Consider the following 91,325-nt stretch of genomic DNA (forward strand, 5'->3'; position numbering starts at 1 on the left):
GTGCGGGGTGTCCGCGGCATGGATGCCGCGGCCAAGCCACAGGGACGTACTTGCGGCGTCCCCGCACTCCGACACCGCCCCGCCAACCCACAGATTGCCCGCTTTTGACGTTGAAGTTGCCTCTGCAGGTGCAGGTGCAGGGCGCAGCCCTGCCGATACACCTACTCTCTAGAACGGAGCCGCAGACTCGAACGCGAGCACTTCGCCCGTCACCGGATGAGTGAATTGCAGGCTGCGCGCATGCAGATGCACACGCTGCGCCGGTGCGGCGCCATACAGCACATCGCCGACGATCGGATGACCCAGGCTGGCCATGTGCAGGCGCAACTGATGGCTGCGCCCGGTCACCGGCTCCAGCGCCACGCGCGTGCGCTGCGCTTCAACATCGCGGGCCAGCACGCGCCAGCGCGTCAGCGCCGGCTTGCCGTGTTCATGGTCGACCTTCTGTTTCGGCCGGTTCGGCCAATCCACGATCAGCGGCAGATCCACTTCACCGGCATCACCTTCGATCACACCCTGCACGACGGCTTCGTAACACTTGCCAACCCTGCGCTGCTCGAACTGCATCGACAACGCGGCCTGCGTCGTCTTGCCCCGTGCATGCAGCAGCAGACCGGAGGTGACCTGGTCCAGCCGATGCACGGTCAGCGCGTCCGGGTACAGCACCTGCAGGCGGGCCACCACGCAGTCCTGGTTCTCCGCGCTACGGCCAGGCACGGACAGCAGGCCAGCGGGCTTTTCCACCACCAGCAGCGCGTCATCGATGTAATGCAGGTGGATCATGCGGTTCTGCGGAACTCCATATGAAAACGGGGAAGCCGAAGCTTCCCCGTTTCTGTCAGCTGCGTGCCGGCCAGACCGGCACCCGCGGCATCAGCCCAGCAGGTGGGCAACGCCAGCGCGTTCTTCTTCCAGCTCGGCCAGGGTCTTGTCGATGTACTTCTGGCTGAAATCGTCGATCGGCAGATCCTTGACCAGGGTGTACTTGCCGTTCTCGGTGGTCACGGCGAAGCCGAAGATCACGCCTTCCGGGATGCCGTAGGAACCATCGGACGGCACGCCCATGGTGACCCACTTGCCGTTGCTGCCCAGCACCCAGTCACGCACGTGGTCGATCGCGGCATTGGCCGCCGAAGCCGCCGAGGACGAGCCACGGGCTTCGATGATCGCCGCGCCGCGCTTGCCGACGGTCGGAATGAAGGTGTTGGCATTCCACTCCTGGTCGTTGATCGCATCGGCGATCGAAGCACCATCGGCGGTGGCGAAACGGTAGTCCGGGTACATGGTCGGGCTGTGGTTGCCCCACACCACCAGCTTTTCCATGCCACCGACCGGCTTGCCGAGCTTGGCCGACAGCTGGCTCAGGGCACGGTTGTGGTCCAGGCGCAGCATGGCGGTGAAGTTTTCCGGCTTCAGGTCCGGTGCCGACTTCATGGCGATGTAGGCGTTGGTGTTGGCCGGGTTGCCGACCACCAGCACCTTCACGTCACGGCTGGCGACCTTGTTCAGCGCCGCGCCCTGCGCGGTGAAGATCTTGGCGTTTTCCAGCAGCAGGTCCTTGCGCTCCATGCCCGGGCCGCGCGGACGCGCGCCGACCAGCAGGGCGATGTCGGCATCCTTGAACGCCACTTCAGCGTCGTCGGTGCCGACCATGCCGGCCAGCAGCGGGAAGGCGCAGTCTTCCAGTTCCATCATCACGCCCTTCAGGGCGGCCTGGGCCTTGTCCACCGGCAGCTCCAGCAGCTGCAGGATGACCGGCTGGTCCTTGCCCAGCATTTCGCCGGAGGCGATGCGGAACAGCAGGGCATAACCGATCTGGCCGGCGGCGCCGGTCACGGCAACACGAACGGGTGCTTTCATGGGGGTTTCCTCTTGCTTGCAAGCGTTTGATGGGACGCCGCGGGCGTGGCCCGGCGGGCCTGGCAGGCGGCGGAGAACAGGGAAACGGCCACCCGTGGGTGGCCGTCTCGGAAGGGGGTCAGGCGGCGAGGATCTTGTTCCACTCGGCCACGCGGTCGGCCTGTGCGGCCAGCGCGGCGTCGACGTCGCCTTCCAGGGTGATCGAATGGATCACGTCGCCCTGCTTGACCGAATCGACGATGGCCTGGCCTTCCAGAACCTTGCCGAACACGGTGTGGCGGCCATCCAGCCAATCGGTCTTGATGTGGGTGATGAAGAACTGGCTGCCATTGGTGTTCGGGCCGGCGTTGGCCATCGACAGCGAGCCGACCTCATGCTTCACGCCGTTCTTCTCGTCTTCGAACTTGTAGCCCGGGCCACCGGTACCACGGCCCTGCGGGCAACCGCCCTGGATCATGAAGTCGGCGATCACGCGGTGGAAGATCAGGCCGTCATAGAAGCCGTGCTTGACCAGGTTCACGAAGTTGGCAACGGTCAGCGGCGCCTTGTCAGCGAACAGCTCGACCTTGATCGGGCCCTGGGTGGTGTCGAAAGTGGCGATGAGGGACATGAAGATCCTTGTTGCAAAGGGAAAGGCGTCTAGCCACCTAGTTTACACCCGGCTCGCGGCGGCGGCGGCTTCGACCATCGGCGCAGGGCGACGCTTCAGGCTCTGGAGGGGCGCCGCCGGCGGGGCCCCGACGGCCAGCTGAATGGGGCTCCCGGGCGGACCGGAATCCAGCTTTTCGCGAATCGTCAAGTTCGACGTATAATGTTGGACTTCTTTTTCCAAATCCGGCGCCGACTGGCCCCCTTTCGTATGTCCATCGAAAATCTTCGCAACATCGCCATCGTCGCCCACGTCGACCATGGCAAGACCACCCTGGTCGACCAGCTGCTGAAGCAGTCCGGCACCCTGTCCGAGCGTACCGTCCTCGCCGAGCGCGTGATGGACAGCAACGACCAGGAAAAGGAACGCGGCATCACCATCCTGGCCAAGAACACGGCCATCACCTGGGAAGACAAGAAGACCGGCATCAAGAACCGGATCAACATCGTCGACACCCCCGGCCACGCCGACTTCGGCGGTGAGGTCGAGCGCGTGCTGTCGATGGTCGACACCGTGCTGATCCTGGTCGACGCGATGGACGGCCCGATGCCGCAGACCCGCTTCGTCACCCAGAAGGCCTTCGCGATGGGCTTCAAGCCGATCGTGGTGGTCAACAAGATCGACCGTCCGGGCGCGCGTCCGGACTGGGTGATCGACCAGGTGTTCGATCTGTTCGACAAGCTCGGCGCGACCAACGAGCAGCTGGACTTCCCGATCGTCTATGCGTCGGCCCTGAACGGCTATGCCGGCCTGGAAGACACCGTCCGCGACGGCGACATGACCCCGCTCTACGAAGCGATCATGAAGCACGCGCCGAAGCCCGAAGTGGATCCGGAAGGTGCCTTCCAGATGCGCATCAGCCAGCTGGACTACAACAACTTCGTGGGCGTGATCGGCATCGGTCGCATCCAGCGCGGCACCCTGAAGAAGAACATGCAGGTCACGGTGATCGATCGTGAAGGCAAGAAGCGCAACGGCAAGGTCGCGCAGGTGCTGGGCTTCCTGGGCCTGGAGCGCATCGAGCAGGACACCGCTGAAGCCGGCGACATCGTGGCGATCTCGGGCATTCCGGAGCTGACCATCTCCGACACCCTCTGCCACCCGGACACCCCGGAAGCGCTGCCGGCGCTGACCGTGGACGAGCCGACCATCTCGATGACCTTCCAGGTCAACAACTCGCCGTTCGCGGGCAACAAGGACCTGTCCGGTGGCAAGTTCCTGACCAGCCGCCAGATCAAGGACCGCCTGGACCGTGAAAAGGTCCACAACGTGGCGCTGAAGGTCGAACAGCTGGAGGACGCCGACAAGTTCCTGGTCTCCGGCCGTGGCGAACTGCACCTGTCGGTGCTGATCGAGAACATGCGTCGTGAAGGCTACGAGCTGGCCGTGTCGCGCCCGGAAGTGATCATCAAGGAAATCGACGGCCAGCAGATGGAGCCGATCGAACAGCTGGTGGTGGACGTGGAAGAAGTGCACCAGGGCGGCGTGATGGAAAAGCTGGGCACCCGCAAGGGCCAGCTGAAGAACATGGAACCGGACGGCAAGGGCCGCGTGCGCCTGGAATACTCGATCCCGGCCCGTGGCCTGATCGGCTTCCAGAACGAATTCAAGACCCTGACCCAGGGTTCGGGCCTGCTGTTCCACGTGTTCGACCATTACGGTCCGAAGGAACAGGGCGCTATCGCCAAGCGCATCAACGGCGTCATGATCGCCAACGCCCCGGGCGTGACTCCGGCCTACTCCCTGGGCCCGCTGCAGGAACGCGGCAAGCTGTTCGCGGCTGAAGGCGACAATGTGTATGAAGGCCAGCTGGTCGGCATCCACTCCAAGGACAACGACCTGACCGTCAACGCCATCAAGACCAAGCCGCTGACCAACATGCGCGCTTCGGGCAAGGACGATGCGATCCAGCTGACCCCGGCGATCAAGTACTCGCTGGAACAGGCGCTGGACTTCATCGAGGACGACGAGCTGGTCGAGATCACGCCGAAGGAAATCCGCCTGCGCAAGAAGTTCCTGACCGAAAGCGACCGCAAGAAGGCTTCGCGCGGCGGCTGAGCCGGACCGTGAGCCAGAGCGGCTACAACCCGGATCCACACCGGCATCCGGGCCTCCACGTCATCGCCCTGCTCGAAGCGAGCAAGGCGGTGCTGGCGTTGCTGGCTGCGACCGGGCTTGAAGTGCTCGGTCCGCAGCCGCTCCGCGATGGGGTCAATGCCCTGATCCGGCGTTTCAGCCTGGACCCGGATCACGGCACCCTGCCCTCGCTGCTGAACATGATCAATCCCGACGCCGTGCACCTGGCGGCGGCGGCGATGATCGGCTACGGCCTGCTGCACCTGGTGGAAGCCTGGGGCCTCTGGCGGGCCAAGGCCTGGGCCTCCTGGCTGGGCTGCCTGACCGCCGCGCTGTATCTGCCCTTCGATGTCTTCGCCATCGTCCGCCACCCCGGCTGGCCTTCCTGGACGATCCTGGCGATCAACCTGCTCGTGGTCTACGTCCTGGCCCGCGACCTGCGCAAGCGCCACCACTGAGCAGCAGCTACACTGGGCATTGGAGCCGACCAAGCCGCCCCATGCGCCCGTCCTTGCCGCCTCTGCTGACCTGCCTGCTCATCGCGCTGCCCGCGTTGTTCATTGTTGGCTGCAGCCCGGCCACGACCAGCGCCCACGCCGCCGAACCCGCGAGCCGCAACGTGCCCTTCCCCTACGCCGAGACCGACCTGGCCGACCTGCAGGCGCGCATGGTGGCCGGCGAACTGGACAGCACCACGCTGACCCACGCCTACCTGCAGCGCATCGCTGCGCTGGATCGCGCCGGGCCGCGCCTGCGTGCCGTCATCGAACTCAACCCGGATGCCCTGCGGGAAGCCGGTGAACGCGATCGCGAGCGCCGGGACGGCCATCTGCGCGGGCCGCTGCATGGCATTCCGGTCCTGCTGAAGGACAACATCAACGCCGCGCCCATGACCACCAGCGCCGGATCGCTCGCGCTGCAGGGGTTCCGCCCCGCCGATGCCTACCTGGTAAGACGCCTGCGCGAGGCCGGTGCGGTCGTGCTGGGCAAGACCAATCTCAGCGAGTGGGCCAACTTCCGCGGCAACGATTCGGTGTCGGGCTGGAGCGCGCGCGGTGGCCAGACCCGCAATCCGTACCGTCTCAGCCATTCGCCCTGCGGTTCCAGCAGCGGCAGCGCGGTGGCGGTGGCCGCCAATCTGGCCAGTGTGGCGATCGGCACCGAGACCGACGGCAGCATCGTCTGCCCGGCCGCGATCAACGGCATCGTCGGCCTGAAACCGACGGTCGGCCTGGTCAGCCGCGAAGGCATCATCCCGATCTCCTTCAGCCAGGACACCGCCGGGCCGATGACGCGCAGCGTCGCCGACGCCGCGGCCGTACTGACGGCGATCGCGGGCCGGGACGATGCCGACCCCGCCACGGCCACCATGCCCGGCCGCGCGGTCTACGACTACACCGCGCGCCTGGACCCCGAAGGCCTGCGCGGCAAGCGCATCGGCCTGCTGCAGACCCCTCTGCTGACATACCGTGGCATGGCACCGCTGATCGATCAGGCCGCCGCCGAACTGCGCCGTGCGGGCGCGGTGGTGGTGCCGGTGGAACTGCCCGACCCGGGCGCTTGGGCCGAAGCCGAGCGGGTCGTGCTGCTGCATGAGTTCAAGGCCGGGCTGGAGCGCTACTTCAAGACCTACCGAGCGCCCCTGCGCAGTCTTGGCGAACTCATCGCCTTCAACCAGGCCCAGGCGCCGCAGGAACTGGGCCTGTTCGGCCAGGAACTGCTGCTGGAGGCCAACGCCACTGCCGGACTGGCCGACCCCGCCTACATCCGTGCGCGCAGCGATGCGCGACGCCTGGCCGGCCCGGAAGGCATCGACGCCGTCCTGGCTGCCAACCGGCTGGATGCGCTGGTTGCACCGACCACCGGCACGGCCTGGCCCATCCGCCGCGAAGGCGACGATTTCCCGGGTGAGAGCTACAGCGTGGCAGCGGTCGCGGGTTACCCCAGCCTGAGCGTGCCGATGGGACAGATCAACGGCCTGCCGGTCGGCCTGCTGTTCATGGGCACGGCCTGGAGCGAGCCGAAGCTGATCGAAATGGCCTACGCCTACGAGCAACGCACGCGTGCGCGCCGTCCACCTCATTTCGAAACCGACACCCTGATCGACACTGGCGAGCCTTGATCGGCCCCGGGCTGCCCGGCGGACCGGGCGGTACGGCTGCGCTCGCCGGGCACGTCCCGGCGCTAGCGGTCGGGCTCCGGTTCCACCGGCGCGATCGCGGCCTCGCCGTCCTCCGCCCCGGGTGAACGTACATCTGCCGTACGTGCACGCGGTGCGCGCGGCATGTCCAGCTCATCCTCGCGCTGCAACCGCGCGCGCAGCTGCGGCAGTGATTGCGGATGCTCGCGCGCCAGAAAATCCAGCATGCGCTCGCGCACCAGGCAGCGAAGATCGAAGGCATCGCCGGAGCTGCGTGCACTGACCAGCAGACGCACCTGGATCGCCCGCTCGCTGGTTTCGGTCACCTGGGTCACGCAGACCCGTCCATCCCACAGCGCCTCGCCGCGGCAGATGCGCTCCAGTTCACTGCGGATCGCCGCGATCGGCGCACGGTAGTCCAGCCACAGGAACGCCGTGCCGAGCAGATCGGCGCTGCGCCGGGTCCAGTTCTGGAAGGGGTTCTCGATGAACCAGGTCAGCGGCACCACCATGCGCCGCTCGTCCCAGATGCGGACCACCACATAGCTGCTGCCGATCTCCTCCACGCGCCCCCACTCGCCTTCAACGATCACCACATCATCCAGCCGGATCGGCTGGGTCACGGCGATCTGCAGGCCGGCGATGAGGTTGCCGAACACCGGCTTGGCGGCGATGCCCGCGACCAGCCCGATCAGACCGGCCGAAGCCAGCAGGGCGGTACCGATCTTCTGCACCATCGGGAATGTCAGCAGCACCAGCGATGCACCGAGCACGATGATGCCGCCCATCAGCACGCGGCTCAGCACCCGCGTCTGGGTCTGGATGCGACGGGCTTCCAGATTGTCCGAGACGTCGATGGGATGACTGCGCAGGATCGCACGCTCGCCGGCGGCCACCGCGCGCACCAGCAGCCAGATGAAACAGGCCGTCAGCGCGATGTGCAGCCCGTGCTGCAGATGCCCCAGCAGAGGCTCCTGCAGCGGCGTGGCCTGCAGCGCCGGGATCAGCAGCAGCAAGGGCCATGCGGTCGCCATTGGCAGACCGAGCACACGACCGATGCGCGCGCGCCGGCGATCACGCCCTTTCAGCCGGTGATAGATCCACAGGATCAGCCAGGCGCCGATGCCGCCTACCAGCGCCGCCAGACCCAGCGGCCATGCATATGCCTGTGCGCTTTGCCAGTGCACGGTTGCCACCTCCACTCGAACAGCAGCGGACAGCCTCGCGCATGGCGCATGAGCGTCACGTCAGTCGTTCGTAAGCAGGGTGTTGGTCTGCAGGGCTTGCAGCCCTGCACCTGCTGCGGGCTGGAGCAACAGCAACTGCAGAAGCAACAGCAACAGCAACAGCAACAGCAACAGCAGAAGCTGGCATTCCGTGGGATGGCGGGGTGGGTCCGGTTGCGGGGGACGCCGTGAATCCGTCCATGGAGGCTCGGTCGCCGCATCCATGCGGCTCACGCCCCCGCAACCGGACCCACCCCGCCTTCGACAGATTCTTGCGACCTGTCGAGTACTGAATTCTGTAGAGCCGAGCCATGCTCGGCTCACATCTCCCAGATATCGAGATATTCGATTCCATTGGAAATTCATCCACGCATGACGTGGATCTACCGTGTCGACCAAGGTTGACACCCATCAACAGCCGCCGGAATCTGTCAGAGGCGGGGAGGTGTCGGAGTGCGGGGTGTCAGCCGCATGGATGCGGCTGCCAAGCCCCCAGGGATGGGTTCACGGCGTCCCCGCACTCCGACACCGCCCCGCCATCCCACGGAATGCCCGCTTCTGCCGTTGCTGTTGCTTCGGTTCGCAGCAGGTGCAGGGCTGCAAGCCCTGCCGAAAAACCCTTACCGCACCTGTTCCTGCTTGCGCACGATCGCCATCGCGATCTCCAGCGACTGCTCGTAGTTCAGCCGCGGATCGACCGTGGAACGGTACGCGCGCTCAAGATCACGCTCGGTGAGCTCGCGCGCGCCACCGGTGCATTCGGTCACGTCTTCGCCGGTCAGCTCCAGGTGCACGCCGCCCAGGCGCGTACCCGCCGCGGCGTGCAGATCGAACGACAACTCCACCTCGCGGCGCACGTTGTCGAAGCGACGCGTCTTGAACCCATTGGCAGTACTCTCGGTGTTGCCGTGCATGGCATCGCACACCCACAGCACGCGACGGCCATCGCGCTTGACCGCTTCCAGCAGCGACGGCAGCTTTTCGGCTATCTGCGCCGCGCCCATGCGGTGAATGAAGGACAGGCGCCCCGGCTCGTCGTCCGGATTGAGTACATCGATCAGGCGCAGCAGCTGGTCCGGCGAAACCGACGGCCCAACCTTGATCGCGATCGGATTGCGCACGCCCCGCAGGTACTCCACGTGCGCGCCATCCAGCGCCGCCGTGCGCATGCCGATCCAGGGATAGTGCGTGCTCAGGTTCAGCCAGCCCTGCTGGCGCGGCACCTGCCGGGTCAGCGCCTGCTCGTAGGGCAGCAGCAGGGCCTCGTGCGAGGTGTAGAAGTCGATGCGGTTGAGGTTGTGCACCCGGGCACCGGCCAGGGTTTCCATGAAGTGCACGGCATCGCCGATCGATGCCACCATCTTCTGGTACTCGGCGGCGAGCGGCGAATGCCGCACCCAGTCCAGGTTCCAGTACTCGGGGTGGTGCAGGTCGGCGAAGCCGCCATCGATCAGCGCCCGCACGAAGTTCATCGTCATCGCCGAATGCGCGTGGGCCTGCAGCATCCGCTTCGGGTCGGGCAGGCGCGCGGCTTCGGTGAAGGCTGGCGCATTGATCACATCGCCCCGGTAGCTGGGCAGCGTCACCCCATCACGGGTCTCGGTATCAGCCGAGCGTGGCTTGGCGTACTGGCCGGCGAAGCGGCCGACGCGGATCACCGGCTGGCGCAGGCCATGCACCAGTACCAGGCTCATCTGCAGCAGCACCTTCAGCCGATTGGAGATGGTGCCGGACTCACAGTCGCTGAAGTTCTCGGCGCAATCGCCGCCCTGCAGCAGGAAGCGCTTGCCCTCCTGCGCCTCCGCCAGCTGCTGCTTCAGCGCCAGGATCTCCCACGAGGTCACCAGGGGCGGCAGCCGCTTCAGCTCATGCAGGGCAGCATCCAGCGCCACCGGGTCGGGATAGGTCGGCATCTGCAGTGCGGTCTTGCCGCGCCAGCTCTCCGGCGACCAGGCAGCACCCGCAGCGGTTGCGGCAGGATCGGGAACCGGTGAAACGGCGGACAGGCTCATTGCAGACTTCCGGGGTGGGGGACGGTCATGGTCGCAGAGCCGGCCGCCGCCGCAAAGGGCCAGCCCTTCCGGCCCGATGCCTGAACGCCAGGGAAAGCACGTGCCAAGCAGCCACAGACCGCATGGTCGGCGGCGCCGGCAGAGGCGCATGATCTGTTACGGAGTAACACTCACCGTCATGGACTGGCCCCCTCCCCGCCCCAGGCCCCTGCTCTCTCCCATGAAGCCCTCACGCCTCGCTACCGGCATCACCTTCGCCCTGGCCCTGGCCAGCACGCCCACCCTTGCCGCGGCCGCGGATGACGCCGGGCCCGCAGTGAAGAACCTGGATGCGGTCACCGTCAGCGCCCACCTCGACCAGGCCCGCAACGCGCTGTCGCCGGACATCGGCAGCAGCCAGTACCAGATCACCGCAGAGGACATCCAGAAGCAGCCGCTCGGCGCCTCCGCCGCACTCAGCCAGGTGCTGCTGCAGGCCCCGGGCGTGGTCCAGGATTCCTACGGCGGTGTCCATGTGCGTGGTGATCACGCCAACCTGCAGTACCGCATCAACGGCGTGCTGCTGCCCGAATCGATCTCCGGCTTCGGCCAGACCCTGGATGCGCGCACCATCAGGAGCATCCGGCTGATGGATGGCGCACTGCCGGCGCAGTTCGGTGAACGCACCGCCGCAGTGGTGGACATCACCACCCGCAGCGGCGCCGAACTGGGCAACGGCGGCAGCGCCGGACTGACTGCCGGGTCGTTCGGCAAGGTCAATCCCAACGCCTCCTGGTGGGGCAACCAGGGACGATGGAGCTGGTTCCTGACCGGCAACTACGACCAGAACGAGGTCGGCCTGGAGAACCCGACGAACTCGCGCCGGCCGCTGCACGACGATACGCACCAGGGCAAGGCGTTCGCCGACCTCACCTATCTGCTGGACGAGAACACGCGCGTGAGCGTGTTCGCCGGCGTTGCCAACAACCGCTTCCAGATTCCGGTAAACCCGGGCCAGACACCGCAGTTCGGCTACCTCGATACCACCGCGTTCGACTCCAGCCAGCTGGATGAGACCCAGCGCGAGACCACGCGCTTCGGCATGCTGGTGCTGCAGGGGACGCTGGGTGCCAGCGCATACCAGCTCTCGGCCGGCCAACGCTACAGCGATATCGGGTTCAATCCCGATGTGGCGGGCGATCTGGTATTCAGCGGTGTTGCCTCACAGGTCCAGCGCAGCAACCGCGCCAACACCGTGCAGGCCGACGTTTCCACCCCGCTGGGCAGCGATCACACGCTGCGCTATGGCCTGTACGGCAATCATGAGACCGCGCGGGCCCACAGCAGCAGCTGGGTGTTCCCGGTTGACGACGCCGGCCAGCAGGCCAGCACCACGCCCCTGCTGATTCCCGACCACAGTGCTTTCCACGCCAGCACGCTGGCGCTCTACGTGCAGGACGAGTGGAAGATCGGAGACGACTGGACGGTCAACTATGGTCTGCGCGGCGACCGCTACACGGCCTTCGGGCGGACCGAAGGCCAGCTCAGCCCGCGCCTGGGCTTGGTCTGGAATGCCAGCGACAGCACCACCCTGCACGCCGGCTATTCGCGCTACTTCACACCACCGGCCAGCGAGCTGATCGCCCGCGACGACATCGCGCTGTACGACGGCACCAGCAACCAGCAGCCCAGCGATGGCAACGCCACGCCACTGGCCGAGCGCAGTGACTACTACGACATCGGCATCTCGCAGCAGATCGGCGAGCACCTGACACTCGGCGCGGATGCGTATGACCGACGTGTCGCCCGCCTGCAGGATGAAGGCCAGTTCGGCGCCGCCTACCTCTATTCGACGTTCAACTATCGTCGCGGCCACATCCGCGGCCTGGAGTTCAGCGCCGACTACAGCGACGGACCGTTCAGCGCTTACTTCAACGCTGCATACAACAAGGCGATCGGCACCCAGGTGATCACCGGCCAGTACAACCTCGACCCGGACGCCCTGGCCTACGTGGCCGACCATTGGATCCACCTGGACCACGACCAGAAGCTGACCTCGTCGGGTGGCGTCAGCTATGCCTTCGCCGGACACAACCGGATCGGTGCCAACTACGTGTTCGGCAGTGGCCTGCGCTCGGACACCGAAGGCGTACCCAATGGGGGCGAGCTGCCGTCCTACCTGCAGGTGAACCTCAGTGCTGGCCACGATTTCAACGCCGACAGCGGCCATCCGCTGCATGCACAGCTGGCGTTGATCAACGCGCTGGATCGCAGCTATCAGCTGCGTGATGGCGGCGGCGTAGGCGTGTTCGCCCCGCAGTGGGGCCCGCGGCGCGGCGCCTATCTCAGCCTGCAACAGGATTTCTGATCGATGTCGCTGATCCCCGGCAGAGCCGAACCCATGCCCGGCTCTGCTGGGGCGCGTCAGTTACTCAGCGCCTGACCCTGCGCAGCGGCACCAGCAGTGCCCACAGCCCCAGCAGCACGAACCACACGCCCGACCACATCGGCATGGTCAGTCCGAGGAAGGTCCAGTCGATGTTGCCGCAGTTGCCGGTACCGGTCAGCACCGTGCGGAACACCTCGAACGGGCCCATGGTCTCGCGCAGGAAGCTCAGCGGCGGGCCACAGGTGGCACCCATTTCCGGCGGCAGCATCTGCACGTAGACATGGCGCGCGGCGATGCCGACGCCGACGGCGGCCGCAATGAAGGCAAGGATGCCGTACGTCACCCGTCCCGGCCGGTTCGACGGGCCGTGCAGTGCGCCCAGCAGGAACAGCAGGCCGAGCGCGGCGAAGGCCAGTCGCTGGAAGATGCACAGCGGGCACGGCTCCAGCCCCATCTTCAGCTGCAGGAAAATCGCATAGCCCAGCAGGCCCACGCAGATCAGGAAGCCCAGCAGGAACTGGGCGCGGAAGGGCCAGCGCAGAGGATTCATCGTGAATGCTCGAATGGATCAGGCGCCAAGCGTAACCGACCGCGCCTGCCATTCGAACCGCTGGCGGTGACGCTCGTCGGAACGGTGCGGGCTACTTCCCTTCGCAGGTAGCGCCGGGCCATGCCCGGCGAGCGCAGCGGAAACGTAAACGCCGGGCATCGCCCGGCGCTACCAGAACGCAAAAGCCCGGCAGATGCCGGGCTTTCGCTGTGTCGCGTTGGAGCGGTCCGATTACTCGGCCACTTCCTCGGCCACGGCCGGACGGTCGACCAGCTCGACGTAGGCCATCGGCGCATTGTCGCCGGCGCGGAAGCCGCACTTCAGCAGACGCAGGTAGCCGCCCGGACGGTTCGCGTAGCGCGGGCCCAGGATGGTGAACAGGTTGCCCACGGCTTCGTTGTCACGCAGGCGGGCAAAGGCCAGACGGCGGTTGGCAACGGAGTCGACCTTGGCCAGGGTGATCAGCGGCTCGGCGACGCGGCGCAGTTCCTTGGCCTTCGGCAGGGTGGTCTTGATCAGCTCGTGCTTGAACAGCGAGGCGGCCATGTTCTTGAACATCGCTTCGCGATGGGCGCTGGTACGGCTGAACTTACGGCCAGACTTCTGGTGACGCATGGTGATATTCCTTGGTTAATGATGTGGCTGTGTGGATCGTTGTCGCCATCCTGGCGTTGCTGCACGGACTGCGGATGGTCCTGGCCGCCCGTCCTGGACGACCTGCCCGCGAACCTGCGGTTCGTCATGGCATCTTGCGGTGAAGGCTCCACCGCTGACGGTGGAGCCTTCGGGTACAGCAGGAGGCTTTATCAGCCCAGCATGCCGTGGCTGGCGACGCCGGCCGGCGGCCAGTTCTCCAGCTTCATGCCAAGCGACAGGCCACGCTGGGCCAGCACTTCCTTGATCTCGGTGAGCGACTTCTTGCCCAGGTTCGGGGTCTTCAGCAGCTCCACTTCGGTCTTCTGGATCAGATCGCCGATGTAGTAGATGCTTTCAGCCTTCAGGCAGTTGGCCGAACGCACGGTCAGCTCCAGATCGTCGATCGGGCGCAGCAGCACCGGATCCACGCCGTTGTTGGCCGGCTTGGCCGCACCGCGGTCGCGGTGGGTGAAGTCACCGAACACCGACAGCTGGTCGCTGAGGATGTCGGCGGCGGTGCGCACGGCTTCCTCGGCATCGATGGTGCCGTTGGTCTCGATATCGATGACCAGCTTGTCCAGGTCGGTACGCTGTTCGACGCGGGCCGCTTCCACGGCATAGGCGACGCGGCGGACCGGCGAGAACGAGGCATCCAGGACCAGGCGGCCGATGGCACGGGTTTCTTCGTCCGGACGACGACGCGCAGCAGCCGGCTGGTAGCCGAAACCACGCTCGATCTTCAGACGCATGTTCACTGCCGTATCCTTGGTCAGGTGGCAGATCACATGGTCGCCGTTCAGGATCTCCACATTGTGGTCGACCTTGATATCGGCAGCGGTGACAACGCCCGGGCCCTGCTTGGACAGGGACAGGGTGGCGCTGTCGCCGGAGTGCATACGGATGGCCACGTCCTTCAGGTTCAGCAGGACTTCGAGCACGTCCTCCTGCAGACCTTCGACCGTGGTGTACTCATGCAACACGCCGTCGATTTCGACTTCCGTGATGGCGAAGCCCGGGATGGACGACAGCAGCACGCGACGCAGGGCGTTGCCCAGCGTATGCCCGTAACCCCGCTCCAAAGGTTCGATAACGACCTTTGCACGGGTGTCGGTAAGGCGTTCGATCTGCGGACCGCGAGGACGCAGAACCTGGTTGGCGGTAACCGTCATGTTGCGGGTTCTCCTAGTGAACCCCCGGCCGTCGCCGGGGGCTCTCCAATGTGAATTACTTCGAATACAGCTCGACGATCAGCGCTTCGTTGATGTCCGCAGGCAGATCCGAACGATCCGGAACCGCCTTGAAGATGCCGGTGAACTTGCCGGAATCCACTTCAACCCACGACGGGCTCAGGTCATGCTGTGCGGCGACGGTCAGGGCTTCCTGGACGCGCAGCTGCTTGGCAGCCTTCTCGGACAGCGCGATGGCATCGCCAGCCTTGACCTGGTACGAAGCCAGGTTGACCGACTTGCCATTCACGGTGACGCCGCGGTGCGACACCAGCTGGCGGGCAGCCGGACGGGTCACGGCGAAGCCCATGCGGTAGACGACGTTGTCCAGGCGGGTTTCCAGCAGCTGCAGCAGGTTCTCGCCGGTGTTGCCCTTCTTGGTCGAGGCCTTCTTGTAGTAGTTGCGGAACTGACGCTCCAGCAGGCCGTAGATACGCTTGACCTTCTGCTTTTCACGCAGCTGGGTGGCGTAGTCGGACAGCTTGCCCTTGCGGGCAGTGGCGCCGTGCTGGCCGGGCTTCTGCTCCAGCTTGCACTTGGAGTCCAGCGCACGCGCCGGGCTCTTCAGGGACAGGTCGGCGCCTTCGCGGCGGGCGAGCTTACAGGTAGGACCGATATAACGAGCCATTTCTTATCGCTCCCTTTAGACGCGACGCTTCTTCGGCGGACGGCACCCGTTGTGCGGGATGGGCGTCACGTCGATGATGTTGGTGATCTTGTAGCCGACGTTGTTCAACGAACGCACGGCCGACTCACGGCCCGGACCCGGGCCCTTGATGCGGACTTCCAGCGACTTCACGCCGTAGTCCAGCGCAGCACGACCGGCCTTCTCGGCAGCCACCTGGGCAGCGAACGGGGTCGACTTGCGCGAACCGCGGAAGCCAGCGCCACCGGAGGTCGCCCACGACAGAGCATTGCCCTGGCGGTCGGTGATGGTGACGATGGTGTTGTTGAACGAAGCGTGGACGTGGGCAACGCCGTCAGTGACGACGCGCTTGATCTTCTTCTTGGTCTTAGCAGCGGGCTTAGCCATTTCTCAGTCCCTTACTTCTTGATCGCCTTGCGCGGACCCTTGCGGGTGCGGGCGTTGGTACGGGTGCGCTGGCCACGCAGCGGGAGGCCACGACGGTGACGCAGGCCGCGGTAGCAGCCCAGGTCCATCAGGCGCTTGATCGCGATGCCGATCTCACGGCGCAGATCGCCTTCCACGATGTACTTGCCGACTTCGGCGCGCAGGCGCTCGATTTCCGGCTCCGACAGATCGCGGATCTTGGTGGTCGAAGCGACGCCTGCGACTTCGCAGACCTTCTTCGAACGGGTACGGCCGATGCCGTAAATGCTTTGCAACCCGACCCAGACATGCTTCTGGGCTGGCAGGTTGACGCCTGCAATACGCGCCATGACGCGGTTCTCCAGCTGAGTGATGGCCGACAGCGCGCCTCGGGCACGCCAATCCGGCAGGATGGATCAAAAAAGTGAACTAGCGATACTAACAAGGTTCCGGTTTACATGGAAGCCCGTGAAACCAGAGGTTTCATGAACCCGGCCTGGGGAGTGTGCCCAGGCTCCGGCGCCGGATGGGGTTGATCCCGGGAGGTTTCCCGGGGCCGCCCGCGCTACTCCTGCGCGGGACCACCTCATCACACCCCCACCCGGAACCGCTGCGGGGGCCGCCCTTCGTTTGTGTGGCCGGAGTCCGCGAAGCGGAGGGACCATCACGTCAGGAAGACGAAAGTATAACAGGCGAATCAGCCGCGGGCAAAACCGCCGCGGTTGCCACCCTTCAGGTTGGCCTTCTTCAGCAGGCTCTCGTACTGGTGGGACATCAGGTGCGCCTGCACCTGGGCGATGAAGTCCATCACCACCACCACCACGATCAGCAGCGAGGTACCGCCGAAGTAGAACGAGGCGTTCAGCTGCGTGCGCATCAGTTCCGGCAGCAGGCAGACGATCACCAGGTAGGCCGAGCCGGCTGCGGTCAGGCGGGTCAGCACGCCGTCGATGTAGTCGGCGGTGGCCTTGCCCGGACGGATGCCCGGAATCAGTGCGCCCGACTTCTTCAGGTTGTCGGCGGTTTCCTGCGAGTTGAACACCAGCGCGGTGTAGAAGAACGCGAAACCGGTGATCAGCGCAGCGAACACGATCATGTGCAGCGGCTCGCCCGGACCCAGCGCGTTGGCGACCTTCTGCAGGACCTGGCCGAAGCTGCTCTGGTTGGCCGCCTGGCCGGACCACATGGCCAGGGTGGCCGGGAAGGCCAGCAGGCTCGAGGCGAAGATCGCCGGGATGACGCCGGCCATGTTTAGCTTCAGCGGCAGGAACGAGGTCTGGTTCATGTACGCATTGCGACCGCCCTGGCGGCGCGCGTAATTGACCGTGATCCGGCGCTGGCCGCGCTCGACGAACACCACGAAGAAGGTGAAGGCGAGTACGACGATGGCGATCAGCAGCAGCTGGATGAACTGGATGTTGCCGTCGCGGTAGGCATCGAAGGTATGGATGACCGCGCCCGGCAGGCCCGCCACGATACCGGCGAAGATGATCAGCGACACGCCGTTGCCGATGCCGCGCTCGGTGACCTGCTCACCGACCCACATCAGGAACATGGTGCCGGCGGTGAGTGCGACCACGGCGGTGAGCACGAAGCCCATGCCCGGCGCGTACACGACCGGAGCGCCCGACGGCGAGACCTGGCCCTGCAGGGCCAGAGCGATCGAACCGCCCTGCACCACTGCCAGCAGCACGGCGCCGATGCGCGAATACTGGGTGATCTTGCGGCGACCGGACTCACCTTCCTTCTGCATCGCCTTCAGGGCGGGGAAGATGTGCACGGCCAGCTGCATCACGATCGATGCCGAGATGTACGGCATCACGTTCAGCGCGAAGATGCTGAAACGGTGCAGGGCGCCGCCCGAGAACATGTTGAACATGTCCACGATGCCGCCGCCCTGCTGTTGCATCATGGCAAGCATGGCATCGGGATTGACGCCCGGCACCGGCACGTAGCAGCCGATGCGATAGACGATCAAAGCCCCGACGACGAACAGCAAACGTTGGCGAAGTTCAGTGAACTTGCCCATTCCGCCCGCGAGGTTACCGATGCCAGCTTGCGCCATGATTTTCTTACTCCGTTACGCTGCCGCCGGCAGCTTCGATCGCAGCCTTGGCACCGGCCGTGGCAGCAACACCCTTCAGGGTGAACGCCTTGGTCACTTCGCCCTTGACGACGACCTTGGCCTTCTTGGCAGTGCTCGGGACCAGCTTGGCGGCACGCAGGGCGGCGAAGTCGATCTCGCCGGCCGGCAGCTTGTCCAGCTGGTACAGCAGCACTTCAGCGGTGTCCTTGGCGATCGGCGAACGGAAGCCGATCTTCGGCAGACGACGCTGCATGGGGGTCTGGCCGCCTTCGAAGCCGGCCTTGATCTTGCCGCCACCCTTGCGGGCGAACGAACCCTTGTGGCCGCGGCCGGCAGTCTTGCCCAGGCCCGAGCCGATACCGCGACCGACGCGGGTGCGCTCGGTACGGGCGCCCGGTGCCGGGCTCAGTTCATTGAGACGCAGAGTCATGATCGATTACTCCTCAACCTTGACGAGGTAGTGAACGGTATTGATCAGGCCGCGAACCTGCGGGCTGTCCTTCAGTTCACGCACATCGTTGAGCTTGTTCAGACCCAGGGCACGCACCGACAGGCGGTGACGCGACTGGGCACCACGCAGGCCGCGCACCAGGCGCACCTTCACAGTCTTGTTGGACTCATTAGCCATGGTTGAGTTCCTCCACCTTCTTGCCGCGCTTGGCCGCGATGCGGGCCGGCGACTGCGCTGCAGACAGGCCCTTCACGGTGGCACGCACCAGGTTGATCGGGTTGCGCGAACCGGTGGCCTTGGCCAGCACGTTCTTCACGCCAACCGCTTCCAGGACGGCGCGCATGGCACCGCCGGCGATGACGCCGGTACCTTCCGAAGCCGGCTGCATGAACACGCGGGCTGCGCCATGACCATCCTTGATGGTGTGCCACAGGGTGCCGTTGTTCAGGTCAACGCTGACCAGGTTCTTGCGGGCCTGTTCCATCGACTTCTGGATGGCGACCGGCACTTCGCGGGCCTTGCCATAACCGAAACCGACCTTGCCTTCGCCGTCGCCGACCACGGTCAGGGCGGTGAAGGTGAACTGGCGACCACCCTTGACGGTCTTGCTGACGCGGTTGACCGCGACCAGCTTTTCGATCATGCCGTCGTCGATCTTCTCTTCGCGGTTACGGTCGCGATCGCGACCCCGCTGCTGACGCTCTTCTGCCATGTTGATTCCTTGGTTGTTGGGTATGTACGGCTCAGGGCCGCTTATGGTTGTGGAATGACGCGTCGTTCCGGTGGGCCACTGCAGAAGAATGGCGCCGTCCAGCCTCGCTCAGGCTGGCGAGCAGGCGGACAGGGGGCCATCGGCCCCCTGCCCCGATCCCTTAGAACTGCAGGCCGGCTTCGCGGGCAGCCTCTGCCAGGGCCTTGATACGGCCGTGGTAACGGTAACCCGAACGATCGAAGGCAACCCTCTCGACGCCGGCGGCCTTGGCACGCTCAGCGACGATGCGGCCAACCTTGGCGGCGGCATCGACATTCTTGCCGCTCTTCAGGCCTTCCTTGACGTCGGACTGGGTGGTGTTGGCGGCAGCCAGCACCTTGGAACCGTCGGCGGTGAAGACCTGGGCATACAGGTGCTGGCCGGTGCGCAGCACCGACAGGCGGGCGACGCCGAGCTCACGGATGTGGGCGCGGGTCGACTTGGCGCGACGCAGGCGGGCGATGTTCTTGTTCATGATGTTTTTCCTATGAAAGCGGAAGCGCCTATTAGGCCTTCTTGGCTTCCTTACGGATGATGACTTCGTCGGAGTACTTCACGCCCTTGCCCTTGTACGGCTCCGGCTTGCGGAACGCACGGATCTTGGCGGCAACTTCACCGACGGCCTGCTTGTCCGCGCCCTGGACCAGGATCTCGGTCTGGGTCGGGGTGGACAGCGTGATGCCTTCCGGCGCCACGAACACGACCGGGTGCGAGAAGCCCAGCGACAGGCTCAGGTCCTTGCCCTGCATGGCAGCGCGGTAACCCACGCCGACCAGCTCCAGCTTGCGCTCGAAGCCTTCGGACACGCCCTTGACCATGTTGGCCAGGATCGCACGCACGGTACCGGTCAGTGCGACCAGTTCGACGTTCTCGGTGCTCAGGGTGGCAACGCCGTTGTCGACGTTGATGGCAATACCGGCCGGCTTGGCCAGCGACAGGGTGCCCTTCGGGCCCTTGGCGGTGACGCTTTCCGACTGGACGTTCAGTTCAACCTTACCCAGGTCGATCGGCTTCTTGGCTACACGGGACATAGTTCTACTCCTTTCGCCTTAGGCCACGAAGCACAGGACTTCGCCGCCGACGCCCAGCTGGCGCGCCTGCGCATCAGTCATGATGCCCTTGGAGGTGGAAATGATGGAGATGCCCAGGCCGTTCATGACCTTCGGCAGCTCGCTCTTGCCGCGGTACTGGCGCAGGCCCGAACGCGAGAAGCGCTTCAGGGTCGCGATGACCGGCTTGCCTTCGAAATACTTCAGCACGATTTCCAGCTCGGCCTTGTTGTTCTCCAGCTGGGTAACGCGCAGGTCGGTGATGTAACCCTCGTCCTTCAGGACCTGGGCGATCGCAACCTTGATCTTGGACGACGGGGCTTTCACCGTCTGCTTGCCAACCGCGGCCGCATTCTTGATGCGGACCAGCAGGTCGGCGATGGGATCAGTCATGCTCATATGAGTACCTTTGAGTGCACCGATATCCGCTTTCGCGAAAATCTGTTGTCTCCTGGAAACGGGCCAGGTCCCTTGATGCAGCGGACCTGTGGCCCGCCCTACAACCCCGTCTGCACAGGGCAAGACGCGGGAGTATACGCCAAAAGAGCCCGACTTGCGTCGGGCTCTTCGGGTTTTTTGCGAAAGGGAGGCTGAATGCCTCCCCTCCCCGGTTCAGGAACCCCCGGAGGGGCGCCTGATCGCAGGACCGGCTGGGATTACCAGCTGGCCTTGCGCAGACCCGGGACGTCGCCACGCATGGTGGCTTCACGCAGCTTGTTGCGGCCCAGGCCGAACTTGCTGTAGACGCCACGCGGACGGCCGGACAGTTCGCAGCGGTTGCGCTGGCGGCTCGGCGACGAATCGCGCGGCAGCTTGGCCAGCTTGGCAGCAGCTTCGATCTTCTCGTCGTAGCTCGCGTCTACCGAGGACACGATCTTCTTCAGAGCAGCACGCTTCTCAGCGTACTTCTTGGCCAGCTTTTCCCGCTTGATGTCGCGGTTGACCATGGAGGTCTTTGCCATTTCGGTTTCCTCGACGGATCAGTTACGGAACGGGAACTTGAACGCTGCCAGCAGCGCCTTCGCTTCCGCGTCGGTCTTCGCAGTGGTGGTGATGGCGATATCCATGCCGCGGATCGCGTCGACAGCGTCGAAGTCGATTTCCGGGAAGATGATCTGTTCCTTCACACCCATGTTGAAGTTGCCGCGACCGTCGAAGGAACGACCGGAGACACCACGGAAGTCGCGCACGCGCGGCAGCGAGATGTTGATCAGGCGATCCAGGAACTCGTACATCTTGTGGCGACGCAGCGTGGTCTTGCAGCCGATCGGCCAACCATCGCGGATCTTGAACGACGCAACCGAAATACGCGACTTGGTGACAACCGGCTTCTGGCCGGAAATCTTGGTCATGTCGCCGACGGCGTTTTCCAGGATCTTCTTGTTGGTGGCCGCTTCGCCGACACCCATGTTCAGGGTGACCTTGACGAGCTTCGGCACTTCCATCGGATTGGTGTAGCCGAACTGCTTCATCAGCGCCGGCACCACTTCGTCCTTGTAGAACTTTTCGAGACGGGAAGTCATCTTCTCATTCCTCAGGCGTCGAGCGCCTCACCGCTGGAGCGGAACACACGCAGTTTGCGTCCATCCTCCAGCACCTTGAAGCCAACGCGTTCGCCCTTGCCCGAAGCCGGGTTCAGCACATTCACGTTGGAGATATGGATCGAAGCTTCACGCTCGACCACGCCGCCGGCAACGCCTGCCTGCGGGTTCGGCTTGGTGTGGCGCTTGACGATGTTCACGTTGGCGACGACCACACGGTCGCCGTCGACGCGGACGACTTCGCCCTGCTTGCCCTTGTCCTTGCCGGTGTTGACGACGACCTGGTCGCCCTTCTTGATACGGTTAGCCATGATTATCTCCTGTCGCTCACAGCACTTCGGGAGCGAGCGAGACGATCTTCATGAACTTCTCCGAACGAAGTTCACGGGTCACCGGCCCGAAGATACGGGTACCGATCGGCTCCTGCTTGTTGTTCAGCAGGACGGCAGCGTTGCCGTCGAAGCGGATCAGCGAGCCGTCGGCGCGACGCACACCCTTGCGGGTACGCACCACGACGGCGTCATACACTTCACCCTTCTTGACCTTGCCGCGCGGAATCGCATCCTTCACGGTGACCTTGATGATGTCGCCGATGCCGGCGTAACGGCGCTTGGAACCACCCAGCACCTTGAAGCACATCACCTGCTTGGCACCCGAATTGTCCGCGACGTCAAGGTAGCTCTGCATCTGGATCATGATTCAGACTCCTTATTCAGCCGCACGCGTGATGACTTCCACCACGCGCCAGTTCTTGGTCTTGGACATCGGAGCAATCTCGGTCACGCGGACGACATCGCCTTCCTTGCAGGCGTTGTCGGCATCGTGGGCGTGCAGCTTCGTCGAGCGCTTGATGTACTTGCCGTACAGTGCGTGCTTGACCTGACGCTCAACCAGGACGGTAACCGTCTTGTCCATCTTGTTGCTGACGACACGGCCTTCGACCGTGCGCAGCGTCTTGTTTTCAGTATTGTCGCTCATAGCGGCCATCCTTACTTCGTGCTGCCGAGCAGGGTCTTGACGCGAGCAATCTCGCGACGGACCCGGCGGATGTCGTGGGTCTTCGGCAGCTGGCCGGTGACCTGCTGCATACGGACAGAGAACTGTTCCTTACGCAGGTCGATCAGGTGGGCCTTGAGTTCGTCAGCCGACTTTTCACGGAGAGTTTTGATATCCATCAGCGCACCGTACGGGTCACGAAAGTGGTGGTGACCGAGAGCTTGGCGGCGGCCAGGCGGAACGCCTCGCGAGCCACTTCCTCGGAAACACCCTCGATTTCATAGATCATGCGGCCGGGCTGGATCTGGGCCACCCAGTATTCCACGTTACCCTTACCCGAACCCATTCGAACTTCGATGGGCTTCTTGGTGATGGGCTTGTCGGGGAACACGCGGATCCACATCTTGCCGCCGCGCTTGACGTAGCGGCTGATCGAGCGGCGAGCCGCTTCGATCTGACGCGCGGTCAGCTGACCGTGTGCGGTTGCCTTCAGGCCGTATTCGCCGAAGCTGACAGCGTTGGCGCTCCAGCTCAGGCCTTCGTTACGGCCCTTGTGTACCTTGCGGTACTTGGTTCGCTTGGGTTGCAACATTGTCGTTACCTCGCTTCACGGGCCGGGCGCTGACGGTCACCACGGTCGCCGCGATCGTGACGATCGTTGCGCGACGGGGTGTCGTCCTGCTTTTCCTGGCCAACCTGGGAGAAATCGAAGACCTCGCCCTTGTAGATCCAGACCTTGATGCCGATGATGCCGTAGGTCGTCTTGGCTTCAGCGAAGCCATAGTCGATGTCGGCACGCAGGGTGTGCAGCGGCACGCGGCCTTCGCGGTACCACTCCGAACGGGCGATTTCAGCACCGTTGAGGCGGCCACCCACGTTGACCTTGATGCCCAGGGCACCCAGGCGCATCGCGTTGCCCACCGAGCGCTTCATTGCGCGGCGGAACATGATGCGGCGCTCCAGCTGCTGGGCGATCGACTCGGCAACGAGCTGCGCGTCCAGTTCCGGCTTGCGCACTTCGGTGACGTTGATGTGCGCCGGAACGCCCATCATCTCGCTCACTTCCTTGCGCAGCTTCTCGATGTCCTCACCACGCTTGCCGATCACCACGCCCGGACGGGCGGTGTGGATCGTCACGCGCGCGGTCTTGGCCGGACGCTCGATCAGGATCTTGCTGATGCCGGCCTGAGCCAGCTTCTTGCGCAGCATTTCGCGAACTTTCAGGTCGGCTGCCAGGTAACCAGCGAACTCGGCCTTGTTGGCGTACCACTTGGAGTTCCAGTCCTTGGAAATACCGAGACGGATACCAATCGGATGAACTTTATGACCCATGGTCTTTTCCTTATCCGCTTACTTGCCGGCGCCCACAACCACAGTGATGTGGCTGGTGCGCTTGAGGATGCGGGTACCGCGGCCTTTCGCCCGCGCCATGAAACGCTTCAGGGTCGGACCTTCATCAACCATGATGGTCTGAACCTTCAGCTCGTCGACGTCGGCGCCCTGGTTGTTCTCGGCGTTGGCAATAGCCGACTCCACCACCTTCTTGATCAGGTGGGCAGCCTTCTTGTCCGAGAACTTCAGCAGATTGACCGCACGTTCGGCCGGCAGACCGCGCACCTGGTCAGCGACCAGGCGAGCCTTCTGCGGGGAGATGCGCGCAGTGCGCAGGATGGCTTTCGCTTCCATTGTCATCTCTCCTTACTTGCCCGACTTCTTGTCACCACCGTGACCCTTGAAGGTCCGGGTGATGGCAAATTCGCCGAGCTTGTGGCCGACCATGTTCTCGTTGACGAGAACCGGGATGTGGTTCTTGCCGTTATGCACGGCAATGGTGATGCCTACCATGTCAGGCAGGATCATCGAACGGCGCGACCAGGTCTTGATCGGCTTCTTGCTGCCCGCAGCGGCCTCCACCTTCTTGACGAGGTGGTGATCGACGAACGGGCCCTTCTTGAGTGAACGTGCCATGGTCGATTAGCCCCTACGATCGCGGACGATGAACTGCTGAGTGCGCTTGTTATGGCGCGTCTTGTAACCCTTGGTCGGGACACCCCACGGGGTGACCGGATGCGGGTTACCCTGGCCGGCCTTGGCCTCACCACCACCGTGCGGGTGGTCAACCGGGTTCATGGCAGCACCACGAACGGTCGGGCGGACGCCGCGCCAGCGCTTGGCACCGGCCTTGCCCAGCTTTTCCAGGCTGTGCTCGTCGTTGCCGACTTCGCCGATGGTGGCGCAGCACTCGACCGGAACCTTACGCATTTCACCCGAGCGCAGGCGCAGGGTGGCGTAGATGCCTTCGCGGGCGACCAGCTGCACGGCAGCACCTGCAGCGCGGGCGATCTGAGCGCCCTTGCCCGGCTTCAGCTCGATGCAGTGGATGGTGGTACCGACCGGGATGTTGCGCAGCGGCAGGGTGTTGCCCGCCTTGATCGGGGCATCCGAACCAGCGATCACCTGATCACCGGCCTTCAGGCCCTTCGGGGCGATGATGTAGCGACGCTCGCCGTCGACGTAGCACAGCAGGGCGATATGGGCGGTGCGGTTCGGATCGTATTCGATGCGTTCCACGCGCGCCGGGATGCCCAGCTTGTTGCGCTTGAAGTCGATGATGCGGTAGTGCTGCTTGTGGCCACCACCGACGTGACGGGTGGTGATGCGGCCGTGGTGGTTACGACCACCCGAGCGGCTCTGCGACTCAACCAGCGCAGCGTGCGGAGCACCCTTGTGCAGGTCGGGCGTAACCACGCGCACGGCCGAACGGCGGCCGGGGGAAGTGGGCTTGAATTTCATCAATGGCATGGGATGTACCTCAGGCCTTGGCCGTTACATCGATCGACTGGCCGTCGGCCAGGCGAACGTACGCCTTGCGCCAATCGCCGCGGCGGCCAGCACGGTTACGGAAGGACTTGTTCTTGCCCTTGACGTTGACCACGTTGACGGCTTCGACCTTGACGTCGAACAGCTGCTCAACCGCGGCCTTTACATCGGCCTTGGTGGCTTCGTTCGAAACTTCGAAGACATACTGGTTGGAGAGTTCCTGCAGGCGCGCGGTCTTTTCGGAGACACGCGGGGCACGCAGCACGCTGAAGATTTTTTCGTTGCTGTTCATGCCAGCCACTCCTCGACCTTCTTGACCGCGTCAGCGGTGATGACGACCGTGTCGGCACCGACCAGCGACACCGGGTCCAGGCCCTGCACGTCACGCACCTGCACGTACGGCAGATTGCGGGCGGACAGGTACAGGTGCTCGGAGGCTTCCTCGGTGACGATCAGCGGGCGCTTGCCCACTTCCAGGCCGGCCAGCTTGGCGATCAGACCCTTCGTGCTGGTCGCTTCGACATCGAAGGCCTCCACGATGGTCAGACGGCCCTGACGGTTCAGCTCGGACAGGATCGCGCACATGGCGGCACGGTACTGCTTACGATTGACCTTCTGCTCGAAGCTGCGCGGCTTGGCCGCGAAGGTGACACCGCCGCCGACGAAGATCGGAGCCGTCAGTGCGCCATGACGCGCGCCGCCGCCCTTCTGCTTCTTCGACTTCTTGGTGGTACCAGCCACTTCGGAGCGAGTCTTCTGTGCCTTGGTGCCGGCGCGACCGGCGTTGCGGTAAGCAACGACGACCTGGTGGACCAGATCTTCGCTGAAATCGCGACCGAACACGGCGTCGGAGACCGAGACCTTGTTGTTGCTACCCGTGATAACGAGTTCCATCGTCATCTCTCCTTATGCCTTGCTCGCCGGACGGACGATCACATCGCCACCCGCCGCGCCAGGAACGGCACCGCGAACCGCAATCAGACCGCGCTCGACGTCGACCTTGACCACTTCCAGGTTCTGGGTGCTCTGCTGCACCGCGCCCATGTGGCCCGACATCTTCTTGCCCGGGAAAACGCGACCCGGGGTCTGGCGCTGACCCAGCGAACCCGGCGCGCGATGCGACAGCGAGTTACCGTGGGTTGCATCGCCCATACGGAAGTTGTGGCGCTTGATGGTGCCCTGGAAACCCTTACCCTTGGTGACACCCTGGACGTCGACGATCTGGCCGACTTCGAAGATGTCCGCCTTGACTTCGCCGCCGACGGCGAAATCGCCGAGCTGCGCGTCTTCAACGCGGAATTCCCACAGGCCACGACCCGCTTCCACCTTCGCCTTGGCGAAGTGGCCGGCTTCCGGCTTGTTGACCAGGGCAGCGCGACGCGCGCCGACGGTCACCTGCACGGCGCTGTAGCCGTCGGTTTCGACGGTCTTGATCTGCGCGATGCGGTTCGGGGTGGCTTCGATCAGGGTCACCGGGATGGAACGACCATCTTCGGTGAACACGCGGCTCATGCCGGCCTTGCGGCCCACGAAGCCCAACGAATACTTCTTCGTCATGGTCGTAGTCCTCAGGTCAGCTTGATCTGAACGTCGACGCCGGCAGCCAGTTCGAGCTTCATCAGCGCGTCCACGGTCTTGTCATTCGGGTCAACGATATCGAGCACGCGCTTGTGCGTGCGGGTCTCGTACTGGTCACGCGCGTCCTTGTCGACGTGCGGGGAAACGAGAACGGTGTAACGCTCGATCTTGGTCGGCAGCGGGATCGGGCCACGCACTTGCGCGCCGGTCCGCTTTGCCGTTTCAACGATCTCGCTGGCCGAACGGTCGATCAGACGATGATCGAACGCTTTCAGCCGGATCCGGATCTTTTGGTCCGCCATGGCGGTAGGTTCCTTCGTTAAAAGAGCGACAGACAAAGCCTCTGGGTTGCTTTGCCCCATGAAATTCCTGCATACGGACGGCCCGCACTCCTGCAGGCCGACAAGGTCAATCCGTAGACCTCAAAAACGTAGGCAGACCAGTTTCCCGGCCTGCCCAGACGTAGAAGCATAATGGCACGCCAGGCAGCTGTCAACAGTCTCCTGTTGACGCCGCCTGAATGGCCTTGACCCTTCCTGGTCCGGGGAACACAAGGCACATCCTGTGCCTGCTTTCCCATTTTGATACGCCCCGATGCCCTACCCAGGCAACATCGGGGCGCAGAGTCTAACAGATTACTTGATGATCTTCGAGACCACGCCGGCGCCGACGGTGCGGCCACCTTCGCGGATGGCGAAGCGCAGGCCTTCGTCCATCGCGACCGGGTTGATCAGGGTCACGGTCATCTTGACGTTGTCACCCGGCATCACCATTTCCACGCCTTCCGGCAGCTTGGCAGCGCCGGTGATGTCGGTGGTGCGGAAGTAGAACTGCGGGCGGTAGCCGTTGAAGAACGGGGTGTGACGGCCGCCCTCGTCCTTCGACAGCACGTACACTTCGCCTTCGAACTCGGTGTGCGGGGTGATCGAACCCGGCTTGGCCAGAACCTGGCCGCGCTCGACATCGTCACGCTTGGTGCCGCGCAGCAGCAGACCGGCGTTGTCGCCTGCCTGGCCCTGGTCCAGCAGCTTGCGGAACATTTCCACGCCGGTCACGGTGGTCTTCTGGGTCGGACGGATACCGACGATTTCGATTTCGTCACCGACCTTGATCACGCCGCGCTCGATACGACCGGTCACCACGGTGCCGCGGCCCGAGATCGAGAACACGTCTTCCACCGGCATCAGGAACGGCTTGTCGATCGCACGCTCCGGCTCCGGAATCCAGGTGTCCAGCGCGTCAACCAGCTTCAGGATCGCCGGCACGCCGATCTCGCTCTGGTCGCCTTCCAGCGCCAGGCGGGCCGAACCCGAGATGATCGGGGTGTCGTCGCCCGGGAACTCGTACTTGCTCAGCAGTTCGCGCACTTCCATTTCGACCAGCTCGAGCAGCTCGGCGTCGTCGACCATGTCAGCCTTGTTCAGGAACACCACGATGTACGGCACGCCGACCTGACGCGACAGCAGGATGTGCTCGCGGGTCTGCGGCATCGGGCCGTCAGCGGCCGAGCACACCAGGATCGCGCCGTCCATCTGGGCAGCACCGGTGATCATGTTCTTGACGTAGTCAGCGTGGCCCGGGCAGTCAACGTGGGCGTAGTGACGGGTCGGGGATTCGTATTCGACGTGCGCGGTCGAGATCGTGATGCCACGAGCCTTTTCTTCCGGTGCGGCGTCGATGGCGTCATACGCCTTGAACTCGCCACCGAAGCGCTCGGCGCCGATCTTGGTCAGCGCGGCGGTCAGCGTGGTCTTGCCGTGGTCGACGTGACCGATGGTGCCGACGTTGACGTGCGGCTTGGTGCGCTCGAACTTACCCTTTGCCATTGTTATATACCTTGATTGTTCGTAAGTGGTTTCAAGAGAGGCTGAGCGAGGCTCAGCCCTTCTTCATGACGGCTTCGGCGATGTTGGTCGGAGCCGGCTCGTAGTGATCGAATTCCATGGTGAAGGTGGCGCGGCCCTGGGTCTGCGAACGCAGCGCAGTGGCGTAGCCGAACATTTCACCCAGCGGGATCATCGCGTTGATGATGCTGGCCGAACCGTCACCGGTGGTGTCGGAACCCTGCAGCACGCCGCGACGACGGCTGACGTCGCCCATCACGTCACCCTGGTAATCCTCCGGGGTCACGATCTCGACCTTCATGATCGGCTCCAGCAGCACCGGCTTGGCCTTGGCGAAGCCCTGCTTGAAGGCCATCGACGAAGCCAGCTTGAACGCCATTTCCGAGGAGTCGACGTCGTGGTACGAACCGAACACCAGCTTCACCTTGACGTCCACGACCGGGAAGCCAGCCAGCGGGCCGCTGGTGATGGTTTCGCGCAGGCCCTTCTCGACCGACGGAATGAATTCCTTCGGGATCACGCCGCCGGTGATGTCGTTGATGAACAGGAAGTCGTCCTTGATGGCCGGAGCCAGCTTCGGATCGGCACGGTCTTCAGCGGTGATCGGCGACAGCTCGATCACGACGTGACCGTACTGACCCTTACCACCGGACTGCTTGGCGTGCTTGTAGTCCGACTTGACGTCGGCCAGGGTGATCGTTTCGCGGTAGGCCACCTGCGGCGCACCGACGTTGGCTTCAACGTTGAACTCGCGCTTGAGGCGGTCGACGATGATGTCCAGGTGCAGCTCGCCCATGCCCGAGATGATGGTCTGGCCGGATTCTTCGTCGGTCTTGACGCGGAACGACGGATCTTCCTGCGCCAGACGACCCAGGGCCAGACCCATCTTTTCCTGGTCCGACTTGGTCTTCGGCTCGACGGCCATCGAGATCACCGGCTCCGGGAACGTCATGCGCTCCAGGATGATCGGGGCGTCCACGGCGCACAGGGTGTCGCCGGTGGTGGTGTCCTTCAGGCCCACGGCCGCAGCGATGTCACCCGCCAGAACTTCCTTGATTTCCTCGCGGTTGTTCGAGTGCATCTGCAGGATGCGGCCGATGCGCTCCTTCTTGCCCTTCACCGAGTTCAGCACGGTGTCACCACCGTTCAGCGTGCCCGAGTAGACGCGGAAGAAGGTCAGCGCGCCGACGAACGGGTCGGTGATGATCTTGAAGGCCAGCGACGAGAACGGCGCCTTGTCGTCCGACTTGCGGGTCATCTCGACGGTATCGTCGTCGACGTCCACGCCCTTCACGTCCGGCACATCGACCGGCGACGGCAGCAGCTGGATCACGCCGTCCAGCATGGCCTGCACGCCCTTGTTCTTGAACGCCGAGCCGCAGTACATCGGCACGATCTCGGTGGCCAGGGTACGGGTACGCAGCGCGTTGATGATTTCAGCCTCGGCCAGCTCTTCGCCGCCCAGGTACTTCTCCATCAGCTCTTCGCTGGCTTCGGCAGCGGTCTCGACCATGAACTGGCGGGCTTCTTCAGCAGCCGCCTGCAGTTCAGCCGGGATGTCGCTGTACTCGAACTTCATGCCCTGCGAGGCTTCATCCCAATGGATGGCCTTCATCTTCAGCAGGTCGACGACGCCCTTGAAGTTGTCTTCAGCGCCGATCGGCAGCTGCATCGGCACGGCAACCGCGCCCAGCTTGGCCTTCAGCTGGCCGACGACCTTCTGGAAGTTGGCACCGGTACGGTCCATCTTGTTGACGAACGCGATGCGCGGCACGTGGTACTTGTTGGCCTGGCGCCACACGGTTTCCGACTGCGGCTGCACGCCACCGACGGCACACAGCACGAACACCGCACCGTCGAGCACGCGCAGCGAGCGCTCCACTTCGATGGTGAAGTCGACGTGCCCGGGGGTGTCGATGATGTTGAAGCGATGCTCCGGCAGGGACTTGTCCATGCCCTTCCAGAACGCGGTGGTGGCAGCGGACTGGATCGTGATGCCACGCTCCTGCTCCTGCTCCATCCAGTCCATGGTGGCGGCGCCGTCATGCACTTCACCGATCTTGTGGCTCTTGCCGGTGTAGAACAGGATGCGCTCGGACGTGGTGGTCTTGCCGGCATCGATGTGAGCCATGATGCCGAAGTTACGGTAACGCTCGATGGGAGTGGAACGGGCCACGGGGAGCCTCTCAGATTTCTTGGATTTCGGATGGCCGAACGCCGCCTTTCGGCGGCCTTCGGGTTGGCGCAGTCCTTCTGGGACCGCGAGGCAGCACCTAGGTGGTGCTGCCCTGCCTGTTTTGCAAGGCCGTCAAACTCACCAGCGGTAGTGGGCGAATGCCTTGTTGGCTTCGGCCATGCGGTGGGTTTCTTCGCGCTTCTTGATGGCGCCACCACGGTTTTCCGAGGCGTCGATCAGTTCAGCAGCCAGCTTCTTCGGCATGGTGTTCTCACCACGCTTGCGCGCGGAGTCGATCAGCCAGCGCATGGCCAGCGCCATCTTGCGCGAGGCACGCACTTCGACCGGCACCTGGTAGGTGGCACCGCCGACGCGACGCGACTTGACTTCGACCGCCGGAGCGACGTTGTCCAGCGCCTTCTGCACCAGCTCGATGGCGTTGGCGCTGCTGTTCTTCTCGGTGATCACGTCCATGGCGCCGTACACGATCTTTTCGGCGACGGACTTCTTGCCGCTCTGCATGACCATGTTGATGAAGCGGGCGATGGTTTCGCTTCCGTGCTTCGGATCGGGCAGGACGGAACGCTGCGGAGTATTACCCTTACGCGACATAGTGCTCTCTCCTTAGGCCTTCGGACGCTTGGCGCCGTACTTGGAACGGGCCTGGCGACGCTTGGCAACGCCGGCGGCGTCGAGCGAGCCACGAACGGTGTGGTAACGCACACCCGGCAGGTCCTTGACGCGACCGCCGCGGATCAGGACCACGGAGTGCTCCTGCAGGTTGTGGCCTTCACCACCGATGTAGGAAATCACTTCTTCCTGGTTGGTCAGGCGGACCTTGGCAACCTTGCGAAGGGCCGAGTTCGGCTTCTTCGGAGTGGTGGTGTAGACACGGGTGCAGACGCCACGGCGCTGCGGGCACTTGTCGAGCGCCGGCGAGGCACTCTTGTAGGTGGTCGCTTGCCGCGGCTTGCGGACCAGCTGGTTGATCGTCGCCATCAGTAGGTTCTTCTGATTGGTGGCCGGAAAATCCGGCCAGAGATGCGGAAATGTTAAAGCAGGCCAAAATTCTGGCCTGCTGAGACAGACGATTGTAGCAACCTGCCAGGAACGACGTCAAACGCGTCCTGTCAAGCCCGTCCCTGATCCCGGAACGTTACTGGGGGGCCTCCATGTACCCCGTTCAGGTTCGACCGGCCCTCCACGGATGGAGCCGCCTGCCGCTACAGCCAGGTCGGACGGCCTGCGCCGCCCTGCCCTTCAAGCCCGCCCGGGCATGTCCCCGGGCGTTACCGCAAAGGTGGGTCCGGCCTTGCGGCCGGACCGGTCACCTCATTCCTCGCCCGCAGCCTGTTCGGTCTCGGCTTCCACTGCCGGAGCCTCGACCGCCGCCGGGGTGCCGGCCAGGGTCTGCATCTCCGACTCGGTGAGGCCGGACGCGCCACGACGGCGCTGGCTGTGGTACGCCAGACCGGTACCGGCCGGAATCAGACGGCCGACGATGACGTTTTCCTTCAGGCCGCGCAGGTTGTCCGAGGTGCCGCGCACGGCCGCTTCGGTCAGCACGCGGGTGGTCTCCTGGAACGACGCCGCCGAGATGAACGACTCGGTGGCCAGCGAGGCCTTGGTGATGCCCAGCAGGACCGGATCGAACCGCGCCGGCAGCTCGTTGCGGGTCGACAGGCGGGCATTCTCCTCGATAACGCGCTGGCGTTCGACCTGCTCGCCGTTCAGGAACTTGCTGCTGCCCTGATCGGTGATCTCGACCTTGCGCAGCATCTGGCGGGTGATCACCTCGATGTGCTTGTCGTTGATCTTCACGCCCTGCAGGCGGTACACGTCCTGGATTTCCTTGACCAGGTAGGCCGCCAGCGGCTCGACACCCAGCAGGCGCAGGATGTCCTGCGGGCTCGGCTCGCCGTCCACGATGGTTTCACCCTTGGTGACATGCTCGCCTTCGAACACGATGACCTGGCGGTACTTCGGAATCAGCTCTTCGTGCTCCGAACCATCGGTGTCCTTGATGATCAGGCGCTGCTTGCCCTTGGTGTCCTTGCCGAAGCTGATGATGCCCGAACGCTCGGCCAGCACCGCCGGATCCTTCGGCTTGCGCGCTTCGAAGAGGTCGGCCACGCGCGGCAGACCACCGGTGATGTCGCGGGTCTTGGAGGCTTCCTGCGGGATCTTGGCGACGACGTCGCCCACGCCCACCGGGGCGCCATCCTGCAGGTTGACGATCGAACGCGGCGGCAGCAGGTACTGCGCCGGCAGATCGGTGCCCGGGATCGACAGGTCGTTGCCCTTGGCGTCGACGATGCGCACGATCGGGCGCAGGTCCTTGGCCTGGGTACCACGACGCTTCGGATCGGTGATTTCGCGCGAGGCCAGGCCGGTCAGCTCGTCGGTCTTCTCGATGACGGTGATGCCGTCGACGAAGTCGATGAAGCGGATGAAGCCGGCCACTTCCGACACGATCGGGTGGTTATGCGGATCCCAGTTGGCCACGGTCTGGCCAGCCTTGATCGCATCGCCGTCCTTGGACGTGATGGTCGCGCCGTACGGCAGCTTGTAACGCTCACGCTCACGGCCGTGGGCATCGAGCACCGAGATTTCGCCCGAGCGCGACACTGCCACCAGCGAGCCGTTGGCATGCTCGACCGACTTGAGGTTGCTGAACTTGACCGAGCCGGTGGTCTTGACGGTGATGTTGTCGACCGCAGCAGCTCGCGACGCCGCACCACCGATGTGGAAGGTACGCATGGTCAGCTGGGTACCCGGCTCACCGATGGACTGGGCGGCGATGACGCCGACCGCTTCACCGATGTTGACCAGATGGCCACGGGCCAGATCGCGGCCGTAGCAGCGAGCGCAGACACCGAAGGCCGATTCGCACGAAATCGTCGAACGCACCTTGATGCTCTGCACGCCGGCATCTTCCAGCTTGGCGACCCACTGCTCGTCCAGCAGGGTGTTGCGGGTGACGATCGGATCTTCGTCGTTGCCCGGCAGGAACACGTCCTCGGCAACCACGCGACCCAGCACGCGGTCCTTCAGCGGCTCGACCACGTCGCCGCCTTCCACGATCGGGGTCATGATCAGGCCTTCGGTGGTACCGCAATCCACCTCGGTGATCACCACGTCCTGCGCCACGTCGACCAGTCGACGGGTCAGGTAACCCGAGTTCGCGGTCTTCAGCGCGGTATCGGCCAGACCCTTACGGGCACCGTGGGTGGAGTTGAAGTACTCCTGCACGTTCAGGCCTTCGCGGAAGTTCGCCTTGATGGGCGTCTCGATGATCGAGCCGTCCGGGCGGGCCATCAGGCCGCGCATGCCGGCCAGCTGACGGATCTGCGCCTGGCTGCCTCGTGCACCGGAGTCGGCCATGATGTACAGCGAGTTCATCGACTTCTGATCGATGGTCTCACCCTTGGCATTGACGACCTTCTCGGTACCGATGGTGTCCATCATCGCCTTGGCGATGCGCTCGTTGGTGCGCGACCAGATGTCGACCACCTTGTTGTAGCGCTCGCCAGCGGTGACCAGACCCGACTGGTACTGCTCCTGGATTTCCAGCACTTCGGCTTCGGCCTCGGTGAGGATGCCGCGCTTTTCGTCCGGGATCAGCATGTCGTCGATACCGATCGACACGCCGGCGCGGGTTGCGTAGGCGAAGCCGGTGTACATCAGCTTGTCGGCGAACACGACCGTGTCCTTCAGACCCAGCTGACGGTAGCTGGAGTTGATCAGGCGCGAGATGTTCTTCTTGGTCAGCTCGGTGTTGGCCAGCGCGAACGGCAGGCCTTCCGGCAGGATTTCAGCCAGCAGGGCGCGACCGATCGTGGTATCCACGATCGAGGTCTTGTTCTGCTTGTTGCCTTCCTCGTCGGTCACCACTTCGGTGATGCGGACCTTGACCTTGGCGTGCAGTTCCACTACGCGGTTGTCGTAGGCGCGCTTGACTTCGGCGATGTTGGCGAAGGCCATGCCCTCGCCCTTCTTGTTTTCCAGCGAGCGGGTCATGTAGTACAGACCCAGCACGACGTCCTGCGACGGCACGATGATCGGCTCGCCGTTGGCCGGCGACAGGATGTTGTTGGTCGACATCATCAGCGCACGCGCTTCCAGCTGGGCTTCCAGCGAGAGCGGCACGTGGACGGCCATCTGGTCACCGTCGAAGTCGGCGTTGAACGCGGTGCAGACCAGCGGATGCAGCTGGATGGCCTTGCCTTCGATCAGCACCGGCTCGAACGCCTGGATGCCCAGACGGTGCAGGGTCGGCGCGCGGTTCAGCATCACCGGATGCTCGCGGATGACCTCTTCCAGGATGTCCCAGACTTCGGCTTCTTCGCGCTCGACCAGCTTCTTGGCGGCCTTGATGGTGGTGGCCAGGCCACGACGCTGCAGCTTGGCGAACACGAACGGCTTGAACAGTTCCAGTGCCATCTTCTTCGGCAGGCCGCACTGGTGCAGGCGCAGGTACGGACCGACCACGATGACCGAACGGCCCGAGTAGTCCACGCGCTTGCCCAGCAGGTTCTGACGGAAGCGACCCTGCTTGCCCTTGATCATGTCGGCCAGCGACTTCAGCGGACGCTTGTTGGTGCCGGTGATGGCACGGCCACGGCGGCCGTTGTCCAGCAGCGCATCGACCGATTCCTGCAGCATGCGCTTTTCATTGCGCACGATGATGTCCGGCGCGCTCAGTTCGAGCAGGCGGCGCAGGCGGTTGTTGCGGTTGATGACGCGGCGGTACAGGTCGTTCAGGTCGGAGGTCGCGAAGCGGCCACCGTCCAGCGGCACCAGCGGACGCAGGTCCGGCGGCAGCACCGGCAGCACGGTCATCACCATCCATTCCGGACGGTTGCCCGACTCCAGGAAGGCTTCGATCAGCTTGATGCGCTTGGTCAGTCGCTTCAGCTTGGTTTCCGAACCGGTCGCGGCGATCTCCTCGCGCAGGCGGGTCATCTCCGACTGCAGGTCGATCGTGCGCAGCAGTTCGTACACGGCCTCGGCGCCCATGGCGGCGTCGAAGTCGTCACCGTGCTCCTGGCGGGCCTGCAGGTACTGTTCTTCGGTCAGCAGCTGGCGGCGCTCCAGGGCGGTCAGGCCCGGCTCGGTCACCACGTAGGCTTCGAAGTACAGCACGCGCTCGATGTCGCGCAGGGTCATGTCCAGCATCAGGCCGATGCGCGACGGCAGCGACTTGAGGAACCAGATGTGCGCGACCGGCGAGGCCAGGTCGATGTGGCCCATGCGCTCGCGGCGCACCTTGGCCAGGGTCACTTCAGTGCCGCACTTCTCGCAGACCACGCCGCGGTGCTTCATGCGCTTGTACTTGCCGCACAGGCACTCGTAGTCCTTGACCGGGCCGAAGATGGCGGCGCAGAACAGGCCGTCGCGTTCCGGCTTGAAGGTACGGTAGTTGATGGTTTCCGGCTTCTTCACTTCGCCGAAGGACCACGAGCGGATCAGGTCCGGCGAAGCCAGCGCGATCTTGATCGCGTCGAAGTCCAGCGTCTGGCGCTGCTGGTTGAAGAGATTGAGCAGGTCTTTCATGGTGTTCTCCAGAAGGAGGAATGCTGTGTCGATGGGCTTTCAGGTCACTGCCAGCGGCGCGGCGGAGAGAGCCGCCGCGCCGGCATGGATCAGTTGTCTTCCAGTTCCATGTTGATGGCCAGCGAGCGGATTTCCTTCACGAGCACGTTGAAGGATTCCGGCATGCCCGCGACCATCTCGTGCTCACCGTCGACGATGTTCTTGTACATCTGGTTGCGGCCCTGCACGTCATCGGACTTCACCGTCAGCATTTCCTGCAGGGTGTAGGCCGCGCCGTAGGCTTCCAGCGCCCAGACTTCCATTTCACCGAAGCGCTGGCCACCGAACTGCGCCTTGCCGCCCAGCGGCTGCTGGGTGACGAGCGAGTACGGACCGGTCGAACGCGCGTGCATCTTGTCGTCGACCAGGTGGTTCAGCTTCAGGTAGTGCATGTAACCCACGGTGGTGTGGCGATCGAACGCTTCACCGGTGCGGCCGTCGTACAGCTGGGTCTGGCCACTGCTCGGCAGATCGGCCAGTTCCAGCATGCGCTTGATTTCCGCTTCGGTGGCACCGTCGAACACCGGGGTGGCCATCGGCACGCCGTCGGTGAGGTTACGGGCCAGGCGCAGCAGCTCCTCGTCGCTGAACTGCGACAGGTCGACACGGTTGGCCACGTTGGTGTCATCGTGGTTGTAGATGTCGTCCAGGAACCGGCGCAGGTCGGCAACGGCCGCCTGGGCTTCCAGCATCGCCTGGATCTTGCGGCCCAGGCCCTTGGCGGCCCAGCCCAGGTGCACTTCCAGGATCTGGCCGATGTTCATACGCGACGGCACGCCCAGCGGGTTCAGCACGATGTCCACGGTTTCGCCCGAGGCCATGTACGGCATGTCCTCGACCGGCACCACGTTGGACACCACACCCTTGTTGCCGTGGCGACCCGCCATCTTGTCGCCCGGCTGGATGCGGCGCTTCACGGCCAGGAACACCTTGACCATCTTCAGCACGCCCGGAGCCAGGTCGTCGCCTGCGGTGATCTTGCCGCGCTTGTCGGCGAAGCGACGCTCGAATTCCTTCTCGTGCGCCTGGATCTGCTTCTGGGCGCGCTCGATGGCTTCCGAAGCGTCCTCGTCCTTCATGCGCAGCACGAACCAGTCAGCCTTCTTCAGGCCGTCCAGGTACGCGTCGGTGATGACGTCACCCTTCTTCAGGCCGGCACCACCGTTGACCACCTTGCCGACGATCTGCGAACGCAGACGCATGTAGATGGCGGCTTCCAGGATGCGGAACTGGTCGTCGAAGTCCTTCTTGACGCGCTTGATTTCCGACTCTTCGATCTGGCGCGCACGCTTGTCCTTCTCGATGCCGTCGCGGGTGAAGACCTGCACGTCGATGACGGTGCCGTCCATGCCCGGCGGAACGCGCAGCGAGCTGTCCTTAACGTCCGAAGCCTTCTCGCCGAAGATCGCGCGCAGCAGCTTCTCTTCCGGGGTCAGCTGGCTTTCGCCCTTCGGCGTGACCTTGCCGACCAGGATGTCGCCGGCGCGGACTTCCGCACCGATGTACACCACGCCGCTCTCGTCCAGGCGGTTCAGCGCCTGCTCGGAGACGTTCGGGATGTCGGCGGAGATTTCCTCCGGCCCCAGCTTGGTGTCGCGCGCGACGCAGGTCAGCTCTTCGATGTGGATCGTGGTGTAGCGATCCTCTTCCACCACGCGCTCGGAGAGCAGGATGGAGTCTTCGAAGTTGTAGCCGTTCCACGGCATGAACGCGATCAGCATGTTCTGGCCCAGGGCCAGTTCGCCGATGTCGGTGGACGGACCGTCGGCCAGCACGTCGCCGCGGGCGATGACGTCACCCACCTGGACCAGCGGACGCTGGTTGATGCAGGTGTTCTGGTTGGAACGGGTGTACTTGACCAGGTTGTAGATGTCGACGCCGGCGTCGGTGGCACCGACGATCTCTTCCTCGAACACCTTGACCACGATGCGGGCGGCGTCGATCTGCACGATCTCACCACCACGACGGGCGTTCACGGTCACACCGGAGTCACGCGCCACGGCGCGCTCGATGCCGGTGCCGACCAGCGGCTTCTGCGAACGCAGGGTCGGCACGGCCTGACGCTGCATGTTCGCGCCCATCAGTGCGCGGTTGGCGTCATCGTGCTCCAGGAACGGCACCAGCGCGGCCGCGATCGACACGGTCTGCATCGGCGAGACGTCCATGAAGTGGACCTCCGCCGGCGGCTTCAGCAGCGACTCGCCCTGGTAGCGGCACGGCACGAACTGCTCGGTCAGCATGCTCTTGGCATCGGTCAGGGCGTTGGCCTGGGCGATGACGTACTCGTTTTCCTCGATCGCCGACAGGAACTCGATCTCGTCGGAGACCTTGCCGTCCACGACCTTGCGGTACGGGGTCTCGAGGAAACCGTACTGGTTGGTGCGGGCGTACACGGCCAGCGAGTTGATCAGGCCGATGTTCGGGCCTTCCGGCGTTTCGATGGTGCAGACGCGGCCGTAGTGGGTCGGGTGCACGTCGCGCACTTCGAAGCCGGCGCGCTCACGGGTCAGGCCGCCTGGGCCCAGGGCCGAGACGCGACGCTTGTGGGTCACTTCCGACAGCGGGTTGTTCTGATCCATGAACTGCGACAGCTGCGAGGAGCCGAAGAACTCCTTGATGGCGGCAGCGACCGGCTTGGCGTTGATCAGTTCCTGCGGCGTCAGGCCTTCGGACTCGGCCATCGACAGGCGTTCCTTGACCGCGCGCTCGACGCGGACCAGGCCGACGCGGAACACGTTCTCGGCCATTTCACCGACCGAACGCACGCGACGGTTGCCCAGGTGATCGATGTCGTCGACCACGCCGCGACCATTGCGGATCTCGGTCAGGACCTTGATCACGTCCAGGATGTCGGAGCTGTCGCCATGGGCAGCGACCAGGCGCTTGGACTCTTCGTCGTTGCGCTCACCGAAGTACTTGCTGTCGTACAGCACGGCTTCGCCGGTGGTTTCCTTGCGGCCCACGCGACGGTTGAACTTCATGCGGCCGACCGCGGACAGGTCGTAGCGCTCGAAGGTGAAGAACAGGTTGTGGAACAGGTTCTGCGCGGCGTCCTTGGTCGGCGGCTCGCCCGGACGCATCATGCGGTAGATCTCGACCAGTGCTTCCAGCTGGGTCTTGGTCGGATCGATGCGCAGGGTGTTGGACAGGTACGGACCACGATCCAGGTCGTTCACCCACAGGGTACCGACCGCATCGACGCCTGCCTTGCGGAAGTTCTGCAGCTGCTCTTCGCTGATTTCGTCATTGGCCTGGGCCAGCAGTTCGCCGGTCGAGGCATCGACCACGTCGTGCGACAGGATGCGGCCGACCAGGTAGTCGTCCGGCACGGCCAGGGCCGCAATGCCCGAGGCTTCCAGCTGCTTGATGTGGCGCGCGGTGATGCGCTTGCCGGCTTCCACGATGACCTTGTCGCCGTCGGCGAGGTCGAAGCCCAGGGTTTCGCCACGCAGGCGCTCCGGCACCAGCTCCAGCTGGACGCCTTCATCCGGGTTGATGTGGAAGGTGTTGATCTCGAAGAACTCGGCCAGCATCTCTTCGTTGCTGTAGCCAAGCGCGCGCAGCAGGATCGACACCGGCAGCTTGCGGCGGCGGTCGATACGGGTGAACAGCGCGTCCTTCGGGTCGAACTCGAAGTCCAGCCAGGAGCCGCGGTAGGGAATGATGCGGGCGCTGTACAGCAGCTTGCCCGAGCTGTGGGTCTTGCCGCGGTCGTGGTCGAAGAACACGCCCGGCGAGCGGTGCAGCTGCGAGACGATGACGCGCTCGGTGCCGTTGACGATGAAGGTGCCGTTCTCGGTCATCAGCGGGATTTCGCCCAGATAGACCTCCTGCTCCTTCACGTACTTGATGGCCTTGGTCGACGACTCGCGGTCGTAGATCACCAGGCGCACGGTCACGCGCAGCGGGGCGCCGTAGCTCATGCCGCGCTGGCGGCATTCACGTTCGTCGAAGACCGGCTCGCCCAGCTTGTAGCCGACGTACTCCAGGGCGGCATTGCCGCTGTAGCTGGCGATCGGGAAGACCGACTTCAGCGCGGCGTGCAGGCCATGATCGGCACGCTTGGCCGGATCGATGTTCTCCTGCAGGAAATCACGGTAGGAATCCACCTGGATCGCCAGCAGGAACGGCACTTCGAGAATCGAGCGCTGCTTGCCGAAATCCTTGCGGATACGCTTCTTTTCGGTGAACGAATAGGACGTCATGAGGTCTTCCACCTTGTTGTGCGGGCCGTGCGTCCACGACCCTGAAGGGAACTTTGAAATTGTCAGTTGGAAGTCGCTGGTATTGCCGGCACCAGCACGCCTTCTCCCGCTACTTCCAACTGCCAACTCGTCTGCATCTACTTCCCTGCTGCCGCGCGATGCGCGGGCGTGCCGGGATTTGACCGCAGCCCGTGTTGGGCTTTCTACCGCCTGATTCCACCCGCGCAGTACGCGGGCCTGCAACAACGACCAAAGGCCGGGGGCTTACGCCCCCAGCCTTGGCTGCATCGCCGAGAATCGATGACGATGCAAAGGAAGTGCTTACTTGACTTCGACAGTCGCGCCAGCAGCTTCCAGGTCCTTCTTCATCTTCTCGGCGTCGTCCTTCGAAGCGCCTTCCTTCAGGACGCCACCGGCTTCGGCCAGGTCCTTCGCTTCCTTCAGGCCCAGGCCGGTGATGGCGCGGACGGCCTTGATGACTTCGACCTTCTTCTCGCCGGCCGACTTCAGGGTGACGGTGAACTCGGTCTGCTCTTCAACAGCAGCGGCCGGGCCAGCGGCAGCAGCCACGGCAACCGGAGCAGCGGCGGAGACGCCGAACTTCTCTTCGATGGCCTTGACCAGCTCCATCACTTCCATCAGGGACTTCTCGGCGATGGCGTCGACGATCTGTTCGTTGGTAAGGGACATGATTAATACCTTTGGATGATTTTCTGGGTTGAGGTTCCGTCAGGAACCACGGTAAGTCGAAACTCAGGCGGTCTCGGCGGCCGGCTCGGCAGCGGCGGTTTCGCCACCACCCTGCTTCTCGCCAACAGCCTTGATGGCGCGGGCGAACATCGTGACCGGCTCGGTCAGGACGCGGGCCAGCATGGCCAGGGCCTGATCGCGGGTCGGCAGCGAGGCCAGCACGTCGACGTGGCTTGCCGGGAACACTTCGCCACCGATGGCGACGACCTTAGCCTTCAGCTTGTCGTTGCCCTTGGCGGCTTCCTTGATCAGGCGACCGGCAGCGCCGGGCTCCTCGAGCGAGAACGCGTACAGCAGCGGACCAACCATCTGGTCCTGGGCCACGGCGAACTCGGTGCCTTCAACGGCGCGCGAAGCCAGGGTGTTCTTGACAACCTTCAAGAAAACACCGGTTTCACGAGCCTGCTTGCGCATCGCGGTCATCTGGGCGACCGTGGTGCCAGCGTATTCGGCTGCGATCAAGGAGTGGGCCTTGGCGGCGACGTCTGCCAGCTCGGCGACTACTTCTTGCTTCTGGGACAGATTGAGAGCCATTGCACTCCTCCAATTGAACTCCGCTTACGGCTCCTGCCGTGTGCGGTCCTGTGCGGCATCCGTCCTGGACGCCGGGAACACCAGGATGATGTTCCGGGGGGTGGGCCGTTCTAGACCTGGAGTGGGCCAACCTGGGAAACCCAGACGTGCGTGAACCAGAAAAACTCCAGAAGGGCACCATCTACGCAGGGTGATTCCGGGGAATCGATTAAGCGTTCATGACTGTTCCGGCGGCGACTCCCTGCCATATCGAGCTTCCGTGCCCGTCGCCGGTCCTGCCACGACCGCGCCTGCGGTCTTTGACGGCTACCGCAGGCGGTGGGCTGCCTGCGATGCCTTCAAATGTCACGGTCACGGCACCCGAAAGTACCGTGACCGCTTGAAACAATTACTTCAGGGTCAGCGACGACTGGTCGACGGTGACGCCCGGGCCCATCGTCGAGCTGACCGAAACCTTCTGCAGGTAGGTGCCCTTCGAGGTGGCCGGCTTGGCCTTGATCAGGTCCAGCAGCAGCGCGGTCAGGTTCGACTTCAGCGCGTCTTCGGCGAAGTCGGCCTTGCCGATGGTGCAGTGGATGATGCCAGCCTTGTCGGTGCGGTAACGGACCTGGCCCGACTTGGCGTTCTTCACGGCTTCACCCGGGTTCGGGGAAACGGTGCCGACCTTCGGGTTCGGCATCAGGCCGCGCGGGCCCAGCACGGTGCCCAGCTTACCGACAACGCGCATGGCGTCCGGGGTCGCGATGACGACGTCGTAGTTCAGATCGCCGGCCTGCATCTTCTCGGCCAGGTCATCCATGCCGACGGCTTCGGCGCCAGCGGCCAGGGCTTCATCAGCCTTGGCACCGGCCGGAGCGAACACGGCAACGCGGACCGACTTGCCGGTACCGGCCGGCAGGACGGTGGAGCCACGGACCTGCTGGTCGGACTTCTTCGCGTCGACGCCCAGGCGCACAGCAACGTCGATCGACTCGACGAACTTGGCCTTGGTGGCGCTCTTCAGGATGTTGATCGCGTCCTCGAAGGCGTAAGCCTTGCCCGGAACGACGGCGGCCTTGATGGCCTTCTCACGCTTGGTCTGTGCCATCTTCTTAACCCTCCACCACGAGGCCCATGGAACGGGCAGAGCCAGCGATGGTACGCACGGCGGCGTCCAGGTCGGCGGCAGTCAGATCCGGTTCCTTCGCCTTGGCGATCTCTTCCAGCTGCTTACGGGTGACCTTGCCGACCTTCTCGGTGTTCGGGCGCTTGGAGCCCGACGAGATGCCAGCGGCCTTCTTCAGCAGGGTGGTGGCCGGGGTGCTCTTGGTGATGAAGGTGAACGTACGGTCCGAGTAGGCCGTGATGATCACCGGAACCGGCAGACCCGGCTCGAGCTTCTGCGTGGCAGCGTTGAACGCCTTGCAGAATTCCATGATGTTCAGACCGCGCTGACCCAGCGCAGGACCGACCGGCGGCGAGGGGTTGGCCTGACCGGCCTTCACCTGCAGCTTGATGTAACCGACAACTTTCTTTGCCATGTGAGTACTCTCCGGGTGCTAGCGCCTTTCGACAACAGGCTCCCCATCGGACCGGGAATCACGCGTCCCGGCATCGCGTTTTGAAATCATGCCGAAGGCCACCTTTCGGTGGCCTCGTCCTGCTGGCTTCCCAGCGGGGAGCCGCGCACTATATCAGATTCTGGGCGCCCTGTCTGAACAGGGAGGGCGACCTGAAGGCTGCCAGCCCGTGGCCGGCAGCATGACCGGGCATCAGCCGGTCTGCTTCTCGACCTGGCCGAACTCGAGCTCGACCGGGGTGGCACGACCGAAGATCAGCACCGAGACGCGCAGACGGCTCTTCTCGTAGTTGACTTCTTCGACCACGCCATTGAAATCGTTGAACGGACCATCGGTGACGCGGACCATCTGGCCCGGCTCGAACAGCACCTTCGGACGCGGCTTCTCGACACCTTCCTGAACGCGGTTCAGGATGGACTCGGCTTCGGAATCGCCGATCGGCAGCGGACGATCGGCGGTACCGCCGATGAAGCCCATCACGCGCGGGGTTTCCTTGACCAGGTGCCAGCTTTCGTTGTCGATGCGCGGAATACCGGCTTCTTCGTGGGTCTCGATCTGGACCAGCACGTAACCCGGGAAGAACTTGCGCTCGGACCGGCGCTTCTGGCCGGCGCGCATCTCGATCACTTCCTCGGTCGGAACCAGGACGTCGCCGAAGCGCTCTTCCATGCCATCACGGACGATGCGATCACGCAGAGCCTGCGCCACCGACTTCTCGAAGCCCGAATAGGCGTGAACGACGTACCAACGCTTCATGCAATTCTCCTTAGCGGCTCAGGAACCACTGAGTCAGTTTCTGGATCAGGAAGTCGAAGCCACCCAGCAGCAGGCTGAGGATGAGCACCACGACAATCACGACCCAGGTCATGCGAACGGCTTCCTGGCGCGTCGGCCAGACCACCTTGCGCAGTTCGAAGCGCGACTCGGAGAGGAATTCGCGGGTGTCGCGCCCCTTGCCGGTCAGCATGAACACGCCGATACCGCCAACCAGACCGACCACGACCGCCAACGCACGCAGCTGACCCGCCCACGCGCCCAGCTGGGCGGCGCGACCGGAGTCGGCGGAGAACCAGAACCAGACGAACAGACCCGCCAGCACCAGCAGGGATGCGGCAACGTACTTGACGATATCTCCACCGCTGGCGGAGGTGTCCTTGGAATGTTCGATCTTGCTATTCATCCGGTGTGTCTGCTTTAGCGGCAAGGGCCGCTGGATAAGGTGGGCAGATGGCACGCCAGGAGGGACTCGAACCCCCAACCTGCGGTTTTGGAGACCGCTGCTCTGCCAATTGAGCTACTGGCGTACGTTTTGAAACTTGCCTTCCCTTAGACGGCGAAGGCGGACCGAGGTTCCCGGCCCGCCACTCGCGCGACCGGCAGCGCTATGCAACCGCCGGTACTGCAGGCTTACTTGATGATCTTCGAGACCACGCCGGCGCCGACGGTACGGCCACCTTCGCGGATGGCGAAGCGCAGGCCTTCGTCCATCGCGACCGGGTTGATCAGGGTCACGGTCATCTTGACGTTGTCACCCGGCATCACCATTTCCACGCCTTCCGGCAGCTTGGCAGCGCCGGTGATGTCGGTGGTGCGGAAGTAGAACTGCGGGCGGTAGCCGTTGAAGAACGGGGTGTGACGGCCGCCCTCGTCCTTCGACAGCACGTACACTTCGCCTTCGAACTCGGTGTGCGGGGTGATCGAACCCGGCTTGGCCAGAACCTGGCCGCGCTCGACATCGTCACGCTTGGTGCCGCGCAGCAGCAGACCGGCGTTGTCGCCTGCCTGGCCCTGGTCCAGCAGCTTGCGGAACATTTCCACGCCGGTCACGGTGGTCTTCTGGGTCGGACGGATACCGACGATTTCGATTTCGTCACCGACCTTGATCACGCCGCGCTCGATACGACCGGTCACCACGGTGCCGCGGCCCGAGATCGAGAACACGTCTTCCACCGGCATCAGGAACGGCTTGTCGATCGCACGCTCCGGCTCCGGAATCCAGGTGTCCAGCGCGTCAACCAGCTTCAGGATCGCCGGCACGCCGATCTCGCTCTGGTCGCCTTCCAGCGCCAGGCGGGCCGAACCCGAGATGATCGGGGTGTCGTCGCCCGGGAACTCGTACTTGCTCAGCAGTTCGCGCACTTCCATTTCGACCAGCTCGAGCAGCTCGGCGTCGTCGACCATGTCAGCCTTGTTCAGGAACACCACGATGTACGGCACGCCGACCTGACGCGACAGCAGGATGTGCTCGCGGGTCTGCGGCATCGGGCCGTCAGCGGCCGAGCACACCAGGATCGCGCCGTCCATCTGGGCAGCACCGGTGATCATGTTCTTGACGTAGTCAGCGTGGCCCGGGCAGTCAACGTGGGCGTAGTGACGGGTCGGGGATTCGTATTCGACGTGCGCGGTCGAGATCGTGATGCCACGAGCCTTTTCTTCCGGTGCGGCGTCGATGGCGTCATACGCCTTGAACTCGCCACCGAAGCGCTCGGCGCCGATCTTGGTCAGCGCGGCGGTCAGCGTGGTCTTGCCGTGGTCGACGTGACCGATGGTGCCGACGTTGACGTGCGGCTTGGTGCGCTCGAACTTACCCTTGGCCATGGCTGCTTATCTCGAATTCGTCTGGTGTGGTGCTGAAGATGGTGCTCACGAAAGGAATCGAACCTTCGACCTCTTCCTTACCAAGGAAGTGCTCTACCGACTGAGCTACGTGAGCGAGTTTTGCATTATGGCATGAACTCGATAATATTCAAAGTTCATTCAATGGAGCGGGAGACGGGAATCGAACCCGCACCATCAGCTTGGAAGGCTGAGGTTCTACCATTGAACTACTCCCGCACCGGGAAGTGCCACAACGTGAAGCTGGTGGAGGGAGGTGGATTCGAACCACCGAAGGCGTAAGCCAGCAGATTTACAGTCTGCCCCCGTTGGCCGCTTGGGTATCCCTCCGTTTCAACCCCATTCCGTGCCGCCGAAGCGTTGCGGTGTGTGGTGGTGAGCCCGCAATTCTGGAGATGAAGCGGGGGCCTGTCAACGCTTTTTTTCACTTTTTTTCACATGCGTCGCAAACCCTTTGATACGCAAGCCTATTGCCCGGGCAGTGGCAGGGCCTCGTCGGCGAAGATCGCCACATGCGGAACGCCGTCGGCACCGATCCAGCCGCGGTACATGCCCTGGGTGTTGAAAGGCGTGGCCGCTTTTCCATCAGCGGAGAGCACGATCGCACCGCCATCCCCACCCATCTGCGGAATCGCCTCGTTGATGACGCCCCTGCCCGCCTCCGCCGGCGACTGGCCCTGGTAGCGGATACGCGCACAGATCTCGTGCGCGGCAGCGGTGCGGATGTAGTACTCGCCCCACCCGGTTCCCGACACCGCACAGCGTGCATCGGCCCAGGTGCCGGCGCCGATGATCGGCGAATCGCCGACGCGCCCGTAGCGCTTGTTGGTCATTCCTCCGGTGGAGGTCCCCGCTGCCAGGCGCCCCTGCGCATCCAGCGCAACCGCACCGACCGTGCCGAAGTGCCGGGCCGTCTCCAGGTCGGCGTGGGCCTGGCCGCCGGCCTCCTCCTTCAGCGCGCGCTGCAGCTGCTGCCAGCGCTTGTCGGTACGGAAGTACGAAGGATCGACCAGGGTCATGCCCTGCTCGACCGCGAACGCCTCGGCGCCCTGCCCGACCATCATCACGTGTTTCGATTCCTGCATCACGGCCGTTGCCAGCAGGATCGGGTTGCGTACGCGCTGCACGCCGGCCACCGCGCCGGCCGCCTGGGTGGCGCCATCCATCACGGCCGCGTCCAGCTCGTTGCGCCCGTCGTGGGTGAACACCGCGCCTTTGCCGGCATTGAACGTGGGATCGTCCTCGAGAACGGTGATCGCTGCGGTGACCGCCGCCAGTGCAGGGCGACCGGCTGCCAGCTCGGCATGTCCCTTCAGCAGCGCCGCACGAAGTGCCGCACGTGCCGCCTTCTCCTCGGCGGCGGACAGATCCTTGCGCTCGACGCCGGCACCGCCATGGATGACCAGCAGGGGCGACGCATCCGGCGCAGCATGGGCGAGCAACGGCAGGGACAGCAGCGCAGACAGCGCCAGATGAAGCTTCATCGATATCTCCGGAAATGGAAGCGATGGCATCGAGCAGGCTCGACGAGATGCCTGAAGGGAAGCGCCGGCGCGCGGCCGGCAGCAGCGGTCAGCGACGGATCAGTTCAATCCGGCCACCGTCAACATCGACCGCTGCGTGATAGTCGGCGTCGGCCTGGAAGTCGTCCAGCCGCATGCGGCCACCGCTTGCCACCACGGTAACCGGCACAGCGTGGAAACGCAGCGGTTCGCCCCGGGTCAGCCGGTCCGCGCCACGGCCCGGGCGGACCACCCAGACCCTGCCATGACCATCGGCGCTGTAGACCTGCGCGCGTCCGTCAGGCTCCACGCACAGCGCGGTGTCTTCGTCCACGCCGATGCCGATCATGTCCGGGTCGCCACTGTCCTGCGCGGCACGGGCGACGAACACGATCAGGCGACCGAGACGATCACGCCGGTCGAAGTGCGTGTCGGTGACCACCCGCTGCAGATAGGGCATCTGCAGGAAGCCACTGTCCATCGTCACCGCGCTGCCCATCGGGTCGGCCAGCGCGGCGGCGGAGGTGACGCTGCCACCGTCAAGCGCGCCGTAGGCATAGCCACCGAGGATCGCCAATCCGGCACTGGTGCCGGCGATCGGTTTGCCGGCACGGACGTGGGCATTGAGCGCGCGGTTGAGTGCGGTCCCCTTCCAGAAGCGGATGTAGCGCGACTGGTCACCGCCGGCGATGAAGATGGCATCGGCCGCGGCTACCACCCGCAATACGGCCGGGTCGTCGGCGCCACGACGGCTGTCGAACACCAGGGTCTGCACGGCGGTGGTGCCGCCGATGTCATGGTGCAGGCGCTCCTGCAGATCGTCGCTACCGGAGGCGCGCAGGATCAGCACGCGACCATTGCCGGCCTGCTTCAACCACCACTGGAACGCCTCCGGCACCCACTCTCCACCGCCCATCAGCATCATCGCCGGCGCCCTCGGCCCCGGTCGCGGGGCATCGAGATCGCCGGTCTCGTAATAGGCGAATCCCGGCCCCTGCAGGTCCTGCGCGGACGCGGCCAGCGGCGAGCCCAGGAGAACCAGCACTGCCAGGCCGGCAAGCACGTGGCGCAGCCTTCGATGGAACCGTCGCATCTTGATCTCCCTGAACAGAAACGACCTGCAAGCGTTTTCACTCTCTGCCAGATGGGGCATCAGTAGTCAAGGGCATGAAAAAGGCGTTAAATGCCGGCGCCCATTGCGGAAATCTGAATGGGGGATGGGCCCCTCCTCTGCGGGCCGGCATTACTTCCGGGAACTTCTCATGCGTAGACAGGCGATGGCGTGGTCGATCCAGCTGGCGTTGATGGGGCTTGCTGCTTCTGCGGCGGCCCAGGCTCCAGCCTCCTCTCCGGTACGGCAGCTCGATGCGGTGCAGGTCACCGGCTCACGCATTCCGCGCGCCCAGGTCGAGGGCCCTGCCCCGATCACGGTGATCGACGCCGAACAGATCCGTTCCAGCGGCTTCACCACCGTGCCCGACGTGCTGCGGGCAATGACCCAGAACGGTGGCGAGACGCAGAGCCAGCAATCCTCCAGCGGCGCCGACTTCTCGCCGGGTGCACAGCAGGTCGACCTGCGCGGGCTGGGGCCCAACCACACCCTGGTGCTGGTCAACGGCCGCCGCATCGCCGATTTCCCGATGCCGTTCCAGGGCCGCAGCAACTTCACCGACGTGTCCAACATTCCGCTGGGCATGATCGACCGCATCGAAGTGCTGACCGGCAGCGCCTCGGCCATCTATGGGTCGGACGCGATCGCCGGCGTGGTCAACTTCATCCTCAAGAAGAAGGCCGACGGCACCACGGTCGACGTGCGCATGGGTACCACCAGCGAGGGCGGTGGCGATTCCTTCGACATGAGCCTGTCCAGCGGGTTCAGCGCGGGCCGCTTCAATGCGGTGTACAGCGTGGAGCTGCAGTCGCAGACGCCGCTGTGGGCCTATGAGCGCGACATCCAGGATTCTACCCAGGACGGGCCGACCGAGGGCTCGCGCATCGCCCGCCGTGCCTACCTGCGCACCGACTACAACGATGACTACCTGGACCCGGGCGCGGCCACCTGCGATGCCCTGAGCGGACAGAACCAGGGCAGCACCTACCATGCCTTCCGCCCCCGCTACGGCTACTACTGCGGCAGCGACGCGTCGATCGGCTACGGCACCATCCTCAGCAAGCGCCGCGGCGCCAACGGTCATGCCTCGCTGAGCTATGACTTCGACAACGGCCAGCAGTGGTTCGCCGACGTGCAGATGGGTTACCACACGCTGGCGCTGATGCGCGACGTGACGTCGTGGGGCCGGATGGCCGCCGACGGCGACGAGTCGGGCTACTTCAGCAACGAAGCCACCGGCGAAATCGAGTTCTGGCAGCGTCAGTTCTCGCCCGAGGAAATGGGTGGCCTGCGCAACGCGATGGTGCGCAGCACGCAGAAGACCTTCAGCGTGACCACCGGCTTCAAGGGCAACCTGGCCGGCAACTGGGATTACGAAGCGGCGTTGAGCCATTCGCAGTACCAGTCGCGGATCAGCTGGCCGCAGATCATCGCCGGCAGGGCCAACGACCTGTTCCTGGGCCCGCAGCTGGGCGAGGACGATGACGGCTTCCCGATCTACAACGCCGACCCGTCGCGGCTGTACCGACCGCTGACCCGCGCCGAGTACGACGCGATCGCCGCACGCACCACCTATACTCCCAAGTCCCGCACCGAGACGGCCGCCCTCACCCTGACCAACGGCTCGCTGTTCGCCCTGCCCGGCGGCGATGCCGGTTTTGCCGCGACCGTGGAAGTGGGCCAGCAGGCCTACGCGCTGAATCCCGATCCGCTGGCGACCCAGTACTACTACTACAGCTGGAAGGATTCCGACGGCAAGGGTTCGCGCAACCGCTGGGCAACGGCCGCCGAGCTGCGCATGCCGCTGCACGAGACGGTCAACCTGAGCGTGGCCGGTCGCTATGACCAGTACCGCTACTCCGGCCACACGATCGGCAAGGCGACCTGGAGCGGCGGCCTTGAGTGGCGCCCGGTCGAGAGCCTGCTGGTGCGCGGCTCGTACGGCACGGCCTTCCGCGCCCCGGACCTGCACTACGTGTTTGCCGGCCCCGGCAACGACGAAACCAGCGCCGAGGACCTGTACAGCTGCCGCGCCGACCAGGCCGATGACTGCTCGGACTACGAGCGCAACGTCATCCGCAGCCGCAGCGGCAACCGCGGGCTGGACCCGGAGACCAGCACCTCGTGGAGCGCAGGCTTCGTCTGGTCGCCGGCCGCAGGGCTGGACCTTTCGGTGGATTGGTTCGATATCGACATGCGCAGGCAGGTGCAGGACATGGACGTGCGCACGATCCTGGCCAGTGAAGCGAACTGCCGCCTGGGCGACGCCGAGATCACTTCACCGACCTGCGTGGACGCGCTGGCGCGGGTGACCCGGACCGCCGACGGTCGCCTGTACGGGGTGCATGTAAATCCGATCAACGTGGCACGCGAGTCGACCTCGGGCATCGATGCGGGCCTGCGCTACCGCCTGCAGACCGGTGTCGGTGACTTCATCGTCAACGGCAGCCACACCTGGGTGAAGAAGCACGATTTCCAGCGCTACACCGGCGATGCGATCGAGGACCAGTTCGCGGTGAACAGCGGCTTCGACATCCCACGCACCAAGAGCAGCGTCAGTGTGACGTGGGAAAAAGATGCGTGGTCGGCCACCGTGTACGGGTCGCGACTGGGCAAGCTGCCCACCTCGGACAGCTACGACCAGGTGTTCGACCGGGACAGCGGCGACAGCCCGTACATCAGGGCCACGTACCGCTACAACGCGTCGGTGCAGTATCGCTTCGACGACCACTCGCGCCTGTCTCTGTCTGTGGTCAACGTGTTCAACAAGATGCCGCCGAAGGACGCCACATACACGGCGTACCCCTACTACGACGTCTCCTGGTTCGACAGCGTGGGCCGCACGATCAATCTGCAGTACACGCACAAGTTCGGCGGCAGCGCGCTGTAAGGCGTGCCGCTGCATTGAACTCAGGCGGGAGGACGGGGGCGCAGGCCTCCGTCCCCGCTCAGGACGTAGACTGCGCCGGCTCCGCAAAGCGCCAGAAGACACGGACCACATCAAGCATCTGTCCATGCAGTTCGTCGTACCGGGCAATCACCTCCGGCGCGAACGTCGCATTACCATTCGCGTCCAGCGGAACCGGCTCCCCCAGCGCGCGGGCCATGTCGATGTAGAAGTAATGCATATCACCGTAGGGACGCTTGCTGTCCATCAGCATCACTGCCCTCCCCAGCGTGCGGGTGTTCATGCTCCGCAGCAGTGCAAGGTGTTCCGGTGACACTGCGACCACCTCATCATCCCGGGAGCCATCCGTGGCCGCGGTCAGGACGTAGCGACCGGGCTCAAGCTTTCCCCCGACGATGAAGCTGGATGCGATCCGGGCAAGCCGCCTGGCAAGGGCCTGCCCCTCATCGGTGCGTCGTCCTGCTGGCTCCTGGCAGATGCGACCCAGTGCCGCATAGGCGATCAGTGCCTCTGGATCCTCCGGGTCAACAGAGTCCAGGTAGATACCTCCGCTTTCGCTGAAGTCCGCTTCGGGTCGCAGCCGCTCGCGCATGGCACTCAACAGGCTGACGGCACTGCACTCCGGGGCTGATGCACTCCCTCGTGCAGGCCGCACGACCATGTATTGGTAGCCGTAGGCCAGAAGCAACCCGAGGGCCGCGATCGCCACTACCCACCCATACGTTCGCGTCGTCATAGCAACTCTCCGGGTCGCGCGCAGGCATGATGCCGCCCGTGTCAGTGGAAGGGTCAGAGGCCAGCCTGAAGCAGCACCGCGCCGCGCACCATGCAACAAGTCCGAAATCGGAATCTGCTGTTGGCCGTGGTTTTCCACACCACGCGTGGAAAGCGATGGGGGCTTGGTGTGGACAAGTAGGTGCGAGCCTTGCACCGCAGGCGCTTCCATGCGTGCTTATTTTTTGTCCACGGCCGCGATTGTTTTCCACACGGCGCGTGGAAGGCAATGGGAACTTGATGTGGACAAGTGGGTGAGAGCGTTGTCGCGCAGGCGTTTCCAAGCGTGGTGAAATTTTGTCCACGGCGTGCGGACAAGCTTCTGTAGAACCGAGCCCATGCTCGGCTCCGGCTGGCATCAGCCGGGCATGGGCTCGGCTCTACAGCGGCACGCTGGGTTTTCCACACCGCGCGTGGAAAGCGGTGGGGGTTTGATGTGGACAAGTGTGTGCGAACGTTGCGCTGCAGGCGTTTCAGAGCATGGTCAATTTTTGTCCAGCGCAGAAACGGATGCCGGAAACGCGGACGCCCCGCTCGGGGCGGGGCGTCCGGGGTCGATCCGATGCCGCTGGATCAGACGTTGAAGCGGAAGTGCAGCACGTCGCCTTCCTGCACGCGGTACTCCTTGCCTTCCAGGCGCAGGCGACCGGCTTCCTTGGCACCGGCTTCGCCCTTGTACTTGATGAAGTCGTCATACGCGATGGTTTCGGCGCGGATGAAGCCCTTCTCGAAGTCGGTGTGGATGACCGCAGCGGCCTGCGGGGCAGTGGCACCCTTGCGCACGGTCCAGGCGCGGACTTCCTTCACGCCGGCGGTGAAGTAGGTCTGCAGGCCCAGCAGGCTGTAGGCCGCGTTGATCACGCGGTTCAGGCCCGGCTCGCTCAGGCCCAGGTCGGCCAGGAACGTGTCGCGATCCTCATCGTCAAGCTGCGACAGTTCTTCCTCGATCGCGGCGGACACCGGCACCACCTGCGCGCCCTCGGCGGCAGCGTGCGCGCGCACGGCTTCCAGGTGCGGGTTGTTCTCGAACCCGTCCTCCAGCACGTTGGCGATGTACATCACCGGCTTCAGGGTCAGCAGGAACAGGTCGCGCACCAGCGCCTTCTCTTCCTCGTCCAGACCGACCGAACGGCCGGACTTGCCGTCAGACAGCGCAGCCTGCAGCTTGGCCAGCACCGGCTTGCGCGCGGCCGCCTCCTTGTCGCCACCCTTGGCAGCGCGCTCGGCGCGGTTCAGCGCCTTCTCGACGCTGTCCAGATCAGCCAGGGCCAGTTCGGTATCGATGGTTTCGATATCCGAAATGGGATCGACCTTGTTGTTGACATGGATGACGTCGGCGTTCTCGAAGCAGCGCACCACGTGGGTGATCGCATCGACTTCGCGGATGTGCGCGAGGAACTTGTTGCCCAGTCCTTCGCCGCTGGCCGCGCCGGCGACCAGGCCGGCGATGTCGACGAATTCCACGGCGGTCGGAATGACCTTCTGCGGGTTGATGATCGCTGCCAGCTCGTTCAGGCGCGGGTCCGGCACCGGCACGATGCCGACGTTCGGTTCGATGGTGCAGAACGGGAAGTTCGCCGCGGCGATGCCCGCCTTGGTCAGCGCGTTGAACAGGGTCGACTTGCCGACGTTGGGCAGGCCGACGATGCCGCATTTGATACCCATCTTTGACAACCTCTGGGGTGAAATTGATTGGGAAAACAGCGCGCGCGCTGCTTTCCCAAGCTGTTTCAATCGATCATTGCGGGTGCCAACCGGGGTTGGCAGCTACTTCGGGGTGTTCAGCCGCTTCATCGCTTCATTGAAATCGCCCTGCACGGCCAGCGGCATCACGTCGATCGCATCGTCGATGGCGCGCGCGATCAGCAGGTCGTCGTCCTTGGACGGGCGGCCCAGCACCCAGCCCACCACGCGATCCTTGTGGCCGGGATGGCCGATGCCCACGCGCAGGCGATGGAACTTGCCGTGACCCAGCAGGCGGATGGTGTCACGCAGGCCATTCTGGCCGCCATGACCGCCGTCGAACTTGAGCCGCGCCACACCGGGCGGGAGGTCCAGTTCATCATGCGCCAACAGGGTTTCCTCGGGCTCGATCTTCCAGAACCGCTGCGCGGCGGTGACCGATTTGCCACTGAGGTTCATGAAAGTGGCAGGCTTGAGCAGCCATACCGTCTGCCCGGCGATCTCGACCTTGGCGGTCTCGCCGAACAGCTTGCTGTCCACGTTCCATCCCGCCCCTGCCTTTTCCGCCAGGGCCTCAACGAAATGAAACCCGGCATTGTGCCGGGTCCGGGCGTGCTCCGATCCGGGATTGCCCAGACCGACGATCAGTCGCAGTCCTGCCATTGGATCTTCCTGTAGATGCCGGTGCGGCGCCTGCCGGAGCAGGCGCCGCGGGGGCATTACTCGGCGGCCGGTGCTTCTTCAGCGTCGGCAGCGTCTTCCTTGCCGTGCTTGGCGGTGACGATCGCGTCGTCGTGGTCCTTGCCCAGCGCCAGGGCCGGGATTTCCACGCCCTTCGGCAGCTTGATGTTGGACAGGTACACCACGTCGCCAGCAGCCAGGTCGGCCAGGTCGACTTCGATCGACTCCGGCAGGTCCTTCGGCAGGCAGCTGATGGTCACTTCCTTCAGTTCGTGGGTGACCACGACGTCGGCAGCCTTGCCGGCCGGCGAGGTGTCTTCGTTGATGAAGTGCAGCGGGACCGAAGCGGTCAGGGCTTCGTTCTCGTTCACGCGCTGGAAGTCCAGGTGCATGATCAGCTGCTTGTACGGATGGCGCTGCATGTCACGCAGCAGGACCTTCTGCACCTGGCCGTCCAGGTTCAGGTCCAGGATCGAGGCATAGAACCACTCGTTCTGCTGGGCCAGCCAGATTTCGTTGTGGTCCAGGCTGATGGCGACCGGCTCGGCGTTGCCGCCGTACACGATGGCCGGGATCACACCGGCGTGACGCAGGCGGCGGCTCGCACCCTTACGCTGCAGTTCACGCTTGGTGACCTTGATTTCATGGGTCTTCGACATTTTCGACTACTCAGGTTGTTGCCTTGCCCTGCGGCTTGGCGATTGAAGATGCTTCCGCGACCAGAAGCATCCGGGGAAGTCCTTGCCGTTGCCGGCAGGGACGAAAAACTCAGTCGACGTACAGCGAGCTGACCGACTCGCCGAAGGCGATGCGGCGCATCGTTTCGGCCAGCATCTCCGCCACGCTCAGCTGGCGGATCTTGCTGCACACCCGCGCTGCGTCCTTCAGCGGGATGGTATCGGTCACCACCAGCTCGTCGAGCTGGGAATTGGTGATGTTGTCCACCGCCGGGCCCGACAGCACCGCGTGGGTGCAGTAGGCGGCGACCTTGAGCGCACCGCGCGCCTTCAGGGCAGCGGCAGCGGCGCACAAGGTGCCGGCGGTGTCGACGATGTCATCGACCATCACGCAGGTCTTGCCTTCGACGTCACCGATGATGTTCATCACGGTGGAGACGTTGGCACGCGGACGGCGCTTGTCGATGATCGCCAGGTCGGCATCATCCAGGCGCTTGGCCACGGCACGGGCGCGGACCACGCCGCCCACGTCCGGCGACACCACGATCAGGTTTTCCGTGCCGTAGGCGCGCCAGATGTCGGCCAGCAGCAGCGGGGAGGCATAAACGTTGTCGACCGGAATATCAAAGAAGCCCTGGATCTGGTCGGCGTGCAGGTCGACCGTCAGCACGCGATCAGCGCCAGCGGTGCTGAACATCTTCGCCGCCAGCTTGGCGGTGATCGGCACGCGCGAGGAACGCATGCGGCGATCCTGGCGCGAGTAACCGAAGTACGGCACCACGGCGGTCACGCTGTTCACCGATGCGCGCTTGAGCGCGTCGATCAGCACCAGCAGTTCCATCAGGTTTTCCGCACTCGGCGCGCAGGTCGGCTGGATCACGAACACGTCCTGCTTGCGGACGTTCTCTTCGATCTCCACCTGCACTTCTCCATCGGAGAAATGCGAGACCAGCGCCTTGCCCGGGCGAACCCCCAGTTCCTTGCAGATGTTCTGCGCCAGACGTTTGTTGGCGTTGCCGGAAAAGACCAGCAGGTTCGGGGACTCTTGCATCATGATTGTCTCGGGCGGGGACGAGTGGCGGGGATCCGGTGGCGGCAAGGACCACGCCGGACCCTTGCTGCTGACAACACCGCGGTTGTTTCCACGTCCCGCGCGGATGATGCGCTGAAGGCGCGGACACAGCCGCATTGGCAGGGGCGGTAGGATTCGAACCTACGAATGCCAGGATCAAAACCTGGTGCCTTGGGCCTCTTGGCGACGCCCCTGCATTTGAAATCAGTGTTGCTCGAGTGCATCCAGCAGCGGCGAACGCGCAACGCCCGCAGCCACCCTGGCCCGCAACTCCTTCGGCAACTTCGCCCGCCCCTGCTGTGCGGCAGTCTGCGATGCGAATTCGACGAAACAACCACTTCCAGAACCGGTCAGTCGCGCGGTACCGATGTCGCTCAACGCGGCAAGCGCTGCCTCGACGGCAGGCTCGCGGCGGCGCAGCACCGGTTCGAACGCGTTCCCGACCAAGGCCCCGGAAGCGAAGTCCTCTATTTTCGCCACTGGGCTGTCGCGCGTCAAATCCGGGGCTGCGAACAGGACCGGGGTCGGAACATGAACGCCGGGCTCGACCACCACATACCAGGCCGGTGCCAGGGTGATCGGCTGCAGCCGCTCACCCACACCTTCGGCCCAGGCGTTACGGCCACGCACGAACACCGGCACATCCGCGCCCAGGCGCAGGCCCAGCGCGGCCAACGCGTCCTCGTCCAGAGCGGCGTTCCAGAGCCGGTTCAGCGCCACCAGCACGGTGGCAGCGTCGGATGACCCACCGCCGAACCCACCACCGGCCGAAATATGCTTTTCGACGATGATGTCGACACCTTGGTCGATGTTGGCGACCTCTTTCAGCATGCGGGCGGCACGTACGGCCAAATCGTCGGCCTCGTCCACACCCGGCAATCCCTCACCCTGCCGACGTACCTGGCCGTCTTCACGCAGGCGCAGGCCGATGCGGTCCCCCCAATCCAGCAGGCGGAACACGGTCTGCAGCTCGTGATAGCCGTCGGCGCGGCGGCCGGTGATATGAAGGAACAGGTTCAGCTTGGCCGGGGCCGGCCACCAGGACCAGCCCGCATCCTCCGCACCCGCGCTCATGGCGCGCCCTGCCCCCACTGGTCCACCAGCAGGCGAACCTTGGCGTCTCCGCTGCTGGCTTCGATCCGGCGCGGCAGGGACGGGCGCCCGGCCTCGGCGGGGTACCAGTCCAGGTACTGGATCTGCCAGCCCATCTGCTGCATGCGGCGCGGGCGGCCTTCGCCATCACGCTCGACCTTGCCCGCGCCGGCGGGATCGGCAACCGCCAGCCCACGCACCCACTCGGGCAGGGAGTTGACCGGGATTTCCCAGCCCGTGGCCTCCAGCAGCAGCTGCTGCGCGTCCTCGCCTTCACGCGGGCCGCCGGCCAGTCCCTCCAGGCGACCGCCTCCATGCTGGCTGTCGCCGGTCAGCTTCCAGCTCTGCCGGGTCACCGGTGCACTGAGCTCGATCACGTAGCGCCGCCCGGCCTGCTGCCAGTCGATGCGTCCACTGCCACCGTCCTTGCCCTTGCTGACCGCCACCCGGCCCTGGAAGGACCACTCCGGCTGCGCCTGCAGCGCCGCCACCCGCGCGGCTTCGGCCTGTGCCGCTTCCGCCGACACGGTCTCGACCACGGCCGGCGCCGGCGTCTTCTGGGTGCCCAGCGACGTACAGGCGGTCATGGCGACGGTCGCCACTGCCAACAGCAGCGGCCGGAAAAGGGAAACACTCATGGATTGAATTTCTCGCGGGCACGCTGCAGCGCGCGGTTGTCGGGGTCGAGCCTGGCCGCTTCCTCGAAGAAGTGGCGTGCCTCGTCATGCCGGCCGAGCACCCACAGCACTTCGCCGACGTGTGCGGCGATCTCCGGATCCTTGGCCAGGGTCCACGCACGACGCAGCTGCACCAGCGCCTCTTCGTTGCGGCCCAGGCGATACAGCACCCAGCCATAGCTGTCGACGATGGCGGCATTGTCCGGCTCGGCCACGCGGGCACGGTCGATCAGCTCCAGCGCCTCCTGGTAGCGACCGGTGCGATCGGCCAGGGTGTAGCCCAGCGCATTCAGCGCCGGCACGTTCTCCGGCTCGGTGATCAGGATCTTGCGCAGGTCGGCCTCGGCACGGGCAATATCATCACGGCGTTCCCAGGCCAATGCACGCGCGTACAACAGTGCATTCTCGTCCGGGTAAGCGGCCAGACCGCGGGCCAGCGCATCCAGTTCACCTGCATCGTCGCTGGCGCGCTGCCGCAGTTCCGCTTCCAGCAGATAGGCGTCGCGGCGCACCTCGTCGTCCACGCCTGCATCGGACTGGATCGCGTGTACCTCGTCCAGCGCAAGGCTCTGGCGCCCGGCAAGCGCCTGTGCGCTCGCCGCCCGCAGGCGGGCCTCGCTCAGTTCATCGCCGCCCGGCACGCTGTGATACCACTGCACCGCTTCCGGATAACGCTTCAGATACTCCGCAATCTTGCCCAGCAGCAGGCGCTGCGCCGGGTCCGGTTTGGCGGCCTGCCGCGACAGCTCGCTGTACAGGTTGGAAAGGGCCGCCTTGTCTCCCTGCTTGGCCAGCAGCGACGCCCGCATTCCCCAGGTCTGCACGTCCTGCGGCCCTACCGCCAGCACCCGCTCGGCGGCGGCCGGCTGGTTCAGGCTGTCGTAGGCAATGGCCACCGCGTTGCGCAGTTCCGGATCCTGGCGGGTCTTCGGTTCGACCTCGCGCAGCAGCGCCAGCGCGCGATCGGCCTGCCCGGCCTGCTGCAGCTGGCTGGCGCGCAGCAACGCCACGCGCGGCTCTTCCGGAAAGCGCTTGACCACCTCATCGATCATGCGCCGTGCCAGCTCCGGCTTTTCCATCCGCAGCGCCAGGCGGCCGAATTCCTGCCAGGCCTCGATCTTCGGCGGGATGGCGTTGGCATCGACCAGCTCGCCCAGCACCTGCGCCGGCACGGCCGGATCACGTCCACCCCCGACCAGTGCGGCCAGGGCAAACTTCCAGCCGCGGTCATCGCTGTCCTGCAGCAGGCTCTGCAGCTCGCTGCGGGCCGCCTTCACGTCGCCCTGGCGCATCGCCAGCGCACCGGCCGCGCTGCGCATGGCCAGCGACCGTGGCGCGCGCTGCTGCCACAGGGCCAGGCCCTGGGCGGCGCTGGCATCGTCGTTGGCCAGCATGGAAATACGGGTCGCGCGCTCGGCCAGGCCGGCATCGCCGTCGCTGCGCTGGGCGGCCTGCAGGTACCAGCGCGCCGCCTCGGCCAGCTTGCCGGCCTGCAGGGCGAACTCGCCGGCCATCACCGGCTCCAGTGCCAGTTCCTCGGTGGCGGCGCCCCGCGCCGGGGCCTTGGCGGGCGCCGCCGACAGGGCCTGGCTGCACGCCAGGGACAGCAGCAGAACACTGGGGATGCGAATCAATGCGGGCATCGTCGGCATCGGGGCCTTAAAATGTCGTCCAATGGCCAGCAGCTTATCGCAAGCAACTGAACAATGACCCTGTGGGTGCTCGGACTGAATCACCAGACCGCGCCGGTGGAACTGCGCGAACGCGCGGCCTTCGCCGGCGATGCCTTGCCGCGCGCGCTCGGTTCGCTGCGCGACACCCCGCAGATTGCCGAGGCGGTGCTGCTGTCCACCTGCAACCGCACGGAACTGTACGCGGTGGCCGATTCGGCGCAGGCGCTGGACCAGTGGCTGCGCAGCCAGGCCGGCGACCTGCAGGGCTACCTGTACCAGCATGCTGACGCCGACGCCGTGCGCCACCTGTTCCGGGTCGCGACGGGCCTGGACTCGATGGTGCTGGGTGAACCGCAGATCCTGGGCCAGGTGAAGGATGCCTGGTCGACCGCGCGCGACCACGGGCTGCTTGGCCAGCGTCTGGACCGGCTGTTCCAGCAGACGTTCTCCGTGGCCAAGCGTGCGCGCACCGATACCCAGGTCGGCGCCAACCCGGTGTCGGTCGCCTCGGCTGCGGTGCGCCTGGCGCAGAATGCCTTTGCCCGCCTGGATGATTCCACCGTGCTGCTGGTCGGTGCGGGGGAAACCATCGAGCTGGCCGCACGCCACCTCAGCGAAGGCAAGGTGCGGCGGCTGCTGATCGCCAACCGCACGCTCGCCCATGCGCAGGAACTGGCCAGCCGTCATGGCGGCGTGGCCCTGCCGCTGACCGAGCTTGAACGCCATCTGGCCGAGGCCGACATCGTGTTCTCGGCCACCGCCGCACGCGAACCGGTGATCCACCGCGAGACCGTGGCCAATGCACTGCGTGCACGCCGGCACAAGCCGATGCTGCTGTTCGATCTGGCCGTGCCACGCGACATCGAGGCTGAGGTGGGCACGCTCAACGATGCCTTCCTGTACACCGTGGACGATCTGGAACGCGCGGTGGAGGACAATCGACGCGGCCGTCGCGAGGCCGCCGCCGAAGCCGAAGCCATCATCGACCTGCAGGTGTCGCGCTTCGTCGAGACCCTGCAGGCCGGCGCCCACCACGCGCCCCTGCGGCAACTGCGTGCCTTCGGCGACGCCACCCGCGCCGAGCTGCTCGAACGTGCCCGCCAGCAGCTGGCCAACGGCAAGCCGGCCGAAGAGGTCATGGAACTGCTGGCCCACGGCCTGACCAACCGGCTCCTGCACCCCCCGACCGCTGCCTTGCGCGCGGCCGCGCTGAGCGGCGATGCCGATCTGACCCGCGCCGCCGAGCGCCTGTTCCCGGCCACGCCGGGTTACCGCCACCCACCCGTGAGAACCGATGACGCCGACCCTGCGCCGTAAGCTGGAAGCGCTGGCCGAGCGCCGCGAAGAACTGGAACGCCTGCTCGCCGAACCCGACGTGGTCGCCGACAACACCCGTTTCCGCGACCTTTCGCGCGAATTCGCCCAACTTGAACCGGTCGCCACCGCACTGGCCGACGAGGCGCGCGCCAAGGCCGACCTGGCCGCCGCCGAGGGCATGCGCGCCGATCCGGACCTGCGCGAGCTGGCCGATGAGGAAATCGCCTCGGCCCAGGCGCGCCTGCAGGAACTGGAGCAGGAGCTGGCCTTGCTGCTGGTGCCCCGCGACCCACGTGACGAGGGCAATCTGTTCCTGGAAGTCCGCGCCGGTACCGGTGGTGACGAAGCAGCGATCTTCGCCGGCGACCTGTTCCGCATGTACGCGCGCTATGCCGAGCGCCAGGGCTGGAAAGTCGAGATCGAGTCCGACAACCCCGGCGAGCACGGCGGCTACAAGGAAGTGGTGGCGCGCGTGGTCGGCCGTGGCGCCTTCTCGCGGCTGAAATTCGAATCCGGCACGCACCGCGTGCAGCGCGTGCCCGCCACCGAATCGCAGGGCCGCATCCACACCTCGGCGGCTACCGTGGCGATCATTCCGGAAGCGGACGAAGTCGATGACATCGTCATCAACACCGCCGACCTGAAGGTCGACACCTTCCGCTCATCCGGTGCCGGTGGCCAGCACGTCAACAAGACCGAGTCGGCCATCCGCATCACCCACGTGCCGACCGGCGTGGTGGTGGAATGCCAGACCGAACGCAGCCAGCACGCGAACCGCGACAAGGCGATGAAACGCCTGAAGGCGCAGCTGCTCGATGCCGAGCGCCAGCGCCAGGACGCCGCGCAGGCCGAATCGCGCCGCCTGCAGGTCGGCAGTGGCGATCGCAGCCAGCGCATCCGCACCTACAATTTCCCGCAGGGGCGGATCACCGATCATCGCGTGGAAGGCCTGACCCTGTATGACCTGCCCAACATCCTCGCCGGCGATCTGGACCCGCTGCTGCAGCGCCTCAGCCATGAGCACCAGGTGGATGCCCTGGCCCAGCTGTCGGCGGGCTGACGTCGATGTCGGCCTGGCAGCAGCGGCAACAACTGCAGCAGGCGATCGCGCGCCAGCCCGGTGACTTCGTCGCCTGGGTGATGCTGGCCGATCTGGAACTGGAAGCCGGCGACATCGGCGCAGGCGAGCAGGCCGCACGGCGTGCGCTGCAGCTGCGGCCAGACCATCCCGAGGCACTGGCCCGGCTGGGTCGCGTGGCATGGATGGCCGGTGCGCACGCCGACGCTGCAACGCTGCTGGGACAGGCTTCAGCGCGCGCTCCGGAGCATCCCGGCATCGCGCTGTGGCTGGGCCATGCCCTCGAAGATGCCGGCGACCCCGAGGGCGCGGCGGCCGCGTACCGGCGTGCACATGGGCTGATGCCCGACGAACCCTATATCGCCGCCCAGCGACTGGCATGGCAACGCCGCCTGTGCGACTGGCAGGACGTGGAGGCCCTGGCCGCGCAGGTGCGCGGCGCGGTCGCGACCGGGCAGGGCGCGGTCGAGCCCTTTGCCTTCCTCAGCGAAGACGCCAGCGCCGCCGAGCAGCTGGCCTGCGCCCGCACGCGCGCCGCAGCCGTGGCCGCATCGGTGCGGCCGATGCCCGCTGTGAAGGTACGGACGCGAGGAGCCCTGCGGATCGGCTTCCTCTCCAACGGCTTCGGCGCACATCCGACCGGGTTGTTGACCGTTGCCTTGTTCGAGCAGCTGGCCCGGCACCCGGAACTGCAGCTGCATCTGTTCGCACTGAACCGGGACGATGGCAGCCGCATCCGCCAGCGGCTGCAGGCGGCAACCCGGCTGCACGATCTGGCGGGGCGCCGCCATGCCGACATCGCTGCCGCCATCCGTGCACAGGGCATCGACCTGCTGTTCGACCTGCGTGGCTGGGGCGGTGGCGGCGCGCCGGAAGTGCTGGCGCTGCGCCCTGCCCCGCTGCAACTCAACTGGCTGGCCTATCCCGGTACATCCGGCGCACCGTGGCTGGATGCGGTGATCGCCGATGCATTCGTCCTGCCAGCGGCGTTGGCGCCCCACCACAGTGAGCGCGTGGTGTATCTGCCGCGCGCGTTCCAGCCCTCGGACAACACCCGCGCGCTTGAGCCGGTACCGGATCGCGCCGCGTGCGGCCTGCCCGGACACGGCGTGGTGTTCTGCTGCTTCAACAACAGCTACAAGCTCAACCCGCGCAGCATGGGGCGCGCGTTCGCCGTCCTGGCGGCGGTGCCTGGCAGTGTTCTATGGCTGCTGTCCGGCCCCGGCCAGGCCGATGCGCGCCTGCGGGCAGCGGCGCAGGCAGCGGGTCTGGACCCGGCGCGGCTGGTGTTCATGCCCAAGCTGCCGCATCCGCAGTATCTGGCCCGCTATCAGCTGGCCGACCTGTTCCTGGATACGCACCCGTACAACGCGCACACCACGGCCTCCGACGCACTGTGGGCCGGCTGCCCGGTACTCACCTGCCCGGGCGAGACCTTCGCCGCGCGCGTGGCCGGCAGCCTCAACCATCACCTGGGCCTGGCACGGATGAACGTTGCCGACGATGCGGCGTTCATCGCCACCGCCCGCGCGCTCGGCAACGATCCGGCAGCACTGGCCGCTCTGCGCGTCGAACTGGCACAGGCCCGCGCGCGTAGCGGCGTGTTCGACATGGCCGGTTTCGCCCGCGACCTTTCGGCACTGCTGCAGCAGCTGGCGCGCGAGCAGGGCTGGCAGGGCGTCGACGGCGCCTGAGCAGCCGCTGCGCTAGGCTGGGCCCTCCTTCCCGCGCGGCATGACGATGGGCAAGCTCAAACGCAAGGACTACGACGAACTGCTGCTGCCGTTGCAGCTGGAACTGACCGCGATGGCCCGTTGGGTACAGCACAGCGGGCAGCGGTTGCTGGTGCTGTTCGAAGGCCGCGACACCGCCGGCAAGGGCGGCGCGATCCAGGCCATCAGCCAGCACCTCAATCCGCGCCAGTGCCGGGTGGTGGCACTGCCCAAGCCGACCGACCGCGAGGCGACGCAGTGGTACTTCCAGCGCTATGTCGGGCACCTTCCGGCGGCGGGCGAGATCGTGCTGATGGATCGAAGCTGGTACAACCGCGCAGGTGTCGAGCGGGTCATGGGCTACTGCAGCGAGAACGAGTACCAGCAGTTCCTGCGCCAGGCCCCGGTGTTCGAGCAGCTGCTGGTGGATGACGGCATCCTGTTGTTCAAGTACTGGCTGTGCGTGGACCAGGAGCAGCAGGAGAAGCGCTTCGCCGAGCGCCATGTCGATCCCCTGAAGGGCTGGAAGCTGTCACCGGTCGACCTGAAATCACGCAGCAAGTACAGCGCCTATACCGAAGCACGGGAGGCCATGCTGCGTGCCACCCATCGCGACGGTGCGCCGTGGACGCTGGTGGACTTCAACGACCAGCGGCTGGGCAGGCTGACCCTGGTACGCAACCTGCTGGACCGGTTGCCCGACACCCGCGTGGACGCGCCTCTGCCGGAGCTGCCGAAGCTGAAGGGCAAGCTGCATCGCGAGCACTACGATGTGCTGAAGCCGATCGAGGACTTCCCGGTCGAGGAGTAGGGGTTGTCTGCAGGGCCTGCGGCCCTGCACCCGCTACGAGCAACGGCAGCAGCAACGGCAACGGCAACGGCAACGGCAGACATACCGCGGGGTGGCGGGGCGGTGTCGGAGTGCGGGGACGCCGCAAGTACGTCCGTGTAGGCTTGGCAGCCGCATCCATGCGGCTGACACCCCGCACTCCGACACCGCCCCACCTCTGACAGTTTCCCGACATCTGATAGGTCCACGCCATGCGTGATGGAATCTCTCGGATATCGAAATCCAAACTGGGGTCAGATCCGTTTTCCACAGGAAAACGGATCTGACCCAATAGCCGTTCCGACAGATCGCAGGAGACTGTCGAAGGCGGGGTGGGTCCGGTTGCGGGGGTGTCCGCGGCATGGATGCCGCGGCCAAGCCCCCATGGATGGGTTCACGGCGTCCCCCGCAACCGGGTCCACCCCGCCATCCCTCAGGGAACCCGCTTCCGCTTCGTCCGTTGCTGTCGCTCTGGTTCGCAGCGGGTGCAGGGCCGCAGGCCCTGCCTACACACCCACTACTTCGCAGCCGCGATCTGCTTCTCGATGTCGGCCGCCGTAACCGGGCCGAGGAAGCTGTGCGCCACCCGGCCCTGCGGATCGATCAGATGCGTCAGCGGCAGCCCCCGCGGCGTGGCGAAGTCCGCCGGCGGATCGAACGGATCGACGATCACGATCGGATAGGTCACCGGATGCTTGGTCAGGAAGGACTGCATCTCCGGCACCTCGATGTCCTCATAGGCCAGGCCGACCACTTCGATGTTGCTGCGCATGGCGTGCAGCGCGGACAACTCCGGCATCTCCTTGCGGCAGGGTGCGCACCACGTGGCCCAGAAATTCACCACCACCCACTTGCCCCGATGGGCCGCCAGGACGTAATCACTGCCATCGACGGCCTTCATCTTCAATGTGGGGAACTCGGCCGTGACACGCTCGGCCGGCGTGTCCTCAGCCGCAGGCGGTGCCGCCGGTGCGGGAGCCTGCGCCGGTGGCTGGCTGCTGGCCGGGGTCGCGTCCTGCGCAGGCTTGCAGGCCGCCAAGGCAAGCGCCACGGCCAATGGAACTGCCAGCAGCAGCGGAGTCGTGCGGGTCATGGGGTGTCTCCGGAATCGGGATAGATATCGCTGACGCGACGCTTGAGGCGCTCACGCAGAGGCAGGCGCAGTTCATCCAGCGCCGCCAGCGCGGCCTGGCCCAGGCTGTCTTCGCGGTAGGGCAGATGCTGCTCCGCCACCGGGATGCGCAGTTGGGTGCATTCGTACAGATCGGCCAGGCTGACCTGGTCCAGGTCGCGCGCGAGCAGCCACTCACCCCGCTCGTCGCGGCGCAGCAGGCCGATGGCCTCCAGTTTGCAGGCCAGGTCCTGCAGCAGCGAGTCGGTCAGCATCGGCTCCAGCCGCAGGATCTCGTCATCGGCCAGCCCCCTGCCCCGGGCACGCGCCTGGTGGAAGCGGCCGAGCAGGCGCAGCAGCCCATAGAATTCATAGCCCTGCGGCAGGCGCAGCTCGACCGGCTGGTAGCGGAACGCCGCCATCGACGATGCCAGCGATGCGCCCAGCAGCACCGCCACCCAGCACAGATAGATCCACAGCAGCAGGATCGGCACGAACGCGACCGTGCCATAGAGCTTCTGGTAGGACTGGAAACTGCCCAGATAGGCACCGATGCCCCACTTCACCAGCTCCAGGATCACCGCCGCCAGGATCGCGCCGGGGACGGCGTGCCGCCATTTCACCGTATGGTGCGGCACGACCCGGAACATCAGGCTGATGCAGACGAATTCGATCAGCACCGGTGCCAGCCGCAGCGATAGGTCGGCCAGCCAGCGCCCCTCCTGGGTCCCGAACAGCGGCATTGCCAGTACCCGTGCCGACACTGCCAGCGAGGCGGCGGCAAGCATCGCGCCCAGGGTCAGCACGGTCCAGTAGACCAGGAAGCGGGTCAGCTTCGGCCGGGTCGATCCGACCCGCCAGATCTTGTTGAACGTCTCTTCCACGCTGTTGAGGGTGATCAGCAGCGAGACGACCAGGGCGATGAAGCCGGCCGCGGTGAGCTGACCAGCGCTGGCCGAGAACTGCCGCAGGTAGCCTTCGGCAGCACGTGCGGCATTGGGCACGAAGTTGGAGAAGACATAGTCGCTGAGCTGGTCGCTCCAGCGGTCGAATACCGGGAAGGCCGAAAGCACGCCGAACACCACGATCGCCAGCGGAACCAGGGCGAATACCGTGGTGTAGGCCAGTGCGGCGGCCGCCTGGAACAGGCGGTCATCGAGAAAGCGGTGCCACAGGAAGCGGCCGAAGCTGGCGGCACGCGCACGATCGCGCGCGCGTTCCATCCATAGGTTGAGCGTATCCAGAGGTTCCATCGGCGCAAGGGTACCCGATGCGGAATGCACGCAGGATAGCCATACTGGCGTCCACACGATGAGGAGACCTGGGCACGATGGGCGAGATCCTGGTGCTTTACTACAGCCGCGGTGGCTCGGTGGCACGGCTGGCGCGCCAGATCGCGCGGGGAATCGGCGAGGTGCCGGGAATGGTGGCGCGGCTGCGCACGGTGCCGCCGGTGGCGGCCGTGACCCAGACCGCACAGCCGCCGGTGCCCGACGATGGCGCCCCCTACGTGAGCGTGCAGGATCTGGCCGACTGCCAGGGGCTGCTGCTGGGCAGTCCGACGCGGTTCGGCAACATGGCCGCGCCGGTCAAGCACTTCCTCGATGGACTCGGTGCTGAATGGGTCAATGGCACGCTTGCGGGCAAGCCCGCCGGCGTGTTCACCTCGACCGCATCGATGCACGGCGGGCAGGAATCGACCCTGCTGACCATGCAGGTGCCGTTGCTGCATCACGGCTGCCTGATCGTCGGCATTCCGTTCACCGAACCGGGTTTGAGCCATACCACCAGCGGCGGCACGCCCTACGGCGCCAGCCATGTGGCGGGAGCCGCCGATGACCCGCAACCGACCGATGATGAGGCGGTGCTGGCGCGGGCGCTGGGCCGTCGCGTCGCCGATATCGCGCAGCGGCTGGCCCGATGAACGCCGCGCCGCGTACGGTCCTGCTGCTGGCCCTGATGGGTCTGGCCGCGCTGTTTGCAGGCTGGTTCATCAACGACAAGCACTGGCTGGCCACCCAGCTGGTGTTCACCGCGCCGCCACTGGCACTGGCCATCGCACTGCGCCTGGGCTGGCGCAAGGCCGGTTTCTGGGCCTCGGTGCTGGCCCTGGGCTGGTTCAGCCACGGCGTGATGAGCGCCTGGAGCCACCCGGAGACGCGCTGGCTGGCGCTGATCGAGATCGCGCTGGCCCTGCTGGTGATCTTCAGCGCCAGCCTGCCAGGGCTGCGCGCCCGCTTCGGCAAGCGACGCTGACGCTGCGCCTCCCGGGCCGTATCATCTGCGTTCCCGGCCCCGCGCCGCTGCACCTGTCCTGGTTTCGCGCATGCACATGATGGAAGAGCTCCTGGTCGTCACCACCGGTGGCACGATCGACAAGATCTACTTCGACGACAAGTCGGACTACCAGATCGGCGATCCGCAGATCGGCATGATCCTGCGCGAGCTGGGGGTGACGTTCCGCTTCAACGTGATTCCGATCCTGCGCAAGGACTCGCTGCACATCAACGATGAGGACCGCGAGCTGATCCGGGCCACCATCGCGGCGCAGCCGACCCGGCATGTGCTGGTGACCCATGGCACCGATTCGATGGTGCAGACCGGCAAGGTGCTGGCGACGATCGCGGACAAGACCATCGTGATGACCGGCGCGCTCAGTCCGGCGCGTTTCCGCGGTTCGGACGCTGAGTTCAACATCGGCTGCGCGATCGGCGCGGTACAGTCGCTGCCGGCCGGCGTCTACATCGCGATGAACGGGCGGATTTTCGACCCGCAGCACGTGCGCAAGAACGTTGCCGCGAACCGCTTCGAATCGGTTTGAGGAACGGAGTGCCGACCAAGGTCGGCACCCACCACGACGCGGCGGCACGCACCACCGCGCGGCCCCATGCAAAAACGCCCCGGCCGAAGCCGGGGCGTGCCCGAGGAGAGGGTCTTGGGCTCAGTACTGGGCGTTGAGGGTCACGCCCGAGAAGGTGCTGTAGGCCTTCACCCGTACGTACCAGGTACCGGCAGCGGGGCTGTTGACCGTGCAGGTTTCGCTGTTGCCGCTCAGGTACGGACGGCACGTGTAGGCAGTATCGGTCGGCGCGCTGCCCTGCCGCAGGTACAGGTCGGCATCACCGCTGCCGCCGCTGATCGTCACCCGCAGCTGGCTGCTGCCGGACGGGACATTGACGGTGTAGTTCAGCGAAGCGCCCGATGCGGCACCCAGTCCGCTCACCGGTACGTTGTTCTGCAGCACGGTACCGCCCGGGTTCGGGTTGCCACCGCCGTTGATCGCTGCCGCCACTGCAGCATCGGCGTCGATGATGCCGGCGCCACAGCCACCCGAACAGGCACCCGGCAGCGGCCGAGCGGTGCTCTTGATGATGCTTTCCACCTGGGCCGGGCTCAGCGGGCTCGGTGCGACCGACTGCATCAGCGCGACCACGCCAGCCACGTGCGGTGCTGCCATCGAGGTGCCGTTGTACGAGGCATAGCTGGCGCTGCCCGGCGTGGTGGTGCCGGTGTTGAGCGTGGACAGGATGCCCTGGCCCGGCGCGGAGATGTCGATGCCCGTGCCGTAGTTGGAGAAGCTGGCACGTGCGCCCGCCGACGTGGTGGCCGCCACCGCGATCACGTTCGGGCAGTTGGCCGGTACCGATGAAGACACGTTGGTGTTGCTGTTGCCTGCGGCCACCACCACCGTGGTGCCACGGCCGACGGCGCCGTTGATCGCGTTCTGGTAGGTGGTCGAGCAGCTGCCGCCACCACCCAGCGAGAGGTTGATGACCTCGGCCGGATTGGCATTGGCCGGCACGCCGCTGACAGTGCCGCCGGAAGCCCACACGATGGCGTCGGCGATGTCGGAGGTGTAGCCACCGCACTTGCCGAGCACGCGCACCGGCACGACCTTGGCATTGAAAGCCGTGCCCGCCACGCCGGTGCTGTTGTTGGTCACCGCTGCCACGGTGCCGGCAACGTGGGTGCCGTGCCAGCTGGAGTTGGAGGCCGGGTAGCCTGCGCCACATTCGTTGGCGGCGTACCAGTCACCCTCGTCGTTGGGATTGCTGTCGCGGCCACCGCCGTCGCGTGCCATTGCCGCGTCGCTGATGAAGTCATAGCCGGGCAGGATGTTGGCGTTCAGATCGGGGTGGTTGGTGATGCCGGTGTCGATCACCGCGACGACCACGCCGGTGCCGGTGGCCTTGTCCCAGGCCGGGCGCACGTTGATCGAGGCGTTGGACGTACCGAACCCCCACTGTTCGCTGAAGCGGGTGTCGTTCGGCGTCAGCGTCGCGCGCATGATCTGGTCGACTTCCACGTATTCGACGTTGGGGTCGGCAGCGAGCTTGCGCATCAGCAGCTCGGATTCGGCCTGGTCCAGCGGACGATCGGTCCTGACCAGGGTCGGGCCGACGGCCAGCTTGCGGACCTGCTGCAGGCCCAGCGCGCGGCCCTGGCTGCTGGCAAGGCCCGCAGCCGCTGTCTTCAGCGACGATGCCAGGGCGGTGGTGTTGGCCACCGGCGCACTGCCGTCGCGATACTTGACGATGAAACGCTGGTGCGTCGGCGCGGACTGCAGCCCGCTGAGCTGGACATCACCGGCCAGCGCAGGCGTGGCCAGCAGCAGCGATGAAAGAACGGAAGCACCAAGGACCACCCACACTCGACGCACACGCGGTTGCGTTACCTGGGACATCGTATTTCCCTTTCTAGTGGTGTGAATGCCGGAATCGGCAGAAACACCGGCCCGAACCATGGGCTGGCTTGCGTTGGCGAGGTCCGGAGTCCGGCGAGCCAGCGGATCCCCCTTACGATCCGCCGTGCCGATGACGCTAATGGCCTAAACCGGACACCACAATATTTTCAGTGTCTTTTCAGGAACATGAAATGTTCGATCTGAGACTTTCCGGGTCGAGGGTTTGTGAAGATGAAGGAACTTTCGCGCCACGCGCACGAACCTGACTGGGCAGATGTCCTGTCCACCTATGACTTTGCCGACATCGGCGGCCGGCCTCCCCCGTAAACGACGAAGGCCCGTCGCGGGGACGGGCCTTCGGGGAACAGCGCAGCCGGGCATGGGCCCGGCGCTACCGACTGGCGAGAGGATCAGCCCAGCCTGACCAGCCAGTTGTGGCGGTCCGGCAGGCGGCCGTACTGGATATCAGTCAGTTCCTTGCGCAGCGACATGGTCACTTCGCCGGCCGGCGCGTTGAGGTCGCCCACCGAGAAACCTTCACCCTTGAGCTGGCCGATCGGGGTCACCACCGCAGCGGTGCCGCAGGCGAACACCTCGCTGATCGCACCGGATGCAACGCCATCCTTCCACTCGTCGATGCTGACCTTGCGCTCCTCGACCTTCATGCCGCGGTCGCGGGCCAGCTGCAGGATGCTCTCGCGGGTGATGCCTTCCAGGATGCTGCCCGACAGCTGCGGCGTGACCAGGGTGCCGTCCTTGTAGACCAGGAAGACGTTCATGCCGCCCAGTTCCTCCAGGTACTTGCCCTCGACCGGGTCGAGGAACAGCACCTGCGAGCAGCCCTGCGCCTGGGCCTTCTGCTGCGGCAGCAGCGAGGCGGCGTAATTGCCACCGCACTTGGCCGCGCCGGTGCCGCCCTTGGCCGCACGCGCATATTCGGTGGACAGCCAGATCGACACCGGTGCCACGCCCTTGGCGAAGTACGGACCGGCCGGGCTGGCGATGACGTAATAACCGGCCTTGTGCGCGCCACGCACGCCGAGGAAGGCTTCGTCGCCAATCATGAACGGGCGGAAGTACAGGCTGGACTCATCCGCCGACGGCACCCAGGCGCTGTCCACGGCGATCAGCTGCTTCAGCGACTCGACGAAGATCTCCACCGGCAGTTCCGGCAGCGCCAGGCGCTGTGCCGAGCGCTGCAGGCGACGGCCGTTGGCGTCCGGACGGAAGGTCCAGATCGAGCCGTCGGCATGACGGTAGGCCTTGATGCCCTCGAAGATCTCCTGGCCGTAATGCAGCACGGCCGCTGCCGGGTCCAGCTGCAGCGGGCCATAGGCACGCACGTTGGCGTTGTGCCAGCCGGTGTCCTTGTCCCACCGCACTTCCACCATGTGGTCGGTGAAGTGCAGGCCGAAACCCGGCTTCTCCAGGATCGTGGCGCGCTCTTCAGCGCTGCGCGGGTGGTCCGAACGGGTGACGGCGAAGCTGGGGATGGACTGGGACACCGGAGGATTCCTGTTCTGGTTGCGGGTAGTGCCGGGCCCGCGTCACTGCGGGCCCTGGGTCAAAGCATGCCGGTCTCGAGACGGGCCGCCTCGGACATCATGTGCTGGTTCCATGGCGGATCGAACACCAGCTCGACGTCGGCCTCGGCCACCGTCGGGATCATTTCCAGCTTGCTGCGCACGTCGTCGACCAGGATGTCACCCATGCCGCACGCGGGCGCGGTCAGGGTCATCTTCACGTCGATCTCGCGCTGGCCCTCGTCCAGATGCTTGATCTCGACCTCGTAGACGAGGCCCAGTTCGACGATGTTCACCGGAATTTCCGGATCGAAGCAGGTGCGAAGCTGCTGCCATACCAGTTGCTCCACCTGTTCGTCGGTGGCGTCGGCCGGCAGTTCCAGCGGAGCGGGTGCTTCCTTGCCGATGGCGTCGCCATCCTTGCCGGCGATGCGGAACAGGTTGCCTTCGACGAATACCGAATAGCTGCCGCCCAGCGCCTGGGTGATGTACCCATAGCTGCCGGCGGGCAGGGTCACGGTGTCGCCCTGCGGGACCATCACGGCCTCGCAATCGCGTTCGAAGTGGACAGGTTCGCTGCTACGGGAATACATGGGGACCGATATGGGGCCGTGGCCATGGCCACGCAAGACGGCATTCTAGCCCAGCCGTCCCGCGCCCGCCGGTGCACCGCGGCAAACCACAGTATCCTGTGGGTGACCTTCAGGAAGCTTCGATGTCCTCCAATGCCGCGCGTGCCAGGACCGTGACCTGGCTCTGGCCCTTCATGCTGCTGCTGGGCCTGGTTGTTGCTCCCCTCGCCTGGATGCTGCTGGCCCTGATGACCGGCCGCCAGGTCGGCTGGATGGCGGTGCTGACCGCTCTGGAACTGGTGTTCATGCTGCGTCTGGGCACACTCGGTCCCGGCCGTCTTCGCGTGGCCCTGGTGGTGGCCGGCACGCTGCTGGTGGCGGCGGTGGCGAACTGGGCCATCGCCAGCGCCTGGATGGGCGGCTCGATGGGGCTCAACCCCTGGGACGCCTCGCTGCGCATGGGCCCGCATCTGGCCTGGACGCTGATCAACCTGGCCAATGGCGCGATGGAATGGCTGTGGCTGGCGATCGGCGTGGCCGTCGGCGCCTGGCTGGCGCGCTGATCGCACCTGACGTGGGTAGCGCCGGGCCATGCCCGGCGAGCGCAGCGGCGTGCGGACCAAGGTCCGCACCCACCGGATGCAGCCGGGCCTCAATGCCCGCCGTCGAGCGCCTTCAGCTCGCTGACCAGCGACGCCGCCGCCTCAGCGCCGTCGCCGTACAGCATGCGCGTGTTGTCGGCGTAGAACAGCGCATTCTCGATCCCGGCAAAACCGGTCCCGCGACCGCGCTTGATCACCACCACGTTGCGAGCGTTGATCACGTCCAGCACCGGCATGCCGTAGATCGGACTGGCCGGATCGGTACGTGCGACCGGATTGACCACGTCGTTGGCGCCGATCACCAGCACCACATCGGTGCTGGCGAACTCGGGGTTGATGTCGTCCATGTCGGCGATCAGGTCGTACGGCACACCGGCCTCGGCCAGCAGCACGTTCATGTGCCCGGGCATGCGCCCGGCGACCGGATGGATGGCGAACTTCACTTTGACTCCGCGCTGCCCCAACCGCTGTGCCAGTTCCCAGATCTTGTGCTGGGCCTGGGCCACGGCCATGCCGTAACCGGGCACGATCACCACGCGCTCGGCGAAGGCCATCATTGCCGCCACATCGGCCGCCTCGATCGGCTTCTGCGCGCCGGTGATCGCCTGTGCCTCTCCGCCTGCACCACCCCCGAAATTGGAGAACAGCACGTTGCGGATCGGCCGGTTCATCGCCTTGGCCATCAGGCGGGTCAGCAGGATGCCCGCCGCGCCGACCATCATGCCGGCGATGATCAAGGCCTCGTTGCCCAGCACGTAGCCCTCGAAGGACACCGCCAGGCCGGTGAATGCGTTGTACAGCGAGATCACCACCGGCATGTCGGCGCCACCGATCGGCAGCGTCATCAGCACGCCCAGCGCCAGTGCCAGCACGAAGAAGGCGATGATCGCCCAGGTGCTGAGCGTGCTGGCCGCGACGATGGCCAGCACCACCACCGCCAGCGCCACCAGCAGGTTCAGCGCCTGCTGCCCTGGCCAGGTGACCCGCTTGTCGAGGCGGCCATCCAGTTTGGCCCAGGCGATCACGGAGCCGGACAGCGACACCGCGCCGATCGCGGCGCCGACCACCGCCAGCAGCAGCACGGTGGTGGAAGGCTGGCGCGCGGCAAGGTCGGCCAGCGCCTGTTCGCTCCAATGCGTGGTATCGCGATGGGCCAGGAAGGCGTAGCGCAGCAGTTCGACCGCACCGATCGCCGCCGCCGAACCACCGCCCATGCCGTTGTACAGCGCCACCATCTGCGGCATGTCGGTGACCGCGACCTTGCCGGCCGACCACCAGGCCAGGCCGGCACCCAGCAGCAGCGCGACCAGGATGAGCGGCACGTTGTGCAGCTCGGGCAGGAAGAAGGTGGCCGCGGTGGCCAGCAGCATGCCCAGCCCGGCCCAGCGGATGCCGCTGCGCGCGGTCAGCGGCGAGGCCATCCGCTGCAGGCCGAGCAGGAACAGCGTGGCGGCCACCAGGTAGCTCGCCTTGACCAGCCAATCGAGCAGTTCGACGGTGCTGATGTTCAAGCCTGCGGCTCCTTCGGTTCGTCCTTGCCTGCGCGCGGCGCGCTCGGCCTGAACATCTCCAGCATGCGCGCGGTGACCACGTAGCCGCCGGCGGCGTTACCGGCACCGAGCACCACGGCGATGAAGCCCAGGGCCTTTTCCAGCGGCGTCTGTGCGTGGCCGAGCACCACCATCGCGCCGATCAGCACGATGCCGTGGATGAAATTGGAACCCGACATCAGCGGGGTGTGCAGGATCACCGGCACCCGCGAAATGATCACGTGGCCGGCGATGGCGGCCAGCATGAAGATGTACAGCGCCACGAACCCGTCACTCATCGGCAACGCTCCCGCTCTGTCTTCGTCGGCCCATCATAACCATGGGCTGAACCCGGCGCGCATCCTCGTCAACCGGGGCCGCGCTCACGCGTTGTCGATGGTGACCCCGAGCAAGGAACCGTACCCTGTGCTGGTGAGCAGCCCCGTCCCCCCGACCGCCGACACCGATGCCCTGCCGGCGTCGCTGGAAGCGTTCCTGGCGAGCATCGGCCCGCGCGCGTTCCGGTTCGCCGAGGCCGGCCTGCGCCAGCGCGAGGATGCCCTGGACGCCGTGCAGGATGCCCTGCTGCGCATGCTGGACTATGCCGACAAGCCCGCCAGCGAATGGGCGCCCCTGTTCTGGAGCATCCTGCGCCGGCGCGTGATCGACCTGCAGCGCCGGCGCCGTTTCCGCCTGCCGTTCTGGCGCGACAACCAGGATGCCGACGGTGCCGACATCGACTGGGCCGACCCCGGACCTACCCCGGCGCAGGCGCACGAGCAGCACCAGCAGTACCAGCAGCTGGTGCAGGCGCTGCGTACGCTGCCCGCCCGCCAGCGCGAAGCGTTCACCCTGCGCGTGCTGCAGGATCTGGACGGCGCCACCACCGCCCGCGCCATGGGCTGCAGCGAGGGCGCGGTAAAGACCCATCTCGCACGCGCCCGGCAGGCGCTGCAGGATTATCTGGAGAACCCCCCGTGAACCGCTCCCTGCCCTCCGATGACGCCCTGCGGCGCCTGCATGCGCATTCTCTGCAGGCGCTGTCGCCGGCAACGCTGTCGCGCCTGCGCCAGGCCCGCCAGGGCGCCCATGCGGCCCGTAGTGGGCGCTGGCGCTGGTGGCTGGCCAGCGCCTGCTCGCTGGTGGTGGCGCTGGGCATCGGCGTGCAGTTCACCGGTCCGGACGTGCCGACGCGGCCAGCGCCGGTACCGATCGTTGCCGCAGTAGAAGACAACAGCGCGCTGTACGACGAGAATCCTGATCTGTACCTGTGGCTGGGCGACACCGACCTGGCGATGGAGTGAATCATGCTGCGACATCTCTCCCTGCCCCTGCTGATCGCCCTGGCGCTGCTGCCTGCAGCACCGGCGCTGGCGCAGACCCGTGCGCCCGCGCCGCCCGCTCCCGGCGCGCCATTGCCCGCCTGGGATCAGCTCAGCCCCGCCCAGCGCGAGGCGCTGCTGGCCCCGCTGCGCGATCGCTGGAACGGCGCCGATGCCGGTCAGCGCCAGCGCATGCTGGCCCATGGCCAACGCTGGCAGTCCATGAGCCCGGAAGAGCGCGACAAGGCCCGCCGTGGCCTGCGCCGGTTCGAGCACATGAGCCCGGAACAGCGTGAACAGGCACGCGCACTGTTCGGGCAGATGCGCCAGCTGCCCCCTGCCCAGCGCGACGCCCTGCGCGATCGCTGGTCCCGGATGACGCCGGAGGAGCGTCGCGACTGGGTGCGGGACAACCCGCCACCGGCAAAGCCGCGGTAAGCCTTCGGGATACAGGGGTCAGATCCCTTTGCCAGAGGCAAAGGGATCTGACCCCATGTCATTCACGCCTGCCAGCGCGTCTTTGCCAGCAGTTCGTCTTCCCAGTCGAAGCTCAGCTGCCCTTCGCGTACGAACAGGGCAACGAAGTTGAGCAGGTTGCGCGCATACATCTCGCTGGCCTGGGTCGCACCCCGGCTGGCCAGGCCCAGCGGTCCATCGATGGTCACGCCCTGGTGTTCGATGCACTGCCCCGGCTGGGTCAGCGCGCAGTTGCCGCCGCTCTCGGCCGCCAGATCGACGATCACACTGCCCGCCGCCATGCCTTCCACCATCGCCGCAGTGACGATGGTCGGTGCCGGACGGCCCGGCACGGCTGCGGTACAGATCACGACATCGACGCTGCGCAGATGGTCGGCCAGCCGCCGCTGCTGCTCGGCCCGTTCTTCCTCGGTCAGCGCCCGCGCGTAGCCGCCCTCGCCGGCCGCGCTGACGCCCAGGTCGAGGAAGCGCGCGCCCAGCGACTGGATCTGCTCGCGCGTTTCCGGCCGCACATCGAATCCTTCCACCTGGGCGCCGAGGCGGCGCGCAGTAGCGATCGCCTGCAATCCTGCAACGCCGGCGCCGATCACCAGCACCTTGGCCGGACGCACGGTACCGGCGGCGGTGGTCAGCATCGGGAAGAAGCGCGGTGCACGCTCGGCGGCGATGAGCGCAGCCTTGTAGCCCGCCATGCCGGCCTGCGAACTGAGCACATCCATCGCCTGCGCACGGGTGGTGCGCGGCAACAGCTGCAGCGGGAACAGCAGCAGGCGGTCCTCGCTGGCCAGCGCCGCCAGTGCCGGATCGCTGGCCGGCGTCAGCAGGCCGACCACGGCTGCGCCGGGCTTGAGCTGGGCCAGCACCTGCGCCGGCGGCGCCTGCACGCATAGAAGGATGTCGATCTCGCCCCAGCGACCCTCATCGAATGCACGTGCGCCCGCGTCCAGATAGGCGGCGTCGGGAAAACCGGCGGCCTCGCCCGCACCGGCCTCGTACCAGACGGTGACACCCAGTGCGGCGAGCTTGCGCGCGGTCTCCGGCGTCAGCGCCACGCGCCGTTCGCCCGGCGCGGTCTCCTTGATCCCCAGCAACGCCACGGCCATGCAGGTCCCCGCTGATCGGTGAGTTTTCCCGATCCTAGCAGGCGGCTCCCGCTCAGTGCAGGGTGGCGTTGCCCGGGTCGAGGCGGTCGATCACGCCCTGCATGGCGCTGTCGAAGGCGCCATCGTCGACGTGCGCACGCAGGCGGCCCAGCCGCACCATCACCGCCAGTTCCTCCGGCGAAGCCACGCAGAAGCGCACTCCACGCCGGTTGACGAACAGCAGCCGGGAAGAAATCGGGCTTACCCAGGACAGCTTGCCGGCCTGCACCTTGCCGTCCTTGTCGACGAAGTCCAGCCAACTGCCGATCTCCATCCGGCGGAAGCGATCGGCATCGGCATTGTCGAAATCGTCGGTATCCACCTGGCTGCCCAGTTCCACCGTCGGCGAGTCCGCAACCGGCGGCATGGGCAGGACAACCTGCGGCAGCTCCGGCAGCGCACGTTCCAGCTCCGGCCGCGACTCGGCGATGCCCTGCAGGGTGTCATGCAGTGCATCGATGGCCGAGGTTGCCGCATCGCCGTGTACGCCGACACTGGCGAACACCTTGGCCAGCACCGGCTGCCAGGCTTGCAGCCAGGGCTTGCCGATGATCTGCCGGCGCGCTTCGGCCACTTCCTCCAGCAGGCCATCGCCCAGGGCCAGGGCTTCGGCGACCGATGCACCGTCTTCGCCCTCGCGCAGCAGCGCCAGGGTCAGGTGGTGCTGCCACGGCTGGCGCAGGAACTCGGCGATCGCCGGTGGCAGGGTGGCATCGCCGATGCGGCGATCCAGCTCGGTGGCCGCGCGCGTGCGGGCCATTTCCAGCTTTTCCTGGCCGCGCTGCGTTTCCGCTGCGCGCCGCTCGGCAATCTCGACGCGGCGACGGTGCTGCACCAGGAAGTCGCGGAACTCCTCTTCCAGGGTGAGGAAGATGGCCAGGTTCTCGTTGAACTCGGCGACCAGGCGCTCGATGATCTCCTCCACCTTGGCCATCAGCATGCGCTCGGCCTGGCTCTCGCCGGTGTTGCCTTCGCAGGCCTCGGCCAACGAATTGAGCAGCTTGCGCGCCGGATGGGTCTTCTGCACGAACATGCGGCGGTCGAGCATGGCGACCTTGACGAAGGGCACCACCAGGCGGCCGATCAGTTCGCGCGAGCGACCCTCCAGTTCGCGTTCATCCAGCATGACGTCGAACAGCATGCCGACCAGGTCGATCGCGTCCTCGTCCTGCGGATCCAGGCGGGTCTGGCCCGGGTCGACGCCCAGCCGGGTGGCGCTGGACAACACTTCGCTCTTCAGGCGCTGCGCGAGCGACTCACCATCCTCACCGATCGCCGCACGCAGCGTGGCGCTGGGGGTGGCCTGCAGCAGCGACAGCACCGACATCATCTCGCGCTGGCTCAACGGGCGCTGCTGGCCCACGGCCACCTGCGCGGCCGATGTTGCGTCCTCACGCACGTGGCGCGTCTGTTGCAGCAGTTCCTGCAGCGCTTCCAGCAGCATCCCCTGCTGGCCATAGGCCTCGCTGCCGGCGGCCCCGGGACCGTCCCCACCGGCCTGCTGAAGGTGGCCGCGGCGCTCGGACCAGCGCGCGGCGAAGCGCTGCGCCCACGCCGGTGCGGCCTGCTCGTCATCGCTGAAATCGCTGTCGAACCCCGGCACCGGCCGCTGCTCGACCAGATCGTCCAGCCCCTGCGGTGGACGCGGGCCCGGGGCCGCCGAGGTGCGGCGCACCGCGCCCATCTGCGACATCACGCCGGCCGCCGCGAGCTGCTCGTCCAGCTTGTCGTAGATGCGGCCGACCGGCGCGCGCAGGTCGCGCTCGCACAGCTTGATCAGCACCAGGTGGACTTCCGGCGCCAGTTCGCAGCCGGCGAAGGCCTCGTGGATGGCCACGCCCAGATGTTCCGGGCTGATCGGGTTCAGGTCGGCGTCCAGCGGTACATCGCCGGCCAGCCAGCCCAGGCGACGGTCCAGCCGCGCCAGAACCGGCTTGAAATCACGCAGCAGCACCGTGGCGAAGTTGCGCACCGCCAGCCGCGATTCGAGCACGTGCTCGGCCAGCAGGCTCAGGCCATCCTCGGCCGGGCCGGACAGGGTCGCATCCGCCGACAGTGGCTCTCCGGCAACCAGAGCCGCCCAGGCGCGTTGCAGGTGGCCGGCAAAGGCCGCCGCGATCTCCTCGCGTCGCCGGCGCAGCTCGCGCATCGCATCAAGGAACAGCAGCTGCGAGGCGCCGGCATTGCCGGCACGGTCGAACAGGGCGTCGTCGAAGCGCGCCAGTGCCGCCCCGAAGGCCTGGCACAGTGCGGGCAGGACGGCGTCACGGGCAAGCTGGAACTGGGCCGGGTCACGACCCGACGTTCCCAACGGTGTGGGCGCGCTCATCATTCGGGAAGGCTCCCCACCTTCTCTGGTGCGACAGACAACATGGACATCGCGACGACCGGCACACCCCATGTACCGATATGTCGATGGTAGGCCGGCCCGCCCCTCACGGACAGTGAAACAGTCCTCACTTCAAACCTCGTGACCCACGGCCCGGCAAGAGGGATATCGTAAGCCGTGCAAGGCCCGCGAGGCGAGAGGAAGCCGGCGTTCGATTGCCGCCAGTGGCATGATGTTCATCACAGTTTGATAGCGAGGGGGCAGACGCCGCAGCCACGGCGTCATCGGCCACCGCGACTATAATCAAATGCCCGTGATGACCGGTTCAGACGCCATGCCCAGCCCCGCCGCCCTGCTTGCCCTCGATGCCCGCCGCTCGGTGCCCTCGCGGCAGCTGGGCGAGCCCGGGCCGGACCCGCAGACCCTGCTGCGCATGCTCTCCTCGGCGGTGCGGGTGCCTGACCACGGCAAGCGGGTGCCGTTCCGGTTCCTGAAGATTGCCGGCGATGCGCGTCACACTCTGGGCGCGTTCCTGGCCGAGCGCAGCCGCCAGCGCGATCCCACTGCCGGCGAGGCCGTGTTCGAGAAGGATCGCCAGCGTTTCAGCCATGCGCCGCTGGTGATCGTGGTGGTGGCCAGCCCCCGCCCCGACCCGAAGGTGCCCGAGCAGGAGCAGCTGATGACCGCTGGATGCGTCTGCTTCGCCCTGCTGCAGGCCGCACAGGCGCTGGGCTTCGGCGCCCAGTGGCTGACGGCGTGGATGGCGTTCGACCCGGCCGTACACGCCCATCTGGGGCTGGCCGACGGCGAGCGCATCGCCGGTTTCATCCATATCGGCACCGCCCGCGCCGACGTGCCCGAGCGCGAGCGTCCGGATCCAGCCGCCCTGCTGCGCGACTGGACGCCACCGGCATGACCTTGCCGGCACCGGCGCCGGCGCTGTACCTGGTCGACGCCAGCATCTACGTGTTCCGTGCCTGGCACTCGCTGCCCGACCAGTTCCAGGATGCGCAGGGCTGGCCGACCAATGCCGTGCACGGCTTCGCGCGCTTCCTGCTGGACCTGCTCGAACGCGAGCGTCCGCAGCACATCGCCATCGCCTTTGACGAGGCGCTGGACAGCGGCTTCCGCCATCGCCTGTATCCGGCGTACAAGGCCAACCGCGATCCGGCTCCGGAGGCGCTGAAGCGCCAGTTCGTGCATTGCAAGGCACTGTGCGCGGCGCTCGGTCTGGCCGTGCTTGCCCATCACGACTACGAGGCCGACGACCTGATCGGCAGCGCCCTGCATGTGCACCGCGGCAGCCACCGCGGTGTCATCATTTCCGCCGACAAGGACCTGTCGCAGCTGTTGCTGGACCACGACGAGCAGTGGGACTATGCGCGCAACCAGCGCTGGAGCGTGGCCGGGGTGAAAGCGCGGCATGGCGTGCACGCGCACCAGATCGCCGACTACCTGGCACTGTGCGGCGATGCGGTGGACAACATTCCCGGCATCAGCGGCGTCGGCAGCAAGTCCGCGGCGGTCCTGCTGGCCCACTTCGGCAGCCTGGATGTGCTGTACGAGCGTCTGGACGAAGTGCCCTTCCTGCGCCTGCGCGGCGCAGCGCAGATGGCAGTGCGCCTGCGCGAGCAGCGCGAGCATGCCCTGCTCTGGCGACAGCTGACCACCATCGCGCTGGACGCGCCGCTGGAAGGCTGCCAGCCCGGCCTGCTGCGGCAGACGGCCGACCCGGAGCTGCTCGGCGGCCTGTGCCAGACCCTGCGCTTCGGCCCGATGACCCGCCGCCGACTGTTCAACGCCGCCGGCATGGCCGACCCGCTTCCTGCTCCCTCCTTTTCCAATTCCGGCGAGCCCGCATGAGCCAGCGCAATACCGAAGCCCCGCGTGTCGTCTATGAAGGCAAGTACCAGCGCATGCTGGTACGCGGCACCTGGGAATACAGCGAACGCACCCACGCCGGTGGCCTGGCGGCGATCATCATCGCCGTCACCCCCGAGGACAAGGTGCTGTTCGTCGAGCAGTTCCGCGTGCCCCTGCAGGCATCGACCATCGAGATGCCGGCCGGGCTGGTCGGTGACATCCATGCCGGCGAGTCGATCGAAGTCTCGGCGGTACGCGAACTGGAAGAAGAGACCGGCTGGACCGCCGAGCACGCCGAAGTGCTGATGATCGGCCCGACCTCCTCCGGCGCCAGCAGCGAGAAGATCGCCTTCGTGCGCGCCACCGGCCTGCGCCGGATCGGCGAAGGCGGCGGCGATGACAGCGAGGACATCACGGTGCACGAGGTCCCGCTCAAGCAGGCTGCCGCGTGGCTGGTGCAGAAGATGGGCGAAGGCTACGAGCTCGATGCCAAGCTCTGGGCCGGGCTGTGGATGATCGAACATCACCTGGACGGGCGCCCGCGTGGCTGACGCCGACCTGCACACCTTGCCGGCATTGCTGGGCGCTGACGACCCGGCGATCTACACCATCCACCGGCCGCAGGGCGCTTCGCCGTACCTGCTGCTGGCCGATCACGCCGGGCAGCAGGTACCGCGCGCACTGGCCGGCCTCGGCCTGCCGCAGCGCGAACTTGACCGCCATATCGGCTGGGACATCGGCATCGCCGGCACCACGCGTGCATTGGCCGAACGGCTGGATGCCTGGGCCATCGAGCAGACCTATTCGCGCCTGCTGATCGACTGCAATCGTCCGCTGGCATCGCCGACCCTGATTCCGGAAGCAAGCGATCACACCGTGGTACCGGGCAACGCCGGCCTGTCGGCCGCACAACGGCAGCAGCGCATCGACGCGATCCACGCGCCCTATCACGCCCGCATCGAAGCGGAACTGGATGCGCGCCGCGAAGCCGGCCGCCCGACCCTGCTGGTGATGATGCACAGCTTCACTCCCTGCATGAACGGCACGCTGCGGCCATGGCATGCCGGCGTGCTGTACCACCAGGACACGCGCTTTGCCCACGCCCTGCTGCAGGCACTGCGCGACGAAGGCGATCTGGTGGTCGGTGACAACGAACCGTATTCGGTAAGCAGTACCAGCGACTACGCGGTACCGGTGCATGGCGAAGGGCGCGGCCTGGTGCATGTGGAACTGGAGATCCGCCAGGACCTGATCGCCGACGCGGCCGGGCAGCAGGCGTGGGCCGAGCGGCTGGCGCGGATCTTCAGCGCGTTGCAGCCACGGCTGCTGGCATCGGTGTAACGCCATCCGGGCCGGGTAGCGCCGGGCCCGGCCCCCCCGCCCAGGGGGGGGAAACCCCCCCGTGGGGGGCGCCCCGCCCGCCGCGTCGCGGCGGGCCGGGCTGCCCCCGGCGCTACCGGAGCGCTACGCGAATCGGCATCGTGCAGATGATGGATTTCGCCGTGGCCGACGCCTTGGCCGATGGCCGTCTGCTGCGCGCGCTGCAACCGTTTGACGGCCGCAGACGCGGACTCTCGTTCGCGCTGCGTGCAGGAGACGGGTAGCGCCGGGCCATGCCCGGCGAGTCGGAGCCGCGGCAACAGATCGCGATGCCGCCGGGCGTGGCCCGGCGCTACCGGCGCGTTACGCGAAGCTGTCGGTGGCGCGCACCAGCGCGTCGACATTCTCCGCTTCGAACGCCGAGTGGCCCGATGCCGGGGTGATTTCCAGCTTCGCGTTCGGCCACACCTTGGTCAGGTCCCAGGCATTGGCGAGCGGGCACACCACGTCGTAGCGGCCATGCACGATCACGCCCGGGATGTCGGCGATGCGGTGCGCGTCGCGCAGCAGCTGGTCTTCCACTTCGAAGAAGCCACCATTGACGAAGTAGTGGTTCTCGATACGGGCAAAGGCCAGCGCGAAATGCGGGTCTTCGTGGCTGTTGATGAAGTCGTCATCCACATGCAGGAAGCTGGTCGCACCCTCCCACACGGCCCAGGCCTTGGCCGCTTCAAGGCGGGTCGCCTCGTCCTCACTGGTCAGGCGACGGTGGAACGCCGAGATCAGGTCATGGCGTTCAACCACCGGGATGGGCTTCAGATAGTGCTCCCATGCATCGGGGAACAGGCGGTTGGCGCCTTCCTGGTAGAACCATTCCAGCTCCCAGCGGCGGAGCATGAAGATGCCGCGCAGAACCAGTTCGGTGACGCGCTGCGGATGGGTTTCGGCGTAGGCCAGCGCCAGGGTTGACCCCCAGCTGCCGCCGAACACCTGCCAGCGGTCGACGTTCAGATGCTCGCGCAGCCGCTCGATATCGGCCACCAGGTCCCAGGTGGTGTTGTCCACCAGATCCGCATGCGGCGTGGAACGGCCGGCACCGCGCTGGTCGAACAGGATGATGCGGTACTTCGCCGGGTCATGGAACTGGCGCATCTTGTCGCTGCAACCGCCGCCCGGACCGCCGTGCAGCATCACCACCGGCTTGCCATCCGGATTGCCGCACTGCTCGAAGTACAGCGTGTGGCGGTCGTCGACCTTCAGGGTGCCGACGTCATAGGGGGTGATGGCGGGGTACAGCGTACGCATGCTTGCAGCTCCAGGGTGATGCCCTGCCGGGGCAGGAGAACCCCCATTCTAGGCCGGTCGCCGGCCGAGGGTGACCCGATCACGCTGCTCAAGGTCCTGCTGGGTCTGCACGTCGCCGAAACCGGCCGCATCGAACAGCGTGCGGATCGCCGCGCCCTGGTCCCAGCCGTGTTCGATCAGCAGCCAGCCCGCCGGCTGCAGGTGTTCGGGCGCGCCTGCGACGATGCGGCGGATATCGTCCAGCCCGTCAATGCCGGACGCCAGTGCGCTGGCCGGCTCGAACCGCAGGTCGCCCTGCTGCAGATGCGGGTCATCGCTGGCGATGTAGGGCGGATTGCTGGCAATCAGTGCAAAGCGCGCGCCCTGCAGCGGTGCGTACCAGTCCTGTCCACCTTCAGCGAAACGCACGTTGCGCAGTTCATGGTGGGCGGCATTGCGCGCAGCCATGGCCAGTGCACCGGGGCTGGCATCGGTGGCCAGCACCTGTGCCAGCGGCCTTTCGCTGGCCAAAGCCAGGGCGATCGCACCACTGCCGGTCCCGAGGTCGGCCACGGACAGCGGGCGGTCCGGTGGCAGGCGCTCCAGCGCCAGTTCCACCAGCAGTTCGGTTTCCGGACGCGGGATGAGGGTCGCCGCATCGACCCGCAGATCAAGCGTCCAGAACCCGCGCCGGCCGGTCAGGTAGGCCACCGGCTCACCGGCGGCGCGACGCGCCAGCAGCGCCTCGAAGGCAGCCTGCGCCGTTGCCGGCAGCGGATCGGTCGCATGGGCGAACAGCCAGCTGCGCGGACGCTCCAGCACATGCAGCAGCAGCAGCTCGGCTTCGTGGCGGGCGTCGATGCCGCCCAGGCGGGCGCTGGCGTCGGCCACCACCTGGCGCAGGGAGGGTTGGGTTTGGGAAGACATTCCGCAATTGTAGAGCCGAGCCCATGCTCGGCTGCTTCTGGAACAGCCGAGCATGGGCTCGGCTCTACAGATCCGCGGTCGAGCGTGGGTTCGGCTCCATAGATCCACAGCCGGGCGCGGGCTCGGCTCTACAAAAGCTGGAATCCGTTCAGGTTTCGCCCGAGGGCATCCCGAGGGCATAAGGAGGGGCTATCAGCCCTCTTCACACATCCCTGGCGATTTTCCTTGTCACACAGGCAGTTGCAGGATGAGGGACGCAAGGTTCAGTGCCGGCTCATGGCAATTTGATAGGCTTCATCTATCAAATAGATGCAATCAATGGATTGTTCTTATCGCAATTGAGCCGGTAACCTAGCTCCTGTCGATTCACCCACTCCCTTCACCCAGAGGAAAAATGATGTCCCTCATCAATACCCAGATCCAGCCGTTCGAAGCCAACGCCTACCACAACGGCGAGTTCATCAAGGTTTCCGATGCCAGCCTGAAGGGCCAGTGGTCCGTCCTGATCTTCATGCCGGCTGCATTCACCTTCAACTGCCCGACCGAGATCGAAGACGCCGCCGACCACTACGCCGAGTTCAAGAAGGCTGGCGCTGAGGTCTACATCGTCACCACCGACACGCACTTCTCGCACAAGGTGTGGCACGAAACCTCGCCGGCCGTCGGCAAGGCCCAGTTCCCGCTGGTCGGCGACCCGACCCACCAGCTGACCAATGCCTTCGGCGTGCACATTCCGGAAGAAGGCCTGGCCCTGCGCGGCACCTTCATCATCAATCCGGAAGGCGTGATCAAGACCCTGGAGATCCACTCCAACGAGATCGCCCGCGACGTCTCCGAGACCCTGCGCAAGCTGAAGGCCGCCCAGTTCACCGCAGCCAACCCGAACCAGGTGTGCCCGGCGAAGTGGAAGGAAGGCGAGAAGACCCTGACCCCGTCGCTGGACCTGGTCGGCAAGATCTAACGCAGCACCGGCACGCCGTGGCCCCACGCCACGGCAGGCCCATCTCCATGCCGGCGGCATCGCCGGCGTGGGGGTGAACCCAAGACAGCCAACGCTCGCCCGCCTTGGCCAGCCAGCCCCTTCCACGGTCGCTGTCTTGGGTTCACCCCTACCCCCAGCTGGTCCGCTACCTTGTACAGCGGTGCCACGCCCCCTGTTTGCCTGAAGCCAGGAGAAGACCGATGTTGGACGCCAACCTGCAGTCGCAGCTGAAGACCTATCTGGAGCGCGTGACCCGCCCGATCCAGATCACCGCGCACGCCGACGACGGCGCCAAGTCGCAGGAAATGCTGGAACTGCTGCAGACCCTGGAAAGCCTGTCCGACAGCATCTCGCTGCGGGTGCTGCGTGATGGCCAGGGCCGCGTGCCTTCGTTCGACCTGGGCACGCCCGGCCAGGACATTCACCTGACCTTCGCCGGCCTGCCGATGGGCCATGAATTCACCTCGCTGGTGCTGGCGCTGCTGCAGGTCGGCGGTCATCCGTCCAAGGCCACTGCCGAGCTGATCGAGCAGGTGCAGAGCCTGGAAGGCGAGTACCGGTTCGAGACCTATTTCTCCCTGTCCTGCCAGAACTGCCCGGACGTGGTGCAGGCGCTGAACCTCGCCGCGGTGCTCAACCCGCGCATCCAGCACGTGGCCATCGACGGCGCGCTGTTCCAGGAAGAAGTGGAGAAGCGCGAGATCATGTCGGTGCCGACCGTGTATCTCAACGGTGAAGTCTTCGACCAGGGCCGGATGACGCTCGAACAGATCGTGGCCAAGCTGGATACCAACGCCAGCAAGCGCGACGCCGAGAAGATCGCCGCCAAGCAGGCCTTCGACGTGCTGGTGGTGGGCGGCGGCCCGGCTGGCGCGGCCGCAGCGATCTACGCCGCGCGCAAGGGCATCCGCACCGGCATCGCCGCCGAGCGCTTCGGCGGCCAGGTACTGGACACCATGGCCATCGAGAACTTCATCTCGGTCAAGGAGACCGAAGGCCCGAAGCTCGCTACCGCGCTGGAGCAGCATGTGCGCGAGTACGACGTGGACATCATGGATCTGCAGCGCGCCACCGCGCTGGTGCCGGCCGGCGACGATGGGCTGGTACAGGTGCAGCTGGAAAACGGCGCGGTGCTGAAGTCGCGTTCGGTGATCCTCTCCACCGGTGCGCGCTGGCGGCAGATGAATGTGCCGGGCGAAGAGCAGTACCGCAACAAGGGTGTGGCCTACTGCCCGCACTGCGATGGCCCGCTGTTCAAGGGCAAGCGCGTGGCGGTGATCGGTGGTGGCAACTCCGGCGTTGAAGCTGCCATCGATCTGGCCGGCATCGTGTCGCATGTAACCCTGCTGGAATTCGATTCCAGCCTGCGCGCCGATGAAGTGCTGCAGAAGAAGCTTCGCAGCCTGGGCAATGTCACCGTGCTGACCAGCGCCCAGACCACCGAAGTGCTGGGCGATGGCAGCCGGGTCACCGGGCTGGTCTACAAGGACCGCATCGGTGGCGACGCCCACCGCGTAGAGCTGGAAGGCATCTTCGTGCAGATCGGCCTGCTGCCCAACACCGAGTGGCTGAAGGACACCGTGGCGCTGTCGCCGCGCGGCGAGATCGTCATCGACGACCGCGGCCAGACCAGTGTGCCCGGCGTGTTCGCCGCAGGTGATTGCACGACGGTACCCTACAAGCAGATCATCATCGCCATGGGCGCCGGCTCGACCGCCGCACTGAGCGCGTTCGATCACCTGATCCGCTCGTCGGTGAGCAAGAGCAGCGGGGCCGTTGCCGAAGCTGCCTGATCCACTGCTCCCGGGTTGCCGGGAGCATTGTCAGCTGCGGGGTGACCACGCCGCCAGCCGGTCCGTTATCCCTGGGATGTGAGGATGAATCTACGCGATCTGAAGTACCTGGTAGCCCTGGCCGACCACAAGCATTTCGGTCGGGCTGCTGCGTCGTGCTTCGTCAGCCAGCCCACGTTGTCCACCCAGATCCGCAAGCTGGAAGAAGAGCTGGGCCTGCCGCTGGTCGAGCGGGCCCCCCGCAAGGTGATGCTGACCCCGGCCGGCCAGGAAGCCGCTGCACGGGCGCGGGTGATCGTGTCCGAGGTGGAGCAGCTGAAGGAAGCGGCACGGCGCAGCCGCGATCCGGAAGCCGGCACGGTGCGCCTGGGAATCTTCCCGACCCTGGGCCCGTACCTGTTGCCGCATGTGATCCCGCGCATCCGCGAACGTTTCCCGGAACTGGAACTGCTGCTGGTCGAAGAGAAGAGCGATGTGCTGCTGGAGCGCCTGCGCGAAGGCAAGCTCGATGCCGCGCTGCTGGCACTGCCGGTGATCGACGACCAGCTGCACGCCGAGTTCCTGTTCGAGGAGCCGTTCCTGTTGGCCGTCTCCGGTCGCCATCCGCTCGCCCAGCGCGCCCATCTGGATGTGCAGGAACTGGCCACGCAGAAGCTGCTGCTGCTGGAAGACGGCCATTGCCTGCGCGACCAGGCGCTGGAAGTGTGCCGGCTGTTCGGCGCCAACGAGAAATCCGAGTTCCGTGCCACCAGCCTGGAAACATTGCGGCAGATGGTCGCCGCCGATGTCGGCATCACATTGCTGCCGAGTCTGTCGGTGCAGCCCCCCGTCCCGCGCTCGAACAACATCCGCCTGCTCGATTTCATCGGTGAGGGCCGGCCCAGCCGCCGTATTGCGATGGTCTGGCGCCGCAGCTCGGCGATGAACGACTTCCTGATGGAGCTGGCCAGCCAGTTCAAGCGCCTGCCGCATGCGCTGTTCACGCTGGAAGCCGCCAATGGCACGGCCGCCGATCCGGCCAGCCTTTCCGGCCCCGCGCTGAACGGCTGACGGCCCCGCGTCCCCGCCCCCGAGCGGCGGGAGTCGATTCCGGTCGCATTTGTCCCCACAATACAGACAGGCGGCGCCAGCAGGCGCCGCCTTTTGCATGGTTTTCAACCAAGGAGTTTTACATGAACACCGCCAGCGGCCTGCCGCCGTCGATCACTGTCTCAACCTTCGACATGGACCGCCTGGAGGCCATGCTCGAAGCCCCTGCGCTGAGCCAGACGCCTGCCGCGCTCGCGCTTGCCGAAGAACTCAACCGGGCCACCGTGCTGGCGCCGGACCAGATTCCCGAAGGCATCGTCATGATGCATTCCCGCGTGGAGTGCGAAGATGGGGTCTCAGGCGAGAAGCACGTCCTGACCCTGGTCTTCCCCCGCGAAGCCAACGTCGATGAAGGCAAGGTTTCCGTGCTGGCCCCGGTCGGCAGTGCCCTGCTCGGCCTTTCGGTCGGCCAGAGCATCGACTGGACTGCACCCGGTGGTCGCAAGCTGCGCCTGCGCGTGACCGCAGTGCACAACGACCGTCCCTGATCTCCGCTGCGCACTGCGCGCGATCCGATTCCCCGTACCAGGAGCCGTAATGAGTACCTCGTCCAAACTGTCCCAGCTGCGCGAACTGTCCGTGGTCGTTGCCGATACCGGTGACTACGAGGCGATCAAGCGCCTGCAGCCGGTGGACTGCACCACCAACCCGACCCTGGTGAAGAAGGCACTGGACCTGCCGGTCTATGCCGATCTGATCGAGCGCGAACTGGCCTGGGGCCGTCAGCAGAGCGGCGACCGCGAGGCCGTGGTGCATGCGGTGGCCGATCGGCTGACCATCGGCGTCGGCGCGCTGCTCAGCACGCTGGTGCCGGGCCGCGTGTCCACCGAGGTGGATGCTGACCAGGCGTACGACACCGCCGCCACCGTGGCCAAGGCCCGCCAGTTCATCCAGATGTACGCCGATGCCGGCGTACCGCGCGAGAAGATCCTGATCAAGATCGCCGCGACCTGGGAAGGCGTGGAAGCGGCGCGGATCCTGCAGGCCGAGGGCATCGACTGCAACTTGACGCTGATCTTCAACCCGACCCAGGCGCTGGCCTGCAGTGAAGCGGGCGCGTTCCTGATCTCGCCGTTCGTCGGCCGCATCCTTGACTGGTACGTGGCCAACGGCCAGACCCCGGCCAACATCGATGAGGACCCGGGCGTGAAGTTCGTGCGCAGCGTGTATGCGGAGTTCAAGCGCCGTGGTTCGCCGACCGTGGTGATGGGCGCCTCGTTCCGTTCCACCGCACAGATCGAAGCGCTGGCCGGCTGCGACCGCCTGACCATTTCGCCGGATCTGCTGGAGAAGCTGGACGCCGATCATGGCGAGCTGCCGCGCAAGCTGGTGCCCGGTGAGGGTAACGGCGTGGCGGTGACCCCGATCGATGCGGCGACGTTTGCGGCGGATCTGGCTGCCGATCCGATGGCGACCGAGAAGCTGGCGACCGGTATCGAGGCGTTCGCCAAGGATCTGGAAGCGCTGCGCGAGCGGATCCGCGCGGCGCTGTAAGGGTTCCAGCCAACGGCTGAGCCCCTCGTGGCGGGGGCTTGGTCGCGAAAGGCATGAAGCAACCACCGCGCTGGGTCGGGCGGGTCGGGTTCGCGGGAGACGCCGTGAATCCGTCCCTGGAGGCTTGGCCGCGGCATCCATGCCGCGGACA

Annotated in this window: 92 protein-coding genes, 5 tRNA genes and 1 pseudogene; 26 read left to right on the forward strand and 72 right to left on the reverse strand. The window is 65.8% G+C overall.

The genetic code is table 11. The annotated features are described in order from the left end of the window. Positions 1 to 168: 168 nt before the first annotated feature. The 3 genes from ACVOKU_RS14635 to ACVOKU_RS14645 all read right to left on the reverse strand — a co-directional run bounded on the left by ACVOKU_RS14635 (position 169) and on the right by ACVOKU_RS14645 (position 2,470). A complete protein-coding gene (locus ACVOKU_RS14635; RefSeq protein ID WP_481560276.1) occupies positions 169 to 783 on the reverse strand; it encodes an RluA family pseudouridine synthase in 615 nt (204 codons plus the stop codon). Positions 784 to 873: 90 nt separating this feature from the next. Next, positions 874 to 1,860 carry a malate dehydrogenase gene (locus tag ACVOKU_RS14640; RefSeq protein WP_005415428.1) on the reverse strand — a complete coding sequence of 329 codons (987 nt, stop codon included), beginning with the start codon at positions 1,858 to 1,860 and terminating at the stop codon, positions 874 to 876. A 118-nt stretch (positions 1,861 to 1,978) separates the two neighbouring features. Continuing rightward, positions 1,979 to 2,470: a peptidylprolyl isomerase gene (locus tag ACVOKU_RS14645; RefSeq protein WP_053520333.1), complete on the reverse strand. Its 492-nt coding sequence runs from the start codon at positions 2,468 to 2,470 to the stop codon at positions 1,979 to 1,981. A 249-nt stretch (positions 2,471 to 2,719) separates the two neighbouring features. Between ACVOKU_RS14645 and typA the strand changes: the two genes are divergently transcribed. The 3 genes from typA to ACVOKU_RS14660 are packed head-to-tail and all read left to right on the forward strand — an operon-like array spanning position 2,720 to position 6,707. After that, positions 2,720 to 4,567, forward strand: a complete 1,848-nt coding sequence (gene typA, locus ACVOKU_RS14650; protein WP_053520332.1) for a translational GTPase TypA — start codon at positions 2,720 to 2,722, stop codon at positions 4,565 to 4,567. Positions 4,568 to 4,575: 8 nt separating this feature from the next. Beyond that, positions 4,576 to 5,043: a DUF2127 domain-containing protein gene (locus ACVOKU_RS14655; RefSeq protein ID WP_074900313.1), complete on the forward strand. Its 468-nt coding sequence runs from the start codon at positions 4,576 to 4,578 to the stop codon at positions 5,041 to 5,043. A 41-nt stretch (positions 5,044 to 5,084) separates the two neighbouring features. Beyond that, positions 5,085 to 6,707 carry an amidase gene (locus tag ACVOKU_RS14660; RefSeq protein WP_481560277.1) on the forward strand — a complete coding sequence of 541 codons (1,623 nt, stop codon included), beginning with the start codon at positions 5,085 to 5,087 and terminating at the stop codon, positions 6,705 to 6,707. Between the two features lie 62 nt (positions 6,708 to 6,769). On the opposite strand, the gene ACVOKU_RS14665 is transcribed toward ACVOKU_RS14660, so the two are convergent. Both ACVOKU_RS14665 and ACVOKU_RS14670 read right to left on the reverse strand, forming a co-directional pair. After that, on the reverse strand, positions 6,770 to 7,912 hold the full coding sequence (locus ACVOKU_RS14665; protein WP_262100141.1) for a mechanosensitive ion channel family protein: 1,143 nt from the start codon (positions 7,910 to 7,912) through the stop codon (positions 6,770 to 6,772). 659 nt (positions 7,913 to 8,571) lie between these two features. Next, positions 8,572 to 9,963 carry a class II 3-deoxy-7-phosphoheptulonate synthase gene (locus ACVOKU_RS14670; protein WP_481560278.1) on the reverse strand — a complete coding sequence of 464 codons (1,392 nt, stop codon included), beginning with the start codon at positions 9,961 to 9,963 and terminating at the stop codon, positions 8,572 to 8,574. A 220-nt stretch (positions 9,964 to 10,183) separates the two neighbouring features. Between ACVOKU_RS14670 and ACVOKU_RS14675 the strand changes: the two genes are divergently transcribed. Continuing rightward, positions 10,184 to 12,310 carry a TonB-dependent receptor gene (locus tag ACVOKU_RS14675; protein WP_481560279.1) on the forward strand — a complete coding sequence of 709 codons (2,127 nt, stop codon included), beginning with the start codon at positions 10,184 to 10,186 and terminating at the stop codon, positions 12,308 to 12,310. A 64-nt stretch (positions 12,311 to 12,374) separates the two neighbouring features. Here the strand turns inward: ACVOKU_RS14675 and ACVOKU_RS14680 are convergent, their stop codons facing one another. The 47 genes from ACVOKU_RS14680 to ACVOKU_RS14910 form a co-directional block, all read right to left on the reverse strand. Next, the gene (locus ACVOKU_RS14680; RefSeq protein ID WP_053519753.1) at positions 12,375 to 12,881 is read right to left on the reverse strand and encodes a disulfide bond formation protein B; all 507 of its coding nucleotides are present in this window, start codon (positions 12,879 to 12,881) and stop codon (positions 12,375 to 12,377) included. 231 nt (positions 12,882 to 13,112) lie between these two features. Further along, complete coding sequence (rplQ, locus tag ACVOKU_RS14685) at positions 13,113 to 13,496, reverse strand: 50S ribosomal protein L17 (RefSeq protein ID WP_053519752.1); 384 nt, start codon at positions 13,494 to 13,496, stop codon at positions 13,113 to 13,115. A gap of 191 nt (positions 13,497 to 13,687) precedes the next feature. Next, on the reverse strand, positions 13,688 to 14,686 hold the full coding sequence (locus tag ACVOKU_RS14690; RefSeq protein WP_004145453.1) for a DNA-directed RNA polymerase subunit alpha: 999 nt from the start codon (positions 14,684 to 14,686) through the stop codon (positions 13,688 to 13,690). A gap of 55 nt (positions 14,687 to 14,741) precedes the next feature. Further along, positions 14,742 to 15,371: a 30S ribosomal protein S4 gene (gene rpsD / locus ACVOKU_RS14695; RefSeq protein ID WP_004145446.1), complete on the reverse strand. Its 630-nt coding sequence runs from the start codon at positions 15,369 to 15,371 to the stop codon at positions 14,742 to 14,744. A gap of 15 nt (positions 15,372 to 15,386) precedes the next feature. Next, positions 15,387 to 15,776 (reverse strand): 30S ribosomal protein S11, encoded by a 390-nt coding sequence (rpsK, locus tag ACVOKU_RS14700; RefSeq protein WP_004145443.1) that lies wholly within the window; start codon positions 15,774 to 15,776, stop codon positions 15,387 to 15,389. Between the two features lie 11 nt (positions 15,777 to 15,787). Next, positions 15,788 to 16,144 carry a 30S ribosomal protein S13 gene (gene rpsM, locus ACVOKU_RS14705; protein WP_004154500.1) on the reverse strand — a complete coding sequence of 119 codons (357 nt, stop codon included), beginning with the start codon at positions 16,142 to 16,144 and terminating at the stop codon, positions 15,788 to 15,790. Between the two features lie 347 nt (positions 16,145 to 16,491). Next, on the reverse strand, positions 16,492 to 17,859 hold the full coding sequence (secY, locus tag ACVOKU_RS14710; RefSeq protein WP_005415420.1) for a preprotein translocase subunit SecY: 1,368 nt from the start codon (positions 17,857 to 17,859) through the stop codon (positions 16,492 to 16,494). Between the two features lie 7 nt (positions 17,860 to 17,866). Continuing rightward, on the reverse strand, positions 17,867 to 18,310 hold the full coding sequence (rplO, locus tag ACVOKU_RS14715; protein ID WP_053519751.1) for a 50S ribosomal protein L15: 444 nt from the start codon (positions 18,308 to 18,310) through the stop codon (positions 17,867 to 17,869). 6 nt (positions 18,311 to 18,316) lie between these two features. Then, entirely contained in the window at positions 18,317 to 18,508 is a 192-nt protein-coding gene (rpmD, locus tag ACVOKU_RS14720; RefSeq protein ID WP_004145412.1) for a 50S ribosomal protein L30, read from the reverse strand. Further along, the gene (gene rpsE, locus ACVOKU_RS14725) at positions 18,501 to 19,043 is read right to left on the reverse strand and encodes a 30S ribosomal protein S5 (protein WP_005408213.1); all 543 of its coding nucleotides are present in this window, start codon (positions 19,041 to 19,043) and stop codon (positions 18,501 to 18,503) included. The genes rpmD and rpsE overlap by 8 nt, the downstream gene beginning before the upstream one ends. A gap of 160 nt (positions 19,044 to 19,203) precedes the next feature. Further along, on the reverse strand, positions 19,204 to 19,557 hold the full coding sequence (gene rplR, locus ACVOKU_RS14730; RefSeq protein ID WP_481560280.1) for a 50S ribosomal protein L18: 354 nt from the start codon (positions 19,555 to 19,557) through the stop codon (positions 19,204 to 19,206). 31 nt (positions 19,558 to 19,588) lie between these two features. Continuing rightward, positions 19,589 to 20,113, reverse strand: a complete 525-nt coding sequence (rplF, locus tag ACVOKU_RS14735) for a 50S ribosomal protein L6 (RefSeq protein ID WP_053519748.1) — start codon at positions 20,111 to 20,113, stop codon at positions 19,589 to 19,591. Between the two features lie 18 nt (positions 20,114 to 20,131). Next, positions 20,132 to 20,530: a 30S ribosomal protein S8 gene (gene rpsH, locus ACVOKU_RS14740; protein WP_005415417.1), complete on the reverse strand. Its 399-nt coding sequence runs from the start codon at positions 20,528 to 20,530 to the stop codon at positions 20,132 to 20,134. Positions 20,531 to 20,787: 257 nt separating this feature from the next. Continuing rightward, positions 20,788 to 21,093, reverse strand: coding sequence for a 30S ribosomal protein S14 (rpsN, locus tag ACVOKU_RS14745; protein ID WP_053519747.1), 306 nt, complete (start codon positions 21,091 to 21,093; stop codon positions 20,788 to 20,790). An 18-nt stretch (positions 21,094 to 21,111) separates the two neighbouring features. Beyond that, positions 21,112 to 21,654, reverse strand: a complete 543-nt coding sequence (gene rplE / locus ACVOKU_RS14750) for a 50S ribosomal protein L5 (RefSeq protein WP_053519746.1) — start codon at positions 21,652 to 21,654, stop codon at positions 21,112 to 21,114. A gap of 11 nt (positions 21,655 to 21,665) precedes the next feature. Continuing rightward, positions 21,666 to 21,983 (reverse strand): 50S ribosomal protein L24, encoded by a 318-nt coding sequence (gene rplX, locus ACVOKU_RS14755; protein WP_053519745.1) that lies wholly within the window; start codon positions 21,981 to 21,983, stop codon positions 21,666 to 21,668. Between the two features lie 16 nt (positions 21,984 to 21,999). Further along, positions 22,000 to 22,368 (reverse strand): 50S ribosomal protein L14, encoded by a 369-nt coding sequence (gene rplN, locus ACVOKU_RS14760; RefSeq protein WP_010483978.1) that lies wholly within the window; start codon positions 22,366 to 22,368, stop codon positions 22,000 to 22,002. 12 nt (positions 22,369 to 22,380) lie between these two features. Continuing rightward, a complete protein-coding gene (gene rpsQ / locus ACVOKU_RS14765) occupies positions 22,381 to 22,650 on the reverse strand; it encodes a 30S ribosomal protein S17 (RefSeq protein ID WP_053519744.1) in 270 nt (89 codons plus the stop codon). 11 nt (positions 22,651 to 22,661) lie between these two features. Beyond that, on the reverse strand, positions 22,662 to 22,847 hold the full coding sequence (rpmC, locus tag ACVOKU_RS14770) for a 50S ribosomal protein L29 (RefSeq protein ID WP_004154487.1): 186 nt from the start codon (positions 22,845 to 22,847) through the stop codon (positions 22,662 to 22,664). Next, positions 22,847 to 23,260 carry a 50S ribosomal protein L16 gene (gene rplP, locus ACVOKU_RS14775; RefSeq protein WP_053519743.1) on the reverse strand — a complete coding sequence of 138 codons (414 nt, stop codon included), beginning with the start codon at positions 23,258 to 23,260 and terminating at the stop codon, positions 22,847 to 22,849. Before rplP ends, rpmC begins: the two co-directional genes overlap by 1 nt. A 5-nt stretch (positions 23,261 to 23,265) precedes the next feature. Continuing rightward, a complete protein-coding gene (rpsC, locus tag ACVOKU_RS14780; protein WP_004145350.1) occupies positions 23,266 to 24,000 on the reverse strand; it encodes a 30S ribosomal protein S3 in 735 nt (244 codons plus the stop codon). Between the two features lie 18 nt (positions 24,001 to 24,018). Next, positions 24,019 to 24,354 (reverse strand): 50S ribosomal protein L22, encoded by a 336-nt coding sequence (rplV, locus tag ACVOKU_RS14785; RefSeq protein ID WP_080375339.1) that lies wholly within the window; start codon positions 24,352 to 24,354, stop codon positions 24,019 to 24,021. A 12-nt stretch (positions 24,355 to 24,366) separates the two neighbouring features. Further along, the gene (rpsS, locus tag ACVOKU_RS14790; protein WP_005415413.1) at positions 24,367 to 24,636 is read right to left on the reverse strand and encodes a 30S ribosomal protein S19; all 270 of its coding nucleotides are present in this window, start codon (positions 24,634 to 24,636) and stop codon (positions 24,367 to 24,369) included. 6 nt (positions 24,637 to 24,642) lie between these two features. Beyond that, the gene (rplB, locus tag ACVOKU_RS14795) at positions 24,643 to 25,470 is read right to left on the reverse strand and encodes a 50S ribosomal protein L2 (RefSeq protein WP_053519741.1); all 828 of its coding nucleotides are present in this window, start codon (positions 25,468 to 25,470) and stop codon (positions 24,643 to 24,645) included. A 10-nt stretch (positions 25,471 to 25,480) separates the two neighbouring features. Further along, complete coding sequence (rplW, locus tag ACVOKU_RS14800; RefSeq protein ID WP_004145338.1) at positions 25,481 to 25,780, reverse strand: 50S ribosomal protein L23; 300 nt, start codon at positions 25,778 to 25,780, stop codon at positions 25,481 to 25,483. Then, complete coding sequence (rplD, locus tag ACVOKU_RS14805) at positions 25,777 to 26,382, reverse strand: 50S ribosomal protein L4 (RefSeq protein ID WP_053519740.1); 606 nt, start codon at positions 26,380 to 26,382, stop codon at positions 25,777 to 25,779. Before rplD ends, rplW begins: the two co-directional genes overlap by 4 nt. Positions 26,383 to 26,394: 12 nt before the next feature. Next, entirely contained in the window at positions 26,395 to 27,045 is a 651-nt protein-coding gene (rplC, locus tag ACVOKU_RS14810) for a 50S ribosomal protein L3 (protein WP_004145336.1), read from the reverse strand. Positions 27,046 to 27,056: 11 nt separating this feature from the next. Continuing rightward, positions 27,057 to 27,368, reverse strand: coding sequence for a 30S ribosomal protein S10 (gene rpsJ, locus ACVOKU_RS14815; RefSeq protein WP_005408208.1), 312 nt, complete (start codon positions 27,366 to 27,368; stop codon positions 27,057 to 27,059). A 333-nt stretch (positions 27,369 to 27,701) separates the two neighbouring features. Further along, positions 27,702 to 28,892, reverse strand: coding sequence for an elongation factor Tu (gene tuf, locus ACVOKU_RS14820; RefSeq protein WP_065176003.1), 1,191 nt, complete (start codon positions 28,890 to 28,892; stop codon positions 27,702 to 27,704). A 52-nt stretch (positions 28,893 to 28,944) separates the two neighbouring features. Beyond that, positions 28,945 to 31,086, reverse strand: a complete 2,142-nt coding sequence (gene fusA, locus ACVOKU_RS14825) for an elongation factor G (RefSeq protein ID WP_049470847.1) — start codon at positions 31,084 to 31,086, stop codon at positions 28,945 to 28,947. Positions 31,087 to 31,224: 138 nt separating this feature from the next. Then, positions 31,225 to 31,698 carry a 30S ribosomal protein S7 gene (rpsG, locus tag ACVOKU_RS14830; protein WP_053519957.1) on the reverse strand — a complete coding sequence of 158 codons (474 nt, stop codon included), beginning with the start codon at positions 31,696 to 31,698 and terminating at the stop codon, positions 31,225 to 31,227. Positions 31,699 to 31,710: 12 nt separating this feature from the next. After that, complete coding sequence (gene rpsL, locus ACVOKU_RS14835; RefSeq protein ID WP_004145320.1) at positions 31,711 to 32,085, reverse strand: 30S ribosomal protein S12; 375 nt, start codon at positions 32,083 to 32,085, stop codon at positions 31,711 to 31,713. Between the two features lie 333 nt (positions 32,086 to 32,418). After that, a complete protein-coding gene (rpoC, locus tag ACVOKU_RS14840; RefSeq protein WP_053519956.1) occupies positions 32,419 to 36,642 on the reverse strand; it encodes a DNA-directed RNA polymerase subunit beta' in 4,224 nt (1,407 codons plus the stop codon). Between the two features lie 89 nt (positions 36,643 to 36,731). Further along, positions 36,732 to 40,886, reverse strand: a complete 4,155-nt coding sequence (gene rpoB / locus ACVOKU_RS14845; protein WP_074902649.1) for a DNA-directed RNA polymerase subunit beta — start codon at positions 40,884 to 40,886, stop codon at positions 36,732 to 36,734. 321 nt (positions 40,887 to 41,207) lie between these two features. Then, a complete protein-coding gene (gene rplL, locus ACVOKU_RS14850) occupies positions 41,208 to 41,576 on the reverse strand; it encodes a 50S ribosomal protein L7/L12 (protein ID WP_053519954.1) in 369 nt (122 codons plus the stop codon). A 63-nt stretch (positions 41,577 to 41,639) separates the two neighbouring features. Continuing rightward, the gene (gene rplJ, locus ACVOKU_RS14855) at positions 41,640 to 42,170 is read right to left on the reverse strand and encodes a 50S ribosomal protein L10 (protein WP_053519953.1); all 531 of its coding nucleotides are present in this window, start codon (positions 42,168 to 42,170) and stop codon (positions 41,640 to 41,642) included. A gap of 388 nt (positions 42,171 to 42,558) precedes the next feature. Continuing rightward, entirely contained in the window at positions 42,559 to 43,257 is a 699-nt protein-coding gene (rplA, locus tag ACVOKU_RS14860) for a 50S ribosomal protein L1 (protein ID WP_004154350.1), read from the reverse strand. Positions 43,258 to 43,261: 4 nt separating this feature from the next. Then, the gene (gene rplK, locus ACVOKU_RS14865) at positions 43,262 to 43,690 is read right to left on the reverse strand and encodes a 50S ribosomal protein L11 (protein ID WP_004145248.1); all 429 of its coding nucleotides are present in this window, start codon (positions 43,688 to 43,690) and stop codon (positions 43,262 to 43,264) included. Positions 43,691 to 43,921: 231 nt separating this feature from the next. Continuing rightward, positions 43,922 to 44,485 carry a transcription termination/antitermination protein NusG gene (gene nusG, locus ACVOKU_RS14870; RefSeq protein WP_481560281.1) on the reverse strand — a complete coding sequence of 188 codons (564 nt, stop codon included), beginning with the start codon at positions 44,483 to 44,485 and terminating at the stop codon, positions 43,922 to 43,924. Between the two features lie 10 nt (positions 44,486 to 44,495). After that, positions 44,496 to 44,909: a preprotein translocase subunit SecE gene (secE, locus tag ACVOKU_RS14875; RefSeq protein ID WP_053519951.1), complete on the reverse strand. Its 414-nt coding sequence runs from the start codon at positions 44,907 to 44,909 to the stop codon at positions 44,496 to 44,498. Between the two features lie 48 nt (positions 44,910 to 44,957). Beyond that, a tRNA-Trp gene (locus tag ACVOKU_RS14880) sits at positions 44,958 to 45,033 on the reverse strand. Positions 45,034 to 45,136: 103 nt separating this feature from the next. Further along, positions 45,137 to 46,327, reverse strand: a complete 1,191-nt coding sequence (tuf, locus tag ACVOKU_RS14885) for an elongation factor Tu (protein ID WP_065176003.1) — start codon at positions 46,325 to 46,327, stop codon at positions 45,137 to 45,139. Positions 46,328 to 46,366: 39 nt separating this feature from the next. Further along, a tRNA-Thr gene (locus tag ACVOKU_RS14890) sits at positions 46,367 to 46,442 on the reverse strand. Positions 46,443 to 46,490: 48 nt separating this feature from the next. Next, positions 46,491 to 46,564, reverse strand: a tRNA-Gly gene (locus ACVOKU_RS14895). A gap of 25 nt (positions 46,565 to 46,589) precedes the next feature. Then, positions 46,590 to 46,675, reverse strand: a tRNA-Tyr gene (locus ACVOKU_RS14900). A 137-nt stretch (positions 46,676 to 46,812) separates the two neighbouring features. Beyond that, positions 46,813 to 47,829, reverse strand: coding sequence for an isoaspartyl peptidase/L-asparaginase family protein (locus ACVOKU_RS14905; RefSeq protein WP_481560282.1), 1,017 nt, complete (start codon positions 47,827 to 47,829; stop codon positions 46,813 to 46,815). An 88-nt stretch (positions 47,830 to 47,917) separates the two neighbouring features. Then, on the reverse strand, positions 47,918 to 48,940 hold the full coding sequence (locus ACVOKU_RS14910; protein WP_481560283.1) for a cyanophycinase: 1,023 nt from the start codon (positions 48,938 to 48,940) through the stop codon (positions 47,918 to 47,920). A 169-nt stretch (positions 48,941 to 49,109) separates the two neighbouring features. On the opposite strand from ACVOKU_RS14910, the gene ACVOKU_RS14915 reads away from it, so the two are divergent. After that, a complete protein-coding gene (locus ACVOKU_RS14915) occupies positions 49,110 to 51,848 on the forward strand; it encodes a TonB-dependent receptor plug domain-containing protein (RefSeq protein WP_481560284.1) in 2,739 nt (912 codons plus the stop codon). Positions 51,849 to 51,906: 58 nt separating this feature from the next. On the opposite strand, the gene ACVOKU_RS14920 is transcribed toward ACVOKU_RS14915, so the two are convergent. The 9 genes from ACVOKU_RS14920 to ACVOKU_RS14960 all read right to left on the reverse strand — a co-directional run bounded on the left by ACVOKU_RS14920 (position 51,907) and on the right by ACVOKU_RS14960 (position 60,165). After that, positions 51,907 to 52,602: a hypothetical protein gene (locus tag ACVOKU_RS14920; protein ID WP_481560285.1), complete on the reverse strand. Its 696-nt coding sequence runs from the start codon at positions 52,600 to 52,602 to the stop codon at positions 51,907 to 51,909. Positions 52,603 to 53,213: 611 nt separating this feature from the next. Further along, positions 53,214 to 54,305 (reverse strand): redox-regulated ATPase YchF, encoded by a 1,092-nt coding sequence (ychF, locus tag ACVOKU_RS14925; protein WP_053520317.1) that lies wholly within the window; start codon positions 54,303 to 54,305, stop codon positions 53,214 to 53,216. Positions 54,306 to 54,407: 102 nt separating this feature from the next. Continuing rightward, positions 54,408 to 54,986 (reverse strand): aminoacyl-tRNA hydrolase, encoded by a 579-nt coding sequence (gene pth / locus ACVOKU_RS14930; RefSeq protein WP_481560286.1) that lies wholly within the window; start codon positions 54,984 to 54,986, stop codon positions 54,408 to 54,410. 56 nt (positions 54,987 to 55,042) lie between these two features. Beyond that, on the reverse strand, positions 55,043 to 55,663 hold the full coding sequence (locus ACVOKU_RS14935) for a 50S ribosomal protein L25/general stress protein Ctc (RefSeq protein ID WP_053520288.1): 621 nt from the start codon (positions 55,661 to 55,663) through the stop codon (positions 55,043 to 55,045). A 109-nt stretch (positions 55,664 to 55,772) separates the two neighbouring features. Then, positions 55,773 to 56,732, reverse strand: coding sequence for a ribose-phosphate diphosphokinase (locus tag ACVOKU_RS14940; protein ID WP_053520289.1), 960 nt, complete (start codon positions 56,730 to 56,732; stop codon positions 55,773 to 55,775). 138 nt (positions 56,733 to 56,870) lie between these two features. Beyond that, a tRNA-Gln gene (locus tag ACVOKU_RS14945) sits at positions 56,871 to 56,947 on the reverse strand. 10 nt (positions 56,948 to 56,957) lie between these two features. Then, complete coding sequence (gene ispE / locus ACVOKU_RS14950) at positions 56,958 to 57,827, reverse strand: 4-(cytidine 5'-diphospho)-2-C-methyl-D-erythritol kinase (RefSeq protein ID WP_065175999.1); 870 nt, start codon at positions 57,825 to 57,827, stop codon at positions 56,958 to 56,960. After that, positions 57,824 to 58,483: a lipoprotein insertase outer membrane protein LolB gene (gene lolB / locus ACVOKU_RS14955; RefSeq protein WP_065182863.1), complete on the reverse strand. Its 660-nt coding sequence runs from the start codon at positions 58,481 to 58,483 to the stop codon at positions 57,824 to 57,826. Before lolB ends, ispE begins: the two co-directional genes overlap by 4 nt. Beyond that, positions 58,480 to 60,165, reverse strand: coding sequence for a tetratricopeptide repeat protein (locus ACVOKU_RS14960; protein ID WP_481560287.1), 1,686 nt, complete (start codon positions 60,163 to 60,165; stop codon positions 58,480 to 58,482). The genes lolB and ACVOKU_RS14960 overlap by 4 nt, the downstream gene beginning before the upstream one ends. Before the next feature lie 63 nt (positions 60,166 to 60,228). On the opposite strand from ACVOKU_RS14960, the gene hemA reads away from it, so the two are divergent. Genes hemA through ppk2 form a run of 4 tightly spaced genes read left to right on the forward strand, consistent with a single transcriptional unit; the run spans position 60,229 to position 65,113 of the window. Further along, positions 60,229 to 61,512: a glutamyl-tRNA reductase gene (gene hemA / locus ACVOKU_RS14965; RefSeq protein ID WP_053520284.1), complete on the forward strand. Its 1,284-nt coding sequence runs from the start codon at positions 60,229 to 60,231 to the stop codon at positions 61,510 to 61,512. Next, positions 61,490 to 62,572: a peptide chain release factor 1 gene (gene prfA / locus ACVOKU_RS14970; RefSeq protein ID WP_481560288.1), complete on the forward strand. Its 1,083-nt coding sequence runs from the start codon at positions 61,490 to 61,492 to the stop codon at positions 62,570 to 62,572. Before hemA ends, prfA begins: the two co-directional genes overlap by 23 nt. Positions 62,573 to 62,577: 5 nt before the next feature. Then, positions 62,578 to 64,284, forward strand: coding sequence for an O-linked N-acetylglucosamine transferase, SPINDLY family protein (locus ACVOKU_RS14975; protein WP_481560289.1), 1,707 nt, complete (start codon positions 62,578 to 62,580; stop codon positions 64,282 to 64,284). Positions 64,285 to 64,330: 46 nt separating this feature from the next. Further along, a complete protein-coding gene (gene ppk2 / locus ACVOKU_RS14980; RefSeq protein ID WP_481560290.1) occupies positions 64,331 to 65,113 on the forward strand; it encodes a polyphosphate kinase 2 in 783 nt (260 codons plus the stop codon). 535 nt (positions 65,114 to 65,648) lie between these two features. Here ppk2 and ACVOKU_RS14985 read toward each other — a convergent pair. Further along, positions 65,649 to 66,224: a TlpA family protein disulfide reductase gene (locus tag ACVOKU_RS14985; protein ID WP_481560291.1), complete on the reverse strand. Its 576-nt coding sequence runs from the start codon at positions 66,222 to 66,224 to the stop codon at positions 65,649 to 65,651. Next, entirely contained in the window at positions 66,221 to 67,495 is a 1,275-nt protein-coding gene (locus ACVOKU_RS14990; protein ID WP_053519156.1) for a YihY family inner membrane protein, read from the reverse strand. Before ACVOKU_RS14990 ends, ACVOKU_RS14985 begins: the two co-directional genes overlap by 4 nt. A gap of 77 nt (positions 67,496 to 67,572) precedes the next feature. Here ACVOKU_RS14990 and wrbA point away from each other — a divergent pair, with 77 nt between their 5' ends. The 3 genes from wrbA to ACVOKU_RS15005 all read left to right on the forward strand — a co-directional run bounded on the left by wrbA (position 67,573) and on the right by ACVOKU_RS15005 (position 69,063). Next, positions 67,573 to 68,166, forward strand: coding sequence for an NAD(P)H:quinone oxidoreductase (gene wrbA / locus ACVOKU_RS14995; RefSeq protein WP_053519154.1), 594 nt, complete (start codon positions 67,573 to 67,575; stop codon positions 68,164 to 68,166). Next, positions 68,163 to 68,498 carry a DUF2069 domain-containing protein gene (locus ACVOKU_RS15000; RefSeq protein ID WP_053519152.1) on the forward strand — a complete coding sequence of 112 codons (336 nt, stop codon included), beginning with the start codon at positions 68,163 to 68,165 and terminating at the stop codon, positions 68,496 to 68,498. The genes wrbA and ACVOKU_RS15000 overlap by 4 nt, the downstream gene beginning before the upstream one ends. A 79-nt stretch (positions 68,499 to 68,577) precedes the next feature. Further along, a complete protein-coding gene (locus ACVOKU_RS15005) occupies positions 68,578 to 69,063 on the forward strand; it encodes an asparaginase domain-containing protein (RefSeq protein ID WP_053519164.1) in 486 nt (161 codons plus the stop codon). A gap of 120 nt (positions 69,064 to 69,183) precedes the next feature. On the opposite strand, the gene ACVOKU_RS15010 is transcribed toward ACVOKU_RS15005, so the two are convergent. The 3 genes from ACVOKU_RS15010 to sufT form a co-directional block, all read right to left on the reverse strand. Further along, on the reverse strand, positions 69,184 to 70,926 hold the full coding sequence (locus ACVOKU_RS15010; RefSeq protein WP_193396239.1) for a S8 family peptidase: 1,743 nt from the start codon (positions 70,924 to 70,926) through the stop codon (positions 69,184 to 69,186). Positions 70,927 to 71,336: 410 nt separating this feature from the next. Further along, entirely contained in the window at positions 71,337 to 72,431 is a 1,095-nt protein-coding gene (locus ACVOKU_RS15015) for a branched-chain amino acid aminotransferase (protein ID WP_053519148.1), read from the reverse strand. 59 nt (positions 72,432 to 72,490) lie between these two features. Beyond that, a complete protein-coding gene (gene sufT, locus ACVOKU_RS15020; RefSeq protein ID WP_004144911.1) occupies positions 72,491 to 73,042 on the reverse strand; it encodes a putative Fe-S cluster assembly protein SufT in 552 nt (183 codons plus the stop codon). Positions 73,043 to 73,164: 122 nt separating this feature from the next. Here sufT and ACVOKU_RS15025 point away from each other — a divergent pair, with 122 nt between their 5' ends. Beyond that, positions 73,165 to 73,584, forward strand: a complete 420-nt coding sequence (locus tag ACVOKU_RS15025) for a hypothetical protein (RefSeq protein WP_053519146.1) — start codon at positions 73,165 to 73,167, stop codon at positions 73,582 to 73,584. 89 nt (positions 73,585 to 73,673) lie between these two features. Here ACVOKU_RS15025 and ACVOKU_RS15030 read toward each other — a convergent pair whose 3' ends face one another. Continuing rightward, entirely contained in the window at positions 73,674 to 75,134 is a 1,461-nt protein-coding gene (locus tag ACVOKU_RS15030; RefSeq protein WP_065182857.1) for an NAD(P)(+) transhydrogenase (Re/Si-specific) subunit beta, read from the reverse strand. Next, a complete protein-coding gene (locus ACVOKU_RS15035; protein ID WP_053519142.1) occupies positions 75,131 to 75,451 on the reverse strand; it encodes an NAD(P) transhydrogenase subunit alpha part 2 in 321 nt (106 codons plus the stop codon). Before ACVOKU_RS15035 ends, ACVOKU_RS15030 begins: the two co-directional genes overlap by 4 nt. Before the next feature lie 97 nt (positions 75,452 to 75,548). On the opposite strand from ACVOKU_RS15035, the gene ACVOKU_RS15040 reads away from it, so the two are divergent. Genes ACVOKU_RS15040 through ACVOKU_RS15050 form a run of 3 tightly spaced genes read left to right on the forward strand, consistent with a single transcriptional unit; the run spans position 75,549 to position 76,912 of the window. Then, on the forward strand, positions 75,549 to 76,133 hold the full coding sequence (locus ACVOKU_RS15040; protein ID WP_081279792.1) for an RNA polymerase sigma factor: 585 nt from the start codon (positions 75,549 to 75,551) through the stop codon (positions 76,131 to 76,133). Further along, positions 76,130 to 76,456 (forward strand): hypothetical protein, encoded by a 327-nt coding sequence (locus ACVOKU_RS15045; protein WP_481560292.1) that lies wholly within the window; start codon positions 76,130 to 76,132, stop codon positions 76,454 to 76,456. The genes ACVOKU_RS15040 and ACVOKU_RS15045 overlap by 4 nt, the downstream gene beginning before the upstream one ends. 3 nt (positions 76,457 to 76,459) lie before the next feature. Further along, positions 76,460 to 76,912, forward strand: a complete 453-nt coding sequence (locus ACVOKU_RS15050; protein ID WP_279942945.1) for a DUF3106 domain-containing protein — start codon at positions 76,460 to 76,462, stop codon at positions 76,910 to 76,912. Between the two features lie 62 nt (positions 76,913 to 76,974). On the opposite strand, the gene ACVOKU_RS15055 is transcribed toward ACVOKU_RS15050, so the two are convergent. Both ACVOKU_RS15055 and ACVOKU_RS15060 read right to left on the reverse strand, forming a co-directional pair. Further along, positions 76,975 to 78,054: an NAD(P) transhydrogenase subunit alpha gene (locus ACVOKU_RS15055; protein WP_481560293.1), complete on the reverse strand. Its 1,080-nt coding sequence runs from the start codon at positions 78,052 to 78,054 to the stop codon at positions 76,975 to 76,977. 52 nt (positions 78,055 to 78,106) lie between these two features. Continuing rightward, a complete protein-coding gene (locus ACVOKU_RS15060; protein WP_481560294.1) occupies positions 78,107 to 80,425 on the reverse strand; it encodes a DUF1631 domain-containing protein in 2,319 nt (772 codons plus the stop codon). Between the two features lie 331 nt (positions 80,426 to 80,756). Here ACVOKU_RS15060 and ACVOKU_RS15065 point away from each other — a divergent pair, with 331 nt between their 5' ends. The 5 genes and pseudogenes from ACVOKU_RS15065 to ACVOKU_RS15085 form a co-directional block, all read left to right on the forward strand. Continuing rightward, on the forward strand, positions 80,757 to 81,338 hold the full coding sequence (locus ACVOKU_RS15065; RefSeq protein ID WP_481560295.1) for a nitroreductase family protein: 582 nt from the start codon (positions 80,757 to 80,759) through the stop codon (positions 81,336 to 81,338). Continuing rightward, a complete protein-coding gene (locus ACVOKU_RS15070; RefSeq protein ID WP_481560296.1) occupies positions 81,335 to 82,285 on the forward strand; it encodes a 5'-3' exonuclease in 951 nt (316 codons plus the stop codon). The genes ACVOKU_RS15065 and ACVOKU_RS15070 overlap by 4 nt, the downstream gene beginning before the upstream one ends. Beyond that, the gene (locus ACVOKU_RS15075; RefSeq protein WP_053519128.1) at positions 82,282 to 82,836 is read left to right on the forward strand and encodes an NUDIX hydrolase; all 555 of its coding nucleotides are present in this window, start codon (positions 82,282 to 82,284) and stop codon (positions 82,834 to 82,836) included. Before ACVOKU_RS15070 ends, ACVOKU_RS15075 begins: the two co-directional genes overlap by 4 nt. Then, a complete protein-coding gene (locus ACVOKU_RS15080; protein WP_481560297.1) occupies positions 82,829 to 83,626 on the forward strand; it encodes an N-formylglutamate amidohydrolase in 798 nt (265 codons plus the stop codon). The genes ACVOKU_RS15075 and ACVOKU_RS15080 overlap by 8 nt, the downstream gene beginning before the upstream one ends. A 131-nt stretch (positions 83,627 to 83,757) precedes the next feature. Then, a pseudogene (locus ACVOKU_RS15085) lies at positions 83,758 to 83,862 on the forward strand (LysR family transcriptional regulator); the annotation flags it as partial. Positions 83,863 to 83,968: 106 nt separating this feature from the next. Here the strand turns inward: ACVOKU_RS15085 and pip are convergent. Together pip and prmC are read right to left on the reverse strand one after the other, a co-directional pair. Further along, entirely contained in the window at positions 83,969 to 84,910 is a 942-nt protein-coding gene (gene pip, locus ACVOKU_RS15090; protein WP_481560298.1) for a prolyl aminopeptidase, read from the reverse strand. Between the two features lie 48 nt (positions 84,911 to 84,958). Further along, positions 84,959 to 85,816, reverse strand: a complete 858-nt coding sequence (prmC, locus tag ACVOKU_RS15095) for a peptide chain release factor N(5)-glutamine methyltransferase (RefSeq protein ID WP_481560299.1) — start codon at positions 85,814 to 85,816, stop codon at positions 84,959 to 84,961. A gap of 397 nt (positions 85,817 to 86,213) precedes the next feature. On the opposite strand from prmC, the gene ahpC reads away from it, so the two are divergent. The 5 genes from ahpC (at position 86,214) to ACVOKU_RS15120 (ending at position 91,174) form a co-directional block, all read left to right on the forward strand. Continuing rightward, positions 86,214 to 86,777, forward strand: coding sequence for an alkyl hydroperoxide reductase subunit C (gene ahpC, locus ACVOKU_RS15100; protein WP_005408159.1), 564 nt, complete (start codon positions 86,214 to 86,216; stop codon positions 86,775 to 86,777). 221 nt (positions 86,778 to 86,998) lie between these two features. Next, complete coding sequence (gene ahpF, locus ACVOKU_RS15105) at positions 86,999 to 88,591, forward strand: alkyl hydroperoxide reductase subunit F (RefSeq protein ID WP_481560300.1); 1,593 nt, start codon at positions 86,999 to 87,001, stop codon at positions 88,589 to 88,591. Positions 88,592 to 88,675: 84 nt separating this feature from the next. After that, positions 88,676 to 89,641, forward strand: a complete 966-nt coding sequence (locus ACVOKU_RS15110; RefSeq protein WP_065175982.1) for a LysR substrate-binding domain-containing protein — start codon at positions 88,676 to 88,678, stop codon at positions 89,639 to 89,641. Positions 89,642 to 89,763: 122 nt separating this feature from the next. Then, positions 89,764 to 90,168 (forward strand): nucleoside diphosphate kinase regulator, encoded by a 405-nt coding sequence (gene rnk, locus ACVOKU_RS15115; protein ID WP_053519113.1) that lies wholly within the window; start codon positions 89,764 to 89,766, stop codon positions 90,166 to 90,168. 49 nt (positions 90,169 to 90,217) lie between these two features. Next, positions 90,218 to 91,174: a transaldolase gene (locus ACVOKU_RS15120; RefSeq protein ID WP_065182848.1), complete on the forward strand. Its 957-nt coding sequence runs from the start codon at positions 90,218 to 90,220 to the stop codon at positions 91,172 to 91,174. Positions 91,175 to 91,325 lie beyond the last annotated feature (151 nt).

It is taken from the genome of Stenotrophomonas sp. STEN147, assembly GCF_056757995.1.

What these genes read in the sequence shown, in the direction of transcription:
- rpsN (WP_053519747.1), bottom strand. Translation starts at nt 21,093, where the DNA reads ATGGCAAAGACCTCCATGGTCAACCGCGACATCAAGCGGGAAAAGCTG.
- ACVOKU_RS15005 (WP_053519164.1), top strand. Translation starts at nt 68,578, where the DNA reads ATGGAAGAGCTCCTGGTCGTCACCACCGGTGGCACGATCGACAAGATC.
- rplB (WP_053519741.1), bottom strand. Translation starts at nt 25,470, where the DNA reads ATGCCATTGATGAAATTCAAGCCCACTTCCCCCGGCCGCCGTTCGGCC.
- secE (WP_053519951.1), bottom strand. Translation starts at nt 44,909, where the DNA reads ATGAATAGCAAGATCGAACATTCCAAGGACACCTCCGCCAGCGGTGGA.
- ACVOKU_RS15120 (WP_065182848.1), top strand. Translation starts at nt 90,218, where the DNA reads ATGAGTACCTCGTCCAAACTGTCCCAGCTGCGCGAACTGTCCGTGGTC.
- rplL (WP_053519954.1), bottom strand. Translation starts at nt 41,576, where the DNA reads ATGTCCCTTACCAACGAACAGATCGTCGACGCCATCGCCGAGAAGTCC.
- ACVOKU_RS15110 (WP_065175982.1), top strand. Translation starts at nt 88,676, where the DNA reads ATGAATCTACGCGATCTGAAGTACCTGGTAGCCCTGGCCGACCACAAG.
- ychF (WP_053520317.1), bottom strand. Translation starts at nt 54,305, where the DNA reads ATGGGTATCAAATGCGGCATCGTCGGCCTGCCCAACGTCGGCAAGTCG.
- ACVOKU_RS15035 (WP_053519142.1), bottom strand. Translation starts at nt 75,451, where the DNA reads ATGAGTGACGGGTTCGTGGCGCTGTACATCTTCATGCTGGCCGCCATC.
- nusG (WP_481560281.1), bottom strand. Translation starts at nt 44,485, where the DNA reads ATGAAGCGTTGGTACGTCGTTCACGCCTATTCGGGCTTCGAGAAGTCG.
- ACVOKU_RS14915 (WP_481560284.1), top strand. Translation starts at nt 49,110, where the DNA reads ATGCGTAGACAGGCGATGGCGTGGTCGATCCAGCTGGCGTTGATGGGG.
- wrbA (WP_053519154.1), top strand. Translation starts at nt 67,573, where the DNA reads ATGGGCGAGATCCTGGTGCTTTACTACAGCCGCGGTGGCTCGGTGGCA.
- rplR (WP_481560280.1), bottom strand. Translation starts at nt 19,557, where the DNA reads ATGAACAAGAACATCGCCCGCCTGCGTCGCGCCAAGTCGACCCGCGCC.
- ACVOKU_RS15070 (WP_481560296.1), top strand. Translation starts at nt 81,335, where the DNA reads ATGACCTTGCCGGCACCGGCGCCGGCGCTGTACCTGGTCGACGCCAGC.
- ispE (WP_065175999.1), bottom strand. Translation starts at nt 57,827, where the DNA reads ATGAGCGCGGGTGCGGAGGATGCGGGCTGGTCCTGGTGGCCGGCCCCG.
- ACVOKU_RS14910 (WP_481560283.1), bottom strand. Translation starts at nt 48,940, where the DNA reads ATGCGACGGTTCCATCGAAGGCTGCGCCACGTGCTTGCCGGCCTGGCA.
- ahpC (WP_005408159.1), top strand. Translation starts at nt 86,214, where the DNA reads ATGTCCCTCATCAATACCCAGATCCAGCCGTTCGAAGCCAACGCCTAC.
- rplF (WP_053519748.1), bottom strand. Translation starts at nt 20,113, where the DNA reads ATGTCCCGTGTAGCCAAGAAGCCGATCGACCTGGGTAAGGTTGAACTG.
- rpsH (WP_005415417.1), bottom strand. Translation starts at nt 20,530, where the DNA reads ATGAGCATGACTGATCCCATCGCCGACCTGCTGGTCCGCATCAAGAAT.
- rpsD (WP_004145446.1), bottom strand. Translation starts at nt 15,371, where the DNA reads ATGGCTCGTTATATCGGTCCTACCTGTAAGCTCGCCCGCCGCGAAGGC.
- rpoC (WP_053519956.1), bottom strand. Translation starts at nt 36,642, where the DNA reads ATGAAAGACCTGCTCAATCTCTTCAACCAGCAGCGCCAGACGCTGGAC.
- rplJ (WP_053519953.1), bottom strand. Translation starts at nt 42,170, where the DNA reads ATGGCTCTCAATCTGTCCCAGAAGCAAGAAGTAGTCGCCGAGCTGGCA.
- rplO (WP_053519751.1), bottom strand. Translation starts at nt 18,310, where the DNA reads ATGACTCTGCGTCTCAATGAACTGAGCCCGGCACCGGGCGCCCGTACC.
- ppk2 (WP_481560290.1), top strand. Translation starts at nt 64,331, where the DNA reads ATGGGCAAGCTCAAACGCAAGGACTACGACGAACTGCTGCTGCCGTTG.
- ACVOKU_RS14935 (WP_053520288.1), bottom strand. Translation starts at nt 55,663, where the DNA reads ATGTCGAAGACCCATGAAATCAAGGTCACCAAGCGTGAACTGCAGCGT.
- ACVOKU_RS15065 (WP_481560295.1), top strand. Translation starts at nt 80,757, where the DNA reads ATGCCCAGCCCCGCCGCCCTGCTTGCCCTCGATGCCCGCCGCTCGGTG.
- rplP (WP_053519743.1), bottom strand. Translation starts at nt 23,260, where the DNA reads ATGTTGCAACCCAAGCGAACCAAGTACCGCAAGGTACACAAGGGCCGT.
- ACVOKU_RS14640 (WP_005415428.1), bottom strand. Translation starts at nt 1,860, where the DNA reads ATGAAAGCACCCGTTCGTGTTGCCGTGACCGGCGCCGCCGGCCAGATC.
- ACVOKU_RS14690 (WP_004145453.1), bottom strand. Translation starts at nt 14,686, where the DNA reads ATGACGGTTACCGCCAACCAGGTTCTGCGTCCTCGCGGTCCGCAGATC.
- ACVOKU_RS14920 (WP_481560285.1), bottom strand. Translation starts at nt 52,602, where the DNA reads ATGACGACGCGAACGTATGGGTGGGTAGTGGCGATCGCGGCCCTCGGG.
- ACVOKU_RS15000 (WP_053519152.1), top strand. Translation starts at nt 68,163, where the DNA reads ATGAACGCCGCGCCGCGTACGGTCCTGCTGCTGGCCCTGATGGGTCTG.
- prmC (WP_481560299.1), bottom strand. Translation starts at nt 85,816, where the DNA reads ATGTCTTCCCAAACCCAACCCTCCCTGCGCCAGGTGGTGGCCGACGCC.
- rpsQ (WP_053519744.1), bottom strand. Translation starts at nt 22,650, where the DNA reads ATGAGCGACAATACTGAAAACAAGACGCTGCGCACGGTCGAAGGCCGT.
- rplQ (WP_053519752.1), bottom strand. Translation starts at nt 13,496, where the DNA reads ATGCGTCACCAGAAGTCTGGCCGTAAGTTCAGCCGTACCAGCGCCCAT.
- rpsC (WP_004145350.1), bottom strand. Translation starts at nt 24,000, where the DNA reads ATGGGTCATAAAGTTCATCCGATTGGTATCCGTCTCGGTATTTCCAAG.
- ACVOKU_RS14960 (WP_481560287.1), bottom strand. Translation starts at nt 60,165, where the DNA reads ATGCCCGCATTGATTCGCATCCCCAGTGTTCTGCTGCTGTCCCTGGCG.
- tuf (WP_065176003.1), bottom strand. Translation starts at nt 28,892, where the DNA reads ATGGCAAAGGGTAAGTTCGAGCGCACCAAGCCGCACGTCAACGTCGGC.
- rpsG (WP_053519957.1), bottom strand. Translation starts at nt 31,698, where the DNA reads ATGTCGCGTAAGGGTAATACTCCGCAGCGTTCCGTCCTGCCCGATCCG.
- ACVOKU_RS14680 (WP_053519753.1), bottom strand. Translation starts at nt 12,881, where the DNA reads ATGAATCCTCTGCGCTGGCCCTTCCGCGCCCAGTTCCTGCTGGGCTTC.
- rplV (WP_080375339.1), bottom strand. Translation starts at nt 24,354, where the DNA reads ATGGAAGCGAAAGCCATCCTGCGCACTGCGCGCATCTCCCCGCAGAAG.
- rpsS (WP_005415413.1), bottom strand. Translation starts at nt 24,636, where the DNA reads ATGGCACGTTCACTCAAGAAGGGCCCGTTCGTCGATCACCACCTCGTC.
- pip (WP_481560298.1), bottom strand. Translation starts at nt 84,910, where the DNA reads ATGCGTACGCTGTACCCCGCCATCACCCCCTATGACGTCGGCACCCTG.
- hemA (WP_053520284.1), top strand. Translation starts at nt 60,229, where the DNA reads ATGACCCTGTGGGTGCTCGGACTGAATCACCAGACCGCGCCGGTGGAA.
- ACVOKU_RS15055 (WP_481560293.1), bottom strand. Translation starts at nt 78,054, where the DNA reads ATGGCCGTGGCGTTGCTGGGGATCAAGGAGACCGCGCCGGGCGAACGG.
- ACVOKU_RS15010 (WP_193396239.1), bottom strand. Translation starts at nt 70,926, where the DNA reads ATGTCCCAGGTAACGCAACCGCGTGTGCGTCGAGTGTGGGTGGTCCTT.
- ACVOKU_RS15040 (WP_081279792.1), top strand. Translation starts at nt 75,549, where the DNA reads ATGGTGACCCCGAGCAAGGAACCGTACCCTGTGCTGGTGAGCAGCCCC.
- ACVOKU_RS14645 (WP_053520333.1), bottom strand. Translation starts at nt 2,470, where the DNA reads ATGTCCCTCATCGCCACTTTCGACACCACCCAGGGCCCGATCAAGGTC.
- rpmC (WP_004154487.1), bottom strand. Translation starts at nt 22,847, where the DNA reads ATGGATATCAAAACTCTCCGTGAAAAGTCGGCTGACGAACTCAAGGCC.
- ahpF (WP_481560300.1), top strand. Translation starts at nt 86,999, where the DNA reads ATGTTGGACGCCAACCTGCAGTCGCAGCTGAAGACCTATCTGGAGCGC.
- rplD (WP_053519740.1), bottom strand. Translation starts at nt 26,382, where the DNA reads ATGGAACTCGTTATCACGGGTAGCAACAACAAGGTCTCGGTCTCCGAC.
- ACVOKU_RS14660 (WP_481560277.1), top strand. Translation starts at nt 5,085, where the DNA reads ATGCGCCCGTCCTTGCCGCCTCTGCTGACCTGCCTGCTCATCGCGCTG.
- typA (WP_053520332.1), top strand. Translation starts at nt 2,720, where the DNA reads ATGTCCATCGAAAATCTTCGCAACATCGCCATCGTCGCCCACGTCGAC.
- lolB (WP_065182863.1), bottom strand. Translation starts at nt 58,483, where the DNA reads ATGAGTGTTTCCCTTTTCCGGCCGCTGCTGTTGGCAGTGGCGACCGTC.
- rpsK (WP_004145443.1), bottom strand. Translation starts at nt 15,776, where the DNA reads ATGGCTAAGCCCGCTGCTAAGACCAAGAAGAAGATCAAGCGCGTCGTC.
- ACVOKU_RS14975 (WP_481560289.1), top strand. Translation starts at nt 62,578, where the DNA reads ATGTCGGCCTGGCAGCAGCGGCAACAACTGCAGCAGGCGATCGCGCGC.
- rpsM (WP_004154500.1), bottom strand. Translation starts at nt 16,144, where the DNA reads ATGGCGCGTATTGCAGGCGTCAACCTGCCAGCCCAGAAGCATGTCTGG.
- rpsL (WP_004145320.1), bottom strand. Translation starts at nt 32,085, where the DNA reads ATGGCGACGATCAACCAGCTGGTCCGCAAGCCGCGGCAAGCGACCACC.
- tuf (WP_065176003.1), bottom strand. Translation starts at nt 46,327, where the DNA reads ATGGCCAAGGGTAAGTTCGAGCGCACCAAGCCGCACGTCAACGTCGGC.
- ACVOKU_RS14670 (WP_481560278.1), bottom strand. Translation starts at nt 9,963, where the DNA reads ATGAGCCTGTCCGCCGTTTCACCGGTTCCCGATCCTGCCGCAACCGCT.
- ACVOKU_RS14675 (WP_481560279.1), top strand. Translation starts at nt 10,184, where the DNA reads ATGAAGCCCTCACGCCTCGCTACCGGCATCACCTTCGCCCTGGCCCTG.
- rplX (WP_053519745.1), bottom strand. Translation starts at nt 21,983, where the DNA reads ATGGCTAACCGTATCAAGAAGGGCGACCAGGTCGTCGTCAACACCGGC.
- ACVOKU_RS14940 (WP_053520289.1), bottom strand. Translation starts at nt 56,732, where the DNA reads ATGCAAGAGTCCCCGAACCTGCTGGTCTTTTCCGGCAACGCCAACAAA.
- rpmD (WP_004145412.1), bottom strand. Translation starts at nt 18,508, where the DNA reads ATGGCTAATGAGTCCAACAAGACTGTGAAGGTGCGCCTGGTGCGCGGC.
- ACVOKU_RS15075 (WP_053519128.1), top strand. Translation starts at nt 82,282, where the DNA reads ATGAGCCAGCGCAATACCGAAGCCCCGCGTGTCGTCTATGAAGGCAAG.
- rpsE (WP_005408213.1), bottom strand. Translation starts at nt 19,043, where the DNA reads ATGGCAGAAGAGCGTCAGCAGCGGGGTCGCGATCGCGACCGTAACCGC.
- rpoB (WP_074902649.1), bottom strand. Translation starts at nt 40,886, where the DNA reads ATGACGTCCTATTCGTTCACCGAAAAGAAGCGTATCCGCAAGGATTTC.
- pth (WP_481560286.1), bottom strand. Translation starts at nt 54,986, where the DNA reads ATGGCAGGACTGCGACTGATCGTCGGTCTGGGCAATCCCGGATCGGAG.
- rplW (WP_004145338.1), bottom strand. Translation starts at nt 25,780, where the DNA reads ATGAACAGCAACGAAAAAATCTTCAGCGTGCTGCGTGCCCCGCGTGTC.
- ACVOKU_RS14985 (WP_481560291.1), bottom strand. Translation starts at nt 66,224, where the DNA reads ATGACCCGCACGACTCCGCTGCTGCTGGCAGTTCCATTGGCCGTGGCG.
- prfA (WP_481560288.1), top strand. Translation starts at nt 61,490, where the DNA reads ATGACGCCGACCCTGCGCCGTAAGCTGGAAGCGCTGGCCGAGCGCCGC.
- ACVOKU_RS15025 (WP_053519146.1), top strand. Translation starts at nt 73,165, where the DNA reads ATGTCCTCCAATGCCGCGCGTGCCAGGACCGTGACCTGGCTCTGGCCC.
- rplE (WP_053519746.1), bottom strand. Translation starts at nt 21,654, where the DNA reads ATGACTTCCCGTCTCGAAAAGTTCTACAAGGACGAAGTGGTGCCGGCG.
- ACVOKU_RS14990 (WP_053519156.1), bottom strand. Translation starts at nt 67,495, where the DNA reads ATGGAACCTCTGGATACGCTCAACCTATGGATGGAACGCGCGCGCGAT.
- ACVOKU_RS14635 (WP_481560276.1), bottom strand. Translation starts at nt 783, where the DNA reads ATGATCCACCTGCATTACATCGATGACGCGCTGCTGGTGGTGGAAAAG.
- ACVOKU_RS14905 (WP_481560282.1), bottom strand. Translation starts at nt 47,829, where the DNA reads ATGAAGCTTCATCTGGCGCTGTCTGCGCTGCTGTCCCTGCCGTTGCTC.
- rplC (WP_004145336.1), bottom strand. Translation starts at nt 27,045, where the DNA reads ATGACGAAGAAGTATTCGTTGGGCTTCGTGGGCCGCAAGGCCGGCATG.
- rplA (WP_004154350.1), bottom strand. Translation starts at nt 43,257, where the DNA reads ATGGCACAGACCAAGCGTGAGAAGGCCATCAAGGCCGCCGTCGTTCCG.
- ACVOKU_RS15050 (WP_279942945.1), top strand. Translation starts at nt 76,460, where the DNA reads ATGCTGCGACATCTCTCCCTGCCCCTGCTGATCGCCCTGGCGCTGCTG.
- sufT (WP_004144911.1), bottom strand. Translation starts at nt 73,042, where the DNA reads ATGTATTCCCGTAGCAGCGAACCTGTCCACTTCGAACGCGATTGCGAG.
- secY (WP_005415420.1), bottom strand. Translation starts at nt 17,859, where the DNA reads ATGGCGCAAGCTGGCATCGGTAACCTCGCGGGCGGAATGGGCAAGTTC.
- rnk (WP_053519113.1), top strand. Translation starts at nt 89,764, where the DNA reads ATGAACACCGCCAGCGGCCTGCCGCCGTCGATCACTGTCTCAACCTTC.
- rplK (WP_004145248.1), bottom strand. Translation starts at nt 43,690, where the DNA reads ATGGCAAAGAAAGTTGTCGGTTACATCAAGCTGCAGGTGAAGGCCGGT.
- ACVOKU_RS15060 (WP_481560294.1), bottom strand. Translation starts at nt 80,425, where the DNA reads ATGATGAGCGCGCCCACACCGTTGGGAACGTCGGGTCGTGACCCGGCC.
- rplN (WP_010483978.1), bottom strand. Translation starts at nt 22,368, where the DNA reads ATGATCCAGATGCAGAGCTACCTTGACGTCGCGGACAATTCGGGTGCC.
- rpsJ (WP_005408208.1), bottom strand. Translation starts at nt 27,368, where the DNA reads ATGGCGGACCAAAAGATCCGGATCCGGCTGAAAGCGTTCGATCATCGT.